This is a genomic window from Sphingobium boeckii (assembly GCF_014199215.1).
Classification (GTDB): Bacteria; Pseudomonadota; Alphaproteobacteria; order Sphingomonadales; family Sphingomonadaceae; genus Sphingobium_A; species Sphingobium_A boeckii.
Genome location: NZ_JACIJC010000004.1, coordinates 456,380 through 571,722, shown reverse-complemented (window position 1 = coordinate 571,722; position 115,343 = coordinate 456,380). Strand labels below are relative to the sequence as shown.

Genomic DNA, 115,343 nt, shown 5'->3' with positions numbered 1-115,343 from the left:
TGATGGGTGCAACCGAATTGTGGCGCATGGGTCCGCTCGATGCCGCCGATATGCCGATCGATCCACAGGGTAAGGACTGGATGGAAACGCATGTCGGCGTCGCCGGCGCGAAACTGACGCTGGTCATGCTCAAGCTGACCGACACGGTGAATTTTCAGCTCGTGCAATATGACAAGCCTGACGACCGCATCGCGCAACTGCCGCGCAATTGCGATCGGGGCGGCCACCATCTTGGCCTGCGCGTCGATGATGTCGATAATGCCATCGCCTATCTGGCCGCACATGGCTGCACCGTGCTCGAAACGATCGCGGTCGACGCCGGGCCGCTGGCGGGCAAGAAGAATGTCTATGTCGTCGATCCCTTCGGCAATCAGCTCGAAATCGTCGATTGATCTCCTCCTTCAAGGATATTTCCATGACCAATACCAAGATCAATCCCGAAGGCCTGTATGACAGCCTGGCGTTCGGCTTCTCCCACGCCGCACTTCAGAACGGAGGGCGCACGCTGCATCTCGCCGGACAAGTGGCATGGGATGAGAAAGCGGAGATTGTTGGTGCCGGCGATCTTGCCGCGCAAACGAAACAGGCGCTGGCCAATCTGCGCACGGTGCTGGATGCGGCGGGTGCCACCCCTGCCGATATCGTGCGCTTGCGGACCTATGTGGTGGATCACACGCCCGACAAATTAGGCCCGGTGCTCGGCGAAATCGGTGCTTTCTATGGCGAGGCTATGCCAGCGCCCAACACCTTCATCGGCGTCGCTGCGCTGGCGCTTCCGGATTTCCTGATCGAGATCGAAGCGATCGCGGTCGTTCCGGATTAAATTCAGCATGAAGGGCATGACGCTCGGCATCGGCTGACCATCGCGATATTGCGCGACATGGTAGTTGCAGCCGCCCTTCGTTGGAGCTGAAACAAGACGCATCAATTTAAGCTTGGCTGCCTTGCAGTCGCGTCGGTGAGCGGAACGCGGCAGCTCAGGCGCGCAACTGAGACGCCGCATATCGACTCTGGCTGCATCATGAGGACGTGATGGACAGGAATCTCGAATTAAAAATAGGACCAAAGCCGATTGATCCAGATTTTTCTTCTAAAAACAATCACATACAATGGCCGCTGGCGGAGACGGAGGGATTCGAACCCTCGGTAGGGAATTAACCCCTACGACGGTTTAGCAAACCGTTGGTTTCAGCCACTCACCCACGTCTCCAGCGGCAGCGAAGCGCGGCTATAGCGGCTGGATTTGCGTCAATCAACCGGCTGATTGCATGTGCCGCCAATGATTTTTGCGGCCAGGCGACTCGTTCCGGCGCGGGATCGACTCGTTTGGGCGCTCCGTTCATTGCGGGGCAAGGCGCAGGGGCGATAGGTGCGGATAGTTAATTCGGGGGTAGTTCCATGTTCAAGACCCAAATGATCCGCGGTTTGTTGTTCGCCGGGCTGCTCGCCGTCGGAATGGTGCCACTGTCAGCGCAGATCCAGCCGGTCGATCCCAATGATTCGATCGACGCCGATCTGGCCCCGCAGGGCGGCTATTCCGAGGTTCCCCAGACACCGCCCGCTGCCACCGATAGGGCGGTCACCGTTTCTCCGGTGACGCCCACGATCGCTGCGACCCCGCCCGCGCCCGGGGCGAGCGACACCTTTCAGAAAGGCGATCTGATCGGTGCTGCCGAAGGTGTGTTCGGCAAGGGTGCTGCGGGACTGGCCGGCGTGATCGAAGACATATTAGCCAAACAAGGCGAACCCAATGCCTATATCACTGGCCAGGAAGCCGGCGGCGCGTTCGTCGTGGGGCTGCGCTACGGTTCGGGCATTCTGCATCACAAGGTGGAGGGCGAGCGCAAGGCCTATTGGACCGGCCCGTCCGTGGGGTTTGATGTCGGCGGAAACGCCGCCAAGACCTTCGTGCTGGTTTATAATCTCTATGACAGCGAAGAACTCTACAAGCGCTTTCCTGCGGGCGAAGGGGCCGCCTATTTCGTGGGCGGGTTCAACGTGAGCTATCTGCGCTGGAAGGATGTGGTGCTGATCCCCGTCCGGCTCGGCGCGGGCGTGCGGCTGGGCGCGAACGTCGGCTATATGAAATTCAGCAAGAAGGGCAATTGGGTGCCCTTCTAACGGCGATGTCGCCGCGGCTCATGCCGCGCCGACAAACCGCCATTGCAGCGTTTCACCGGCGTGGAAGGGCACAAGCGCATCCCCGCCTTCCCCGATCGCCGCGGGCACCGTCACGGTGGTCCGTTCGATCGTGATGCGGTCCTCGTTCAGCGGCAGACCATAAAAGCGCGGGCCGTTTTCGGATGCGAAAGCCTCCAGCCGGTCCAGCGCATTCTCCTCATCGAACACGGTAGCATAGCTTTCGATTGCGAAAGGCGCGTTGAAAATCCCGGCGCAGCCGCAGGCGATTTCCTTGCGAGCCACCACATGCGGCGCACTGTCTGTCCCCAGGAAGAATTTGGGCGAGGCCGAGACGGCCGCAGCGCGCAATGCCAGCCGGTGCTTTTCGCGCTTGGCGACGGGCAGGCAATAGGCATGGGGGCGGATGCCACCCGCGAAGATCGCATTGCGATTGATGATCAGATGTTGCGGCGTGATCGTGGCACCGATCAGTGGGCCGGATTCCATTACGAAACCGACGGCCTCGGCGGTGGTGATATGTTCGAACACGATTTTAAGGCCGGGGAAATCACGGACCAGTCCGGTCATCGTGCGATCGATGAACACGGCCTCGCGATCGAAGATGTCCACATCGGGGTCGGTCACTTCGCCATGGACGAGCAAGGGCATCCCGATCTTTTCCATCGCGGCCAGCGCGGCATGGATGTTTTTCACATCCGTCACGCCATGCGCGGCATTGGTCGTGGCGTGGGCGGGATAAAGCTTCGCGGCGGTGAACACCCCCTCGGCAAAGCCCTTTTCCAACTCGGCGGGATCGGCACCATCGGTGAGATAGCTGGTCATCAGCGGCGTGAAAGGCGCGTTCGCGGGCAGCGCGGCCATGATCCGTGCGCGATAGGCGATCGCGGCTTCGACGGTCGTGATCGGCGGGGCGAGATTGGGCATCACGATGGCGCGCGCGAATTGCCGTGCTGTGTGTCCCGCGACCCGGGCGAGCATCTCGCCGTCACGCAAATGGACGTGCCAGTCATCGGGACGCCTGATCACCAGACGGGTGGTTTCGTTCGCGGTCATGACAACTCCGGCTTGGGATTCGCGCGCGGCATCCCTAACTGTTCCCCATGACCGACACCACCCTCATCGACCGCGCCGTGATTCGTCTGTCCGGGGAGGATGTGCGCGGCTTTCTGCAAGGTCTGGTAACCAATGACACCGCGGGCGATCTCCCAGCCTGGGCGGCTTTGCTTTCGCCGCAAGGCAAGGCCTTGTTCGATTTCATATTGTGGGCGGATGGCGAGGATGTGCTGATCGATTGCGAGGCGGACCAGGCCGAGGCGATCGTGCGGCGGCTCTCGATGTATCGCTTGCGCCGCAAGATCGTGATCGCACGCGATCAAACGCTGGCGGTGCATTGGGCGCAGGAAGGCGATGGGCCGCTGGACCCGCGACTGCCGGAATTGGGTCATCGCTGGATCGCGCCCGCCGCCGCGCCGGCCCATGGCTGGAAAGCACATCGGCTTTCGCTGGGGGTGACCGAGGGGGTGACCGAACTCGGCAGTGACAAGACGCTCTGGCTGGAATGTAATGCGGGCGAACTGAATGGCGTGAGCTTCACCAAGGGCTGCTATGTCGGGCAGGAGAATACGGCCCGGATGAATTATCGCCAGAAGATCAATCGCCGTCTGGTCGTCGTGAAGACCGATACGGACCCCGGCGATGCGGCCATGGTTTTTTATCCCGAATTTGGTTTGGCCGTGGCGCGGGTGCGGGTCGAAGCGCTGGGTGCGCCCCTGCCGATGGGCGTGGTGATTGTGCCGGATTGGCTTAAAGCGGCGCTCGCATGAAGCGGTTGTTTGCGCCGCTGTTTTTATTGCTTCTCGGGGCGCAATCGCCCGATGGCCTGCTGTTTGAGGCTCCCGTGGTGGTGGCGAGTTTCCCGCATGATCCCACCGCTTTCACCGAGGGGCTATTTTATGAAAAGGGAAGCCTGTTCGAAAGCACGGGGCTGGAGGGGCAGTCCGTCATCCGCGAAAGCCGGTTGGCGGATGGCAAGGTTTTGCGCGAGGCCACGATCGATTCACAGTATTTCGGCGAAGGGATCGTGGCCTGGAAGGGCCGCATCATCAGCCTTACCTGGCAGCATGGCCTGGGATTCTTCTGGGACCGGAAGAGTTTCAAGCAGACGGGCAGTTTCCGTTATTCCGGCGAGGGCTGGGGCCTGACGCATGATGGCCGCGACATCATCATGAGCGACGGCACCCCGGCACTGCGCTTCCTCGACCCTGCCACGCTGAAGGAGAAGCGCCGCTTGAATGTGACAGCCGATGGTCATGCCGTGCCGCGGTTGAACGAACTCGAATATGTGAAAGGTGAAATTCTCGCCAATGTCTGGCTGACCGACCGGATCGCGCGGATCGATCCAGCGACAGGGCATGTGAAGGGCTGGATCGATCTCACCGCACTTGCGCGCGCCTCGGGGCGCGTGGGGAGCGACAATGTGGCCAATGGCATCGCCTATGATGCGGCGAAGGACCGATTGTTCGTGACGGGCAAGAACTGGCCGCTCGTCTATCAGATCATTGTGCCTGCGATGACAGCAAGCGCACCGTGATGCCCGATGGATATGTCTGATTGAAAACCGTCATCCCCGCGTGCGCGGGGATGACGGTCTTTTAGCGCGTCAGATCAGGCCGCGAGCTTCCGCAGCACATATTGCAAGATCCCGCCGTTCAGGAAATATTCCAACTCGTTCAAGGTATCGATGCGGCAGAGCGTTTCGAACGTCTCTTCCGAACCATCGGCGCGGGTCAGCTTCACTTCCACCGTCTGGCGCGGCCGCAGAGCCGAGACATTGGTGATGGTGAAGCTCTCCGTGCCATCCAGCTTCAGCGTCTTGCGATCAACCCCGGCGGCGAACTGCAGCGGGAGGACGCCCATGCCGACCAGGTTCGAACGGTGGATGCGCTCGAAGCTCTCGGTGATGACCGCCCGGACGCCGAGCAGATTGGTGCCCTTGGCCGCCCAGTCGCGGCTGGAGCCCGTGCCATATTCCTTGCCCGCGATCACGACCAATGGCGTGCCATCGGCCTTGTAGCGCATGGCCGCGTCATAGATCGACATCTGCTGGCCGTTATAGCTGGTGTAGCCACCTTCCACGCCGTCCAGCATCTCGTTCTTGATGCGGATGTTGGCGAAGGTGCCGCGCATCATCACATCATGGTTGCCGCGACGCGCGCCATAGCTGTTGAAGTCGGCCTTGGAGACCTGATGCTCCTGCAGGAAGATGCCGGCGGGGCTGTCCGCCTTGATGCTGCCTGCGGGCGAAATGTGATCGGTGGTGATCGAATCGGCGAAGATCGCGAGCGGCTTGGCCTCGATGATGTCCTGCACGGGCGCAGGGGTCATGCTCATGCCTTCGAAATAAGGCGGGTTGGCGACATAGGTGGAGCCTGCGCGCCAGGCGTAGGTATCCGAACCTTCCACGTTGATGCCCTGCCATTTTTCGTCGCCGGTAAAAACATGCTGGTAGCGCGCCATGAACATGCCGCGATCGATATTGGCATCCATCACTTCGCGCACTTCGGCATTCGAAGGCCAGATGTCTTTCAGATAGACGTCTGCGCCATTTTGATCCTGACCGATCGGGGTTTCCACCATATCCTCGGTGACCGTGCCCTTGAGCGCATAGGCGACCACCAGCGGCGGCGAGGCGAGGAAATTGGCGCGCACATCGGCCGAGACGCGGCCTTCGAAATTGCGGTTGCCTGACAGCACCGACGCAGCGACGATATCATTGCCGTTGATCGCCGCCGAGATGGCGGGCGCTAACGGACCCGAATTGCCGATGCAGGTGGTGCAGCCATAGCCGACCAGATTGAAGCCGATGGCGTTCAGATCCTCGGTGAGACCAGCCTTGTCCAGATAATCGGTCACGACCTGCGAACCGGGCGCGAGCGAGGTCTTCACCCAGGGCTTGGGCTTCAGGCCCAGCGCATTGGCCTTGCGCGCGACGAGGCCGGCGGCGACCAGCACCGAGGGGTTGGACGTGTTGGTGCAACTCGTGATTGCGGCGATGACCACATCGCCATCGCCAATGTCATGGGTCTTGCCTTCGACCGCGACGCGCGCGGGGGAGGCTTTCTTGTAGACGCTCGACAGATCGCCGTTGAACACATCGTCCACTTGCGAAAGGATCACCTTGTCCTGCGGGCGCTTGGGGCCGGCGAGCGAGGGCTGGACGCTCGACATATCGAGTTCCAGCGTATCGGTGAACACGGGATCGGGCGCATCGGCCAGACGCCAGAAGCCCTGTGCCTTGGCATAGGCTTCGGTGAGCGCGATCTGCTCCTCGCTGCGGCCCGTAAGGCGCATATAGGTCAGCGTGGCCTCGTCGATCGGGAAGAAACCGCAGGTGGCACCATATTCCGGTGCCATGTTCGCGATGGTCGCGCGGTCGGCCAGCGAAAGCGCATCGAGGCCGGGACCGAAGAATTCGACGAAGCGGCCGACCACGCCTTTGGCGCGCAGCATCTGGGTGACGGTCAGCACCAGATCGGTGGCCGTGATGCCCTCGGCCAATATGCCGGTCAGCTTGAAGCCGACAACCTCGGGGATCAGCATCGAAACGGGCTGGCCAAGCATCGCGGCCTCGGCCTCGATCCCCCCCACGCCCCAGCCGAGGACGCCCAGGCCGTTGACCATAGTGGTGTGGCTGTCCGTACCGACACAGGTATCGGGATAGGCCACCATCTCACCCGAAGGATCCTTGGACGTCCACACGGTCTGCGCGATGTTTTCCAGATTGACCTGATGGCAAATGCCGGTGCCGGGAGGCACGACCTTGAAATTGTCGAGCGCCTTCGAGCCCCATTTCAGGAACTCATAGCGCTCGTTATTGCGCTGATATTCCAGATCGACATTGTCCTGAAATGCCTGGGGTGTGCCGAATTCATCGACCATCACCGAGTGATCGATGACCAGATGTACCGGAACCAGCGGATTGATCTTCTGCGCGTCCCCCCCCAGCGCGTTCATCGCATCGCGCATCGCCGCCAGATCGACCACGCACGGAACGCCCGTGAAATCCTGCATCAGCACGCGCGCAGGGCGATACTGGATTTCGCGATCGGACTTCTTTTCCTTCTGCCAGTCGATGATCGCCTGAACGTCTTCAACCGTCACGGTCGTTCCGTCTTCGAAGCGGAGCAGATTTTCGAGCAAAACCTTCATCGAGAAGGGCAGGCGGGATATGTCGCCGAGCTTCTCGGCCGCCTTGGCCAGCGAATAATAATGGACGGTCTGACCGCCCGAGCTGAGCGCGGTGCGGGTGGAAAGAGTGTCCTGGCCGATGGCGGTCATATGCTTTTGCCCCTTCAAGGTCTGGCACGGGCGGGGAAAGCCGGTTCGACGGCTGCCCGTGCGGTTTTTCTTGCCCGCAATGCGGGAGTCGCGCGCGCTTTAGCAAGCGGAATGCCAAGGGGAAAGGGCTGGATGGTGCGGCGCGGGATGGAAATGAGGAAAGTGGGCGCTGAAATGCGGAAAGGAGCCGTCATTGGGAGTGGCCCGCGTCATTGCCGCCGGCGTCGTCAGTGAAAGGCGAATGGCTCCGGGCGGAGCGCGATGCGGGCGGGGAGATGCGCGATGATATCGCCATCAGCCTGCACCGGCAGTGGTGCGGACGCCTCGGCTGTAAGCGCGGTGCAGGTGAAGGCGGCAACCCCCGGCACGCATTCGACCGGGCGGCCACGGACCATGGCCCAACAGAAGCGCGCATAGGCCAGTCGTCCCGGCCGCTGGAGCGCGATCACATGCAGCAGCGGATTGGTCAGCCGGGCTTCCGGCGCGAAGCTCCAGGGTCCGGCGAAATATCGTCCCTTGGCGACATAGAAAGCGGCGCATTCAATCCTGCGCCCGTTGCTGACCAAGGTGATCCGGCGGCGCGGCCAGAGTATGAGGACATGCAGGAATGAAACGGCATAGGCCAGGCGGCCGACACGGCGCTTCAACCAGGGAGAAAGCCGCGCCACCGTCTCCGCATCGGGGCCGACGCTGGCGCAGGCCAGAAACAGCGTATCGTTCAGATTGACGCCATAATGGCTGGCGGGTCCGGTGCGGGCGAGGACGCCGCTGGTGTAGAGCGCGGGATCGCGCGGCAGGTTCATCTCGCGATAGAGCAAATTGACGGTGCCCGCGGGGTAGACGCTCAAGGGGAGCACACGACCACTGCCCGCCAGTGCGAGTGCGACATGGCGCGCGGTGCCGTCGCCACCCACGGCGCAAATATGGCTGGCTTCGTCCGAAATAGCGACCGGGATGCCGGGGCCGCATTCGGACAGGATCACGCGCGCACCAGCACCCTCGAAGCCCAGACGCAGCGCATCGATCCGCGGTGCACTATGCCGTCCGGCGGCAGGATTGAAGACGAGTTGCACGGTATTCATTCGGTTATGGGCCTAAAGCGCCGCGGATAAGGAGCGGTTAACCCCTCCATGGCAGGATCGTGCCCGATGATGAAGGTGCTTTACATGAGCGGGATGCTGGCGCTGGCGCTGATCGCCTTCATGCCGCGCGGCGACGGAGGCACGCTTGGCAAGCAGGAGGTGCGCGCCGCGATGTCACCGGAAGCCAGTGAGCGCCCCGATGATATGGCGGGTAACGGCATTGCGGAGGTGGTGCTGAAGCGCGCCAGCGATGGGCATTATTATGCGCGGGCCGAGGTGAATGGGGCCGAGATCCGGTTTCTCGTCGATAGCGGCGCGAGCATCGTGGCGCTGAGCCGCGAGGACGCCGCGCGGGCCGGCATTCCCGTGAACGACGGTGAGTTCACCGATGTCGCGCGGACCGCCAGCGGCACGGTGCCGTTGAAGCCCGTGATGATCGACCGGATTTCGATCGGGCCGGTCGTGGCCGAGCGCGTCCGCGCCGCCGTGTTGCCGGGCGAAGGGATATCGCTGCTGGGGCAAAGCTTCCTCACGCGGATACGGCAGGTGGAGATTTCAAACGGGGAAATGCGGCTGCGGTGATAGTGTCAGCAAAACGGCGCTAAAAAGCCTCACCTAAACCGGCTTACGCCTGACCGGCACAGGAATATTGCACACATCCGCGCCGCCCGCGGGCACGTTGAAGAACGGATCGCGCCGGTTTGCACGCGCCTCGCGATACGCAGCGAAACTCTTGCCGCTCAGCACCTGCCAGGCGGACTGCGCGCCCGGCTCCATCGCGCTCATCGGTTTCAGACTGCCGATCGCGATGCGTTCGCCGGGTTTGTCGTAGAAGCCCAGCGCTGCGGTGCCCCGGGGGCGCGAAGCGAGAAACTCGATGCCTGCAATCACTCTGCCGACGGTCGCGATATTGCGATCCAGATGACGCGGTGCATGGCCGATCACGGCATAAAGCTCGGCACCCGACCCCGTATCGGGTGCAAGATTGCGGCCAACGCCCACCATCCCATAGCAATGGGTGAGCCACACCGCCTTGCCATCGCTGCCCACCGGCCATCCGCCCTTTGCGAAGCCGGTTTTCTTCGCATAGGGATCTGGCCAGCCGAGCCACTCTATCTCAAGACCCTTGGTGCCGCGCGTATATTCTTCCGGAGGTTCGGCGACCACACCGATGGGCAACGTCTTCTTCTCGGTCGCATCGCCCCATTGAACGACATAATTATCCTGCACGCGATTGATGCTGGTCCCGTCCCACCAGCGCGCCGCGGCGATCTTGCGGATATTATCCACATGAACCGGCGCGAATTCCGGTGCGAGCTGGATGATGGCCTGCCCGCCCTCTGCGGTCTCCATCACCAGCAGATCGGATGCGGGAATATCCTCCCAATCACCCGCCGGTGCCTCCGCCGCGATCTCCGACGGCGCTTTCGCCTCCGTCTTGGAATCGGACAGGGCGTAAAGCGCCACAGGAATGGCAATGAGAGCCACCAGCGGCAGTGCGACCATGGTTTTCATGAGCGCGAGACTAGCGCGACGGACGGGAATGAAAAGCCCCTCGCCTCACGGCCGATCTGAAGGATGTTCGCCCTGTCTGGTCAAGCGGTCGCACCGTTGGTGTCGCGAATCTGTCACGGTCATTTCGTTGCGATGCAACATGAAAGGTGCAGGGGCAGCCTCGTTATCCAAATTTGAAAAAACGGGGCTTTTTAAGATGAAACGCAGTGTCTCCTTCTCCTTCGCCGCCACCTTGCTGCTGGGCGTCGCGCTACCGGCCATGGCGCAGGAAGCGCCGGTGTCGGATAATGGGATCAGCGATGGCGGAGAACTGATCGTCACCGCACAGAAGATCGAGCAGCGCGCCAAAGACGTGCCGATCACCATCTCGGCGGTGACGGGGGATCGAATGCGCGAGCTGGGTGTATCGGATCTCGACGAACTCTCCAATTACATCCCCGGCCTGAATGTTCAGGAGCAGAGTGCGAACAATCCCGGCATCGTCATCCGCGGCATCACATCGGACAGCGGATCGGCGCAGCAGGCGGCCCGCGTGACGCTTTACTATAACGGCGTGGATATCAGCCGTTCGCGCGGTTCCTATCAGGATGTCTATGATATCGAGCGGATCGAAGTGATCAAGGGACCGCAGGCCACGCTATTCGGCACGGCATCCGCAGTGGGCGCGATCAGCATCATTTCTGCACGGCCTCAGCCCGGATTTTCCGGCGCGCTCACCGCGGGCTACGGCAATTTCGAACAGACGTTGCTTTCCGGGCATATCAATGCCGGATCGGACGTTCTGGCCGGCCGCGTCGCCTTCGCGTGGAAAAAGCGGGATGGCTATGTGAACAATCTGGCACCAGACCAGGATGATCTGAACGGGCAGGATCAGCTCGGCATCCGCGGTTCGCTGCGCTTCACGCCATCCGACAGCTTCACCGCCGATCTGATCCTCACCTATGATCGCCAGCGTAATCCGGGCACGGCCTTTGTCTCCAAGGCACTGCCGACGCCGTCCGGCCCGGGCAATCCCTTTGGCGACGCCTGGCTGGGTGGATCGCCTTTCTCCAAGGACGTTCTCGGCAAGGAGAAATTGGGGCTGGACCGCAACGTCTATGACGTCAATCTGAGCTTCACATGGGACATCGCCGATGATTGGACGCTCACGATGGTCAATGGCTATCGCGAGTTCGATTCGCTCGAAACCTTCGATGCCGATGGCTCGCGCGCCTGGTATCTGGAGTTTGCCGAGGAAGCCAATGGCTGGCAGGGCAATCATGAAACGCGCTTCAGCTATGCCAGCGATCAATTCCGCGGGTCATTCGGTTGGAACATCTTCCATGAAGACAGCATCCAGCGCGTTCCCTTTTCCAGCGAGGAAGGAACCTTCTATCAGTGCGCCGCAAGGCTGATTCCGGCGCTGGGCTGTATCGCAGCCGACGGTTCCGTTTCCGCGGCGCAGGCGACCGCGCTGTTGACCGGGGGTGCGTTCACGTCGATCCCCTATCGCTCGGTATTCGAAAATCAGGGCAAGAATGACAGCTATTCCATGTTTGCCGATGGCACATGGATCCCGGCACCGAGCCTTGAAATCACCGCCGGCGTTCGTGCCCTGATCGAAAAGCGCCGCTCCGGCTTCATCGCCTCGGCCCCCAATTCGCAGCTCTCCCTGCTGTCCCCGCTGCTGCCCGACGCACCGCTGGTTCCCGGCCAGGTCGATACCGCCGGCCAGACATTCCGCACCGAAGACAGTTTTCAGGCGTTCCTGCCGCGCTTCAACATCCTCTATCGCTTCTCGGATGATGTGAACGGCTTCGCCACCATCTCCAAAGGCCGCCGCTCACCGACGGTCAATCTGGGCGCGCGGGCGACGACGGCCGGGCCGGTTGCATCGGCCTCGGCCGTGGCTGCCGAAAATGTCTGGAATTACGAAGTCGGCCTGAAAGGCGCGGTCGGCATCATGTCCGGGTCGCTCGGCGTCTATTATCAGAAATATGATAATTTCCAGGTGAGCGTCGTCCAGCCCAACGGCACGACGCGCACTGAGAGCGCCGGCACCGCAAGCAATTTCGGGGTCGAGGCGGAAGTCTATCTCAAGCCCGTAAGCTGGCTCAATATCTTCGCCAATATCGGCTATATCGATGGTGGGATCGACAATAAGGCGTCAATCGCGCCCAATTTCCGCGGGGCGCAATTCCGGCTTCAGCCCGAGGTGCAGGGCGCGGCAGGCTTTACGATCAATGCGCCGGTGGCAGAGGGCATCCGCATCTTCGCTACACCCAGCGTCACCTATCGCAGCAAGATCTTCTTCGAAGTGCCCAATAGCGAAGCCGCCTCGCAGGATGCGGTGACGCTCGTCAACGTCCGCGCGGGCGTGTCTCTGATGGATGAACGGTTCGAAATCGCCGGTTTCGTTCGCAACCTCACCGATAAGGATTATCTGCTCGACGCCGGCAATACCGGCGGCGCGTTCGGCATCCCCACCTTCATTCCGGCCGAGCCACGCCTCTATGGAATCCAGGCCAGCGTGAAGTTCTGATGCCCTTGGGGCGCGGGGACCACAAAGCGTCCTTGCGCCCCGGCGGTTCACGCGATAGTGAGCCGCCTTCCAGAGCAATGCGGAGCGGTGGCCGAGTGGTCGAAGGCGCTCGCCTGGAAAGTGAGTATACGTCAAAAGCGTATCGTGGGTTCGAATCCCACCCGCTCCGCCATTTAGTCTTTCATTGTCTGGAAAAGTGCCGTTCTCCGCAGCGCGGCGGTGCTGCTAGTCTGAATACAGGGATATTAGGGGCGAAATCCGGCGTGAGCAGCCGCATAGCTCACGCCGTTCGGAATTTTTGCATTTCTATCACAAGCTGGTTTCCGGCATAATTTTCCGAAAATTCACACCCCTCAGGCCGCTACCCGCCGAATTTTTCGCGTAGCGCCAGCATGGCGATGGCGGCTTTGGCGGCTTCGCCGCCTTTGTCCTTTTCGTCGGGTTTGGCGCGGGTCAGCGCCTGGGCTTCATTCTCCACGGTCAGGATACCGTTGCCGATGGCGATGCTGTCCATCGTCAGCGCCATAAGGCCGCGCGCGCTTTCGTTGGAGACCACTTCGAAATGATAGGTTTCGCCGCGCATGACGACGCCCAGCGCGACATAGCCGTCATAGCGGCCCGATTCCGCCGCCAGCGCGATCGCGCCGGGAATTTCGAGCGCGCCGGGGACGGTGATCGTATCGTGATGATGCCCCGCATCCTCGATCGCGGCGCGTGCGCCCTTTATCAGAAGGTCGTTCAGATGGTCATAGAAGCGCGCTTCGACGATCAGGAATTTGGCCATGGATCAGGCTGCCTTTTCAATTGAGGGGAGATCGATCGGGCGTTCGCCGACGATCGAGAGGCCATAGCCGTCAAGCCCGATCAGTGTGTGATGCGTATTGGTGAGCAGGATCATGTCCTGCACGCCCAATTCCGTCAAAATCTGTGCACCCACGCCATAATCGCGCAACTCTTCCATATCCGGCACGCCCGCCTTGCGCTGCAACGCGCGTGTGAATACGCCGGGTGTCGCGCTGGACAGCAGCACCACCACGCCAGCACCTTCGGCCCCGATGATTTCCATCGAGCGGGAGAGGACGCACGAGCGCTCGGAATTTTCGCCGAACATATCGGTGAAGGCGTCCATCGAGTGCATCCGCACCAGCGTGGGCGAATCGGGGTCGACGCGGCCCTTCACGAGCGCCATCTGCTCGGTGCCGGTGGCCTTGTTGTAGAAGGTCATCGCGGTCCAGTCGCCGCCCCAGCGACTGTTGAACCGGGCTTCCGCGCGCTTTTCGACCAGATGATCATGGCTGCGGCGATAGGCGATCAGGTCGCGGATCGTGCCGATCTTCAGATTGTGCGTCTGCGCAAAGACGATCAGATCGTCCATCCGCGCCATCGTGCCATCATCCTTCATGATCTCGCAGATCACGCCCGAAGGATTGAGCCCGGCCAGGCGGGATACGTCCACTGCCGCCTCGGTATGGCCGGCGCGTACCAGCACGCCGCCCTCGCGCGCGATCAGCGGGAAGACATGGCCCGGGGTCACGATATGCTCCGGCCCCTTGGCGGCGTCGATCGCGACGGAAACGGTCCGCGCGCGGTCACCCGCCGAAATGCCAGTCGTCACGCCATCGCGGGCCTCGATCGATACGGTAAAGGCAGTTTCATGCCGCGTGCCATTGTGGCGGCTCATCAGATCGAGACCGAGCTGATCGACGCGCGCCTTGGCCAGCGCCAGGCAGATCAGGCCGCGACCATGCTTGGCCATGAAATTGATCGCATCGGGCGTCGCCATCTGCGCGGGGATGATCAGATCGCCCTCATTCTCGCGATCTTCGTCATCGACCAGGATGAACATGCGGCCATTGCGCGCCTCGTCGATAATTTCCTCGATCGGCACCAGTGCGGGGGAGGCCTCACGCCGGACCAGATAGGATTCCAGCTTGCGCAGCGTTTCCGCGGTGGGGTTCCACTGGGCGTCATCCAGGCTGCGCAGGGAATTGGCATGAAGTCCGGCAGCGCGGGCGAGGCCCGAGCGGGAAATGCCGCCTTCGGTGACGAGGTCGCGAATGCGATCGATCAATAATGTGCTCATGAACGCGTGATATCACATCGCGATGTGATGATCCAATAAAGAAATCACATCAATGTGCATGATTTTCCAATAATGACCGCATCCGCCCGAGATAGCGCGCCAGCACATCGATTTCGATGTTCACCGCGCGCCCGATCGCCAGCGCGTCGAACGTGGTGACCTCGGCGGTGTGGGGAATGATGTTCACGGTAAAATCGAAGGCTCCGTCCGGCGTGTCGGTCACGGTGTTCACCGTCAGCGAAATGCCGTCGAGCGTGACCGAGCCCTTGGGTGCCAGAAAGGGCGCGAGATCGCTGCCCGCCGAAACCGTCACCTTCCAGGAATCGCCCACGGATTCCAGCGCGGTGATCTCGCCAACCCCGTCGACGTGGCCAGTGACGATATGCCCGCCCAATTCATCGCCCAGTTTCATCGCGCGTTCCAGATTCAGGCGCTTGCCTGCAGTCCACTGGTCCCGTGCGGTGCGCGAGACGGTCTCCCCCGAAATATCCACAGCGAACCAGCCCGGCCCCTTGTCCACGACGGTCAGGCACACGCCCGAGCAGGCGATGGACGCGCCGAGATCGACAGTGGCCGTATCATAGGTCGTCCCGATCACGGCGCGCAGGTCGCCGCGCTGCTCCAGGCTCTGGATCGTGCCGATGTCGCTGATGATGCCGGTAAACATGCGCGCCCCTTTAATGTCGCCTGCGCTCGTAAACGTCGAGTTGGTCGCTGCCAAGCATCCGCGTATCGCGCCGATGCCAGCGGCCATGCGCATCGGCCAGCGCGGTCAAGCCGATGTCCTCCAGAGATGCCTTGCCCGCACCGATCAGGATGGGCGCACGGTACAGCAGCAGACGATCGACCAGATCGGCCGCGAGAAAGGCGGAGGCCGCGCCGGCACCCCCCTCCACCAGCAGATGATCGACCCCCGTGAGCGCGGCGATGGCCTCGGGTGAAGCGACGGCTTCCCAGCCATCGGGGGCACCACCCTGCGTCAGCACCGCGCGGCGCGGGCTGCGGGATTCCAGGCCGGGCAGGCGCACGTTCAGCGCGGGGGCATCGCTCTCCAGCGTACCGCGGCCGACCAAAATCATCTCATGCCGGGCGCGTTCCATATGGGTGTGTGCGCGCGCCTCCGGCCCCGTGATCCAGCGGCTTTCCCCATTGGTCATCGCGATCCGGCCATCGAGTGACATGGCCAGCTTCAAGGTGACGTGCGGCCGGCCCAGCGCCTGACGCGTCAGAAATCCGGCCATGGCTTGCGACGCCTCCTGCGCCATGATCCCCGTGTCCACGACGATCCCGGCATCGCGGAGCGCTTGAAAGCCTTTGCCATTGGTGCGGGGATCGGGATCCCCCAGGGCGGCAACGACATGGGCGACACCCGCCGCGATCAGCAGCGTCGAACATCGCGGTCCCCTGGCGCTTTCATGCGCGCATGGCTCAAGCGTCACATAGGCGGTCGCGCCCCGCGCCATCGCACCAGCCTCGGCCAAAGCCACAGCCTCCGCATGGGGCCGTCCGCCGGGCTTGGTCCAGCCGCGTCCGACGATGCGGCCGTTATTGACGATGATGCACCCGACACCGGGATTGGGCGAAGTGGCACCGCGCGTGCGCTCCGCCAGCGCCAGCGCTGCGCCCATGAAGCGCAGATCGAGTGTCAAATGCCGAGGTCTTCGAGCTTCTTGTCGAGCCTCTTGAACTGCTGCATCTTTTCGGCGCGCAATTTATCTAGCTCCGCCTGCCGCACTTTCTTGGCAGCCTGATCGATCTTCTGCTGCGCGCGCACCTGTTCCAGAGACCGATCCAGCGGCCAGCTTTCGACATATTGGATATTGCGCTTCCAGGGCGTCTCGAACTTGGAATCGACGTAAAAGCCCACCAGAATCAGCATGGTGACCGCGATGGAGAGGAAGGCGAAAATCAGCTCGTGCTTCTGCCGCTGCGCCAGAAAGGACCGCAGATCGCGTATGGCCCTGAAAGGGGAAACGGGACGGGGAAATATCGCCATGCCACCAAGATAGTGCGGCTTTGCGATCTGCGCCACCCCGTCTCTCCCGATCAGCGTCCGTCGTTCAGCGTGAAACGAACCGTCATCGTCCGCCAGCCTTCGATCGGCACGCCATCTCTGGTCGCCGGCTGGAAGCGCCAATACTTCAAAGCCTGCTGTTGCGTGGCCCTGAAGAATGCCGGCTCGGTGGCTGACACCATCTGAATTTGCCTGACGCGGCCATCGGGGCCGATCAGGACGCGGACCTCGGCCATGCCTTCGATCCCCTGCCTTTGCAGACCCGGCGGATAATCGGGCTGCATCCGATCGGCAAAGCGGGGATCGGGGCGAACGCCAATCAAAACGGGGGCACGGGGCGGTTTGACGGTTTCCGTCATACCTGCGCCCATGCCCGGCAGATCTGGCAGTGTTGGCTGGATATAGGGCTGTTCGGATATGGTGTTGGGCAATGGTTCCGAAATGGGAGGCGCTTTCGAAGCGGTGGTCACCGATTTCGGCGTTTGCGGGGTTTTCGCCTTGGGCGGCGTGATCGGATCGGGTGGCGGCGGTTGCACCGTGATCGGATCGGTCAGGCGCATGATCCCCGGAATGTCGCGGACCACGTCCGGGCTGGCAAACAAAAGCTCCGCCACCATCGCGCCGTTGATGGCGATCGCTGCGCCAAGGCTTAGCGGGCTGCGGGTTTTCTGGTCGAGATATCCTCCTGCATTCTGCATGACATCCTCCTTCAACACAGCGTCCCGGTGGAGCGCTGTTGAGTAGGATGTTACATCATAACATTTATTCGGCAAGAGGGTTTGTTAGCGGGTCGCACGGAAACGTTATTGGCGGGCTTTTGCGCTTTCGACCCGGATCGCACGGAATTCGGATGCTGCATTCCAGTCAGGCCAGCGGCGGCTATTGGCGAGATCGGCGCCTATGGTGTGGAACAAGGCGATATCCTGCGCAGCGCCCGCCAGATTCCAGCTTGCGTCATAACGGTCACACGGTTTGTGATAGCAATTGGCCGTGTAATCGGAGACCCATTTGTCGCCGGCCGCGCGTCCACCTTCCACCAAATCCGCCCCGCCGCTGATCCCCATCAGCAGCAACACCGGAACGCCGCGCCGTGCGAGCGAGAAATGATCGGCGCGATAGAAAAGCCCGCGCTCAGGCAGCGTTTCTGCGGTCACGATGCGGCCTTGCAGCGCTGCGGCCTTTGCCAGATCCACCTCGAGCGCATTCTGCCCCTTGCCCACCAGCACGACATCGCGGGCGAGTCCGGCAGTCTGGAGGATATCCAGCGTCAGATTCGCCACAGTTTTTTCCAGAGGATAAAGCGGCGTCACGCCATAGGTTTCCGATCCCAGAAGGCCAGCTTCCTCGGCGGTCCATGCCGCGAACACCAATGTGCGCTCGGTGCGCGGTGCTGCGGCGAAAATACGCGCGAGTTCGATCACGCCGGCCAGTCCCAGCGCGTCGTCATTGGCGCCGGCCCGCACGGTGCGGCCGTCCGCGTCGGCAGCGCCCACGCCATAAGCATCCCAATGCGCGCCGAACATGATCGTTTCGTCGGGATATTTGGTGCCGGTCAACTTTGCCAGCACGTTGCGGCTTTCGATGCGTTCCATGGTCACCGGGAAATCGGCATCGAAGCGCAGGTCTTTCAAGGCGATCGGTTTGAAATCGGCGCGCCGCGCCTTGATCCTGAGAGCGGCAAGATCCTGTCCGGCCGCAGTGAACAGATCGACGGCGGCCTTTCCCTCGATCCAGCCCTGCAGCATCACGCGCTGTGGCTCGCTGGCGGGCCGCACGATATCGTAATTCTCGCCGCCGCCCGCGATCACGGTGGACCAGCCATAGCCGGCACTGGGCGTATCATGCACGATCAGCGCACCGATCGCGCCGCGCCGCGCCGCTTCTTCGAACTTGTAAGTCCAGCGGCCATAATAGGTCATCGCCTGGTCACCGAATTTGCCTTTGACCGGCTCGCCCGCGATCGCCTCGAAATCGGGATCATTGACCAGAAAGACGGCGATCTTGCCATGCAGATCCACGCCCTTGAAGTCATCCCATTGCCGCTCGGGCGCATCGACGCCATAGCCGACGAACACCATTTCCGCCTGCGTGATCGCGGCGCGATCCACCGCGCGGGGCGTGCGCAGATAGATGCTTTCATTCTGGACGAGCGCCATGCTGCCTTTGCCATGGGTGACCGCGAGTCGGGATGGTGCTCCAAGCCGGGTGCGGATCAGCGGCACTGTCTGCGTCCAGCCGCCATTCTCCCCACCCGGCTCAAGCCCCAGCGCGGTATAATGTTCGATCAACCAGGCGACGGTCTTGTCCTCACCCGCCGTGCCGGGCGCGCGGCCTTCAAAGGCGTCCGAAGCGAGGATCTGAACGGTGTCGGCCAGCCGGGCGGTTTCGATCGGGGCGCTATTGCCTGTGGTGTTGGCGGTCGCCGGCGCGGCAAAGGCCATCACACTGGCAAACAGAGCAGAAGTGATCTTCAAGGCATGTCCTCGCTTTAATTGATGTCAGGCACCCAATAGTCGCGCTTGGCTGCCGTGACGCGTTTGAGTCCGAGCAGCGACACACTGGCGCTGTCGGTGCCGAGATAAGTGAAGTGCGGGGCATCGGTCACCACGGTCTGAAACCAGCCATGGCGCGCGAGGATCGCGCGGACGCGCGGATCGGCATGTTGCTTCACATCCAGGGCCAGCATAAAGACATGTTGGGACGATCCGGGCGCGGCGACGGAGCGCAATATGGTCTTGTCGCGCAAGGTGGCGAAGCACAGGCCTTGTTCTTCCAGCGCCAGGATGCGGGGAATCTGGGCCGCGGGGGACAATCTGGTGATCGCGTCCACTTTGGCCTGATCCAGCTTCTTTGCCGCGCGCCAGTGTGCCAGCCCGCCATCGACCCGGCTTTTCCAGTTGATGATAGTCCGCGCATAATTGCGCCGCGCCGCATCCGCGCCCGCGGGGGTGATCGCGAGTTTCGCGGCGCTGGCTTCCTTGATCGCCGCCTGCAGCGCCTCCATCGCGCGCGATTGCAGCGTCACGGCGATTCCGCCCACGATCGCAGTCTTCATCGGCACGGTCGCCTGCCACGCCGTCACCGCCGCTTCATCGGCGAACAGCACGGTCACCGGTCGCACATCGGCACCGCGCGACACCAAAATCGCACCATATTCGCGCATAAGATGGCGCGACAGGTGATCTGTAGGCATGGCAAAGCCGGGTGGAAGCTGGCGGAAAAATGCCGTGTCCAAAGTCGGCGCTTGCACGGGCTTCCACAATTGCGGTGAAGCCAGCGGCGTGAAGCAGTCGATCGGCGTCAAGGGCGCGGGTGGCGCGCCTGCTACCGCCATAGCGGGTGCCAGGAATGTGATTGCCATGGCGGCACGCACCAGGGTGCTCTTCAAAACCTTCTCCCTTTGTGGCGTCGCGCGATGTGCCTGCATTTTTCTATGGCCTGCGGACGGTTAACGCAATCGGGGCGGATTGCCTGATGACAATCCGCCCCGATCACATTGCAGCGCGCTGGCTTAGCGGCAGGTGCGCTTGCTATCGATCGACTTGCCGACCACGGCACCTGCAACGGCACCCAATATCGTGCCCGTCGTGCGTTCACCGCGGGTATCGACAGCGCGGCCGACCAGAGCACCACCCGCACCGCCCACGATCATGCCGACCGTGCCGTTGGACTTCTGGCAGCGCATACGGCCGCGGTTGTCGCGCCATTCGCGATATTCATAGTTGCGCTTGCGTTTTGCATCGGCGTGGTCGGTGGGCACCACCATCGACGCCGGAATGAGAAGCGACGCAGCGCCCAAGGCCATAAAAAGATTACGCATAACGAACTCCCTTGATCTCGATTAATTCGAGTGCAGAACGCGGCCAAGGATACAGAGGTTGCATGAACCTGAAACAACAAAGTAAGTGTATGATTTATAAGGATAATTATTTTTAAATTGCCAATTTATCCAGATGCTGCCCCTTTCCGATGCGCCATGGCGTGCCCAATGGCTTGCCCCAAGCGGTGCGGCGGCCTAATCAGCCCGCATCCCTTGGCCCGAATCGCGGCCCTGGAAACTTATCCCCGATATCCCCATTATCCACAGCCTGGACCCCCTGTTTTCCGCTTGGTGCGACTCGCATTCCATGACAGCTTAGGAGTGTGGAAGAGAGGCTTCCGAGGGAAACCAAGGCAGCAAAGCTCACTACGACGCTGAGGCGGAATGACGGAAAACCGCAAGGAATTCGGGCAGGAAACCAAGGCAAGGGCGCCGGAAGTGGTGTCGTAACGGCCGGAGCGCAAGCGACGGAATCGGGCGATGCTCCAAGAAGGGCCGGTGAACGAACCAGCGTGAAAGGCTTTCGGGCCGGAAGCGAGGGTTGGAAAGCACCGACGCCTGAGTGAGAATGGACGCGCGGCAACGCGAGGTCGTTTGAAGCTCGGCGCAGTGGGGGCTGGCAGCGATGCCAGCCCCCATTTCTGTTTGCGCGCCGCCCTCTGAAATCCTTTTGCGTCCCGCCCTTCACAAATCCTTATGAATGCCGTTTTATTGTTTCGAGACATAGACTTGCGGAAACGGGCACGATGGGCGCTGCTTACCCGATTACTGGAACCGGCGATTTGCCGGATGGGCAGCCCGGACGTGAAGTCCGGAGCAGCCGCTTTTTTGCGGCGACCATGGAAATGCCGGGTCTGCCGCCGCAGCAGATTGCGGTGCGCAATGTCTCCCCCCACGGCCTTGGTGCCCGGGCGGAGGTGCCGCCGCCGCTGGGGATGATCGTGAAGATCAACCTTTCGGGTGTCGGCGATGTCGAAGGCGAGGTGCGCTGGGTGACGGGCAACCGTTTCGGCGTAAAGCTGGACGGATCGATCGACACGTCGAAATTCAATTTCTCCGGGCGCTCGTGGGAAGAAGTGACTCCCCGCTACGATCCCGGCGACGTGGCGGACCGGTTCAAGCCGATGTCCAGCACCTGGCGGCCGGGCTTTCGTACCCGTTGAACGATTGCGCCGCGACGGCATTGGCTTATGCACCTCCTGCACAAGCGGGAGGGTAAGAATGAACCGGACATTTGAGCATGTGGCCCAAGCGGTGGCGGGATGGGCCGGGCGGCCGCCCGCCTTCGTGATCGCGCTGTCCGCCGTCATCATCTGGGCGTGCAGCGGCCCGATTTTCGGCTGGTCCGATACCTGGCAGCTTGTGATCAATACTTCGACGACGATCATTACCTTCCTCATGGTGTTCCTCATTCAGAACGCCCAGAACCGGGATGCCAGCGCCATCCAGGCCAAATTGGACGAACTCATCCGTGCGGTCACCGATGCCCGCAATGAATTCATCGGAATCGAGCATCTCGGCGAAGGCCAGTTGGAAGGCATCCGCCGCGCACTGGAGACCGAATTTGGCGACGAAAGCCCCAATCACGAGGCCATCGCCCGCCTGCTCGACCGGCGCTGATCCGGCGGCCCTTCCGCAATCCGCATGGGGCCGATATACACCCGGATCATGACCGCGCCGGACACCCCTGATGGAGAGGATCCCCCCACACGCGCCAAACGCACCGGGCGCTTCTTCGCGGCGACCATCAACCGGGCGGGACGGCCGCCGCTGAAGGCCGCGATCCGCAACATTTCATCCACCGGCATGGGCGGCCGCGCCGATCCGCCGCCGCTGGCCGGAGAGACGGTGACCGTGGTGATGGGGCCGCTGGGCGAAGTGACCGGCCATGTCCGCTGGGTCAATGGCAAGCAATTCGGCATCCAGCTCGACAAATCAATCGACCCCGCCCGCTTCGATTTCTCCAGCCGCTCCTGGACCGACATCGCGCTGGCCCATGACGGCGAGGACGATGTGGCCGAACGGTTCAAGCCCGTGACCAGCACCTGGCGACCGGGGTTCAAACCACGCGGTTCTTGACTTTTTAGTGTTTTATTCCGATAATACACTCCTGAGATCAAAGGATTCCGTCATGGCCAAGACCAAGAAGACCAAGGCTGACAAGGCCGCGAAAAAGACCAAACCCACCAAATTGCCCAAGCACATCGCCGGGGTGACCATCCCCAAGATGCTGCGCGAAGAGGGCGGCGCGCTGGTCGATCTGATGCGCCACCCGCTGGTCGCCAGCATCGCCGCGGCGGGCCTAGCCGCGCTGTCCGAAGCGATCAGGGACAGCACCAAGCCCAAGTCCGCCGCGACCCCGCCACCCGCGGGCAAGGCGGCGGTCGACCTGGGGCAGGGGGCGGCGATCCTGGGCACGATGATCGCGGCGCGGGCAATCGAGAGCCTGAAAAAGGCCTGACCGCCCGCCCGCGTCTCTCGATGCGCCCTATTTCAATTTCACCTCCTGCAGCATCTGGCTGCCCATCTGCTTGCGCATCGTGCCGCGCGCGCCGCTTTCGGCGGTCAGGGTGCGGCTGTTCCGGGCCATGAAGGACTCATATTCCTTGTCCCGCCGCGCCATTTCGCCGGCGCTGGGCACATCGGCATAGACGGTGATCAGATACAGATCCGCCTCGCCGTCGCGCGCATAGATGTTGGCGACGACGCGGTAATCCTTGATCCAGCCCTTGCTCTTGGAAAATTCCTGCGTTTTCTTCCACTGGCTGCTGAGGAAATCCATGTAATTCTCCTCCTGCCCATCGATGATCTCGATCTCGGACACGTCCCAATAATCGCCCCAGGTGTAGGACGAATCCTGCGCCGCGGCGGGGGCGGCGGGGGCGGCGAGGGCGAGCGACAGGGCGCACAGCGCGCCGGAGAATGCGAATGACTTCATGGTGATGATCCCCTGATGGACGGACCACGCCGCCGGAATGGCGACGCCGGCCGTGGACGCGCACGCAAACGCATGGGAGACGCAACGACTGGAGCCATCCGTGCGGCGCGGTGCGATCCCGGGCATGGACTCGCGCGGCGAAGGGGCTGGAAAGCGACATAGCATGGGCGGAACGGGCCGGACATGTCCCGTAAGGGGACATGGTGGCCGGCTCATCGGCGTTCATGTAGGACCCGATCATCGCCGGTTCGCGCAGAGGCGCAAAGGACAGCAGAGGGCGCGAAGGAGGGGAGAAGGGCGGGCTTTGCTTTGCGCGTTCTGCGTTCGCGATGCCTCTGCGCGAACCCTCCGGTTGTGGCAGTTCCAACGTCCCTCGACTACGCTCGGGACAAGCGGATGGAAGGTGCGCGCGCCTCGACGGCGAAAATCCGGCCGGGCGCATCACGCCTCCGCCAAGGCCGTCGTCGCGGATTCGCCGCCTGCCGCACGCACCTCATCGTCCTCATCCGCCTGTTCATCCTCCTCATCCCGTCCATCGGGCAGGCCGAACCAGCGCAAACGGGCCATTTCTCCGGCCCAGACGAGGTTCGCCGTGTCCGAGGCCTCCTTGGCATCCGCCATCGCGCGCTCCTCGGGCGTGAGCGTGCGGCTGTAATCGTCATCCATGCCATACACGCCGTTCTGCGTGCCTTCGAAGCCTTCGGGCGGCGGGAAATTGGTGAGATAATCGCCCCAATAGGCCGGCGGCACCGACGCATCTTCACCCTCGCGCCAGACGCAGAGCTCGCGGGCGAATTCGCCAAGCAAGATGGCCCCCAGGATATCGGGATCGGCGCTGCATTCCGCCGCACTCGCGTCATGGAATTTGAGGCAATGTTCACACCGTCCATGGCGCTGCGATTCCGCCGTTTCCGCGGCCGCTTGTGTCTCCGCATCGGCGTCCGCATCAACCGGCGTGCGCGCGGCGACGAAGGCCCTGGCTTCCTCGCCCTGGCCGCCCGCCTCGACCAGAGCGAGAAACGCCTCGAAATCCTGCGCCACCGTGCGCGCCTCGGCGGACTCGCTGCCCGCCACCGGCGCATCGGCCACGCGATCGAGCCGGGTGAGCAGACCCAGCGCCAGGCGATTGTCGAACCGATGGCGCGCGGCGACGCGGCCCTCCTCGTCCCGCTCGATCGTATCGCGCTGCCCGTCGAGCGCGCGGATCATCAGCTCATCGAGCAGCCGCCCGCGCGCGATGAGGATCGCCGCATTCCAGCCCATGTTGAACGCCGCCCCATCATGGCGCACCCGCAGATTATAACAGGCGCGCGTGCTCATGAAGCATTGCGCGGCGGCGATGCGGACATTGCCGTAAAAGGACAGGGTTTCGAGGAAAGTGCGCTGCTTGGACGCGGTCCAGCGCAGGCTTTCGGCGTCCTCTTCGGGCTGATCGTGATCGATGGTCTTGGAAATATAGGTCATCTTCGCCTCCTGGTTGGGGTGCAACCGGGAAGTTAGGCAGAATTGGGGCGTGTAGGAAAGAACAAAAGAGGAACATGCGAGGGTTCACGCGGAGGCGCGGGGCGCGGAGAAGGAAGGAGGACGCAGAGTTTCTTATTGCTCCCCGGAACGGGGAGGGGGACCGCTTGCGGTGGAGGGGCAGTGGCAGGATGCGATGTCGTCCTAATTTCAGCGCGACGACTGCCCCTCCGTCAGGCTGCGCCTGCCACCTCCCCGTGCCGGGGAGGGATTGCCTATGTTCTCTCTGTATTGCCGCACCTCCGCGCCCCTGCGTCTCCGCGCGAACTGAGAAGATCGGGTTCGCACGGCGGCCATCCAATGATATTGGACCCGCGTTCCCGATCGCATCCGGATTACAGGCTCACCAAGTGCCGCCGCTCTTTTCGATCGCCTTGAGCAGCGCCTTTTTGCTGGCGGTGCGGCGCTTACCCGTGTTGCGGGGGAGTTCGGGATGATTCAGGGCGGCGCGGCGCGCAGCCAGCTTTGCCGCGAAATCCGGATGGGAAATGCGGGGGCCGGACCAGTCCGGTGCCGTCTCAGGCTTTGAGAGCTTCGATGCCATAAGCGTCAAAAGTTTCCGTTCGTATCCGTTTCTCCAGATACAGCAGATCAGCGTCGGGATGAAGCGCAAACAGGATGCGCGCCTGACCGCGCATTTCCGGCGCGCTTCCCGACGCATATTGACCCATGCGATCGGCGATGAGATCTTCCACGGATATGATGGAAAAGGCTGCCCCCTTCTCCATGCCCTCCACCAGAAATATGTGATCGCGATCGACCGCGCCATCCATCGGAACCGACGCCACAATCTCGAACCCCAGGCCATATTCGGGGTGAATCCAGCCCCGCGTCGCCATGCCGGGACCGCTGGGCCGCACGAACCCATGATCCCGCATCACTGCTTCAAGCGCATCCTGAAGCGGCGAACACAGATCGATATCGCCGGTCATCAGCGCGCTCGCGGAGTAATATTCAGCCGCCCCGCCGCCGACGAGAACGGGACGGGCATAGCCCAGAGCCGCCATATCCTCGCTGACCCGCGCGAGGAGTCGCAGGGCCGCTTCGAAAGCCGGGCGATAGGCGGGGGGCGGCGGTTCATCCTGCGGCACGGCTTTTCCTCGTTTCGGGAAGGGACATGATTGCGCCGCCAAGTGGCGGACTGGCAAGACCCATCCGGAAGGCCGGGAGAGGCGTTTACTCCGCCGCCTGGGCCTCCGCCATTTGCGCCTTCATCCCCAGCAACGGCGCCAGATACTTCCCCGTGAAGCTGCGCGGTGCCTTGGCCACCTTTTCCGGCGTGCCCTCTGCCACGATCTCGCCGCCCTTCACGCCGCCTTCGGGGCCGAGATCGATGATCCAGTCCGCGGTCTTGATCACGTCGAGATTATGCTCGATCACCACCACGCTATTGCCCTGCTCGACCAGCGCATGGAGCACCTCCAGCAGCTTGCGGACATCTTCGAAATGCAGGCCGGTGGTGGGTTCGTCGAGGATGTAGAGCGTGTTGCCGGTGGCGCGGCGGCTGAGTTCCTTGGCGAGCTTGACGCGCTGCGCCTCGCCGCCGCTCAATGTGGTCGCCTGTTGCCCGACCTTGACATAGCCGAGACCGACTTCGGCGAGCATCGCCATCTTGTCGCGGATATTGGGCACGGCCTTGAAGAATTCGACCGCATCCTCGACTGTCATGTCCAGCACGTCGGCGATGGACTTGCCCTTGAACTTCACCTCGAGCGTCTCGCGATTGTAGCGCGCGCCGTGGCAGACGTCGCAGGTGACATAGACGTCCGGGAGGAAGTGCATCTCGATCTTGAGCACGCCATCGCCCTGGCACGCTTCGCAGCGACCGCCCTTCACATTGAAGCTGAAGCGGCCGGGCTTGTAGCCGCGCGCACCGCTTTCGGGGAGGCCGGCGAACCAGTCGCGGATATTGGTGAAGCTGCCGGTATAGGTGGCGGGATTGCTGCGCGGGGTGCGGCCGATGGGGGATTGATCGATGTCGATCACCTTGTCGAGATGTTCGAGGCCGGTGATCTTTTCATGCTTGCCCGCGATCATCCGCGCGCCGTTCAGCGCACGGGCGGAGGCGGCATAAAGCGTGTCCACGGTGAAGCTGGACTTGCCCGAGCCGGAGACGCCGGTGATGCAGGTGAAGGTGCCGAGCGGGATGCTCGCGGTGACGTTCTGGAGGTTGTTCGCGGTGGCATTGTGGACCGTGAGCTTCTTGCCATTGCCCTTGCGGCGCTTGGCCGGGACGGGGACCTGGCGGCGGCCCGAAAGATAATCGCCCGTCAGGCTGTTGGTGTTGGACAGAATGTCTTCGAGCGACCCCTGCGCGACGATCTCGCCGCCATGCACGCCCGCGCCCGGCCCCATGTCGATGATATGGTCCGCGGTGCGGATGGCGTCCTCGTCATGCTCGACCACCAGCACGGTATTGCCGAGATCGCGCAGACGGCGGAGCGTGGCGAGCAGCATATCATTATCGCGCTGATGCAGGCCGATGCTTGGTTCATCCAAAACGTATAAAACGCCGGACAATCCCGAACCTATCTGGCTCGCGAGGCGGATGCGCTGGGATTCCCCGCCGGAGAGGGTTCCGGAGGTACGGTTGAGATTGAGGTAATCCAGCCCGACATTGTTGAGGAAACCCAGACGCTCGAGGATTTCCTTCAGGATGCGTTCGGCGATCTGCGCCTGCTGGGAGGAGAGCTTGGGCAGCAGGGTGGAGAAGAAATCGAGCGCATCGACCACGGAGAGACGGGTAACGTCGCTGATCGTGGTCATGGCGACCTTCACCGCGAGCGCCTCGGGCTTCAATCGCGCGCCGTCGCACACTTCGCAGGGGGCGGAGGATTGATATTTGGAGAGTTCCTCGCGCATCCAGGCGCTGTCGGTCTGCAGCAGACGGCGGTTGAGATTGCCGATGACGCCCTCGAACGCCTTCTTGACCTCATAGGATTTGCGACCGTCCATGAAGCGCAGGGTGACGGGTCGGCCGCCGGTGCCATGCAGGATGATGAGCTTCACCTCGCCGGGAAGATCGGCCCAGGGCGTCTCCAGATCGAAGCCGAATTCCTTGGCGAGGCTGCCGAGCACCTGCATGTAATAAGGGCTGGGCGGATTGGATTTGGCCCAGGGGACCACCGCGCCCTTCTTGATGCTGAGCGCGTGATTGGGGACGACGAGATCCTCGTCGAACAGCAATTTTTCGCCGAGGCCGTCGCAGGCCGGGCAGGCACCCTGGGGAGCGTTGAAGGAGAAGAGCCGCGGCTCGATCTCTGCGATCGTGAAGCCCGAGACGGGGCAGGCGAATTTCTCGGAAAAGACGATGCGGTTTTCGGGAATGCCGGTGTTTTTCATGCCCGTTCGGGCTGAGCTTGTCGAAGCCCCTTCCTTGCCCTTCTCCTGGACAGAAGAAGAAAGGGCTTCGACAGGCTCAGCCTGAACGGTATCTGCGTCTGCAATCTTACCAAGAGATGTCAGCGCAGAAACAGTCCCATCCGCCAGATCCACATAGGCCAGCCCTTCGGCCAGCTTGAGCGCGGTTTCGAAACTGTCCGCGAGCCGCGTTTCGATGCCCTCGCGCACCACGATGCGATCGACCACCACTTCGATGTCGTGCTTGTATTTCTTGTCGAGCGCGGGGGCTTCGTCGATCTCGTAAAATTCGCCGTCGATGCGGACGCGGGTGAAGCCCGCTTTCTGCCATTCGAGCATCTCCTTGCGATACTCGCCCTTGCGGCCGCGCACGACGGGGGCGAGCAGATAGGCGCGCGTGCCTTCGGGCAGCAGCATCACGCGATCGACCATCTGGCTCACGGTCTGCGCGGCGATCGGCAGGCCGGTGGCGGGGGAATAGGGAATGCCGGTGCGCGCCCACAGCAGGCGCATGTAATCATAGATCTCGGTGACCGTGGCGACCGTGGAGCGCGGATTGCGGCTGGTGGTCTTCTGCTCGATCGAGATGGCGGGGCTGAGCCCTTCGATATGATCGACATCAGGCTTCTGCATCATCTCCAGAAACTGGCGCGCGTAGGCCGAGAGCGACTCCACATAGCGGCGCTGCCCCTCGGCATAGATGGTGTCGAAGGCGAGCGACGATTTGCCGCTGCCCGACAGGCCGGTGATGACGGTCAGCGTATCACGCGGGATCTCCACGTCGACGCCCTTGAGATTATGTTCGCGCGCACCACGCACCGATATATGAGTCAGCATGAAATGGTCTGTTCCATATATGTTCTTAGGTTTCAAGGGGTATTGGGACGCGGTGAGGACCGCATGGATCAGATGGGTGTGCGGGTCCGGATTGCAAGGCGGGTCATGCGCGGACACCATGCGGAAAATTGCCCCGGCCGCGCGGCTCTGCCATGATGGCAGGCCGCAGGATCAAGCAAAGGATCGCCCGATGACCCGCATCTTCCCAGTCGCTATGGCCGCGCTGGTGCTGCTGAGCGCCGCGCCGCCCGCGAGCGCCGTGCAATCCAACAGCACGCATTCGACATCGGCGCGCGAGCCGCTCTCCCGGCTGGTGCCCGTCGAACTGCCGCCATCCGCGCCGGCACCCGCCACGCCCGTTACCGTGCCCGCTGCCGTCGCCGCGCCGGTGGTGGAAGCCGGGACGGATGCGGAGTCCGCTGCGATCAATGCGGGGGAGCGACAAAAGGCGCAGACCCGCCTGCAGCAATATCAGGCGCAGCGCGACGCCCGGGCCAAAGCGGCCGCGGACCAGCGTCGCACTTATGACGCCGCCAAGGCCCAATATGAAGCCGACACCGCGCGCGTGAACCGCGAGAATGCGGAGAAGAAAGCGAAATGGGAGGCTGATACCGCGGCCTGCCTGGCGGGTGACAAGACCAAGTGCGCGCCAGCAGCGGCGACACCTGCGCCGCAATGATGGAGCCTCGCGTGACGATCCGCGAGGCTCCATTTCGCCGTTAGATCAGCGCATCTCGATGCGGAGACCGAAACGGAACTGACGACCCAGCATGTCCGAATAGGTGCTGTTCGCCGCCAGGCCTGTTTCGGGCAGCAACAACGGGCTCTTGTTGAACACATTGGTCACGTTGAGGAAGAATTGCGCTTCGGATTTGCTGCCGAAGGCGATCTTCTGCGTCAGGTTGAGATCGACGTAGAACAAGCCTTTGACGTGATTTTCATCATAGGTTTGAAATTGCGCCGCTGTGGTGGTGAGCGGGCAGCCGGTCTGGCACTCGATGGCGTTAGCGAGATATTTGCCGGCACTCACCCCGCGGCCGACTGCGGTGATCGAGAAGCTCGGCGTTTCATAGCTGGCGCTGCCACGGAAAATCCATTTCGGCGTGCTATACTGACCGCCATTGGCACCGACTGTATCGACCACAATGACGCCGGGAATGCCGGTGTCGTTGAGATTTTCGATATAGCGCGTCGCCACGCCGCGCAGCGTGACACTGCCGTCTCCGTTGGCGAACAGCTTGTCCAGAGGCAGTCGATAGGAAGCGTCGATGTCGATGCCGCGCACCAGCTTGCGCGCGAAATTGAACGGCTGGCTGCGGATGAGGATACGCGACGCATTATTCGGATCCTGCGTGATGGCCGCGCAATATTCAGTCCGCCCTTCTGCGCACCGATTGACGATATCCTGCGCGGTGAGCGTGTCGATCGCGTCATCCACGTCGATGCGGAAGTAATCGACCGACAGGTTGAAGCCGGGCAGAAACCGGGGCGAGAAGATGCCACCGATATTCCACGAATCCGCCTTTTCTGCGCGCAGATCGGGATTGCCCAGATTGAGCGCCGAATAAGAGATGCTCGCCCCGTAAATGCCGCCATTGGGACCGCTTCCCGCCCCGAACGGATTGGTCACGGCATCGGTGTTCGACGAACCGGCCTGATACAGTTCGTTGAGATTCGGGGCACGGATATCGCGTGAACGCGTGACACGGAACCGGATATCCTCGATCGGCTGCCAGGTGGCACCGGCTTTCCACGTCGTGACATAGCCCGAGGTGGAATAATCGGTCGCGCGCACCGCGCCGTTGAGTTCGAGACCGAAACCCAGCGGCACGACGGCTTCGAGATAGGCTTCCTTCACATTATATTTGCCATTGGTCGGCAGATAATTGCCGACTGACCAGGTGTTCGCCGTGGTGAGGCCGCCCGCCGGATTGGCCGTGACGGTCGGCTGGAACTCGGGCGGAACGAAGCCGCTGATCTTCTCTTCACGATATTCGCCGCCGATGGCGATGCTCACATCACCGGCCCAGGTGGCGAACGGCGTGAGCGACAGATTGGCACCGGTGACGATCTGCTCGGCGATCTCGTCGCGATAGGGATTGCCCAGAATATAGGCGATGGCCGCAGGATCGGCGACGCCGATGCCCAGGCGATTGAGAGGCCGGCAATTGGGATCGTTATTCGTGGTGCTCACATCGACATTGATGCGGCACTGGATCGAACCCACAGCATAGCCGCCCGGATTGCCTGTTGCCGCGAATACCGCATCGGTGGCCGCCGCCGTCCGTGCGGTGTGCATGATGTTGGTCAATTCCTCGTGCATCTTGGCACGGCCATATTGCCCATAGATATCCCAATGCGCCGCTTTGCCGAACGCCTGGAACTCGCCCTCGGCACCGATCACGTAGCGCTGAACCTCGCGGTCGTTCGCCACGCCGCGGAAGGGGAGATCTGCCGCAGTCGTCGCGAGCGTCACACTGGTGATGCCGGCACGCTGCGCGGGGGTTAGCGCATTGATCAGAAAGGCGTTGTCGGCCTGAAGCGTGATGCCCGTCGCCAAATTCGGGCCGGCGTTGAAGCGCACTTTCTGCTTGTTGTAGGAGGCTTCGGCAAACAATTCCACGCCATCCGAGACCTCGTAGCTCAACCGGCCGAAGAAGCCGTGGCGATCGTCTTCCGGATCAAGGCCGATACGACGCCCGGAATCATTGACCTGCCAGGAGCCGCCTTGTGTGAGGGTGGGGGCCGAAGCGCCGGCGGGCGAAGGATAGGTCAGTGCGCCATATTGATATTGCAGCGCCTGCCCGCCCTGGCCGAAATACGTGCCGCGCAACCGGTTTGCCACGCCGCCGGCCGAGCCTGTGATCAGGCCGCCCGGCGTCGAGTTCGCAGCGCCGACCTGGCGGCGGATCAGGTAGCGCGGCGTGGTGCTGACGCCCGACACCCAAGCCGGATCCTGAATACGCACATAGCCGGTCGCGTTCCAGGCGCGGTCCACTTCGAAAATTCCATCGCGATGCGCGATCTCGCCGCTGAGCAGGATATGGCCGCGCCCGCCCGCAAACGACTTGCCGAGTGCTGCGTTGAATGAATAATTGCCGCCATCGCCATATGTGGTGATGCCGCTATCCGCGCTGGCCTTGATGCCTTCATATTTCTTGTCGAGAATGAAGTTGACGACACCGGCGACCGCATCGGAGCCATAAGCCGCCGATGCGCCGCCCGTGACGACTTCCACGCTTTTGATCAGCGACTGCGGGATCGTGTTGACATCGACCAGGCCTGTGATCGTCGAGCCGACCGAACGACGCCCGTCGAGCAGCACCAGCGTGCGGATTTCGCCGAGGTTGCGCAGGTTGAGCGCGTTGATGCCCGCCTGTCCGCTGCTCAAATTGAGGCGCGAGTTGGCCGGTCGGGTCGAGCCGGCGAGCGATGGCAATTGGTTGACGAAATCAGCGATGTTGTTGCTCGGTGACTGGTTCTGGATTTCATCCAGGCTGAGCACGGTCACGGGCGTCGGCGCCTCGAAGCCATCGCGCACGATGCGCGAGCCGGTGACCAGGATTTCCCCGGATTCGACGGTGTCTCCAACGGGCGTGGATTGCGCCCAGGCCGTTCCCGAACCACAGGCCATGAGGCCGGCCAGGGCCGAACCCGAAGCCAGAACAGCACGCATCGCTTTGGAATATCGCATAATTTCCCCCTTGATCCCGCCTTCCCAAGCGGTCCGCTCCTGTAGAGCAGAAGGAAAATCTCACGCCATATGATCGGTTTGGCAAGCCAAAACACAGATATACGGTCATTTTTTTGTAACAGTGGTATCTCGGCATCAAGGCGCGCTATCCGCAGGCCTGAAAGATCGGACAGGGAGCGAATGGGCATGATCGAGGCGATGGTGGAGCGGGGCTTTGCGCCCGCCGCCGCGGCGGTGGCGGCGGGGCGGATCCCGTGCGCGGCGCTGGGGATCGTGAATGCCGCGGGGGAGCGCGCGGTGCGGCATGTCGGCATGGCCGCGCTGATGCCGGAGCCGGAGGCGCTGAGCGCGGATCACTGGTTCGATCTGGCTTCGGTGAGCAAGGTGATCGCCACCACCACGATGATCCTGACGCTGGCCGAACAGGGGCGGATCGATCTGGATCGGCCGCTGACCGATGCGATCCCCGACCTGCGCCAATATGATGTGGCGGGCGCGGCGGAGCGGCGGCTGACCTTCCGGCAATGCCTGGCGCATCACACCTTCCTGCCCGCGGTGGAACCGCTTTACACCTATGGCGGCGATCCGGCGACGCTGCGCGCCTTCGTGCTGCAGCGCGAATGGCGGCATGGGCCGAGCGTCTATTCGGACAATAATTTCATCCTGCTGGGGATCGCGATCGAGCGGATTACCGGCGCGCCGCTATCCGATTGGCCGCTGGGGCCGGGGCTGCGCTATGGCCCGCCGCCGGGGCTGGCGGTGGCGACGGAGCAGTGTTCGTGGCGCGGGCGCGTGATCAAGGGCGAAGTGCATGACGAGAATGCCTATGCGCTGGGCGGGGCTGCGGGCCATGCCGGATTGTTCGGCACGGTGGCGGGGGTACTCGGCTTTGCGCAGGGTCTGCTCGATGGCAGCGGTGCCTCGCCCTGGATGCTGGAGATGATGCGCACGCGGATGAATGGCGATCGCACGGCGGGCTGGGAAAGACGCTTTGCCGGCTGGCATGGCGGCGACGCCTGTTCGGATGATACGATCGGGCATACCGGCTTCACCGGCACGGGCCTGTGGGTGGATTTCGAACGCGGGCTGGCGTGGACGCTGCTGACCAACCGGGTGCATCCGACCCGGCATGTGGAGACCGGGATCAAGGATCTGCGCGTGGCGACGGGGGGGGCGGTGATGGGGTGAGGGTAATTCCCTGACCCCGCCTTATGAATCCGTTTGTCCCGAGCCCTTCGACTGCCTGCAAGGCAGGCGCTCAGGATAAACCAAGGTCGAGGGACGTGGTGACAGTTCCCACGTCCCTCGACTTCGCTCGGGACAAACGGGTTAAAAATCCGCAGGGAATAAGATCGGGACAAACGGATTTAGCCGGCGAATTCAATTCTCCGCCGCCACCAACTCCAGCGCGGCGTCCATCGCGGGGGTGGCGCTGACGCCCTCGGGGACGTCGTTGGCGTAGATGGAAAAGGTCAGCGTGCGACCGCTTTTGGCGATCATATAGCCCGAGAGCGCGTTGGTGGCATTCAATGTGCCGGTCTTGGCAAAGAGGCGGCGTTCGAGGCTGGTGGCCCGGAAGCGGTTGGCGAGCGTGCCGTCCATGCCGGCGATCGGGAGCGTGTCACGCCAGGCGCTGCCCCAGGGCTGGGCGGCGATCCAGCGCAGGAAGATCACCATGCCGCGCGGCGCGACGCGGTTATAGGTGGACATGCCCGAACCATCGGAAAAATCGTAAGCGGTGCGCGGCACGCCCGCGCTGGTCAGCATATTGCGGATGGCGGCCTGGCCATCGGCGATCGAACCGGTGCCGGCTTGCAGGCCGACACGACGCAGCAGCAGTTCGGCATGGAGATTGTGGCTGACCTTGTTGGTGGTGACGAGATCGAGACCGAGCGGCGGCGGGACGAGGCGCGCGAGCACGGGCCGTTCCGGCGGGCGCGCGGGCGAGGCGTCGCCGCGCTGCGCGGGATCGTCCGCAGGGAGCAGCGGGCGATGCCGCACGCCGATCCGACCCTTCACGCGCACGCCGCGCGCTTCGAGCAGCGCTTTGAAACGCCATGCCGCATAATAAGCCGGATCGTCGATTGCGGGGCGGAGCCGTTGGGGTTCGGTGCCCAGCGCGATCGTGCCGGTGATCCGCAGCGTCATGCTGCCCGGCGCGCGATCGAAATCCACTGCGGTCTTGCCCTCGGCTATGGTGACCGCATGGTTCTGGATGGTGTAATAACGCAACGGGGCGGTGACGATCGGGGCCGAACCTGCCGCGCCGGGGGCGACGAACAGTTCCAGTTCGTTATCGTCGAGTGTGAGGGCCGAGGTCGCCGTGCCCGAGCGGGTGGGGATGTTGTTCCAGCTCATGCCGGGGCTCCAGCGCTGATCGGGAAACAGCATGTCGTCGCCGATGATGTCGCCGACGGTGCGGGTCCGGGCGGCGACCGCGTCGGCGAGCGCGGCGAGGCAGTTGTCCACGCAGCCGGGCGCGCTGGAGAGGCGGGCGTCGCCATGGCCCTCCAGAATGACATCGGGCCGGCGCTTGTTCTTGCCCTCCAGCCGCACCGCAGCGCCGCCCGTGGCGTCCGGCTGGTCGAGCGCGGGCAGCGTGGCGAAGGCGGCGGCGGTGGTGAACATCTTGGTGTTGGACGCCGGAATGAAGCGGTCATCGGGCGCGATGGCGATGATCTCCCTGCCATCCGCGGTGGCGATCACCAGCCCGAAGCGGGGGCCGGGGCCGACGGCTTTCAGCCGCGCCTCGACGCGCTGTTGCAGGGTCTGTTGCGCGGCGGCGGGGAGCGGTGTGAATAGCAGGATGAGACATGCGGCGGGGATGATCTTCATGGGGCAAGCGTAAAGCGAATGGCGGCGAGAGGAAATAGCCACGGCATCGGGAGGGAATAGCTCCAAATGCCGCTCGGGCTGAGCCCGAACGGTGTGTGTCATGCGCAGTGAAGGCACTTGCCGTGCAGAGTTACTGGCTTCAAGGATGGCACATGATCCGGATCGACGCGCAGAGATGATACGCTGGATGCGCAATGCGTTGGGGCTGGTGCTGTTCCTCGCCTGCGCCGGATCGGTGCTGATCGAGCGCGCGACGCTGATCCGCGGCGCGCGCGTGTTCGACGGGACGGGCACGCCGGCGCGGGTGCTGGACGTGCTGATCCGGCGGGACCGGATCGCGGCGATGGGCCGCCGGCTGACCGTGCCCGAGGCGCGGGTGATCGACGCGCGCGGCATGACGCTGATCCCCGGACTGCACGATCTCCACATCCATACGATCCCCGAAGCCTTCGCCAGCGCCGAGACGCTGAGCGCGGCGCACCGGCCGTTTCTGGAAAGCGGCGTCACCGCCATGAACGAATATTCGGTGGGCGGCGATCGACTGGCGGCGATCCGCGCGGTGGCGGCCGATCCGGCGGTGAAGGCGGCCCATCTGGCGCTCGCGCTGCGCGTCGGCGTGCCGGGCGGGCATGGCACCGAATCCGATTTCGTGCGCGCGATCACCACGCTCGCGACCACGCCGGAGGAAGCGCGCGCGGCGATGGCGCGGTTGCTGCCCTTCAGGCCCGATGTGATCAAGGTGTTCGCCGATGGCTGGCGCTATGGCCGCGGGGGCGACAAGAGCGACATGGATCTGCCGACGCTCTCCGCCATCGTGCAGGCGGCGCACGCGCAGGGTGTGCCCGTGGTGACGCATACCGTGACGCTGGCGGGCGCGAAAATGGCGGCGCGCGCGGGGGTGGATGCGGTGGTGCATGGCGTGGGCGATGCGCTGGCGGACGGCGAACTGATCGCGCTGATGCGGGCGAGCGGCATGGCCTATGTGCCGACGCTGGCGGTGTATGAGCCGCAGCCGGACCGCCAGCTCCTGCCCGCCGAATGGGACCGGCTGCGGCCGGAGGATCGCGCGCGCGAAGAGGCGCGCCGCGCCGCGCCGATCGAGCCGATCGCGGACTATGACGCGCAGCGCTGGGCGATCATGCGGGAGAATGTGCGGATCCTCCATGCGGCGGGGCTCCCGATCGGGATCGGCACGGATACGGGGATCGGCGGCGTCTATCCCGGCCTGGCGACGGTGCGCGAGATCCGGCTGCTGACGGGGCTTGGCTTCACCCCGCGCCAGGCTTTGAGCGCGGCGACGGTGGGCAGTGCGCGGATCATGGATCGGCAGGGCCGCGATGGCCGGATCGCACGCGGACGCGGCGCCGATCTGGTGCTGGTGGCGGGGCGGCCGGATGAGCGGATCGAGGATCTATATGCGGTGCGACGGGTGTGGGTTTCGGGCCGTCTGGTGGTGGGGGATTGAGGGCGCGCCAACGCCGCTCGGACGGAGCCTGTCGAAGCTGTATCTTGCTTCGGAGCTGGAGCGGCGAAGGTTGGTGGAAGTCGGCAATTACACGACGTCATTCCCGCGGATGCGGGAATCCCGCTTCTGTTTTCTTTTTCGGCTCTGCAACTTTGAGCGACTGCTATGCAATGACACAAAGAAGAAGCGGGATTCCCGCGTTCGCGGGAATGACGGAAAATGGTGGTTTGCGGACTGGCGACTTTCGGGTGAGGGGCAGCGCTTAGCTGGCGTTCGCACGAGCCAATATGGTAGCGTCCACGTCAAATACTTTCTGACGAAGGCGAGCGAGGAACGGCTTTCCGTGCGATTCCATTCGGTCGGGCGGATAGTTCCGTATTCCATATTCATAACGCTGCACCTGATCGACAAGGCTCATGCGGAGTCGATCCAGATCGCGATCGGATAGGCTCTCTCGCTCGGTGAAGGCTCGCTCGATAAACACAGCAGCATTGTATGCCCATTGGAATGAGCGTCCGCAATCGGGCGTTGCGGAGGCGGAAAGGAATGACCGAGAGTGGTCGTTAACAGGCTTACACTTACAGATTATGACCCAATTCCGGATCAGGTCCGCGATGACGGTTCCCCCGACCGATACACTTCCTCGTCCAATTCCCCTTCCCAGCGCGCGACCGTGGTGGCCACGGTGAGGTTGGCGCTGGCGCTGGGCACGGTGCGGGTCATGTCGAGCAGGCGATCGAAGGGGAGGACGAAGCCGACGACCAGCGCGGTCTGCTCGGGTGCGATGCCGACGGCGGACAGCACGGCGGCGAGCATGAAGAGCGAGGCGGAGGGGACGGGGGCGGTGCCGAAGGCGGCGAGTGCGCCGGTGAGCAGGACGACCGCATAGACCTGTGGCGTCATCGGCGTGCCGAACGCCTGCAGCGCGAAGATGCTGAGCAGCCCGACATACATGGCGGTGCCATCCTTGCCGATGCTCGCGCCCAGCGGGAGCACGGTGGAAAAGACGGGGCGGCCGATACCGAGGTTTTTCTCCGCCACGCGCATCGCCACGGGGAGCGTGGCCGAGCTCGACGCGGTGGAAAAAGCGACGACCAAGGCATCGATGATCTTGCGGAAGAAGGGCAGCACCGGGAGGCGCGCGAGAAAACGCAGGATCAGGCTGTGCACCACGACCGTCTGGATCAGCGATCCCAGCACTACCGCGAGTGCGAGCCAGCCGACATGGACGAACATCGCCGCGCCATTGGCCGCGACGGCATTGGCGATCAGCGCGAACACGCCGAAGGGCGTGGCCTCCATCACGATCCCGACGATGCGGAGCAGAACGGCGGAGGCGGATTGCAGCAGCGCGGCGAAGGGTTTGCCCGGTTCGCCCGCGACCACCGTGCCCACGCCGAGCAGGATCGCGACGAAGATCAGGGCGAGCATGTCCCCCTTGGCCAGCGCATCGACGATGTTGAGCGGGATGATGCCGATCAATTGCTGATAGGGCGTGACGGGATCGCCCAGCGCATGAGGTGCCGCGGTGCCGAGCGGCGCGCCCACGCCGGGGCCGATCAGCGTGGCGACGGCCATGCCCACCGAGACCGCGATCGCGGTAGTGAGAGCGAACAGGCCGATGGTGCGGCCGCCAAGCCTCCCCAGCCGTTTGGGATCGGCAAGCGCTGTGATCCCCGCCGCGATGGTGACGAGTACGATCGGGGCAACGAGCATCCGGATCGCGCGGACGAAGAGATCGCCCATGAAGGCGACCGCGGGCGTGGCGGACGGCCAGACGAGCGCGAAGATCAGGCCAAGGACGAGGCCGCCGATCACGCGTTTCCATAAGGGGATGGCGAGCCAGGCGCGGATCATGAGCAATGCCCCTTTGGCCTATGGGGGAGCGGGCGGCCGGGGGCGGCGGCGGTGGGTTTGCCGTGATCGATGGCGATCGTGCCGTTGACGATGACGGTCTGGACGCCCGTGGCGAAGAGTTTCGGCTGATCGTAAGTGGCGCGGGCGGCATAGGTTTTCGGATCGAAGATCACGACATCGGCAAAGGCGCCGCGGCGGAGGCGGCCGCGGTCTTTCAGTTTGAAGGTGTCGGCGGTCAGCGTGGCGCTGCGCTCGATGAACTGGCGCAGCGTGATGACCCGATCCGCCACCACATATTTGGCATATTTGCGCGCAAAGGAGCCGTAGACGCGGGGGTGGCCGGGGGAGGCGTCCGAGCCGGTCATCACCCAGGGGCGCTTCATGAAGGCGGCGATATCGGGCTCGCTCTGGTTGAAGGAGGCGAGCGCGAAATCGGATTCCTGGATGAGCCGGATTGCGGCGGCTATGGGATCAATCTGCGCGGCTGCGGCGATCTGCGCCACGGTCCGGCCCTTATGGGGGCCATCGGTGATCAGCAGGCTGGCGGCACCGCCGCGTTTGCGCATCGTCTCGGTGATCTCGGCGCGCAGACGGACCGCAAGCGCAGGATCGTGCAGGCGCTTGCGCAGCGCCTGATAGCCGCCCTCCTGCGCCCAGGCGGGAATGAGCGCGGCGACCAGCCGCGTGCCCGAGGCCGACCAGGGATATTGATCGGCGGTGACGTTTTCGCCGCGTGTGCGGGCGGCTTCGACCATTGCGATCACCCTGGGTGCCTGCCCCTGCACATCCGCGCCGAGCGCCTTGATATGCGCGATATGGACGGGCATTTTCGCGCTGCGGCCGATCCCGATCGCCTCCTCGATCGCGGCCATCAGCCCGATGGTGTAGCTGGATTCATCGCGGATATGGCTGTCGTAAAAGCCGCCGCGGATGGCGGCCTCGCGCGCGATGGCGACCACTTCATCCGTTTTGGCAAAGCTCTGTGGCGCATAGAAGAGTCCGGTGGACACGCCGATGGCGCCTTCGCACATCGCCTTGGCGGTGATCTGTCGCATGTGCGCCAATTCGTCCGGCGTGGGCGTCCGATCGGACTGGCCCAGCACGGCCGCGCGGACCGATCCGAAGCCGACATAGGCCGCGAAATTGATGCCCACGGGCTTGTCCGCCACCGCCGCGAACAGGCGCGCGATATTCGGCCCGCCGCCGCCGTCATTGCCGATGAAGGCGGTCGTGACACCCTGCATGAGGAAGGGGAGGACAAGCCGTTCCTGCGCACCATCGGAGGTGAGCATAGCATCCGCATGGGTGTGCGGATCGATGAAGCCGGGAGCGACGATCATGCCCGCAGCCTCGATCGTGCGGCGCGCGCGGGCGGCAATATGCGGCGCGACCCGCTGGATGCGATCCCCGGCGATCAGCACATCACCGATGAAGGGCGCGCTGGTGCCGGTATAGATCGTGCCACCCCGGATCAGCAGATCGGCCTGGGCGGGGACGGGCTGGATACTGAGCGAGGTGCCGATGATCGCGGCCAGCGCGATGAGGCGTGCTGTGCGGCCCTTGCGCATCCTACCCCCAGAAGCCCGGCGCGGGCGGGGCGAGTATACCACCCGTGTCGCTGACGCCACCGATACGATCTTCCCGGAGCCAGAGCGGCCCATCAAGATCGGCGAAATCGGAGAGCCGCGCGATATGCAATGCCGGGGCGATCGAGAGCGAGGAGCAGATCATGCAGCCGGTCATCAGCCCCATACCCCGCGCGCGCGCGGCATAAGCGAGATCCAGCGCTGCGGTGAGGCCGCCGGCCTTGTCCAGTTTGACGTTCACCGCCTGATAGCGGCGCGCGACCACATCGAGATCGGCGGCGACATGGATCGCTTCATCCGCACAGATGGGAACGCGCGGGGCGAAATCTTCCAGCCAGGCGTCCTCTCCGGCGGGCACCGGCTGTTCGAGCAGCGCCACGCGCAGCTCGGCGAGCAAAGGCTGGAGCGATTCCATCAGCGCACGGTCCCAGCTTTCATTGGGATCGACGATCAGCGCGGGGCCGGGGGCGGCGGTGCGGACGGCACGGATCTGCGCGGCGGGATCATGCGCATCGACCTTCACCTTGATCAGCGGGACATGGGCGATGGCGGCGGCGGCGCGGGCCATGGCCTCGGGCGTGTCGATCACCACGGTGAGCGCGGTGGGGATGGCGAGGGGCTGGGGGGCGTCGAGGAGGTCCGCGACGCTCCGGCCGGTGCGCTGCGCCTCCAGATCCCACAGCGCGCAATCGACCGCATTGCGCGCGGCGCCGGGGGGCAGCAGGGCGAGCAAAGTCTGGCGATCCGCGCCGTCCGCGATGGCGCTGCGGATGGTCTCGATCTCGGCCAGCGCGCTGGCCACGCTCTCGCCATAACGGGAATAGGGGACACCCTCGCCGCGCCCGGCCGCTCCGTCTTCGGTGATCGTGACGGTGATCACATCGGCCTCGGTCTTCACGCCCCGCGCAATGCGGAAGGGCGATTTCAGCGCGAAGCGATCGTGGCGGGCGTCGAGTGTGCGGGGCAAGGAATGCGCGCCCTTCCGGCTGGTGTCAGTGTCTCGCGCACTGTGTAACCAAAAGCGTCCGAGGGTGCGCGACAAAAATCATCGCTCCCCGGCACGGGGAGGTGGCAGCCGAAGGCTGACGGAGGGGCAGTCGTCTCGCCGTAGCCGGACGGAGCCGCGCGCTGCCACTGCCCCTCCACCGCAAGGGCGGTCCCCCTCCCCGTGCCGGGGAGGAATTTAGAGTGCCTTCGCCTTGGCGCGGAAGGCGTGGAGCAGGGGTTCGGTATAGCCATTGGGCTGGGCCATGCCTTCGAACACCAGGGCGCGGGCGGCCTGGAAGGCGAGGCTGGTGGCCTCGTTTCCAGCCATCGGATGGTAAAGCGGATCGCCCGCATTTTGCGCATCGACCTTGGCCGCCATCCGGCTGAGTGCGGCATCGGCCTGCGCGGGCGTGCAGATGCCATGGAGCAGCCAATTGGCCATATGCTGGGAGGAGATGCGCAGGGTGGCGCGATCCTCCATCAGGCCGACATCATGGATATCGGGCACCTTGGAACATCCGACGCCCTGATCGATCCAGCGGACGACATAGCCGAGGATCCCTTGCGCATTATTGTCCAACTCGTCGCTGATCTCCTGGTCGGACCAATTCTGACCCGTTGCGAGCGGGATGGTCAGCAGCGCATCGAGACTGGCGACGGGTTCTGCCTTGCGCTCGGCCTGACGCGCGAACACGTCGACCGCGTGATAATGGGTGGCGTGGAGCGTGGCGGCGGTGGGCGAGGGCACCCAGGCGGTGTTCGCGCCGGTCCTGGGATGGCCGATCTTCTGATCGAGCATGTCCGCCATCCGATCGGGCGCGGCCCACATGCCCTTGCCGATCTGCGCCTTGCCCGAAAGCCCGCAAGCGAGGCCGATCTGGACGTTGCGATCCTCATAGGATGCGATCCATGACGAAGCCTTCATGTCGCCCTTGCGGATCATCGGCCCGGCCTGCATCGATGTGTGCATCTCGTCCCCCGTGCGATCGAGAAAGCCGGTGTTGATGAACACGATCCGGTCTTTCACGGCCTGAATGCACGCGGCGAGATTGGCCGAGGTGCGGCGTTCTTCGTCCATCACGCCGACCTTGATCGTGTGGCGGGCGAGGCCGAGCAGATCCTCGATCGCATCGAACAGATCGTTGGTGAAGGCGGCTTCCTCCGGCCCGTGCATCTTGGGCTTCACGATATAGATGGAGCCCGCGCGGCTGTTCACGAAGGCACCGGTGCGCTTGAGATCATGGAGCGCGATCAGGCTGGTGACGATGCCGTCCAACATGCCCTCGGGTGCTTGCTGCCCATTGGCGAGCAGGATGGCGGGGGTGGTCATCAGATGGCCGACATTGCGGACGAAGAGCAGGCTGCGGCCGGGCAATGTGAAGGCGGTGCCATCGGGCGCGGTGTAAGCGCGGTCGGGCGCGAGCGCGCGGGTGATGGTCTGCCAGCCCTTCTGGAAACTGGCGGTGAGTTCGCCCTTCATCAGCCCGAGCCAATTGGCATAGGCGGCGACCTTGTCGTCTGCATCCACCGCGGCGACCGAATCCTCCAGATCGACGATTGTGGAGAGCGCGGATTCGAGGGTGACGTCCGCGAGTCCGGCGGGATCGTCCTTGCCGATCGGATGCGCGGGATCGATGACCAGTTCGATATGCAGGCCATTGTGGCGGAGCAGGATATTGGCACCCGCATGGCCGATGAATTGGGCAGGCTCGGCAAGCGTGGGTGCGCCTCCCGTCCAGTCGGTCCAGCTTCCCGAGGCCAGCGGCACGCTGCGATCGAGAAAGGCCTTGGCCCAGGCGATCACCTGCGCGCCGCGGACGGGATCATAGCCCTTGCCCGCTGCCGCGCCGGGGAGCGCATCGGTGCCGTAAAGCGCGTCATACAGGCTGCCCCAGCGGGCGTTGGCGGCGTTCAGCAGGAAGCGTGCATTGAGCACGGGGACGACAAGCTGCGGCCCGGCGAGCGTGGCGAGTTCATCGTCCACATGCTGCGTGGTAATGGCGAAGGGCGCGGGTTCGGGGACGAGATAGCCGATCTCGCGGAGGAAGGCCTGATAGGCCGCGGTGTCGAGGGGCTGGCCTTTGCGGGCTTCGTGCCAGGCATCGATCTGTGCCTGGAGCGAATCGCGCTTGGCGAGCAGGGCCGCGTTTTCCGGGGCGAAGCGGGTGTAGATATCCGCCACGCCCTGCCAGAAAGCGGCGGGCGCGATTCCCGTGCCGGGAAGGGCTTCGTCCTCGATGAAGCGCGCGAGGCTTTCGGCGATCTGGAGGCCGGATTTGTCGATCATGATATGCCCTTTTGCTAATACCAGCGGAGCTAAACCGTCATGCTGAACTTGTTTCAGCATCCATGCTTCCGCCCGCAATATGGTCGTGACATTGAAATGGACCCTGAAACAAGTTCAGGGTGACGGCGAGTTGCTGCACCGTCGGTGTGGACACATATCTAGACCCCCACCCAGTCTTTCACTAGACATCAATAATGCAAGACAGTTTTTCCTCTGGGTTAACATCATGATGGACCCTGATTACGATCTGTTCGTGACCGTGGTGGATATGGGGGGGCTGTCTGCGGCGGCGCGGCGGCTGGGGGTTTCGCCCGCGATGGTCTCCAAAAGGCTGGCGCGGCTGGAGCAGCGGCTGGGCACGCGGCTGATCCACCGGTCCACGCGCAAGATGGCGCTGACCCCGCAGGGCGAGCGGCTGCGGAGCGATCTCGGGACGATCTTCGAGGCCTTGCGCACGGCGGAGGATCGGGTGACCGGGCGGATCGGAGAAGCCGCCGGGCCGCTGCGGATATCGGCGCCGACTTCGTTCGGGCGTATGCACATCGCGCCGCATCTGGAGACATTTCTGGGTCTCTATCCGCATGTGGAGGTCACGCTCAACCTGTCGGATGATTTCACCGATCTGTTCTCCCCGCAGGTGGATCTGGCGATCCGCATCACCGCCGACGTCAGCCCGAGTCTGAAGGCGCACCGGCTGGCGACGAGCCAGCGCGTCCTGTGCGCCGCGCCCGCCTATCTGCAGACGCATGGCGAGCCGGAGACGTTGAGCGCACTTGCAAAGCATCGCCTGCTGGCGGCGTCGGGGCAATTGCCGTGGAAGCTGGTGGGGCCGAAGGGCACACGGACCGTGGACGGCAAGAGCCTGGTCACCACCAATTCGAGCGAGGTGGTGCGCGAGCTGGCGATCTCGGGCGCGGGGGTGGCGCTGCGGTCTTTATGGGATGTGGGGACCGAACTGGCGGACGGGCGGCTGAAGCGGATTCTGTCCGATCATGAGGGATCGACCGATGTCGGCATCTTTGCGGTCTATCCCGCAATGACGCCGACCGCTGCGATGGCTGCGTTCATCGGGTTTCTCGAAACGCTTTACGCGCCCTCGCCGCCCTGGGCCGTGACGATCACGCCATCCACCACCGTGACCGGCCAGGGGGTGAGCCGCTGACCGGTGCAGGGGCCGCCAACGCACAGGCCTTCTCCTATCGTGAAGAGCGCGCCGTGCCAGGCGCAGGCGATGTGCGTGCCGCCGGGCGTGAGATAATCATCGAGTGTCTGCGTCATCGGCACGCCCATATGCGGGCAGCGATCGACATAGCCGTGCACGCTTTCACCCTGCCGCACGACGAAGCCGTGGAAGCGGCCAGCCTTCATCTGCAGCACGAAATTGCGCGCCGCGCCGTCGGCCACCTGCATCAGCGGACCAAGTGTGACCCCGGCGGGCGTCGCGAACAACCGCTTGGCATCGGTCATGCGCCGGGCGGCACCTGCGCCTTTTGAAATCCGGTCCAGCAATCGTCATAATCGAGCTGGCACAAGGGGGTTTCGCTGGCGAAGCGGGTGGGGCGGAAGGGGAAGCGGCTTTCGAACATGAAGGCCATGGTGCTTTCGATTCTGTGCGGTTTCAGCTCGGCCGTGACCGCGCCCTCATAGCTCGCCTGATCGGGGCCATGGCCGCTCATGCCATTGTGCAGCGACGCGCCGCCGGGTGCGAACCCCCCCGCCTTGGCATCATAAGCACCGTGGATCAGCCCCATGAATTCGCTCATCACATTGCGATGAAACCAGGGCGGCCGGAAGGTGTTTTCGGCAACCATCCAGCGCGGCGGGAAGATCACGAAATCGCAATTGGCGGTGCCCGGCGTATCGGTAGGCGACGTCAGCACGGTGAAGATCGAAGGATCGGGATGATCGAAGCTGACCGTGTTGATCGCGTTGAAGCGGCGCAGATCATAACGATAGGGTGCGAGATTGCCGTGCCAGCCGACCACATCGAAAGGCGAATGCGATTGGGTGGTGGTCCAGAGGCTGCCGCCGAATTTCTGGATGATTTCGAACGGGGCGTCGTCATCGTCGAAGGCGGCGACGGGCGTTTCGAAATCACGCGGATTGGCCAGACCATTGGCACCGATCGGGCCGAGATCGGGCAGCCGGAACACCGCGCCATAATTCTCGCAGACATAGCCCCGCGCCTGCCCGTCCAGCAGCGCCACCTGAAAGCGGATGCCGCGCGGGATCAATGCGATCTGCTCGGGTGCGATCGTCATGACACCCATTTCGGTGGTGATGCGGAGACCGCCCTGCTGCGGCACGATCAGAATCTCGCCATCGGCATTGAAAAAGGCGCGACGCTCCATCGAGCGATTGGCGGCATAGAGATGCACGCCGATCCCGCTGGCCGTCGCAGGATCGCCATTGCCGCAATAGCTCGTCATGCCGTCTAAAAAGTCGGTCGGCTCTGCCGGGATCGTCAGTGGATCCCAGCGGAGACGATTGGGCGTGGGCGGCATTTCATCGAACGGGCCGGAGCACCACCGCGTTTCGCGCGCATAAGGCACGAATGCCGGATGATTGGCGGTGGGGCGCAAGCGATAGAGCCAGCTCCGCTTGTTTTCCGCCCGTGGCGCGGTGAAGGCCGTGCCTGAAAGCTGCTCGGCATAAAGGCCGAACGGCGCTTTCTGAGGGCTGTTTTGCCCCTGCGGCAGGGCACCCGCCACGGCTTCGCTGGCAAAGTGATTGCCGAAGCCGGTCATCATGCGGGCCGCAGTCTCATTCATCGACGGTGATCACACCGCGACGGATCTGATCGAGTTCGATCGATTCATAGAGCGCCTGGAAATTGCCATTGCCGAAGCCTTCATTGCCCTTGCGCTGAATGATCTCGAAGAAGATCGGACCAAAGGTGTTCTCGGTGAAAATCTGGAGGAGGATACCCTCGTCCTGCACATCGCCGTCGATCAGGATGCGGTTTTTCTTCAGCCGTTCCAGATCTTCACCATGGCCGGGGACGCGCTTGTCCACCAGCTCATAATAGGTCTCGATCGTATCCTGCAGCTTCACGCCATTGGCACGGAGTTTCTCGACCGTGTCGTAGATATTGCCGGTGGTGAAGGCGAGATGCTGGATGCCCTCGCCCTGATAATCGCGGATAAATTCCTCGATCTGGCTCTTGTCATCCTGACTTTCGTTGAGCGGAATGCGGATCGCCTTGTCCGGCGCGATCATCGCCTGGCTGAACAGGCCCGTGGCCTTGCCCTTGATGTCGAAATATTTCTGTTCCTCAAAGCCGAACAGCGTCTTGTAGAATTCGGACCAGACCCGCATCTGGCCGCGCTTCACATTGTGGGTGAGGTGATCGAGCAGATCGAGGCCCATATTCTTTTCGGCGGCCAAGGCGCGCCACCCGTCAAACTCGGCCCAATCCGCATAGGGATCGCCGCCATCCTGCATGAAATAGAGATAGGAGCCGCCGATCCCCTCGATCACCGTGTCATCCTCGATCGTGCGCTTGGCTCCGTGATCGAGCGCCCATGCCATCGCCGCTTCGGGATCGGCGACGCGGAAGGCCATCGCGCTGGCCGAAGGACCATGCACGCCGCGAAACGCCGCGACCCGGCCGTCTGCGTCGCGATTGAGCATCAGATTGATCCGGCCCTGCTGATAGCGGGTGATGTTCTTTGAAGGATGACGGTGTGTGGCCACGAAACCGAGCTGCTCGAACTGCCGCGCCATTTTTTCAGGCGCAGGCGAGGTGAATTCAACGAATTCGAACCCGTTCAGGCCCAGCGGATTGCGGGGATCGGCGGCCATGTTGAGTCTCCAAACTAGTATCTATTGATACCAATATGCGCCGTTGCGCCCATGGTGTCAAATGCTACGGTCGGCCGATGACTGCCAAGACACTCCAGCTCGACGCCTTCATCCCGTTCCGCCTGTCCTTCACCAGCAATCTGGTGAGCAGTACGATCGCGCAGAGCTATGACGCGCTGTTCGGGATCAAGATCGCGGAGTGGCGCGTGATTGCCTGGGTGGCGGAACGCGAAGGGATTTCGCAGCAGGAGATTTGCGAGCTGACGCGGATGGACAAGGTGACCGTCAGCCGCGCCGCGATCGCGCTGACCGAGCGCGGGCTGCTCGAGCGCAAGCCCAATGCGGTGGACCGGCGCTCGCATCTACTGGCGTTGAGCGCTGAAGGGCGCAAACTCTATGCCGCCATCGCGCCCAAGGCGCTTGAGCTGGAGCGGCGGATTTTTGCGGAATTCAGCGAGGCGGAGCTTGAGGGGTTCGTCGGGACGCTGCGGCGGATCGATGCGATCGTGATCGCGCTGGGGGAGTAACCCTCATTAAAGCCGTTTGTCCCGAGCGCAGTCGAGGGACGTGGGTGCAGGTGACCACGTCCCTCGACTACGCTCGGGACAAACGGTGAGGGGGCTAGCTCACCGCCCCCGCATCCACCTGCCATCCGCCGCCCAGTGCGCGGAAGAGATCGACCTGGCTGGTGGCGATGCGTGCATCCGACAAAGCCAGATCGGCCTCGGCCTCGGCGAGCGAGCGTTCGGCATCGAGCACGGTCAGAGAATCGATCTTGCCCTCGCGCAACTGGACGCGGGCGATCTTCGCGGCGACACCCGCCTGTTCGCGCGCGGCGGTGAGCGACTGGCGGCGATCGAGTTCATGCGCATAGACCGAGAGCGCGGTTTCGGTTTCCTGCAGCGCATTCAGCACGATGCCGTCGAAGCTGGCGAGCGCGGCGGCGGCCGAGGCTTCGGAGGCTTCTATGCGTGCACGATTGGCTTCCTGATTGGGAAAGGCCCAATTGACGAGCGGCCCCAACAGCCAGCGGAACGGTCCGCCGGTGAAGATGTCTCCAAGCGAGGGGCCGGTGGCACCGATCGATCCGCCGAAGGTGATGCGCGGATAGAGATCGGCGGTGGCGATTCCGATCCGCGCCATCTCCGCCGCCAGCCTGCGTTCGGCCTGGCGGATATCGGGGCGGCGCGCGAGCAAGGCGCGGCCGTCGCCGACCGGGATCGCCTGATCCAGACGCAAGATGGTCCGGCGCGCGCCTGCCGCGTGGGGGAGCTCGGCAGGCGCGCGACCGGTGAGCGTGGCGAGGCGAAACAGAGCCCCGTCGCGCCCGGCTCGAAGCGGGGGCAACATGGCCTGCTGCCGATCGCGAAGGGACGCGACACGGGCAACATCGAGACGCGACCCGCGACCCGCTTCGAAACGCTTGGTGGTGATATTCAGGGTCTGATCGATCAGACCGACGGTGCGGCTGGCGACCTCAAGCCGCTCGGCGGCGGCGCTGGCATCGGCATAGGCACGCGCGGTTTCGGCGGCGATCGCGACGCGCACGGCGTCGCGCGCGGCGGCCAAAGCGTCGGCATCGCCGCGCGCCGCCTCGATCGAACGCTTCACGCGACCGAACAGATCGACCTCATAGGAGACGCTCAGCCCGACATCATAGCTGTCGCCTTCGCGGTCGAGACCCGGCACGGTCTGGATGGCAGGCGTGCGGCCATAGGTGGCTCCCGCGCCGATCGCTGTCTGGGGCAGACGATCGGCGCGGGTCTCACGCAGCAAGGCTCTTGCGCGCGCGAGATTGGCGGAGGCGATGCGAAGATCGGTGTTGTGCGCAAAGGCGTCGGCCACCAGGCTGTCGAGCACCGGATCCTGATACAGCCGCCACCATTCGCCCGCAGGCTCGGCGACTGAAAAGGCCGGATGGGTGCCGCCGATGAAGGCGCCGGTGGCGGGGGCGGCGGCGACGGGCGTCTTGTAATCCGGGCCGGTGGCGCAGGCGGCGAGCGTCAGCAGGCCAGCAGAGGCCAACATCATGGACAATCGCTTGCCCGCTCCCCTCCAGCCCTTGCCGGAGGGGTTGGGGGTGGCTTCTGCTTTTTGCCCCCCTGAAGAAGGGGCCACCCCCACCCCCTCCACGGAGGCGTGGCGGGAGGTAAAGGGCAGGGGGCGGAGAAGGGATTGGGTGAGATCGAACACAGCGATGTCCTTATTCAGCGGGCTGGAGCACGGGCTCCGGCGAACGACGACGTGGCCACCAGCCATTCATCGTGCGGAGAGCGACGTAGAAGACCGGCGTGAAGATCAGCCCGAACACGGTGACCCCGATCATGCCGGAGAAGACCGCGGTGCCCAGCGCCTGGCGCAATTCAGCGCCGGGGCCGGAGGCCGTGACCAGAGGCAGAACGCCGAGGATGAAGGCGAAGCTGGTCATCAGGATCGGACGCAGACGGGCCTGGGCGGCTTCGACGGCGGCTTCAAGCGGGGTGGCACCGCGCTCCTCGGCCTGTTTGGCGAACTCCACGATCAGGATCGCATTCTTGGCGGCCAGACCGATCAGCACGATCAGGCCGATCTGGGTCAGGATATTGTTATCCATGCCCCGCAGATTGACGCCCGCCATCGCGGCGAACAGCGTCATCGGCACGATCAGGATGATCGCCAGCGGCAGGATCAGGCTTTCGAACTGCGCTGCCAGCACGAGGAAGACGAACACCACCGCCATGCCGAAGACGATCGCGGCGACATTGCCCGCCGCCTGCTGCTCGAAGGCGATCCCGGTCCATTCGGCGCTGAAACCGGCTGGCAGCTTTTTGGACAGGACTTCCATCGTGGCCATGGACTGGCCGCTGGAATAGCCTTTTGCGGTTTCGCCATCCACCTCGACCGCGGGGAAGAGGTTGTAGCGGGTCACGCGATAGGGGCCGGTCTTGTTCTCGAACGTCGCGACCGCGCCGATCGGGACCATGCCGCCGCCATTGGAGCGGGTCTTCAATTGCGCGATGTCGGCGGGATCATCCCGCGCATCGGCTTCGGCCTGCGCGGTGACGCGGAAGGTGCGACCCAGCAGGTTGAAGTCGTTCACATAGGCCGAGCCGAGATAGACCTGCAGCGCTTCGAACACGCGCGATGGCGGGACGCCGAGCATATCGGCCTTGGCGCGATCGATGTCGGCATAGATGCGCGGGGTTGCGGTGTTGAACAGGGTGAAGACGTTGGCCAGCCCCTTGTCCTGATGCGCACCGCCGATCAGGCCGCCAGCGGCTTGCTCGAGCGCGGGGAACCCCTCGCCATTGCGATCCTGCACCATCATGCGATAGCCGCCGCCATTGCCGATCCCGCGGATGACCGGGGGCGGCAGCACAAAGGCCATGGCCTCGTCCATATCGGACAGCGCGGCGCGCATGTCATTCTCGATATTGGCCTCGGTGCGATCGGTGCCCGCGCGCTCGGAAAAGGGCGTAAAGGTGATGTAGGCGGCGGCGGCGTTTGACGCCTGCGTGCTGGAAGCGCCGTCGAAACCCGCGAACATCACGGCGGCTTGAGCCCCGGGAACTTCGAGCAGTTTCTTCACGGCTTTCTTGAGCACGGCATCGGTGCGCTCCACCGAACTGCCCGGCGGAAGCTGGATGACGGCCAGCGCATAGCCCTGATCCTGCGCTGGCACGAAGCCGACCGGCGTGGCCCAGAACAAGGCGAGCGTGGCCGCGACGAGACCGCCATAGGTAAACAGCATCTTCTTGGGCTGGCTGGCCACGCGGCGGGTGAGCCCGGCATACCAGAGGCTCATGCGATCGAAGCCGTGGTTGAACTTGGCACCGGCGCGATAGGCCATGCGCCGCCAGCCCCCGGCGGGTTCTTCCGTCGCCTTGGGCTTGAGCAGGCGTGCGGCAAGCGCCGGGGAGAGGGTGAGCGACAGGATCAAGGAGATGATCGTGGCCGTGGTGATCGTGACGGCGAACTGGCGATAGAATTCGCCCGAGATGCCGGTGAGGAAGGTGGTCGGCACGAACACCGCCACCAGCACGAGCACGATCGCCACCAATGCGCCGGACACTTCGTCCATCGACCGGTGCGCGGCGTCCCTGGGGCTGAGGCCGTTCTCCAGATTGCGCTCCACATTCTCCACCACGACAATGGCGTCATCGACGACGATGCCGATCGCGAGGACCAGGCCGAAGAGCGAGAGCGTGTTGAGCGAATAGCCCAGCGCTGCGAGCACGGCGAACGTGCCGATCAGCGAGACGGGGATGGCGATCACCGGGATGATCGCCGCGCGCCAGCTTTGCAGGAAGACGACGATGACGAGCACGACGAGCACCATCGCTTCGAACAGCGTTTTTTGCACCGCGCCGATCGAATCGCTGATGAATTCGGTAGGGTTCCAGATGATCCGATATTCGAGACCCTTGGGGAAGGTCTTGGCGGCGTCGGCCAGCTCGGCCTTGATGCCTTCCGCGGCGGCGAGCGCATTGGTGCCGGGCCGCTGGGTGATCCCCATGATGATCGAATCCTGGCCCGAGAGATAGGCGTTCACGCCGTAATCCTCGGCACCCAGCTCCACCCGCGCGACATCGGACAGCCGGGTGATCGCGCCGCTTTCATCGGTGCGAATCACGATGCTGGAGAATTCCTGCGGTGTCTTGAAGCGGCCCTGGGTCTCCACGCTGATCTGGTTGGCGGCGCCATTGTCATAAGGCGGCTGGCCGATCGTGCCGGCGGCAACCTGGACGTTTTGCGCGCGGAGCGCCGCGACGATCTCGCCCGCGGTCAGCCCGAGGCTCGCGGCGCGGCCCGGATCGATCCACACGCGCATCGCATAGTCGCGCGCGCCGAACACCTGGACATCGCCAATGCCTTCGACGCGGGTCAGCCGGTCCTTGATCTGGGTGAGCGCATAATTGGAGACATAGCCGCGATCCAGCGAATGATCGGGGGAGAGGACGTTGACCGCCATCAGCCAGGACGGCGACGTCTTGCGCACGATGACGCCCTGCCGGCGCACTTCCTCCGGCAGGCTCGGTTCGGCCAGCGCGACGCGATTCTGCACCAGAACCTGTGCGGTATCGAGATCGGTGCCGAGCTTGAACGTGACCGTGACGGCCAGTTTTCCGTCTCCGGTCGACTGGCTGGAGATATAGAGCATGTTATCCACGCCGTTGATCTGCTGCTCCAGCGGCGCGGCGACCGTATCGGCCACCGTATCCGCAGACGCACCGGGATAATTGGCGCTGACGGTGACTGTGGGCGGGACGACATCGGGATATTGCGACACCGGGAGGCCGAAATAGGCGATGGCACCGACGATTGTGATGATGATCGCGATCACGCCCGCAAAGATCGGGCGGCGGATGAAGAAATGGCTGATACCCATGGCTTTTTGCCTTTTGTTTTCTTGGCTCTCGATCCGTTCAGGTTGAGCTTGTCGAAACCCCTTCCTTCTTCCCGATCTGAAAGGGGGAAGAGGCTTCGACAGGCTCAGCCCGAACGGAGAATGGTATTACTGCGCCAGTGTCGCCTGGGACGCGGCCGGGCTTTGCACCGGGCGTGCGGCGGGCTTGAAGCCGGCGGGGGGATCGATCTTGCCGGGGCGCGGATTGACCTTGCTGCCCGGCGCGGCGAACTGCACGCCCTGGATCACCACGCGATCATCCGCGTTCAGCCCCGAGCGAATGCTGCGCAGGCCGCCCACGAGCGGACCCGGCTCCACGGGGCGCACCGCGACGGTGCCATCCTTCGCCACCACGAACACCACCTTGCGCGCCTGATCGGTGCGCACCGCGGCATCGGGGATGAGCAGCGCCTTATGCGTGCCACCCGCGGTCAGCCGCATATTGCCGAACATGCCGGGAGCGAGGAAATAATCCGCGTTGGAGAGCACAGCACGGCTGCGCATCGTGCCCGATCTGGGATCGATCGCATTGTCGGTGAAATCCACCCGGCCGGTGCGGTCATAGCCGCTTTCGTCCTGCAGCTTGATCTCCACCTGCTGCGCGGCGTCTTCCCCTTGCTGCCTGGCGCGCTGCGCCTTCAGATAGAGCGCCTCAGATCCTTCGAATGTGAAGTAAATCGGATCGAGCGCCAGCACTGTGGTGAGCATGGATTCATTGGCCGCGACCAGATTGCCGATATCCACGCGCCGGTCGGAGATGCGCCCGGTGACGGGCGCGCGGACGTTGGTGAACTCCAGATCGAGCGCGCGCTGACGCACCACGGCCTGCGCGGCGGCGACACCGGCAGACGCAGCGCGCACCGCGGCGGCGAGCGAATCCACTTCCTCCTGACTGACGGCTTCGTCGCTTACCAGCCGGGCGGCGCGGGCATATTCACTATTGGCGAGTGCAAGCGCAGTCTGGGCGGAGGCGACGCGGGCGCGGGCTTCGGCGAGCGTGGCCAGATACGGGCGCTGATCGATCGTGAAGAGCAATTGGCCCTTCTGCACCACATCGCCATCCTTGAAATGGATGGATTGGAGCTGGCCCGAAACGCGCGGCCGGATCTCCACCGACTGGCTGGCCTCGAAGCGGCCGACATAATCATCCCATTCCACGATATCGCGTTGCAGCGGCTGGGCGATGGTGACGTTGGCGGGGGGAGGCGCGTCGGCCTTGGCTTCGGTGCCGCCGAAACCCTTCAGGCCGGCGAAGGCGATCACTGCCAGCGAGACCGCAGCGATACCGGATTTGGCGCGGCGCGAGAGGCGCGAAGGCCGGGTGACCGCGGGATCCTGTCCGGGCGGGAGCAGGCCGAGTTCGTCCTTGGGAAATGACTGGTACATGGGATGATCCCTCAATGCGCGAAAAGGTGTGTGGCGGCGGCACGCAATTGCAGCGCGCGCGCCTGAAGCGGGGAAAAGCCCGCGGCGGTGAATGTCTCGATCTCGCGTTCGGGCAGGCGGCCCTCGGCCAGCCGCGCGATCACGGTGAAGCGGCGCAGCGCCTCCAGCTTGGGATCGGCCAGCGGCGCGGTCCGCTTGATCCCGAACACGGCGTCGAGCGCGCGACCGATGCGCGAGGGCGGGCGGCCCGTCTCCAGCCGGTCATGATCCGCCATGGCGATCACGCGCGCTTCGAGCGCGGTGAAGCGCGCGGCGACCGTCGCCTCGGCGGTGTTGGTTTCCCAGCGTGTTGCGGAGTCAAACGTCTCCACATCGAAAGCGCGATACGCCATCGATTGTCTCCCTGTGTTCATACTGCGGCAAGACGACTCGGTGCATAAATGTGACTGACCGGTACGTCTCTTGCGTTTCAGATACCGATCGGTTACATTTTTATCAAGAGCGAAATTGAGGATCGCGAAAAATGAAGGCCAAAGAAAAGCTATCGACCTGCCAAGCGAGCGCGTGCGTACCCCGCAAAGGCGCAGCAAAGCGTGTGTTCGATACGGCGATGGAGCTTTTCTACAAGCGCGGCATCCGGGCGGTGGGCGTGGACGAGATCGTGACTCAGGCGGGGGTGACCAAGCCGAGTCTGTATCGCAATTTCGCCTCGAAGGATGATCTGGTCGCCGCCTGCCTCGAAGGCTTTGCAGAAGATAGCTGGGCGGAAATCGATGCGGTGTTGCTGGCGGCGGACAAGAATCCGCGCGCCCAGCTCCGCGCCTTCGTCACTTATTATGCCGACAAGATGAGCAAGCCCGATTTTCGCGGCTGCCCCATGTCCAACACCGCGGTCGAATTTCCCGAGCCGGGCCATCCGGGCCGGGTGATCGTGGAGAATTGCAAGGTCGAGCTACGATCAAGGCTGGTCGAACTGACCCGGCAGCTCGACGTGCGCGAACCCGATGCGCTGGCCGATGGACTGCTGATGCTGATCGAAGGCGCGTATAGCACGCATCATGTGTTCGGCACGCAAGGCCCGGCACAATCGCTGGTGGGTTGCGCAGACGCGCTGATCAAGGCGCATGAAGCGGTGTCCCAGCGCGCCTGACCGGATAGCCGGCAGCGCTAAGCGGGATGACTTGAATTGTAACCGTCATTGCGAGCGCAGCGAAGCTATCCAGCGATGCCGCAAGCATCCAATGGATTGCTTCGCTGCGCTCGCAATGACCGTCTGTGATCCTGTCTAAAGTCATCACGGTCTAATTCTTGGCGTAGACGGGCCGGGGCAGGCTGACGAGCGCCAGGCTGCTGGCAAGCATCAGGCCTATGGTGAGCGCGAGAAACGGCGTATAATTGCCGAAGGCGTCGAAGATGACCGACGCGCCCAGCGGTCCGGTCGCGGTGCCGATCGACAGCGCCGAAAGCAGGCCACCGTAAAGACCGCCAAAGGATTTCAGCCCGAAATGCTGGGTTGTCAGATAGACGATCACATCCACTTCAGCGCCCAAAGTCAGGCCGATGAGTGCGGCGGCGAAGGCCTGCCCGAGAAATCCATCGCCGGCCGTCAGCAACACCGCGCAGCCCAGAGCGGGCAGCAGAAACACCGCGGCACCCACCAACGATCCGCGGAACCGATCCAGCAGCAGCCCTGTCGCCAGCCGGCCGGCGATCGAGAAGATGCCGACCAGCGAGGCGATGCCTGCCGCTTTCAGCGGATCCGCGCCCAGATTGGCGAGGATCGGCACGAAATGCACCACCAGCGCGATGATGGTGAAGGTGAAGAGCAGGCTGGCGAGCAGCAGCCGGGCATAGATGAAAGAGCGCAGACCCTCGGCAAGGCTCACGCCTTCGAGTTCGCGTCGGGCCTCGCGGGCGGGGGCCGATTTGGGCTGTTTGTCATGCGCGCCGCGGAAAAACAGGAAGATCACGGGAAAGGCGATGGCCACCCAGATGGCCGCCTGGATGACGAAGGCGGTCTGCCAGCCATAAGCGCCGATCAGCCAGGTGCCGAGCAGCGGGAACAGCGTTGCGGCGATCGACGCGCCGCACAAGGTGATGGCGAAGGCCAGCCCGCGCGAGGCTTCGAAGCGGGTGGCCACGGCGCTGGTCCAGATCGTCGCCTGCACCGGCAGGGTGGCGACGGCCATGATGATCCACAGCCCATACCATTGGAGCTTGTCGCCCGACGCAGTGCCGAGCAGCGCAAAGGCCACGCAGGTCAGGAGGATGCCGATGAGGCCAAACAGCCGGGGGCCGTAACGATCGACCAGGAGGCCGATGGGGATGCTGAAAACCGCCTGGATCAGCGTGGCGATCGTCAGCCCAATCGTGGTCTGCGTGCGCGACCAGCCGAAGGAGTCGCTGATCGGCTGGATATAAGGGCCGAGGCCATAGATATGGATGACGCTGGTGGCATAGCCCAGCAGCGCCGCGATCGGCACCATATAATGCCGCCGCCATTCGGCCCGCGCATTCCCAATCACCGCCTGCATCCGATCCACCCCTCCACGCATCTGCGATTGAGACGGGCTGGATGCCCGATTCAATCCGATGCGTGAAGGGTGAACCGGCCCTTTTCGCGGGGACGATGCGTGGCGATCACCCCATGGTGGGGATCACGAAGCTCTGATCGCTGACCAGACCGCCGCTGGGCCAGCGCTGCGTGATGGTCTTGACGCGGGTGTAGAAGCGTACGCCGTCCATGCCATATTGGTTCATGTCGCCAAAGCCGGACCGCTTCCAGCCACCGAAGCTGTGATAGGAAACGGGCACGGGGATCGGCACGTTGATGCCGACCATGCCGACTTCGACGGAGGCGGCGAACCGCCGGGCGAAATCGCCGTTGCGCGTGAAGATCGCGACGCCATTGCCATATTGATGCTGGGTCGGATAGCTGACCGCTTCCTCAAACGTCTTGGCGCGCAGGATCTGGAGAACGGGGCCGAAGATCTCTTCCTGATAGCTCTGCATGGCGGGCGTGACATGATCGAGCAGCGTGGGGGCGAGGAAATAACCGTCTTCATAGCCCTGCAGCGAAAAGCCGCGACCGTCGATGACCAGTTCGGCACCTTCCTTCACGGCCATGTCGATATAGGATTCGATCCGCGCCTTATGCTGCGCGCTGACCACCGGGCCATAATGCGCCTCGGGATCGGTGGAGATGCCCACCTTCAATTTTTCGATCTCGGTGACCAGCTTTTCACGCAGCGTGGTCGCGGTCTGCTCGCCCACGGGCACGACCACGGGCAATGCCATGCAGCGTTCGCCCGCAGAGCCATAGGCTGCACCGAGGATATCGGCCACCGTCTGATCCAGATCGGCGTCGGGCATGATGATGCCGTGATTCTTCGCGCCGCCCATGCACTGCATCCGCTTGCCGTTTGCCGCGCCGCGGCCGTAAACATATTGCGCGATATCGGAGGAGCCGACGAAGCTCACCGCCTTGATATCAGGATGATCGAGGATCGCATCGACGACCACCTTGTCGCCATGCACCACATTGAGGATGCCTTTGGGCAGGCCGGCCTCGATCAGCAATTCGGCGAGCCGCACCGACACCGAAGGATCCCGCTCCGAAGGCTTGAGGATGAAGGCGTTGCCGCAGGCGATGGCGGGGGCGAGCATCCACAAGGGGATCATGGCGGGAAAGTTGAACGGCGTGATCCCGGCGCAGACGCCGAGCGACTGGCGCACGGAATAGACATCGATCCCCGGCCCGGCACCCTCGGTATATTCGCCCTTCAGCAGATGCGGGATGCCGCACGCGAATTCCACCACATCGAGCCCGCGCTGGATATCGCCCTTGGCATCGTCGATCACCTTGCCATGTTCGGAGGCCAGCATTTCGGCCAGCTCGTTCATATTCTGCTCGATCAGCGCCTTGAAATTGAACATCACGCGCGCGCGGCGCTGCGGGTTCATCGCGGACCAGGCGGGCTGCGCGGCGACGGCATTGGCAACGGCGGCGTTCAGATCGGCGGGCGTGCTGAGTTCGACATGGGCCTGAACCTGGCCGATCGTGGGCGCATAGACTTCGCCCAGACGGGGATTGGTCAGCGGCGCAGCGGCGCCGTCGATGAAATTGGTGATGGTGCGCATGATTCTCTCCTCGACTTTGTTGCCGCATGGAATAGGCTATGCAAACGCGCCGCGAAATTCACAAAACTGATTATTGGATATGCGAAAATGTCCATACTGCCGCAATGGGATGATCTCCGGCTTTTCCTGGCCATTGCCCGCGCCGGCCGGATGACCGCGGCTGCGCGGCAGGTGGGGCTGGATCAGACGACGCTCGCCCGCAGGCTGAACGCGCTTGAGGCGGTGGTGGGATCCAAGCTGGCCGAACGATCGCCGCGCGGAATTCGGCTGACCGAGGCGGGCGGGGCGCTGGTGGCCTTTGCCGAACGGATGGAGGCGGAGGTTTCGGCCGCGACGCACATGCTGGGCGGCCTGGACGCGGCGGTGTCGGGCACGGTGCGGCTCGCCACGCCAGAGGCGTTCGGCACCTTCCTGCTCGCCCCCCATGTGCCGCGGCTGAGCGCGCTGCACCCCGAACTTCATCTGGAGCTGTCGCCGCAATCGCGCCTTGTGAGCCTGGTCAATCGGGAAGCGGACATCGCGATCACGCTCAACCGCCCGCCCAAGGGCAAGATCGTGGCAAAGCGGCTGGTGGATTATCGGATCGGCCTGTACGCCTCACGAGATTATCTGGCCGCGCACGGCGCGATCACGAATGCCGATCAGGCGGCGGCGCATCCCTTCGCCTGGTATATCGACGATATGCTCGAATTGCCCGAGCTGCGCTATCTGCGCGAAATCATGGCGGATGCGCGCCCGGTGTTCCGTTCAAGCTCGATCGCCGCGCAGCAGGCCGCAGTGGCCGCCGGGCTGGGGCTGGGGCTGCTCCATGTGTTTGCGGCGGAGGCGGACGAACGGCTGATCCGGATCCTGCCCGAGCAGGTGGAGATCATCCGCAGCTATTGGATGGTGATGCACGCCGACCAGCAGAAACTGCCGCGCATCCGCGCGGTCGTCGATTTCCTGAACGATCTGGTGGCGCGCAACCGCGCATCCTTTTGAGACCTGTTACCAGATCAGCGGCAGCGCCTTCGGCCCGACCACGCCGCCCGGCCAATATTCGGTCTTGGCACCCGGCGCGACGCTGAAATCGGGAATGCGGCGGAGCCATTCCTGCAACGCCACCTTGATTTCCAGCCGCGCCAGATGCGCGCCGATGCAGCTATGCACGCCGCCGGCAAAGGCCAGGATGGGCTTGCGCGGACGGCTGAAATCCACCGTGGTGGGATTGGGAAACACCTCCGGATCATAATTGCAGGCAGGCAGAATGCTGGAGAATTTATCCCCCGCCTTCATCTGGACGCCGCGCATCTCGATATCCTGCGTGAGCGTGCGCCCGGAGAAAGTGACCGAGAAAACGCGCAGAAGCTCTTCCACCTGCGCGTCGATATTGTCGGGATTGTCGATGATTTCCTGCCGCCGGTCGGGATTGTTGGCAAGCCACAGCCACATGTTGTTGAGCGTGGCGAACACGGTATCAAGCCCGGCGATGAACAGGAAGAAGGTGAAGCCGAAAATCTCGCGCTCGGTGAGCGGCTCGCCATCGGGGCGCGCCTGGATGATCGTGCTGATCACGCGATCATCGGGCGTCATCGTCTTTTCCGCGATGACCTGCGCCAGATAGGCTTCGATCCCGCGCATCGCGAGCCCTGCGGAGGTGCGATCCTGCGAATGGAGCAGATTGACGGCCCAGCCGACGAAGGTGTCGCGCATATCCTGGGGCAGCCCCATCAGATCGAGGAAGATGGACACGGGCAGGGGGCGACCGAAGGCGGTGGTGAAATCGGTCTCGCCCTTGTCGATGAAGTCGTCGATCAGATCATTGGCCAGCCCGCGCATATAGCCCTCCAGCTTCAGCACGCCCTGGGGCGAGAAGGTGGGATCAAGGATCGCGCGATATTTGCGGTGATGCGGCGGATCGATTTCCAGCGGGATGAAGAAGAAATAATTATTGGGATCGCGGGGGAAGGGCGTCGCGCCGGCGGTGGTGAAATATTCGGGATGACGCAGCGTGAAAAAGGCATCCGCATGTTTGATCGTGACCCAGCTATTTCCGGCAATCGGATTGACGCTGTAGAAGATCGGCGGGTGCGTCTCGTGCAGCTTCGCCATGAATGCGTGCGGCGCGGCGAGAAATTCGGGGCCGGTGGTCAGACCGATCTCATAGACCAGCTCGGGGGGAACATGGGCGGGGACTTCGGCAGCGGGTGCGGTGGCCATGGCAGCTCTCCTCAATCAATATTGCGTTTCGGGCAGATGGACGACGAGGCCGTCCAACGCGGGATCGATGACGATCTGGCAGCTCAGCCGGCTGGTTGCCTTGCGCTCCGCCGACGCGCATTCGAGCATGTCCAGCTCGGTCTGGCCAGGTGCGGGCAGGCGATCGGCCCAGGCGTCATCGACATAGCAATGGCAAGTGGCGCAGGCGAGGCCGCCGCCGCATTCGCCGATGATGCCCTCGATTCCATTGTCCAGCGCGCCGCGCATCACATTATCGCCGTCAGCGACGTTGATCACATGCTGCGCACCATTGAACTCGACATAGGTGATGGACGCCATCGACCCCTCCTTCATTCCGTTTTTCGTTTCGAGAACGCTGTTCTCAATGCTGGCACTATAACGCCGGGCTGTTAGAAGGGAAGGCTTTGTTTTGCGGATGATGGGTGGCGGGATGCGAGATCATGGGTGAGTGAGGTTGAAGGCGACGTCTGCGATCGCGCCACGCAGATCGTGGCCGCGGCCTATGACCTGCTCGATGAGGCCGGGCTGGAAGGCCTGACGATCCGCGCTGTGCTCCTGCGCACGGGGCTGGCGCGGCGCGCCTTTTACGATTGTTTTGCGGGCAAGGACGATCTGGTGCTCGCGGTGTTCGCGCATACGCTGCGCCTGGCCGCCACGCTCTTTGCCGAGCAGGTGGATGCGTTGCCCGATCCCATGGCGCGGCTGCGCCATATCGTGACTGCGATCGTGCTGGGGCGCGGCATGGCGGATCAGGCACCGAGCGAACAGGGGCAGCGGCGCGGAGCAGCGCTCAGCCGCGAACATCTTCGCCTGGCCGAAGCGCGCCCGGCGGCGCTGCAGAAAGCGGTCAGCCCGCTCATCGACCTGATCGCGCGGCAAATGTCCGATGGCATGGCTGCGGGCCAGGTGCGGGCAGCGGCCGCACCGTGGATGGCGATGCTGGTCTACAATCTGGTCTCGACCACGGTGCATACCGAATTGCTGGCCGAGGAAGGCGCGCGCCCCGATCTACAGCGCCGGACCGTGCTGGCCGGTGACATCTGGGAATTCTGCTGGCGCGCGATCAAGGCTTGAGACCGTGCGACCCGGCTATTTCGCCAGCTTGAGATGCGTTCGGAAAAAGCGCGTCATCACATCGAAGGCTTCGCGCGATTCGGGCAGGGCGGCATCATAGAAAAAGGCGTGACCCAGGCCGTCCCACACATGGAGATCGGCGGTCCTGCCGGCCTTGATCAATTCGCGATGCGTGTTGACCGCGGCGCTCATCTCGAACGCGCGCGTGCCGGTGATGATAAGCGCGGGCGGGAATTGGGCAAGCGTTTCGGCAGAAAGGACGGGCGACACCATCGGATCTGCCAGATCGACACCCTTGAAATAATCCCGACTGTCTTCCTTGGGCGCAAATCCCTGGAACGGGCGACCAAAGGCGCGGCTGTCCCCGCCCCAGCGGGCATCGGCCGAAGCACAGAAGATGCCGATCGCTGCGGGCATCGGCAGACCTTGCTTGACGAACAGCGCCATGGCTTCGGCGGTGAGCAGCCCCCCGGCCGAACATCCGAAGATCGCAATATCCTGCGGCTTGTAGGTCTTGAGCAGTGTGCGATAGACCTTCACCACATCCTCGGTGGCTGCCGGATATCGATGCTCCGGACCCTGACGATAGGTGATGCTGACGATCTCCACGCCGGCAAGACCGGCCAGCGGGATCGATTCGATCATGCCCGTGCCGCCGGCCGCACCCATGATAAAGCCGCCGCCAGGCAGATTGAGCAGGATCTTCTTTGCATTGGCCTTGGGCACGCCGCCCACCGGCCTGGCGTAGACGGCGGGGACGCCGGCGATTTCGCCCACCCGCGTCTCGACCTGATACATCGCCTTCAGCTTGTCGAGGCTCGGCCCCATGAGCTGCGGCATTCGCTGCCGCAGCGCGCCGGCTTGCCCCGTGGCCAATGCGCGCATCATCGGTTCTTCGGGATCGGTGGGCGTGCGGGGCAGTGCCTTCGCCGCTTCCGCGCTGAGATAGACAGACGGGGGCAGGCGGAAGGCGGGGACGTTCACCGTGCCGTCCGGTTCGATCACGGCCGGGGCGGGGGGCGGCTCCTGCGCGCTGGCGCTGCTGCTCCCGAGAATGGCGGCGATGGTCGGTATGACGAAGCGCAATGCGCGCGATCCGATGGTCATCTTCTCTCTCCCTAATAGCGCGGGCTTTTTGATCCCGCTGCCTGTTGTGCCGCCGATGCGGCGCGGCCTCATGTCTCGGCAGCATCTACCCATCGGGTCGTGAGTGCGCGCGGCGAGAGATATTTGGTCGTCGTCCAGCCGCCATCCACCACGATCGTCTGGCCGTTGATGAAGCCGGCCCCGGGCGAGCAGAGGAAGGCGATCGTGCTGGCGACATCGCTGACCTCGCCGAGACGCGGAAAGGGCGTGGTCTCCACATTGACGCGCTTGAACATTTCATCCTCGAAGCGGTGGCGCACCATGTCCGTCATGGTGACGCCGGGCGCGACGCAATTGGCGCGGATGCCCTGGGGGCCATAATCGCACGCGATATGCTTGGTCAGCGCATCCAGCCCGCCCTTGGCCGCCGAATAAGCGCCGCCGCGGCGTCCGCCGATCACCGCATAGGTGGAGCTGACGTTCACGATACCGCAGCCCTCGCCCATATGGACGATCGCTTCGCGGCATAGGCGGAATGGCGCGCGCAGCATCAGGCCGAGGAAATAATCGAGGGTCTCGTCATCGGTCTCGTGCAGGGGCTTGGGGCTGCCCGAACCGGCGTTGTTGACGAGGAAATCGATCCGGCCGAAGCGATCGAGCGCGCATTGGACGATCCGTTGCGGTGCATCGTCCGCCGTGACGTCGATCGAGAGCGTGGCGAGACGGGCGGGATCGGCGATCGTGGTTTCGAGCGCGGCGAGCTTGGCCTGATCGCGCCCGACGCCGACGATCGCCATGCCCGCATCATAGAGCATCTTCGCGGTGCCAAGGCCGATCCCGCTGCCCGCGCCGGTGATAATCGCAACCTGCATCCTGATACCCAATCCCTGTCGTGCGTTCAGCCTGTCATAGCCAATGATCGCCAAGGCGCGAAATGCCCGCCGACAATGACGCCCGTGCGATGCCTTTGGCCTCACAAAGCCGCATCCTTGCACCAAGAGACCGGGCGGATCACTCATCGGGTCTGTCTGCGCGAACCCATGAGGCCATGATGTCAGAGCTGAGATTCGACGATCGCGTTGCCGTGATCACCGGTGCGGGCCGCGGCCTCGGACGGGAATATGCGCTGCTGCTCGCCGCGCGCGGGGCCAGGATCGTGGTCAACGATCCGGGCGGCCCGATGCGCGGGGACGGTATCGATGTCGGTCCGGCGGAAGAAGTGGTGCGCGAAATCCGGGCGGCGGGCGGCACAGCCGTGGCGTGCACCGAGTCGGTGGCCACGCCCGAAGGCGGCCAGGCGATCATCCAGGCGGCGCTTGATCATTTCGGGCGGATCGACATCCTGATCCACAATGCCGGCAACGTCCGCTACGGCTCGATGAAGGATCTGAGCCAGGAAGATTTCGATGCCGTGATCGACGTGCACCTGCGCGGTGCCTTTCATGTGGTGCGTCCCGCGTTCCCGATCATGTGCAAGGCGGGCTATGGCCGGATCATCCTGACCTCCTCGATCGGCGGGCTCTATGGCAATGCCAATGTCGTGAATTACGGCATGTCGAAAGCGGGCATGATCGGCCTCAACAATGTCGTGGCGATCGAAGGCGCGGCGGAGGGCGTGAAATGCAACATCATCGTGCCGGGCGCGGTAACCCGGATGGCCGACGGGATCGACGTCTCGGCCTATCCGCCGATGGGCGCGGATCTGGTGTCCCCCGTCGTCGGATGGCTGGCGCATGAAAGCTGTTCGCTGACCGGCGAGATGCTGGTTTCGATCGCCGGACGCGTCGCGCGGGCGTTCATCGGCGAAAGCCGGGGCGTCTATCAGAAGGACTGGACGATCGAGCAGGTGGGCGAAAGGATCGACGCGATCTGCGATCCCGCCGACCCGCTGATCTTTGGGCTGGACGGACATGTGGATCATATCCGTTACAGTTTCGAACGGGCGCTCAGCGGACGATGAGGAGCGCCTAGCCGGCGGTGAGCGAGGTGCGGATCGCCTGTTTCAGCACCTTGCCCGCGTCATTCTTGGGCAGTGCATCCCAGAGCGCGACCGCCTCGGGATATTTGAACTTCGCCACGCCGAAGCCACCCAGAAATGCGGCGATCGCGGCGGTATCGGGCGCTCTGCCATCGCGCGGGACGATCACCGCGACGGCGCGTTCGCCTGTCCGCGCATCGGGAATGCCGACGATCGCGATCTCCGCGATGTCGGGGTGGGCCACGAGCAAATCCTCAATCTCCTTGGGCGAGATATTCTCCCCATTGCGGATGATGAGATCCTTGATCCGGCCGGTGACCACCACATAATCCTCGTCGATCCAGCGGCCCTGATCCCCGGTGCGGTAATAGCCATCTTCGTCAAACGCCGTCGCTTCGTCTTCGCTATGGATATAGCCGACCAGCATCTGTGGTCCGCGCGCGCGAATTTCGCCATCGGGTGCCAGCTTGATCGTGGCGATGCCGGCGCGCCCGTCGGTTTCGGAAGCGTGATCGAGATCCGCTCGATCGATCACTCCCACCGTGGTGACGGGCACTTCGGTGGAGCCATAGACGCGGCTGACGATGGTTCGATCGAAATAAGCGGACGCCTCCCGGATCAGCGCCGGGGGCACCGATGCACCGCCGCAGATGAACAGTTTCAGATCGGGCAGGCGGGTATCCGCTGCCTGTGCGGCGGCGAGCAATTGCTGCAGGAAGGGCGTGGCACCGGCCATATGGGTGCCATGCTGGTCCGCCATAATGCCGAGGGCGTCGCCGGCATCCCATTTCTCCATCAGGATCGCGGTGGCACCCAGCAGCAGCGGGGTTTCGAACGCATAGATGGAGCCGCCGATATGGCTGATCGGCGATGGCACGAGGAAGCGATCGCCCGGCGCGATCAGCCAGTGCGTGCCGAGCTGGCGGATCAGGGCGTTGAGCGAATTATGCGTGTGCAGCACGCCCTTGGGCCGTCCGGTGGTGCCGCTGGTATACATCACCATGCGCACTTCATCGGGTTCGAGCCTGGGCAGCGGAGCAGCGCCATCCTCGTTCAGCAGCGCGGGATAAGGCGTGTGCGCCCCGGCTTCGCCGCGCACGACGACGATCTCGGGCGGCTGATCAAGGTCGATCGCCACGCGGCCGAGCATCGCGGCATAATCATGGCCGCGGAAAACCGGCGGCACGAAGATCATGCGGCACCCGACATCGGCCAGCATGAAGCGCAGATCGTGATCGCGGAGCGACGGCAGGATCGGATTGACGACCATCCCGGCCAAGGTCGCGCCCATGTAGATCACCGCGGCCTCGTGCCAATTGGGCAGCATGAAGGAGATGACGCTGCCCGGTGTGCAGCGGGCCAGCATCGCCTGCGCGAGCCGGGTCGCCTGGGCGTGGAGCGTGGCTGCGGTCAGGCTCACGGCACCGTCGATGACGAGGATGCGTTCGGGGTCGTTCACCGCCCAGCGGGCCAGCGCATCGGCGCAGGTCTCATCGCTCCACCAGCCATCGGCATAGGCCTGATCCGCGCGCGCCGCATTCCAGCGGATATTCCAACCCTGCGCGGTCGTCCGTCTCGTATCGCCTGTGCCGGTCATGGCTGGATCGATGCTGGAGATTGCGGAGCGGTGCAAGCGATCCGGAAATCCACCGTCCGGGCGATGCGAGGTGTCCAGCAAGGCCCCTCTCTGTCCAGGTCAGGAATGAGAATTAAGATTTTTCTGGCGATGCTACACCCACTTCCCCATCCGGCGGACGCTCGTTACACCCACCGCATGTCCCAGCCCGTGCGCATCCTCCTCGCCCTGATCATCGGTCTCTCGCTCGGCATCGCCGGCGCCTCTTTCGGATGGGAAAGAGCGGTCGATTTCGCCGCGCCGGTGGGCGCTCTCTGGCTGGATTCGCTGCGGATGACGATCGTGCCGCTCATCGTGGCGCTGCTGGTGACGGGCATCGCGCGGACGGCGGACAGCGCGCGCGGCGGCGCGCTGGCGTTGCGCTCGGTGATCCTGTTCCTCGTGATGCTGTGGATCGTGACGGCGATCGCAGCGGTGCTCATCCCGGCGCTGCTCCAGATCTGGCCGATGCCTGCAGAGGCCGCAGCCGCGCTGCGCAGCGCCGCCGGGCCGGCCCCCGCCGCCATGGGCGAGGTGCCGCCATTGGCCGAATTCCTGAAATCGATCGTGCCGACCAATCCGTTCACCGCCGCGGCGGAAGATGCCATGCTGCCGCTGATCTTCTTCGTCACGCTGTTCGCCATCGCGGTGACCCAGATCGAGCCGGCGGCGCGCGAACGGATCACCGGATTCTTTTCCGCGATCGAGCGCGCGATGCTGGTGATGGTCGGCTGGGTGCTGTGGATCGCGCCGATCGGCGTGTTTGCGCTGGCGTTCGTCACCGGCATCAATGCGGGCACGGCGGCGATCGGCGCGCTGGCGCATTATATCATCATCGTCTCCTGCGCCGGCCTCGCCGCCTGGGCGCTGGCCTATCCGATGGCGGTGTTCGGCGGGAAGGTGAAATTGTTCGATTTCATCCGTGCGGTCGCACCGGCGCAGGCAGTAGCGCTCTCCACGCAAAGCTCGCTCGCGTCGCTCCCCACCATGCTGAAAAGCAGTGAGCGGCTGGGCGTGCCGATCGAGGCGGCGGGCGTGCCGCTGCCGATCGCCGTCGCCATCTTCCGCGTCACCAGCCCGGCGATGAACCTCGCGGTCGCCATCTATGTGGCGCACTGGTTCGGCATCCCGCTGACCGTGGGCACGATCGCAACGGGGGCGGTGGTGGCCGCCATCACGACCTTGGGATCGATCAGCCTGCCCGGCCAGATCAGCTTCCTCACCGCGATCACGCCGATCGCGGTGGCCATGGGCGTGCCGATCGAGCCGCTGGCGCTGCTTGTCGCGGTCGAGATGATTCCCGATATCGTGCGCACCGTGGGCAATGTGACGATGGATGTGGCCGCGACCACGGCGGTGGCGCGGCGCAGCGGGCTGATGGTCGATCCTGAAGTGGCGATGGCGGAGACGATCGCTTGATGCTGATGGCGCTGCTGTTGGCGGCGACGCCTGTGCCGCTGACTATTCCGCAAACACCATCGTCATCCGATGCGGCTGGTAACAGCATGGGCGGTTTGCATCGCCTTCCCCAGATGAGTGACAAGGCGGAGAAAGACACCGCTCCTGAGGTGCTGTGCACCTTTGACAATCAATGGTGCGAAAGTATTGAGCATGATCCGGCGAACGGCGTGCGGGTGCTCAGCGTGTACGATGGCACAAAGCCGCAGAGCGAGCAGCAGGTTCAACGCTATGAATTGATGGCGCCGGACGATTCCGCAACGCTTTCGATCTGGCCGCAAATCGTTTTGCTTGCACCGGACGAAACAGGGCGGCGTGCTGCGCTGGTCGGCGTCGAGACGCGCATTTCGACGGGTTATTCCGGAGGTGGTGCGAGCGCGACGAGACTGAGCTTGATCAGGGTCGATATTATGGGATCGCCCCCGATGGGTGAAGTGCTTGATTTACCGTTGGAGGGATCGGCGATGATCCGTGCTTGTTTCGGCGAGAAAGATATGAAGCAGCGTGCGGGTGCCTGCCACGATGAGTATAAATTCATCGGCAAGCTGGAACTGGCAGAGCCGCAAGGCAGGCATCCGGCTTTCACCTTCACCACGCGTGCGGAAACCTATCCGGGAAAAGTGTCACGCAACGCGGATTCTTTATCCGCCCCGCCTCTAACAAAAAAGGATCTGATCTGGTCGGTGGACCCCCTCTGCAGCTATCGCCGCACCATCCGCTTCAACCCCGCGACGGACCGTTACGAATTTGACACACCCGCGCCCGATTGCAGCGAATTTACAATTCCTTAACGGATCGCCGCTGTGCATCGCGTCAAACTGCGCTAGACCGGCGCGATGAAGCTGCCACCGCCCCTCGACTGGCCCAGCGCCGGTATCGGACCCGACGAGCATTTCCCGCCCGAACGCCGCGTCACGCGGGAGAATTGGCGGATTTATCCTTATTCCCGCTGGGCCTTCCAACATGCCCGCGAGCTGGTGCCGAGCCGCGTGATCCGGCGCAGCTCCAATCCGCGCGAGCTGGATGAAGCGCTGATCGATCTGGGTGGGCTGGTGCTGCCCGACGAAACGGGCGAACTCATCACCTGGAACGAATTTCTGGCGCGCACCTATACCGACGCCTTTCTGGTGCTGCATCGCGGGCGGATCGTCTATGAGCATTATGCCAATGGAATGACCGCGGAAACGCCGCATCTGCTCTTCTCGATCACCAAGAGCTTTTTCGGGCTGCTGGCGGAAATATTGATCGCCGAGGAGGTGCTGGAGCCCGAAGCGCCGGTGATCCGCTATGTGCCCGAGCTGGCCGAGAGCGCCTTTGCTTCGGTGACGGTGCGCCAATTGCTCGACATGACCGACGGTGTGGCGTTCGATGAGGAATATGCCAATCCCGAGGCGGAGATTCATCAATATTCCGAAAGCTATTGGACCCCGCAGCGTGGTTTTGGCGGCGTGTTCGAGGCGTTGAAGAAGCTCACGGCGCGCGCGGGTCCGCCCGGCACGCTGTTTCGCTATCGCACGCCGGTGGCGGATGCGCTGGGCTGGGTGCTGCTGCGCGCGAGCGGTCAATCGCTCTCCAAGCTGCTGGGCGATCGGATCTGGCGGCCCTCGGGCTGCGCCGACAATGCGCAGATCCTGCTCGATACGGCGGGACATGAGATTGCCGGGGCAGGCCTGAACGCCACGGCACGCGATCTGGCGCGGGTGGCGCTGATGATCCTGGGCGGCGGCATCGTCGATGGCCATTGGGTGGTGCCGCCCGCCGCGCTGGACAGCATCGCCGGCGGCGGAGACCGGGCGTTGTTTGCCGGAGCCGGCATGGAGACGCGCCCCAACGGATCCTATCGCAGCCAATGGTGGATCCAGCACGAGGGGTTTGAAAGCATCCAGGCGCTCGGCGTCTTCGGCCAGCGGCTTTATATGGAGCCGGGCAGCGGGCTGGCGATCATCCGCTTCGGTTCACACCCCGTGGGCGGCAACAGCTTCACCGATGTGATCCATCACAATGCGATCCGGGCGCTGAGAGGCGCTTTGGCTTAGGGCGCATCTTAAAAGCCCGTTTGTCCCGAGCGCAGTCGAGGGACGTTGGTGACGCGACAAACGTCCCTCGACTGCGCTCGGGACAAACGGGTTGGTGTGGCTACCGGGATAAGTGTGGCAGCGCGCTTTCAAAGCCCTGCCGCGCATGTCTTCAGAAGGTCCACCACCGCGCCGATCCGCGCCAGGCTGCGTGTGTCGCTGTGGGTGACCAGCCAGAAGGTGCGGCGGATTTCCTTCTGGTCGGCCAGCAGCGGCAAGAGGCTGGGATCATTGTCGCCGATGAAGGCGGGGAGGACGCCGATGCCCGCGCCGCCCGCGATCAGGCGATGCTGGATGTTGATGCTGGTGCTGCGCAATTTGGGTTCGAGGCCGGCACCGATCTCCCCCAGATAATCAAGTTCGGGCGCATAGATGAATTCGGGAACGTAGCTGATCAGGCTGTGGTGGCGCAGCGCCTCCACATTCGCGGGCCTGCCATGCGTGGCGATATAGGCGGGCGCGGCATAGAGGCGCAGGCGATAGTCATGGAGCTTGCTGGCGACGAGCTTTCCGGTGCGCGGGCGGGCGAGCATCACGGCCATATCCGCCTCCCGCTTCGAGGGATTGAGGAAACCCGATGCGGTGACGATATCGATCTGGATATCGGGATGGGTGAGATGGAATTCGGGGAGTGCGGGGGCGAGCACCCAGGTGGCGAATCCTTCGGCGACGCTGAGGCGCACCTGTCCCGAAAGACTGCGCGAATCGCCGGTCACCTCGCCCATGGCGGCCAGCGCCGCGCTTTCCACGGTCTCGGCATGGCGGAACAACGCCTGGCCCCGATCGGTCAGCAGCCGTTCGCCGCCCGAGGATTCGAACAGTTGCGCGCCCAGTTCGTCCGAGAGGCGGGAGAGTCGGCGGCCGATGGTGGTGGCGTCCACGCCCAGCGCGCGCGCCGCTGGAGCCAGCCGCCGCGCGCGGGCCACGGCGAGGAAAATCCTCAAATCATCCCAATCGAACACCCATTGCCCTCGTGCTGCATATTTGCAGTATGCTCATGCAAAGTTACGCGCTTGAGTGCAAATCCGCAAAGGTCCAGGGATGCCGAAGGACGAGAGGTTACCGCCTTTATCGGATCGCGCCTGTTCGAAATATCGGAAGCCGGTGATAGGGTGGGCGGAGCAACTATCTCTTTTCCAACATCCGGATGGTATCCGGGCTGAGGATGCAGGACGGTATCAGAATGACCAACCAGTTCGACCTGACCGACGACCAGCGCGAGATCCAGGATCTGGCGCGCAAATTCACGGCCGATGCGATCACGCCCCATGCCGCGGCGTGGGATGAGAAGCACATCTTTCCGCGCGATACCATCAAGGCGGCGGCGGAACTGGGTTTCGGCGCGATCTATGTCTCCGAAGAGCATGGCGGGATCGGGCTGGGGCGGCTTGAGGCGGCGCTGATCATGGAGGCCATGGCTTATGGCTGCCCCTCCACCGGCGCGTTCATCTCGATCCACAATATGGCGACCTGGATGATCGACCGCTTCGGATCGCAGGCCGTGAAGGACGCCTATCTGCCCTCGCTCGTGACGATGGACCGGATCGCCTCCTATTGCCTGACCGAACCCGGCGCTGGATCGGATGCCGCAGCGCTCAAGACCAAGGCGGTGAAGGACGGCGATCATTATGTCGTGACGGGTTCGAAGGCCTTCATCTCCGGCGGCGGGGAGAATGAGGTCTATGTCACCATGGTCCGCACGGGGGAGGACGGGCCAAAGGGCATTTCCTGCCTGGTGATCGAGAAGGACATGCCGGGCGTCTCCTTTGGCGCGCAGGAAAAGAAGCTCGGCTGGCATTCGCAGCCTACCGCGCAGGTGAATTTCGATGGCGTGCGGGTGCCCGTGGGCAATCTGGTCGGCGCGGAGGGCGAGGGTTTCCGCATCGCGATGATGGGGCTGGACGGCGGACGGCTGAATATCGGTGCCTGTTCGCTGGGCGGGGCGCAGCGCTGCCTGGACGAATCGGTGAAATACACCAAGGACCGCAAGCAGTTTGGCAAGGCGATCGCTGACTTTCAGAATACCCAATTCATGCTGGCGGACATGGCGACCGATCTGGAGGCGGCGCGGGCGCTGCTTTATGTCGCTGCGGCCAAGGTGACGGCGAATGCGCCGGACAAGACGAAATTCGCGGCGATGGCGAAACGGCTGGCGACGGATATGGGATCGAAAGTGGCAAATGACGCTTTACAATTGCATGGCGGCTACGGCTTCCTGCAGGATTATCCGATCGAGCGATTCTGGCGCGACCTGCGCGTGCATTCGATCCTGGAGGGCACCAATCAGGTGATGCGGATGATCGTGGGACGGGAGTTGACGCGGCAGTGAGTGACATCATCACAAATATCGACGGCAAGGCGGGCCGCATCCGGCTCAATCGGCCCAAGGCGATCCATGCGCTGACCACGGCCATGTGCGAGAGCATTCTCGACGCGCTGGAAGACTGGCGCGGCGATCTCGCCGTGGAGGCGGTGATCTTCGACCATGCCGAGGGACGCGGCTTTTGCGCGGGCGGCGATATCCGGATGCTCGCGGAAAGCGGCGCGAAGGATGGCGCAGAGGCGCGGGCGTTCTTCCACACCGAATATCGGATGAATCACCGGCTGTTCACTTATGCCAAGCCGACCGTGGCCTTTATGGACGGGATCACCATGGGTGGCGGCGTGGGCATTGCCATGCCGTGCAAATACCGCGTTGCGACGAAAAATACGCGCCTTGCCATGCCCGAAACCGGGATCGGCCTTTTCCCCGACGTGGGCGGCGGCTGGTTCCTGTCACGTCTGCCGGGCCGGACGGGCCAGTTTCTGGCGCTGACCGGCGCGCGGATCGACGGGGCGGAGTGTTTCGCTCTGGGGCTGGCGACGCATTATCTGCCGGCGGACTCGCTGGACGAAGCCAAGACGCGCATCGCGGCGGACCCGCAGCGGATCGAGGGCATTCTCGGCCAGCTTTCCGTGACGCCGCCGCCCGCCCGGATCGAGGACAATCTGGCATCGATCGACCGGCTGTTCGCGTCCGACGTGCTGGAAGAGGTGTATGCCGCGCTGGATGCGGATGGCGGCGATTGGGCGGCGAAGGAACTGGCCACGCTGAAGACCAAATCGCCGCAGACGATGAAGGTCTCGCTTCGGCTGCTGCGCGAGGGCGCTGGAATGCACGACTTCGCCGACGAGATGAAACAGGAATATGCCGTCGGCTGCCATGTGGTGCAGCGGCATGACTTCCTCGAAGGCGTGCGCGCGGTGATCGTGGACAAGGACAATGCGCCGCGCTGGGATCCCCCCACGCCCGAGGGGGTCAGCGATCATGTGATTGACCAGATTTTTGCGCCCCTGCCCGAGGACGAGGCGTGGACGCCTGCCTGATTATCAAGAAGGAATGACAATGGCTGACTATGAAACCCTGCTGGTCGAGCAGCGTGGCCGCGTGACGCTGATCACGCTCAATCGCCCGCAGGCGCTGAACGCGCTCAATTCGCAGGTGCTGGCCGATCTGATCGCCGCGCTGGAGGCATTCGATGCCGATGAGACGCAGGGCTGCGCCGTGCTGACCGGTAATGACAAGGCGTTTGCGGCGGGCGCGGACATCAAGGAAATGTCCGATCAGGGTTTCGCGACCATGTATGGCAGCAATTTTTTCGGCGGCTATGAGCGCGTGACCGCGACGCGCAAGCCCGTGATCGCGGCGGTGGCGGGCTATGCGCTGGGCGGCGGCTGCGAGCTCGCGATGATGTGCGATTTCATCCTGGCGGCGGACAATGCGAAATTCGGCCAGCCCGAGATCAAGCTGGCGGTGACCCCCGGCATGGGCGGATCGCAGCGCCTGCCCCGTGCGGTGGGCAAGGCCAAGGCGATGGAAATGTGCCTCACCGGGCGGATGATGGGTGCCGAGGAAGCCGAGCGTTCAGGGCTGGTCGCGCGGATCGTGCCTTTGGCGGAACTGGTGGAGGATGCGGTGAAGACCGCGACGACCATCGCCGAAATGGCGCCGCTCGCTGTGAAGGCCAATAAGGAAATGGTGAATGCCGCGTTCGAGACGACGCTCACCATGGGCGTGCAATTCGAACGGAGACTGTTCCACGGGATCTTCGGGAGCGATGACCAGAGCGAGGGCATGGCCGCGTTCGTCGAGAAGCGTCCGGGGAAATGGACGGGACGCTGATCTAGATCCCGTTTGTCCCGAGCGAAGTCGAGGGATGTGGTGACAGCTCCGACGTCCCTCGACTTCGCTCGGGACAAACGGATTATTTATGAGAGGATTGGCCACATGGCACGCATCGGTTTTATCGGGCTCGGCAATATGGGCGGCGGGATGGCGGCCAATCTGGCCAAGGCGGGACATGATGTTCATGCGTTCGATCTTTCAGCCGACGCTCTGGCGCGGGCGAAGGAGGCGCGGTGCCTGCCGGTCGAGAGCGCTGCGGCTGCCGCTGAAGGAGCCGAAGCCATCGTGACGATGCTGCCCGCGGGCAAGCATGTGGAACAGATTTATGCAGATGCCTTTTTCGGCAAGGCTGCGCCCGGCACGCTGCTGCTCGATTGCTCGACGATCGACGTGGCGACGGCCAAGCGCGTGGCCGATGCGGCGGCGGCGAACGGTCTGGTCGCGGTGGACGCCCCCGTCTCCGGCGGGATCGCGGCGGCCAATGGCGGCACGCTCACCTTCATGGTCGGCGGATCGAAGGAGGCGTTCGATCGCGCCGAACCGATCCTGTCGCTGATGGGCAAGGCGGTGATCCATGCCGGCGGCAATGGCGCGGGGCAGGCGGCGAAGATCGCGAACAACATGCTGCTCGGCGCGACGATGGTGGCGACGTGCGAGGCGTTCCTGCTGGCGCAGAAACTGGGCCTCGATGCGCAGACCTTTTACGACATTTCGTCCAAGGCGAGCGGACAAAGCTGGTCGATGACGAGCTATTGCCCGCTGCCCGGCGTCGGCCCGCAAAGTCCGGCGGACAATGACTATCAGGGCGGCTTTGCCACTGCGCTGATGCTGAAGGATCTCCGCCTGGCGATGGAAGCCGCCAAAGGCGCGGATGCCAGCGTGCCGATGGGGGAACGCGCCGCGGCGCTTTATGAGCAATTCGCCGAAGCCGGGCAGGGCGGGCTCGATTTCTCGGCGATCATCCGGATGCTGGATGAAAAATAGCGTTTGAGCCAGTCGCGGAGCGGCATCAAAGCCCGAGTTCATCGAGGGCGGACGCCAGCTCGCTATCGATCTCGGTCTGATCCTTGGGGGTCAGGCGATTGAGGGCGGTCTGCACGCGCTTTTGCGCAACTTGCAAAGCCTTGTGCCTGACTTGCCGGGTCGCATTGGTCCGCCACGAGCGGCTTTCGCCCAGCAGCGCCGCCCATTTGGCTTCTTCTGCGCCCAGCAGCGCCAGGGCGAGACGGAGACCATCCCGCCGGCCACGGGCGTAATCATCGGACATCAGGCGCCTCCTTTGGAATCCATGCCGTCCGGGGCGCGCAAAAGGCAAATAAAAAGCACCTCCGCCGGGGGGCGAAGGTGCTCGATATTACGCTCTGTGGAACGGATTATTCGTCCTTGACGCCAACCACCGGCACGTCGATTTCTTCGGTCTCGGTCTTCACCTTGGGCACTTCGATCTCGGTTTTCTTCGTGCCGACCACGAGTTCCTTGGAATCGAGGTTCACATCGGGAAGTTTGCCGCCGTCTGCGCTGACCTTCACGTCGGGCAATGCACCCTCCTTCACATCCGCGCTCCAGAATCCGGTTGCGAACAGCAATGCGACGATGGCCACGATCACCACGGCAATGATGGCTATGGTGCGTCCGGCACCTGACCGTCGCACGACCGTGCCATCGGGTTCGCGATTATAATCAGCCATTTTTCAGTCCTCCCTAGTTGATAGCGATGCAACAACGAAACCTTCAGAAAGGTTCCAGAAGCATTTGCAGGATCGGACGGCTCGCAGCCGGAGACAGCGCATTATCGGGGCCGGCATCCTTGCCACGCCTCCCGCGCCGCTCTAGAACATATCATGAACATATATGCGCGAGTCGATCACTGCCCTTTCCGCCCTGAAGCGCCGCATCGCGCGGATTGGTGCGATCCCTTCCGCTTTGGGGGAGAGCGGGATCGCGCTGGGTCATGCGCCGATGGATGCGGCGCTGGGCGGCGGGCTGGCGCGGGGGAAGGTGCACGAGCTGTTTGCGCTTGCGGCGTCCGATGCCGGAAGTGCGGCGGGGTTTGCGCTGATGCTGGCGCTAAAGGCGCGGGGTGGCGGCGCAGTCCTGTGGCTGCGGACGGAAGCGGCGGAGCGCGGACAAGGCGCGCTCTATGCGCCGGGACTGGTGGCGTTGGGGCTCGATCCGGGCGCGCTGGTGATCGGGGTGATGCCCGATGATGTCGCCTTGCTGAAGGCGGCGGTGGATGCGGTGCGCTGCGGCGATCTGGGCGCGGCGGTGATCGAATGCCGGGGCAATCCCCGCGCGCTCGATTTGACCGCCAGCCGGCGGCTGGCGATCGCGGCGGAGAAAAGCGGGGTGACCGCGCTGTTTTTGCGCACCGAAGCGGTGCCCGCGCCGAGTGCGGCGGAAACGCGCTGGGCGGTGCGCCCGGCTGTGTCGGTGGCGCTGGAGGCGGAAGCGCCGGGGCAGACGGCCATCGAGGTTGAATTGTTGCGCCGTCGCGCCGGGCCATCCGGAATGCGCTGGCGACTGGAGTGGGATCGTGACGGACAAGCCTTTCGGGAAGAGACGCTATCTGGCGCTGTGGTTCCCGTTCTTCGCGACGGACCGGCTGCGGATCGCGGCACCGAATCTTTGCGCCAGACGGCCTGACGCGCCGATCGTGCTGGCGGAGAAGATCCGTGGCGGGATGCGGATCGCAGCACTCGATCGCACGGCGCAGGCGCTGGGGCTGACGATCGGGCTGGCGCTGGCCGATGCGCGCGCGCGCATCCCCGATCTCCAGGTGTTCGACGCTGATCCTTATGCCGACATGGACTGGCTGGAGCGGCTGGCGGATGGCTGCATCCGCTATACCCCGAGCGTGGCGCTCGATCCGCCCGAGGGGCTGGTGCTCGATATCGCGGGCTGCGCGCATCTGTTCGGCGGTGAGACGGAGATGGTGCGCATGATCGAGGCGCGGCTGGAGGCGGCGGGGATGCAGGTGCGCGCCGCCTGCGCCGATGCCCCCGATGCCGCCCATGCGCTGGCGCGGTTCCAGACGCTGCCCGGCGCGGATGAGGCGGCGGCGGTGCGGCGATTGCCGGTGGCGGCGCTGCGGCTGGACGCAGAGAGCGAGACCGCGCTGAAACGGGCGGGGCTGAAAAGCGTGGGCGATGTCGCCAGCCGACCGATGGCGGTGATCGCGGCGCGCTTCGGGGCGGAGGCGGTGACCGCGATCCGGCGGCTGTTGGGGGAAGCGGAAAGCCCGCTTGCGCCGCGCCGGATCGCGCCAGCGTTGATGAACGAGCGCCGCTTTGCCGAACCCGTCGCGCGCACCGAATATGCGCTTCAGATGCTGGAAGAGCTGGCGGGCGAGACGGCGCTGCAGCTTGAGGAGATCAAGCGCGGCGGGCGGCGGTTCGAGGCGCTGTTCTTCCGCACCGACGGCATGGTGCTGCGGCTGCGCGTGGAGACGAGTCTGCCGACGCGTGACCCCTCTGCCATCATGCGGCTGTTTCACGAGCGGCTGGAGAGTTTGAGCGATCCTGTCGATCCGGGTTTCGGCTTCGATCTGATCCGCATGACCATTCCGCAGACCGAGCCGCTCGCCCCGAGCCAATTGGCGTTGGAGGGTGGTGCTGTGAGCGAGACGCAGATGGCCGAACTGGTCGATCGCCTCAGCACGCGGATCGGGCGCGGGCGTATCGTGCGGCTGCATCCGCAGGATACGCATATTCCCGAACAGGCGCAGCTTGCTCTGCCCGCAGTGGATGGGGCGGCCCCGGCGACCTGGCCCTGCCCCGAACCGGGGGGGGCGCCGCTGCGCCCGCTGCATTTGTTCGATCCGCCGCAGCCGATCACGGTGGGCGATATGGCGACAGCGGACGGCCCGCCGCAAAGCTTCCGCTGGCGGCGCGCTTTGCATGATGTGACCCGGAGCGAAGGGCCGGAGCGGATCGCCGCCGAATGGTGGCGGAGGAAGGGGGGCTATGAGCCGGGGAAGGGCGGGCTGACGCGCGATTATTACCGGGTCGAGGATACGCGCGGGCGGCGCTACTGGATCTTCCGGCACGGAATGACGGGCGATCCGCACTGGTTTTTGCACGGCGTCTTCGCATGAGCGATGCGCCACTCCCCGCCTTTGCCGAACTGGTGGCGGCAACCAATTATTCCTTCCTGCGCGGGGCTTCCACGCCGCAGGAAATGGTGTTGCACGCCAATCATCTGGGCATGGCCGCGATCGGGATTGCGGACCGCAACACCGTGGCCGGGGTGGTCCGCGCCTGGGTGGCGCACCGAGATGGCGAGGACATCCTGCGCCAGATGCGGCTGGAGGAGAAAAAGGAACTTGGTCAGAAAGAGCAATTGACCGCCACTGAGGCTGCGCTCTGCAAGATCAACGTCCGCCTGGTGGTCGGCGCGCGGCTCGTGTTTGCGGATGGCACGCCGGATATCATCGCCTATCCCGCCACGCGGTGCGGCTGGGGGCGGCTGACGCGGCTGCTGAGCCTGGGCAATCTGCGCTCCGAAAAGGGTGGCTGCATCCTGCGGTTCGACGATCTGCTGGGATATCTGGAAGATCTGCTGCTGATCGTGATGCCCTATGCCTCGCCGATCGAGATCGTGCCGCGCAAGAAGATGGTGGAGTATGATTATGGCGAGGAAACCCTCCCCAAATTGAGCCTCGTCATGCCGCCTTTGCCCGAGCGGCTCGCGGTGATCCTCGAACGCCTGGCACGCCGGATGCCCGGCCGGGTGTGGCTGGGTGCCAGCATGGGCCGTCGCGGCGATGATGCGCGGCAACTGGCACGGCTGAAGCGGATGGCGGGCGCGGCGGGGGTGCCGCTGATCGCCACCAATGATGTGCTTTATGCGCTGCCGGACCAGCGTCCGCTGCATGATGTGCTCACCTGCATCCGCGAAGGGACGACGATTCTTGAGGCCGGCCAGCGGCTGGAGGCGAATGCGGAGCGCTATCTGAAGGGGCCGGAGGCCATGGCGCGGTTATTCGCGGATTGCCCGGAGGCGATGGCGGAGACGGTGACGCTGATTTCGAAGATCGATTTCACGCTGGACGATCTTCAATATGAATATCCGCACGAGCCGGTGCCGGAAGGCTGGACGCCGCAGGACTGGCTTGAACATCTGGTGATGGAGGGTGCGCGTAAACGCTATGGCGAAACCCTGTCGCCCGCCGTGCTTGCGCAGATCGAAGAAGAGTTCCTTTTGGTGAAGCAGGAAAAATACGCTTATTATTTCCTGACCGTGCATGATGTGGTCCGGTTCGCGCGCGGCGAGGGGATTTTATGCCAAGGCCGCGGATCGGCGGCCAATTCGATCATCTGCTATGCGCTGGGGATCACCTCGGTCGATCCGATCGCGCACAAATTGCTGTTCACCCGCTTCCTCTCCGAAGATCGCAAGGAGCCGCCCGATATCGATGTGGATTTCGAGCATGAGCGGCGTGAGGAGGTCATGCAATATATCTACAAACGCTATGGCCGGCACCGCGCGGGGATCGCGGCGACGGTGATCCACTATCGCCCGCGCAGCGCGGTGCGCGAGGTGGGCAAGGTGTTCGGCATGTCGGAAGATGTGACCGCGCGGCTCTCCGGCACGGTGTGGGGCAGCTTTTCCAATGAGATGAAGGAACAGCGCTACGAGGAAGCCGGGTTCAGCCTAGAGAATGAAGAGATGAAGCGGCTGAGCGCGCTGGTGGGCCAGATCCTCAAATTCCCGCGTCATTTGTCCCAGCATGTCGGCGGCTATGTGCTGACGCAGGACCGGCTGGACGAGACCGTGCCGATCCACAATGCGGCGATGAACGATCGCACCTTCATCGAATGGGACAAGGACGATATCGATGCGCTGAAGCTGATGAAGGTCGATATCCTGGCGCTGGGGATGCTCACCTGCATCGGCAAGGCGTTCGATATGCTGCGCACCACGGGCGGCGGCGATTATGAATTGCACACCATTCCGGCCGAGGACGCCCAAGTCTACAAGATGCTCCAGAAAGGCGACAGCCTGGGCGTGTTCCAGGTGGAGAGCCGCGCGCAGATCAACATGCTGCCGCGGCTGAGACCGGCAAAGCTGTATGATCTGGTGATCCAGGTGGCGATCGTCCGGCCGGGGCCGATCGAGGGGGATATGGTCCACCCCTATCTCCGGCGGCGCAATGGCGAGGAGAAGGTGGACTATCCTTCGCCGTCCCCGGCGTTCGGCCCGCCCGATGAATTGTTTCAATTGCTCGGCAATACGCTGGGCGTGCCGCTGTTTCAGGAACAGGCGATGAAGCTGGCGATCACCGCCGCGGGCTTTTCACCGCCCGAGGCCAACCAGCTCCGCCGCGCGATGGCGACCTTCCGCAATGTCGGGACGATCGGCCGGTTCGAGCGGATGATGGTCGATGGCATGACGCGGCGGGGTTACAAAAAGGATTTTGCCGCGCGCTGCTACAAGCAGATCCAGGGGTTTGGCAGCTATGGCTTTCCCGAAAGCCATGCCCAGTCCTTCGCGATCCTCGTTTATGTTTCATCCTGGTTGAAGCATTATCACCCGGCGATCTTCTGCTGCGCCTTGCTCAATTCGCAGCCCATGGGTTTTTACGCCCCGGCTCAGCTTGTGGGGGACGCGAAGGATCATGGCGTCGAAATCCGCGCGATCGATGTCAATCACAGCAATTGGGATAACAGCGTGGAGCGGCGCGAAGACGGCACGCTCGCGCTGCGGCTGGGCTTGCGGCAGATCGACGGGTTCAGCAAGCCATGGGCGGAGACGATCGCGGCCGCGCGCGGTGCTGGGCCGTTCGTATCCGTGGAGGATCTGGCGCGGCGGGCGCATTTGCCATCACGCGCACTGCGGCTGCTGGCGGATGCGGATGCGTGCCGTTCCTTCGGGATGGACCGGCGCACTGCGCTCTGGGACGTCCGTCGCACGCCGAACGATGTGCTGCCCCTGTTCGCCGCCGCCGATGCGCGCGAACTGGCGGTGGAACCCGATGCCGCGCTGCCGATCATGGCGGCGTCAGAACAGGTGGCGGCGGATTATCAGACCCACCGGCTCTCGCTCAAAGGCCATCCGATGCAATTCTTGCGCGAGAGTTTCCGGAGCGAGGGGGTGCTGAGTTGCGCCGAAACTTCCGCTGCGAAAAATGGCGCGCGGGTGCGCACGGCAGGGGTGGTGCTGGTGCGGCAACGGCCGGGCAAGGGCAATGCGATCTTCATCACGATCGAGGACGAAACCGGGGTGACCAATATCCTGCTCTGGGCGCGGCAGTTCGAGCGCAACCGCCGCCCGGTGATGGCGTCGCGGCTGATGCTGGTGGAGGGCGAGGTGCAGCGGAGCAAGGAGGGCGTGGTGCATCTGATGGCCAGCCGGATCGTGGATCGTACCGCAGAACTCCAGCGCCTGTCAGAAGATCACCAGACCCGCCCCGAGATCCTGCGCGCCGATGTGGTGCTCCATCCCCAGGCACCGCGCCACACACATCCCCGCGATGCCCGGATTTTGCCCAAGTCGCGGGATTTTCATTGAGCCGTATCGCGCCGGATCAGGTGGCGGTCAGATCTTTCAGCGCATCCTTGTCCGGCTTCTGGCCCAGCGTGCGCAACCGCCAGATGATCACGGACAGCACGCCGATCGCGCTCAGGATCGCCAGCAGCATCGTGCGTATGCCGCCCATGCTTTTGGTGATGCCGGATACATTTTTATCCAGCCCTTCAAACGCGCCCGCTTCCACATCGACATTGATCATGCGGCTGTCGATGGCATCCAGCGGCTTGCCATTCTCCGCGGTAAAGCTCTCGATCTTGACGCCGAGTTTCAACTTGCCGCCGTGCTTGGGGGAAACCGTCCAATCCCATGAAAGCATCCGCGCCGCGCCGCGCTCGCGGCATTGGCGCGCAGGGCCGGACAGATCGAATTGGGTGGCCAGAAGCTCGGCGCACACCCAGGCACCCAGCCTGACATCCACGGCCTTGACCTGCCCGGCATCCGTGGCGGCGTCGATCACCGCGGCCCGGACTTCATCGCTGCCCACCACCAGCTTGACGGGATATTGCTCGCCCGCCTTCATGGCGCGCGGCGGATCGAACGCCGCGACACCCGATTGCATCGCGGCGTGCAACGCCATGTAAGTGTCGCACTCCGTCTGGCTGGCCATGGCCCCGAGCGCAGGGCAGAGGATCGGTGCAGCCGCGGGCGATGCGGCCGATGCCGCCGATACGGCCGGGGCGGGTGAAGCGCGTTCCGGAGTCGCGACGGTCTGGGAGGCAGGCTTGCCGCCTGCCCGGCTTCTTGCCCATTCCGCCTCCATCGCCGCGCGGGCTGCGGCTGCCTCACGGTCGCGCGCCGACGTCTGCGCTTGTTGGGCGGCGCGCTGTTGCGCTTCATAGGCTGCAGCCGCGGCCTCAGATGCAGAATCGTTGTCCCGAGGCGGCGGCGGCGGCAGGTCCATGGGTGCGCGCTTGTAATAGGCGCAGCCAGCGACCGCGACCAGACAGGCCAGCAGCATGAAGCGTTTCAAAAAGAGCTTGAAGCCGCGCAGTTTACGTCCCCCCACACATCGCAAACGACGCCGACATTCATATAGGCATCGGACAAAGTGGCTGTCAAAAGCGTTTGCGCGCAGGGGGATGCGGCAAGATGCCCGATCAATTGACACCGCCCGCCTGCTGCCATATTCTACTGAACAGTAGGAATTGTTCCAAAAGGTAATTCCTCGCGCATTTCAATCCAAGAGGGAAAGAGCCGGATGGATATCAAAGCTGTGGCCGCAATCGTATCGGGCGGGGCATCGGGCCTGGGCAATGCCACCGCCAAGAAGCTGGCGGCGCAGGGTGCCAAAGTTGCGATCTTCGATCTGAACGAAGAGATCGGCACCCAGGCCGCAGCCGAAATCGGCGGCGCTTTCTTCAAGGTGAATGTGGCCGACGAAGCCAGCGTGCGCGATGGCATCGCGGCGGCGGAAGGGGTGCATGGCGTGGCGCGCGTGCTGGTCAATTGTGCGGGCGTGGCGCCGGCCATCCGCATCGTGAACAAGGAAGGCGTGGCGCATTCGCTGGACGCGTATCGCAAGACGATCGAGGTCAATCTGATCGGCACGTTCAACATGATCTCCCAATTCGCCGCGCGCGTGATCGCAGCGAAGATCGAGGGCGAGGAAGCCGGGATCGTGATCAACACCGCGTCGGTCGCCGCTTATGACGGCCAGGTGGGGCAGGCGGCTTATGCCTCGTCCAAGGGTGGCGTGGTCGGGCTGACGCTTCCCGCCGCGCGCGATCTGGCGCAGCACCGCATCCGCGTGATGACGATCGCGCCGGGCATTTTCCTGACCCCGATGCTGATGGGCCTGCCCCAGGCCGCGCAGGATTCGCTCGGCACGCAGGTGCCGCACCCCAGCCGTCTGGGCAGACCGGAGGAATACGCGCAACTCGTCGATTCGATCATCGCCAATCCCATGCTGAACGGCGAAGTGATCCGCCTCGATGGCGCGATCCGCATGGCGCCCCGCTAAAAGGAGACTGAGACAATGGCCGAAGCCTATATCGTTGAATCGCTGCGTACCGCGGGCGGTCGTGCCCGCAAGGGCGGGCTGATCGGCGTCCACCCCGCGGATCTGGGCGCGAATATTCTCAACGCTTTGGTCGAGCGTAGCGGGATCGATCCCGCCGCGATCGAGGATGTGATCGTGGGCTGCGTCAGCCAGGCGGGCGAGCAGGGCTTCGCCTTCGGTCGCAATCTCGTGCTGGCGTCCAAACTGCCGGAGAGCGTTCCCGCGGTGACGATCGACCGTCAGTGCGGCTCATCGCAACAGGCGATCCAGTTTGCGGCGCAGGCGGTGATGTCGGGCACGCAGGATATCGTGATCGCGGCGGGCGCAGAGAGCATGACGCGGGTGCCGATGGGATCGAACATCATGCTTCACGCGCAGGCCGGGATCGGCGAGGGTCCATGGCCCAAGAGCATCCGGGACCGTTATGGCGTGACCGAGTTCAGCCAGTTTCGCGGTGCGCAGATGATTGCGGACAAATATGGCTTCAGCCGTGAGGCGATGGACGCCTTTGCGCTGGAGAGCCACGCCAAGGCCGCGGCGGCGATGGACGCCGGCGCATTCAAGGCGGAGATCGTGCCGGTCGAGACCGTGGATGGTGTGTTCGACATGGATGACGGCGTGCGTCGCGGTGGCACGATGGAAGCCATGGCGAGCGTCAAGACGCTGGAGGAGGGCGGCACGATCACCGCCGCCAACGCCAGCCAGATGACCGATGGAGCAGCGGGTGCGCTGATCGTGAGCGAGGCGGCGCTGAAGCGTTTCAACCTGACCCCGATGGCGCGGATCGTGAACATGACGGTGACCGGCGGCGATCCCGTCGTGATGCTCGAAGAGCCGATCGCGGCGACGCGCAAGGCGCTGCTGCGCGCGGGCATGACGCTGAACGATATCGATCTGTTCGAGGTCAACGAAGCCTTTGCCTCGGTGCCGATGGCCTGGTTGCAGGCGCTGGAGGCCGATCCGGCCAAGCTCAATGTGAATGGCGGTGCGATCGCGCTGGGTCATCCGCTCGGCGCCAGCGGCGCGAAGCTGATGTCCACCCTGCTCCATGCGCTGAAAGCACGCGGCAAGCGCTATGGTCTGCAGACGATGTGCGAAGGCGGCGGGCTTTCCAACGTGACGATCGTGGAACTGCTCTAACCGAATAGGGCGGTCATCCTTGAGGGATGGCCGCCGTGTCCGCCTGCTTTTCGATAAAGGCGAAGACGGCGTCGTTGAACGCGTCATTGGCGTCGCCCGCCACCATATGGTCCGCACTGCCGATATGCACATAATCGGCATGAGGCACCATTTCGAGAAATTCTCGCGCGCCTTCCTCGGTCAAAATCCGGCTTTTGCCGCCACGGATCAGAAGCGTCGGCAGCGTCAGTGCGCGGGCGGCGACCTCCAGCCTGTTCGGCCCCTCGATCGGCTGCGCCGTATCCTGGCCCATCGTCATGAACGCCGGATCCCAATGCCAATAATAGCGGCCATCGTCTCGCAGACGCAGATTACGGGCGAGGCCGCTGGTGTCCTTGGGGCGGGTCCGGTGCGGCAAATAGGTGGACACGGCGTCCGCGGCTTCGTCGAGCGAGGCGAAGCCCGCCGTGCCCCCGCTCATGAAATCGATCACTTCGCGCGTGCCCTGCACCTCGACCCGCGCGGTGATATCCACCAGCACCAGAGCGCGCAGCGCGTCGGGATCCGACGCGGCGACGAGCATCCCCGCCAGCCCGCCCAGCGATGCGCCGACCACGATCGGCGGCGTGCCGATGGCCGACGCCAGCGCGCGCAGATCGTCAGCGAAGGTCAGCAGATCATAATGGCCATCGGGCGACCAGCCGCTGTCGCCATGGCCGCGCATATCGACGGAAATGCCACGATAGCCGCGCCGCGCCGCTTCGGCGAGCGCCTTGGTCCAACTCTGGCGGGTCTGGCCGCTGCCATGCAGGAACAGCACGGGCGCGCCATCGGCGGGGCCGGCCGCATCCGCGACCAGATCCACCCCCGAGGCACGAAAGGTCAGGCGTTCGATCACAGCCATGTCAACGCTGGATGGCCATGCGGAAATCCTCATTTTTGAGGAAGAGCGAGGTATTGTCCGCGCCCAGATGCGTCCATTTGAGATTGAGGCCGCCATCCGCCAGGATGGTCTGCCCGGTGATGTAGCTCGACAGGTCTGACAGCAGAAAGGTGATCGCGCCGGCCTGCTCATCGGGATCCGCGCGCCGGCCCATGGCGATGGCGGCGCGGTCACGCTCGATATCATCGTCGATATAAGCGCCCGAACCCGGCGTGATCGTGGTGCCGGGCGCGATGGTGTTCACGCGGATGTTGTCGAGCGCAAGCTCGGTCGCGAGCGTGCGCGTCACAGCCACGATGGCCGATTTGGCGGCCCCATAGGCGATATGAAAGGGCGCTGAGTTCATCCCGCTGATCGAGGAAACGCCGACGATCGACCCCGGCAGATGGCGTGATCGCAATTCCTTGGCAACCGCCTGGCTCATGAAGAACATCGTCTCCAGATTCTGCTCGAACAGGCCACGCCAGTCTGCACGGGTGACGCGTTCGGCGCGCATCCAGGTCTCCGCGCCCGCGCCGCCCGCGACATTGGCGAGGCCATAAAGCGTTCCCTTGGCGGCGAGCGCGGCCTCCATGACCGCGGCGATGCCGTCATCGGTGGAAACGTCGGCCTGGACGGGGATGATGGGATTCCCGTGCGCCACCAAGGGGGCGATATTCTTTTCCATCTTTTCGCGGGATCGGCCCGCGGCGATCACAGTGGCCCCGGCTCGCACCAGCATCCGTGTCAGCGCCGTGCCGATGCCGCCGCCCGACGCCCCGGTCACGATGACGATCCGGCCGTCCAGATCGATCAGTTGTTCTGCCATCTGCATCCTCGAATCCGGTTATCTTCGGTGCCCATTCTGCCCTGCTACCCGACCGCAGCGATGTGCAAACCGCCCGCACCAAAACATCGCTCCAGCGCTAAGAGGGCGCGGCTGTTGTGAACTTGTGCGGCGGCCACCACCATGCACGGTGAAGAGTCAGTTTTCGCGGTTGTAAATCAACACCGGTGTTGATTATCAGATCGCAAGCACGGAAGTGATTGGAGTGGAGATGAACTGCAAGCCGACGCGGACGCCAGCGCCCGATGCGTTCGACATTCCCGCTTTGCGGGAGAAATATCGGGAAGAGCGCGACAAGCGTCTGCGCGCCGATGGCGAGGGGCAATATCAGCCATCGACCAGCGATGTGACCCACAGCTATGATCTCGATCCGCACATGCCTGTGGTGCCGCGCGATCCGATCGTGGAGGATCTGGACGTGGTCGTGCTGGGCGCCGGTTTTGCAGGGATCCTTTCGGCTTATCATCTCACCAACGCGGGGGTCACCAATTTTCGCAACATCGACCATGCCGGCGATTTCGGCGGCGTCTGGTATTGGAACCGCTATCCCGGAATCCAATGTGACAATGACGCCTATTGCTATCTTCCGCTGCTGGAAGAAACCGGCTTCATGCCGTCGAAGAAATTCTCCGACGGCGCGGAAATCCAGGGTTATTGCAAGCAGATCGCGCAGACCTTCGGCTTTCACGACAAGGCGCTGTTCCATACGCTGATCACCTCCCTCAAATGGGACGAGACCATCCAGCGCTGGCGCGTGGGGACCAGCCGTGGCGACGAATTCCGCGCGCGCTTCGTGATCATGGGCTGCGGCGTGCTCAACATGCCCAAGCTGCCCGAAGTGGCCGGCATCGGTGATTTCAAGGGCAAGATCTTTCACACCGCGCGCTGGGATTATGACTATACCGGCGGCACCTATCAAAATCCCGTGCTCGACAAACTTGCGGACAAGCGCGTGGCGATCATGGGCACGGGGGCGACGGCGATTCAGGCGGTGCCGTTCATCGCGCGCCACGCCAAGCAGCTTTACGTGATCCAGCGCACGCCATCGACCGTGGACGAGCGCCCCAATCCGCCGACCGATCCCGATTGGGCCAAATCGCTGAAAGCCGGCTGGCAGGAAGAGCGCAAGGCGAATTTCCACCGGGCGGCGATGGAATTCTTCGCGCCCGGCGAACCGGATATGATCTGCGACATCTGGACGGAAATCGCTCGCAATCTGGCGGCAGAGCTGGAGGCCGAAGGCTGGCCCCAGCTATCGCCCGAAGAGTTCATGGCGCGCCGGGAAGTGGTCGATTATCAGGTGATGGAGCGGCTGCGTGGCCGCGTCGACAGCATGGTGGAGGACAAGGCGACGGCGGAGGCGCTCAAGCCCTGGTATCGCTTCCTGTGCAAGCGGCCGCTGTCCAGCAACGAGTTTTACACGGTCTTCAACCAGCCCAATGTCGAATTGCTGGACGTGTCCGCCACCAAGGGACTGGAGCGGATGACGGAAAAGGGGTTCGTTGCGAACGGCCAGGAATATGAAGTCGATTGCATGATGTTCGCCAGCGGTTTCGAGGTGACCAGCGATCTCAAGCGGCGTTGGGGCATTGATGTGGTCGAGGGCCGGAATGGCGAATCCATCTACGATCATTGGGCCAATGGCCCCAAGACGCTGCATGGCACGATGACGCACGGTTTCCCGAACCAGTTCTTCATCGGCTATATCCAGGGCGGGCTGAATGCGAGCGTAACCGAGCAATTCGGCCAACAGGGCTATCACATCGCCCATATCATCAGCGAAACGCTCAAGCGGGGCGATACGGTGGTGGAGACGACGCAGGAAGCGCAGGACGCTTATGTGAAGCATTTTGAGGAGGTCGAGTTCGACATGTCTCAATTCCAGCGCGAATGCACGCCGAGCTATTTCACCAATGAAGGCCAGGTGAAGGCACCCTGGGCGCTCTTCCGCAGCTATGGTCCGGGCTGGGGCGCGTTCCAGACGCTGCTGCAGGACTGGCGCGCCAAGGGCGATCTGGAGGGCATGACGCTCTCGTCCTGATCGCGGGGGGGATACTCGCGTGCGCTGGTCCGTCTTTTGTTTTCGGCGTGCGGCCAGTTGCGATAGGAAGACGCAAATTGGCCGCACCCAGTGTAGCGCTAGGGATTCGTGGCGCCGCATCAACTGGACAGAATCGCGTCCCGGGAGAATGTCATGAACAAGCAGATCAGCATCGACGTCGACGCGCTTTCAAAGCCGCTCACCTATTCGACCGAAGCCTTTCTCTCGCGGGATTATGCCGAGGCGGAAAAGGAAAAGCTGTGGCCCAAGGTGTGGCAGTTGGTCGAGCGGGTCGATGATTTCAAGGAAATCGGCGATTTCGTCACCTACAATATCGCCGATGATTCGATCATCGTCATCAAGACCGGCGAGACCAGCTTCAACGCCTTCCACAATGTCTGCCCGCATCGCGGCCGTCAGCTCGTCAACGCGCCGAACACGGTCCATAGCGTGCGCGGCAACCGCCGTAATTTCGTTTGCGGCTTCCATGGCTGGACCTTCGACCACGACGGCAACAACACCTACATTCTGGACAAGGAAGACTGGCAAGGCGCGCTGACGCCGGAGCACACCTGTCTGAGCAAGGTGAAGGTCGAAAGCTGGGGCGGCTGGGTCTGGATCAATATGGCTCCGGATGCCGCGCCGCTGATGGATTTCCTCGGTCGGGCGGGAGAAGTGCTGTCTTATTTCCAGCTCGACAAGATGCAGTATAAATGGCGCCAATGGGCGGTCTATCCCTGCAATTGGAAGACGGCGATCGAGGCGTTCATGGAGCCTTATCATGTGGCGGGCACGCACACGCAGTTGCTCGCTTATGGCGATTATTACGCCTATAGCGCCGCGCACGACTGGCATGGCGTAAGCGGGTTCGACCAAAAGGGTCTCGACGCCAAGATGAGCCAGGGCGGCTCCGTCACGCGCGTGGGCAAAGGCACGGATGCGCGCGTTTCCACCTATGAACTGGCGCGCGAGAATTTCGAGACGCTGAACTATACCGGCTCCACCGAAACCTTGGTGAATGCTGCCAAACGTCTGGTCGATGAGCTGCCCGAGGGCACGCCAGCGGCCGAGGTCATCGCGCATATGATGAAATCGGCGAAGGCCGACGATGCGGCGCGGGGCGTCATCTGGCCCGAAATTCCGCCTGAGATCATGACCGAGGCGGGCCTGGCGTGGAGCCTGTTTCCGAACCTGACCATCCTGCAGGGTGTGACCTTTGCGCTTTGCTATCGCACCCGTCCCTATGGCGACGATCCGGATAAGTGCATCTTCGAAGCCTATGCGATGGAGCGCTATCCCGAAGGCGAAGCGCCGCAGACCGAATGGACCGAGTGCGCGCCGACCGCCGAGAAATGGGGTTCGGTGCTGGCGCAGGATTTCGACAATATGGAATGGGTGCAGCGGGGCATGAAGTCGCGCGGTTTCCGCGGCACGCTGCCCAATCCGCATCAGGAACGCAAGATCACCAATTTTCACCGCAACCTAGCCATGTTCATGGGAACGGGCGAACCGAGGTTACTCAAATGAGCTATGACGATCCCAAGCCGGCCACGGCGACTTCAGACCTCAAGCTGAAGGCCGGCGGCACGCCGGTCTACAAGCGCATACTGGATCTGTTCGAAGCCGAAGGCATCAAGACGCTGTTCGGTATTCCCGATCCCAATTTCGTGCATCTGTGCCTGGAAGCGGAGTCGCGCGGCTGGACCGTGGTGTCACCGCATCATGAAGCGGCGGCCGGTTTCATGGCCGAAGCCGCTTCGCGCATCACCGGCAAGCCCGCTTTGTGCTTCGGCACGCTGGGGCCGGGCCTCGCCAACATGATGCCAGCGATCCAATGCTGCAAGGTGGAGAATTCGCCGGTCATCTTCCTCGGCGGGCAGCGCGCGCGCGTCACCGAGCGGCGGGTGCGCCGCGGACGTATCCAGTTCGTGCGGCAGGAGCCGATGATCGAGGCGTCGGTCAAATATTCGGGCGCGATCGAATATGCCGATCAGACCGACGAAGTGATCCGCGAAGCGATCCGGATCGCGATGTCCGGAACGCCCGGGCCGACCTATGTCGAATATCCAAGCCATGTCATCCTCGAAGAGCTGGACGTGCCCGAGGTGCTTCCGCCGCACCGCTATCGCCTGACCAATCAGGGTGCCGATGGCGACCGGATCGCCGAAGCGGCGAAGCTGATCCTGGCGGCCAAGAATCCGATCCTGCTGGTCGGCCATGCGGTGCACACCACCAAATCGGGTGCGGCGGTGAAGGAACTCGCTGAACTGATGAACTGCCCCGTGATCCAGACATCGGGCGGCACCAGCTATATCAAGGGCATTGAGGACCGCACGTTCCAATATGTGTTTTCCGACGCGTCGATCGAGGCGGTGGAAGCCTCGGATTGCGTGGTCGCGCTCGCCACCGAATTGGGCGAGCCCGTGCATTTCGGTCGCTGGCGTCATTGGCACGCCGGCGAGGCGGATCGCAAATGGATCTATGTACAGCAGGATGCCACCGCGATCGGCGTAAACCGCCCGATCGACGTGCCGCTGGTCGGCGATGTCCGCGCGGTGGTGCCGCAGCTCAGCCGTGCGCTGGGCAAGGGACGTGCGGCTGGACCCGATCTGGCCAAATATATGAAGGATGGTCAGGCCGAACTGGATGAGCTGGCCGCCGAAACGCTGACCCGCAGCGATGGCACCGGCGACGTGCCGATCCATACCTCGCGCTTCATCGTGGAGGCGACCAAGGCCTTTCCGAAGGACGGCATCATGATCCGTGACGGCGGCGCATCGGTGATCTACGGCTGGACCTATAACCAGTGCAAACCCAATGATGTGATCTGGAACCAGAATTACGGTCATATCGGCACCGGCCTGCCCTATGCCACCGGCGCGATGCTCGCCGATATCGCGGAGACGGGCGTCACGCGTCCGGGGATGCTGGTGACATCGGATTCGTCCTTCCTGTTCCACATCGCCGAGCTGGAAGTGGCGGTGCGTCGCAATCTGCCGCTGGTCTGCGTCGTCGCGGTCGATTTCCAATGGGGACTCGAAGTGGGCGTATACAAGCGCACCTTCGGCCTTGGCACCGCCGAAACCGGCACGCATTGGAGCGACAAGGTGCGCTTCGACAAGATCGCCGAAGGCCTGGGCGCCTATGGCCAGATCGTGAAGACCGCCGAAGAGATCGGCCCGGCCATTGCGCGCGCTTATGCGCATGGCGGCCCGGCCGTGATCCATGTGCCGATCGATCCCAAGGCCAATTCGGAAGAAATGCCGAAGTACGACAAGTTCCGCACCTGGTATGCCGAAGGCACGCAGTAAATTACACAATCGCGCCGCGCGCCACAGGGCGTGCGGCGCGGACGATTTCAGACAGAGGCATGAAGCCCGTTGATCGCAGGAGATGATATGCGCGAATATCTGAAATTCTACATCGACGGCCAATGGGTCGATCCGGTCTCGCCCAAGACGGCGGAGGTGATCAATCCGGCAACCGAAGCGGTATCGGGCACCATCTCGCTCGGTTCCGCGGCGGATGTGGACAAGGCGGTCGCCGCGGCGCGCAAGGCATTTTCAAGCTGGTCCCAGACGACGCGCGCGCAGCGGCTCGATCTGCTCGGCGCGATCCAGGCGGAATATGCCAAACGGCAGACCGAGCTGGGCGATGCGATCATGGAGGAAATGGGCGCGCCATCTTCGCTGGCGCACGGTTTTCATGTCGGCCTGGGTGCCGGGCACCTCCAGACCGCGATCGAGGTGCTGAAGGATTTCCAATTTGACGAAGCGCGCGGCGCGACACTGATCGCCAAGGAGCCGATCGGCGTGTGCGGACTGATCACGCCCTGGAACTGGCCGATGAACCAGACCTGCGTGAAGATCTTCCCGGCGCTGGCCACGGGCAATACGATGATCCTGAAGCCGCCGCAATTGGCCCCCTATTCCGCGCACATTCTGGCTGAAATTCTCGATGCCGCTGGTGTGCCTGCGGGGGTGTTCAACATGATCCAGGGCAGCGGCAGCGTGATCGGCACCGCGCTCTCGACGCATGAGGATGTCGATATGATTTCCTTCACCGGATCGGAGCCCGTGGGCGTTCAGATCCAGAAGGACGCTGCGACGACCATCAAGCGGGTCGGCCTTGAACTGGGCGGCAAGAGCGCCTTCATCGTGCTCGATGATCCTGCGCTGGCGGATAGCGTGGCGGGTGCCACCGGCGGCATGATGGGCAATTCCGGGCAGACCTGCAGCGCGGGTTCGCGTCTGCTCGTGCCCCATGCGCGGATGGACGAGGCGATTGCGGCTGCGAAGGCGGCGGCAGACGCGGTGACGGTCGGCGATCCCAAGGGCAATGCCGCGATGGGGCCGGTCGTGTCCAAGGCGCAATATAATGTCATCCAGGACTATATCCAGAAAGGTCTGGATGAGGGCGCGACGCTGATTGCCGGTGGTCTGGGTCGGCCCGATGGGCTGGACAAGGGCTGGTTCGTCAAGCCCACCGTGTTCGTCGGGACCAATGATATGGTGATCGCGCGCGAGGAGATTTTCGGGCCGGTGCTGGTGATCATCGGCTATGACGATGTGGACCATGCCGTCGAGATCGCCAATGATACCAATTTCGGGCTGGCGGGCTATGTGAACGGCCAGGATTTGGATCAGGTGCGCGCGGTCGCGCGGCGGATGCGGACGGGCTGGATCAGCATGAATGGCGGGTTCGATTTTCATGCGCCCTTCGGCGGCTACAAGCGCAGCGGCAATGGGCGGGAATGGGGCGATTACGGCTTCCATGAATATCTGGAGATCAAATCGCTGCTTGGCTACGCATGACCATAAGTGGACAGCAGGGGCGTTATGCCGGCAGCGCGGCGCAGCTTGCCGAAGGCTGGACGCTTGAACGGCTGACTCCACCCAGCCGGCTCTATGGCGCGAACGGATTGGCGACAGGCGCTGACGGGCGGGTCTATGTGGCGCAGGTCGGCGGCAGCCAGGTGAGCGCGATCGACGTGGACAGCGGCGTGATCGAGACGATCAGCGCGATGGGCGGCGATATCGTGGCGCCGGACGATCTGGTGTTCGACGAAGCGGGCAATCTCTATCTGACCGAAATCACCGAGGGCCGGGTGTGTATGCGGACGCCAAATGGCCAGGTGCGCGTGATCCAGGGCGACATGCCCGTCGCCAATCCGATCACCTGGCATCAGGGCCGGCTGATCGCGGGCGAATGCCGGATCGGCGCGCGGATCATGGAATTGGACCGCGATGGCGGTGCGCCGCGGGTGATCGCCGAGAATATTCCGATGGCCAACGCCTTTCAGGTGGGGCCGGATGGCAAACTCTATTTCCCGGTGATGGGGACCAACGAGATCTGGCGCGTGGATCTGGCGGGTGGCGCGCCCGAAGTGGTGGCGGGCGATCTGGGCGTGCCCGATTCAGTGAAGTTCGACAGCAAGGGCCGGATCGTCACCACACAGGTGGCGAGCGGGCAGGTGCTGCGGCTCGATCTGGTGAGCGGCACGCGCGAAGTGCTGGCCGATCTCGGTCCCGGTCTGGACAATGTGACCTTCATCGGAGACCGGATCTTCGTTTCCAGCATTCCCGGCGAGATCACCGAGATTCTGGGCGACGGCAAGGTGCGTCCGATCGTGCCGCGGTCGCTGCAATGGCCGCTCGGGCTGGCCGTGGGCGCGGATGGGGCGCTGTTCGTGGCGGATGGCGCGTTCGGCTATACGCTGCAGCCCGGCGGGGTGCTCGTGCTGGCGGGGATGATCTTCTACCCCGGCTGCCCCGGCTATTTGCGGGGCGTGGTGGCAGGCGCTGAGCCTGGCGAATGGATCGTCACGACGGGAACGGGCGGCGTTGCGCGCTATCGCCCGGCCGAGGCGACAAGCGAATTTCTGGCCAATGGCTATGATCAGTTGATGGGCGTGGCCGTGGCACCGGGCGGCGCCATTGTATTCGCCGAATATGGAGCGGGCCGTGTGTTGTCTGCGGACAAGGGCGCGGTTGAAGAACTGGCGAACGGCCTTGATAAGCCGATGGGGGTCGCGGTCGCTTCCGATGGCACCGTCTATGTGGCGGAAGCCGGAGCGGGGCGCGTGGTGAAGCTGGCGGGCGGCAAGGTCGAGCCTGTGCTCGAAGGTCTGGGCCGGCCGGAGGGACTGGCGCTATCGGGCGGAAGGCTGGTGACGGTGGACACGGCTGCGAAGGCGCTGATCGCGTGCGATCTGTCCGGCGGCGCGCGCGAGACGTTGGCGAGCAGCCTGCCAGTGGGCGCGCCTGCGGGCGTTATCCCCAAATTCCTGGGGCCGATCGGCGACATGGCCGGGCCGATGATCAATTTCAGCGGCGTCGCCGCGGGCGCGGATGGGACATTCTATGTGTCTGGCGATGCGGAAGGCAGCGTGCTCGCGATCCGCGCGCGCTGATTTTTGCCGTCAGGCGGGGCTTCGTTCCCCGCCCATCTGCAGCGAGAGCGTCTGCGCGCCGGCGACGAGCGCTTCAGACAGCGCGTTCAGGCCGCCACGCTTCAGCGCACCGCCGATGCCGATCGCGACCAGCGCATGGATCGGCCGGCCCGGTGCTTTCCAGACGGGGGCGGCGATGACGGTGACGCCGGCGATATACTGCCCTTCATCGACGGCGAACCCCTGCACACGCGCCTGGCTCACCTGATCCTGCCATTCGGAAAAACTGGGTGGTTCATCCCAGCGCAGCGCGCGGAAACGGGTTTCAAGTTCGGCCTCGGGATAATCGCCAAAAGCGGCAATGCACCGCCCGGTGGCACTGATCAGCGCAGGAAAGCGGCTGCCGACCTGGGTGCTGAGCTGCAGATTGCGGCCGGATTGGGAAATGGCGACCACGATCATGTGATCCAGCCCGACGAGTTGCACGCCGAGCATGGTCGCGCCGAAGGTCTGGGTGAGCCGGTCGAGCACCGGCTGGGCGAGATCGCTGAACTGATCGCGCCGCAGCCATTGCCGCGCGAGCGTGAGGACGCCGGCCTGTAGCGAATAGCGCTTGGTATCCGGATCGAAGGCGATCAGCTCTTCCTCCGTCAGCGCGCGCAGAACGTAAAGGCAGGTGCTGGGCACAAGCCCCAATTCGCGCGCGATGGCCTGGACCCCCAACGGCGTGTCACTCTTGCCCAACAGCCGCAGGATCGCGGCTGCGCGCGAAATGGCCGGTGCCTTGCTGTCCTTCACCGCCTTTGCCACGGCGCGGATGTCGGATCGTGGCGATGGTGAAATGGACATGTAATCGCTCCCGCGGAATCCGATATTGTTCGATATATCGAACATCATTCTATATTTACAACAAAATTATTTGGACTAAACCGAAGCCGAGTTTGGCGAGGGCTTTGATTCTGCGTTCGCCATATTGAATGGATAGACTGATGGCGAAGCTGACCGACTATACGCGCTATGCCGATGCACAGGCCCATGCCAGCGGGGACGCGCTGTGGGCGCTGTTCGACGGGGATCGCGACGCGCTCAATATCGCGAACGAATGTATCACGCGCCATGCCGATGGTTCGGGCCGCGCCGCCGTGCGCATCGCCCATGCCGATGGTCGCGACGAAATCCTGAGCTTCGATCAGATTGCGGCGGGCGCTGCGCAATTCGCGCATTGGCTCGATGCCAATGACGTGCAGCCGAGCGATCGTATCGCCTTCATGCTGGAGCCTTCGCTGCCTTTCTATGTCTGCCTGTTCGGCGCGATGCAGACGGGCGCGATTTCGGTGCCTTTGTTCACGCTGTTCGGCCCGGATGCGCTGCGGCTGCGGGTGGACGATTGCAAGCCCAAGATTTTGATCACCAATGCGGAAAAGGCCGAGCTGGCCCGGCAGATCGACGGCGTTCGCGTGGTCGTCGCGGACGATGGCCTGCTTGACGAGATCATGAAATATCCCGCCACCTATGCGCCCAAGACCAAGGCGAGCGACATGGCGGTGTTCCAATATACCTCGGGCACGACACGCGAATTGCCCGAGGCGGTGAAGCATACGCACCGCACGCTGGTGACGCTGATGTTCGCCGCGCTTTATGGGACGGGTATAAGGCCTGGCGACGCATTCTTCTGTCCCTCGTCACCCGCCTGGGGCCATGGCTTGTGGCATGGCACGCTGGCACCGCTGGCGATGGGCGTGACCACGGGCACGTTTGCCGGACGCTTCGATGCGACGCGGCTGATGAAGGCGCTGCAGGATCACAAGATCACCAACATGTCGGCGGCCGCCACGCATTATCGGATGATGAAGAATAGCGGGACGGCAGGCGATTTCGGCTTTGCGATCCAGAAGCTCTCCTACACCGGTGAACCGATCGATCCGGCAACGCTCGACTTCATCGAAGAGACCTTCCACGTTCCGGCGTGCAGCATGTATGGCACCACCGAGATCGGTGTCGTGCTGGTCAATTTTCCGGGTGCCGACGATTATGCGGTGAAGCCCGGTTCGCTGGGCAAGGCCGTGCCGGGGCAAAAGCTGGAGGTGCAGGATGCCGAAGGCCATCCCTGCGCGCCCGGCGTGATCGGCGAGCTGATGCTGTGGCGGCGCGAGCGCTGGGAAACCACCAAGGATCTCGCGAAGATCGACGAGGATGGCTATTTCTATCACTGCGGCCGCGCCGATGATGTGATCATTTCGGCCGGCTGGACGATGAGCGCGGTCGAGATCGAGAATACGATGCTCAAGCACGCCGATGTGAAGGAATGCGCGGTGATCGGTGCGCCGGATTCGACGCGCGGGCTGGTGGTGAAGGCGTTCGTCGTCACCGACCGGGCGGCGAGCGATGAATTCATCAAGGAATTGCAGACCTTCACACGCGAAAAGCTGGCGCAGCACGAATTTCCGCGTCTCGTCGAATTTGTCGAGGAACTGCCCAAGACGCCCGCGGGCAAGGTTCACCGCAAGATCCTGCGCGACCGTGAAGCTGCGAAAGCGGCTGAACTCACACACTGAATTATAGGAGAAGACCAATGGCCACAGCAGTAGCAGAAAAGACGGGGAATCGCTTCCCCAAGATTACCGAAGAGGGTCTGGACGACCTGCGCAAGCGCATCGGCGTCAAGATCGAAAACACGGTCGAGCCCTGGAATTACGAAGCGACCCGCGATGCGATCCGTCATTATGCGCACGGCATTGGCGACGACAATCCCTTGTGGAACGATCCCGAATATGCCGAGAAGACCAAATATGGTTCGCTTGTCGCGTTGCCGAGCTTTCTCTTCACCACCAGCCGTATCATCTCCGGCTATTGCGGCGGCCTTTCGGGCGTCCACGCAATGTGGGCGGGTGCTGACTGGACCTGGCACAAGCCGGTTCTGCGCAACGATACGATCCGCACGGAAGCGTATCTGAAGGATCTGGTCGAGCATCAGACCAAGTTTGCCGGGCGCAGCTTCCAGCAGATCTATCATGTCGATTTCTTCAACCAGAGCGGCGACAAGGTGGCCGAGGGCGATAGCTGGGTATTCCGCACCGATCGCGACGAAGCGCGCGAGCGTGGCACGAAATATACCGAAGCCCGTGGCCGCGTTGAGCAATATACCGAGGAAGAGCTGGCCGAATTCACCCGCCTGTATCAGGAAGAGGAAATTCGCGGGAGCACGCCGCGTTATTGGGAAGATGTGAAGGAGGGCGAAGCCCTGCCGCGGATGATGAAGGGGCCGATGACGGTCACCGGCTTCATCTGCTACGCGCAGGGCTGGGGCGGGCTTTACATCCGCGCCAACAAGCTGGCCAACCAGATGCAGCAGGCGCATCCGGGCCTGGGCATCCGCAACCGCTTCAACGTGCCCGATTGCCCCGAGCGGGTTCATTGGGACGAGGCGTTCGCGCTCGAAGTCGGCGCGCCGGGCGCTTATGATTACGGTCCCGAGCGTTGCTCATGGCTGACCCATCACGTCACCAACTGGATCGGTGACGATGGCTTCCTGACCAAGAGCAAGTGCCAGATCCGCCGGCACAATCCCGATGGCGATGCGATGTACATCGACGGCACGGTGGTTCGCAAATTCGAGGAAAACGGCAAGAAGTTCGTCGAAATCCGCCAGGAAGCGACGACTCACCGCGGCGAAATGTCGGCTTTCGGCACGTCGATCGCCGAATTGCCGAGCCGCGCCGGACAATAAGCAAGGGGTGGGGACATCACGTCGGCCATGGCCGGTGAGATGTCCCCTAACCGACCACACCGCTACCGCCGGCGAGCAGAAGCTGCGCAGCTTCGATCGCCGGCTGGAGACGATCTCGCGGTCCGACACCCGCCCTGGCTTGCGAGAGCATCGGGATTTCAAGCCCCACCGTCACATTGCGGGGCAATGCCTCCAGCGCTGGCGCCAATGGCAATTCACCCTGGCCGGGGATCAGCCGTTCATGCAGCGATTCCTCGGCATAGGTGAGTTCGTCATTCACCAACGGAATGTCACAAAGCTGGATATGCGATACCAGCGCCGGATCGAGCGCGGCCAATTGGGCGACGGTCTCACCGCTTCTGAAAACGTGCATCATATCGATGACGATCCCGGCATCGGGCCGGGCGACATGCGCCAGCGTGGCAAGCGCATCGGCCAATGTGCCCAACGCGCGTCCGGGGAGAAACTCGATCGCGCTGCTTATCCCCCGCTCGGCGGCCAGATGCACGAGCGCCGCAACCTCATCCATCGCCCGTTCGCCTTCGGAATCGAGGCTGACGATGCTGATCCGGCCGATGCCGAGGCTGGCCATGATATCGAGATCCGCGGCGAAGGACGCGGCGGGGCGCGATGGCATGAGAAAGCAACCCTCCGCCAGCGCGACGGCCACATCGTGATCCGCGAGCGCCGACATGGTGTCGCGGCGCAATTGCGGATCCGTCCGCAGGGACCAGGCGGGATAATCGTGCGGATTGGCGGTCATCGGTGCGAGGCCGAGCGTGATCCGGCTGCAGCCAAGGCTGCGCACCATTGCGATGAAAGCCACAGGCGGCATCCCGAGGACACTCAGGAAATCGATGCCGATTTGATCCGACGTTCCGCTCATCAGTTTCGATCCTCCCACCGGCCAACGGTCCGAAATTTCCACAGCCCGGCCTGTTTCTCGTCTATCAGCTTGAGGTAATCCATGGCACCGAATACACCGCCGGTCGATATGAGCGATACGCCGCCCAAAGCCGATTGGATCGGACCTCTCCAGGGCATTCGCGTGCTCGATTTCACCCGCGTGCTGGCTGGCCCGGCCGCGTCGCTGGCGCTCGCCGATCTGGGCGCGGAGATCATCAAGGTCGAGCCGCCGGGCACGGGCGATGAAACGCGGACGTTTCCGCCGTTTCGCGATGGCGAGAGCCATTATTTCCTGGGCAACAACCGCGGCAAGAAAAGCATCGTCATCGATCTCAAGACCGAGGCCGGTGTCGCGCTTGCCCGCGATCTCGTGGAAAAATGCGATATCCTGATCGAGAATTACCGTCCGGGGGTGATGGATCGCCTCGGGCTCGGATATGAAGCGCTGTCCGCGATCAATCCGCGGCTGATCTATTGCGCGATTTCCGGCTTTGGCATGACCGGCCCGCTGCGCGATCGGCCCTCGTTCGATATCGTGGCGCAGGCGCTGTCCGGCGCGCTCAGCGTTAATGGCGAACCCGGCCATCTGCCCACCAAGCTGGGCATTCCGCTGGGCGATCTGGTCGGCGGGATCAACGGCCCGATCGGCATCCTGGCAGCCCTGCACGAACGCCATAGCACCGGACGCGGGCGGCTGATCGACGTCAGCCTGCTCGATGGGCTGATCGGCCTGCTCGGCTATATCGCGCAACTGGCCTTCTTCACCGGAGAAAATCCCAAGCCGCAGGGGTCGCAGCACCCCAATCTCGTGCCCTATGGTGCCTTTCCGGCCAGCGACGGCGCGATCATCATCGCCTGCCTCACGAACAGTTTCTGGGCGCGCATTTGCGATGCGCTGGGTTTCCCCGAAGCCGGCAGCGATGATCGCTTCGATACGCTGGAGAAGCGGCGCGATGCGCGCGACACCGTAAACGCGATGATTTCGGCGCAGACGCAGACGAAGACCGTCGACGCGCTGGTTGAATTGTTCACACAATTCCAGGTGCCCCATGCGCCGATCCTCGGGGTGAAGGAGGCGCTGGCGCAACCGCAGGCGGTGGCGCGCGATATGGTCGTCGAAACCGAGCACAAGACGCTTGGCAAGATTCCCATCGTCAGCCGTTCGATCAAATTCCCCGGCAATGATCAGCCAGTGCCGGCCGCGCCGCCCGTGCTCGGCGAGCATACCGATGCGATTCTCGCCGATGTTCTCGGGCTGACCGACGCCCAGATCGAAGCGCTTCGGAGCGCCCAAGTCGTCGCCTGAGCGATAAGTGGGCCGCCGGCATTTGGCATCCGGTGCGCCCGGGCTAGAGCGAGGGCACTTAGGCAGATGAAGGTGCGAAAGCGGACGCATCGGTCGAACGCCGGACAAGATGAGAGGACCAGGTGATGACTGCACTGAGATTTGATGATCGGGTGGCGGTGATCACGGGTGCGGGGCGTGGGCTGGGCCGCGCCTATGCGCTGCTGCTGGCGGCGCGCGGCGCGAAGGTGGTCGTCAATGATCCGGGCGTCACCATGCAGGGCGACGGGGTGGATGCCGGGCCAGCCCAGGCGGTGGTCGATGAAATCATCGCCGCCGGCGGGCAGGCGGTCGCCTCCACCGATTCGGTCGCCACGCCGGAAGGCGGCAAGGCGATGATCGATGCGGCGCTCGATCATTTCGGCCGTATCGACATTTTGATTCACAATGCGGGCATCGTCCGCCGCGGTTCCCTCAGCGAATTGAGCTATGCCGATTTCGAGACCGTGCTCGACGTGCATCTGCGCGGGGCATTTCATGTGGTCCGTCCGGCTTTCCCGGTGATGTGCGAAGCGGGCTATGGTCGCATCATCCTGACCGGATCGATCAACGGCCTGTATGGCAATGCCAATGTGGTGAATTACAGCGTTGCCAAGGCGGGCATGATCGGCCTGTCCAACGTGGCGGCGCTGGAAGGCGCGGCGCATGGCGTGAAAAGCAACATCATCCTGCCCGGCGCGGTGACGCGCATGGCCGAAGGGCTGGACACCAGCGCCTATCCGCCGATGGATCCGGAACTGGTCGCCCCCGCGGTCGGCTGGATGGCGCATGAAAGCTGCTCGATCACGGGTGAAATGCTGATCGCCATGGCCGGACGCGTGGCGCGCGCTTATGCGGCGGAGACGCGCGGCGTCTATCGCCCGGATTGGACGATCGAGCAGATGGGCGCGGCGATCGAGGCCATACGCGACACCGATCAATCGCTGATCTTCCCGCCCGTGCCTTCGGGCCATCTCGATCATCTGCGCTATTGTTTCGAAATGGCCAGCAAGGGCGGCGCGTAAATCCGCGCAACGGGGTTGCAGGTCAGCCCGGCGGCGGGGCCATGGCCGCCTGAAGCAGCGGGGCGAGCGTATCGCGGACGGGCGCAGGATCGAAATGCTCGGCCACCGAAGCAATCCGCCCGTCGCGGAGGCGCAGCATGAAGAGGTAGCGGTTTTCGAAAGGCACGCCGTTCACCAGCGTGCCGTGCGATCGGACTTCCGCCGCCAGCCGGTCCGCTTCGGCGGTCAGCGAATCCACCGTGAACGTCAGGCCGCTTTCGAAGATCGTACCCAGCATCGCGACGCCGCGCTGATAGCGGGATTTTTCGGCATGGCCTGACGAGGTGGTCCAGGCGGTCATGTCGTCGGTCAGCAAAGCATCGGGCAGATCGCCGGCGGAGAGCGCGGCGAAGAAGCGGCGGGCCAGTTCATGCGCGTGATTTGTCATCGCAATTTCTCCGAAAAGCGGTCCTTAGCAGGGTCGACATGGGATGGAAAAGCGTGCGTGCGGGTCAGGCGGCTGGCGCGCGCGTCTCCCAGACGATCGTCAGCACGCGCTCCGCCCATTCGGGGCGGCAGATCAGCAGATCCGGCATATAGCTGTCAGGCTGATTGTAGACCAGTGGCCTGCCATCGACGCGGCTGACATGCAGACCGTGCGCTGCGGCGACCGCCACCGGCGCGCAACTGTCCCACTCATATTGGCCGCCGGTGTGGAGATAGATTTCCGCTTCGCCGCGCACGATCGCCATGGCCTTCGCGCCGGCTGACCCCATGGGCAGAAGCTCGGCACCGATCGCCTGCGCGACATCGACCGCTTCCTTGGCCGGGCGTGTGCGGCTGACCACCATGCGCGGGATCGCGGCTGCGGCCGGCAGCGGCGTGGGTCGATCGCTGCGCAGCACCAGATCGAGGCCGGGCAAGGCAACCGCGCCGGTCTGCGCCACCCCATCGATAGCCAGCGCGACGTGCACCGCCCAATCGGTGCGCGCTTCGCCATATTCCCGCGTGCCATCCACCGGATCGATGATCCACACGCGCTGATGATCGAGCCGCGTGCCGTCGCATTGCATCTCTTCGCTCAGCAATCCGTCGTCAGGCCGCTGTTCGCGCAGCGCATGGACGAGGAACTGGTTGGCGGTCTGGTCCCCCGCCTTGCCCAGCGCCTTGGCGGAGAATATCCCGCTGTCGCGCACATGGAGCAGGATGCGCCCGGCGACATGCGCCAGATGCGCGGCGAGATCGGCGTCGGTCATGCTCATTTGAGGGGCATGATCTTGCGGATGATATGTTCCGCGGCCTCGACCGGGGTCATCTCCACCGTGTTGACGCGGATCTCGGGGTGTTCGGGTGGCTCATAGGGGCTGTCGATCCCCGTGAAATTCTTGAGCGCGCCGGATCGGGCCTTTTTATAAAGACCCTTCACATCGCGGGCTTCGGCGACTTCCAGCGGGGTATCGACGAAAATCTCGATAAACTCGCCCTCGGGCAACAGGCTCCGCACCAATTCGCGTTCGGCCCGAAAGGGGGAGATGAACGCGGTGAGCACGATCAGGCCGGCATCCGCCATCAATTTGGCCATCTCGCCGACCCTGCGGATATTTTCGATCCGGTCCGCCTCGGTGAACCCCAGATCCTTGTTCAGGCCATGACGCACATTGTCACCATCGAGCAGGAAGGTGTGGCGGTTCATCAGGTTGAGGCTCTTTTCCACCTCATTGGCGATGGTCGATTTGCCCGAACCCGAAAGCCCGGTGAACCACAGGACGCGCGGGGTCTGGTTCTTGAGCCGCGCATGTTCCTCGCGGCCGATGTCGGTGGCCTGCCAGTGCACATTCTGCGCGCGGCGGAGCGAGAAGTTCAACATGCCCGCGGCGACCGTGCGGTTGGTGATCTTGTCGATCAGGATCAGCCCGCCCAGCGTGTGATTGTCGGCATAGGGTTCGAACACGATGGGCTTGTCCGTGGCGATCTCCGCCACGCCGATGGCGTTCAACTCGAGCGTCTTGGCGGCCAGATGCTCCATCGTATTGACGTTGACGGTATATTTGGGTGCCTGGACCGTGGCCGAGACCATCTGCGTGCCCAGTTTCAGCCAATAGGAGCGGCCGACGTGCATCGCATCGTCATCCATCCAGACGATGGTGGCTTCGAACTGATCGGCCACCTGCGGCGGATTTTCGGCGATGGCGATGACATCGCCGCGCGAGCAATCCACTTCGTCGGCAAAGCAGAGGGTGACCGACTGGCCGGCGATCGCTGCGTCCAGTTCGCCGTCCATGGTGACGATCTTGCTGACGGTCGATGTCTTGCCCGAGGGCAGCACGCGCACGGCGTCGCCCGGCTTGATGGTGCCGCTGGCAATCAGGCCGGAGAAACCGCGGAAGTCGAGATTGGGGCGGTTGACCCATTGGACGGGCATCCGGAACGGCTTGGCCTGATCGGCGGTGACATCCACCTCGACCGTCTCGAGATGCGCCATGAGCGTGGGGCCGCTATACCAGGGCGTGTTGGCGCTGGGCGCGGTGATATTGTCGCCCTTGAAGCCCGAGATCGGCAGGGGCGTGAAGGCGGTGATCCCGATGCCTTCGGCGAAAGCGGTATAATCGGCGACGATCTGGTCGAACACGGACTGGCTGTAATCGACCAGATCCATCTTGTTGACCGCGAGCACGATGTTCCTGATGCCGATCAGGTGCGCGAGATAGGAGTGGCGCCGGGTCTGGGTGAGGATGCCCTTGCGCGCGTCGATCAATATCACCGCGAGATCGGCGGTGGAGGCACCCGTCACCATATTGCGGGTATATTGCTCATGCCCCGGCGTGTCGGCGACGATGAACTTGCGATTCTCGGTCGAGAAGAAGCGGTAGGCGACATCGATCGTGATGCCCTGTTCGCGCTCTGCGGCGAGACCATCGACCAGCAGCGCGAAATCGATCTCCTGGCCCTGGGTGCCGACGCGCTTGCTGTCCGCCTCGAGCGCGGCAAGCTGATCTTCGAAGATCATCTTGCTGTCATAGAGCAGCCGCCCGATCAGCGTGGACTTGCCATCGTCGACCGAGCCGCAGGTGATGAAGCGCAACAGGCTCTTGTGCTGATGCTGGATGAGATAGGCATCGATATCCTCGGCGATCAGGGCGTCGGTCTTGTAAATCGGATCGGTCATATCAAACCCCGTTTGTCCCGAGCGAAGTCGAGGGACGTTGGAGAAACGACAAGCGTGTCTCGACTGCGCTCGACACAAACGGAGTGGGGGCATGATTGGTGGACACCCATCAGAAATATCCCTCCTGCTTCTTCTTCTCCATGCCCGCGCCGCCCGCATCCTTGTCGATCGCGCGGCCCTGGCGTTCCGACGTGGTGGTGAGCAGCATCTCCTGGATCACTTGCGGAAGGGTGGCGGCGGTGCTTTCCACCGCGCCGGTCAGCGGATAGCAGCCGAGCGTGCGGAAGCGGATCGAGCGCTCCACCGGCACTTCGCCCGGAGCGAGCGGAAAGCGGTCGTCATCGACCATCAGCAGCATTCCGTCGCGCTCCACCGTAGGGCGTGGCGCGCTGAAATAGAGCGGGACGATCGGAATGTCGTTCAGATGGATATATTGCCAGATATCGAGCTCGGTCCAGTTGGAGATCGGGAAGATGCGGATGCTTTCGCCTTTGGCCTTTTTGGCATTGTAGAGATGCCACAGTTCGGGCCGCTGGTTCTTGGGATCCCAGCCGTGCGACGCGGTGCGGAAGGAGAAGATGCGCTCCTTGGCGCGGCTCTTTTCCTCGTCGCGCCGCGCGCCGCCAAAGGCTGCATCGAAGCCATAGAGATCCAGCGCCTGCTTCAGGCCCTCGGTCTTCCACATGTCGGTGTGCAGCGCGCCATGATCGAACGGATTGATCCCGCGCGCCTCGGCATCCGGATTCTTGTAGACCAGCAACTCCATCCCGCTCTCGCGCGCCATCCGGTCCCGCAGATCGTACATCGCGCGGAATTTCCAGGTGGTGTCCACATGGAGCAAGGGAAAGGGCGGCGGCGAGGGATAAAAGGCCTTGCGCGCCAGATGCAGCATCACCGCCGAATCCTTGCCCACCGAATACAGCATCACAGGCCGATCCGCCTCCGCCACAACCTCCCGCAAAATATGAATGCTCTCCGCCTCTAGGCGCTCAAGATGGGTGAGTATGCGTGCCATATTCGTTTAATTCCCTGATTGGATCAGCGCGCCGCAAGCCGTTTTTCGGCGTCGGCGATTTCGGCTTTGAGCCACATGGTTTCAGACAGATTGGTGCCACCGCTTTGTGCGAGGAGATGCTCATGCGCGGCCTTCTTCACGGTGAGTGCGCCCGCGTTCGCGGCTTCGGCATCGAGCGCGATATCGATCAGATGGATCGCCTCGAGCGGCCTGCTATTGTCCATATGCAGGCGCGCGCGCGCCACAAGCGCATCGGCACCACCGGCCAGTTCCGCCAGATCTTTATGCACGGCCCGGCGCGGCACGCCATAGAGCGCGGTGGTGCCATCCTCATAATGCACCCAACCGGCATTCTCCTCCCAGATGGCGCGCACCACCCAGGATGTCTTGCCGTGAAATTCGCCGATGCGGAGCGCTTCGGGCAAGGTGATCTCGCGCATCAGATCATGCACGGTCTTGCCCGCATTCATCCCCCTGATCGTCTCGCTTTCGAGATAGGAGACGGCGGCGTGCATAGCGTCCAAATCGGCCCGGATCCGGTCCGCGCCGCGGATGGGTTCGCCATGGCCGGTGATCAGCAATTCGGGCGCGAGCGCACGCACCTGCTCGACCGAGCGGAGATAGGCGCGGACGAGCCGGGGCTTGTCACCGCGCATGGTCACGAGATTGGGCATGGCGCGCCATACGGGGCCGAAGAGATTGCCGGTGAAGACGGTGCGCTCATCGGGCATCCAGACGAAGATCGCGCACAGCGCTTCGCCGCCCGGCGTCTTGACCACCTCGAAGCGCCGTTTGCCCTGTTCGAAGGCGTGGACACCGGAAACCATCAAATCCGGCACGATCACCGGGGGTGTGGGCGGTGGTCCGTCTCGCCGGGTCATCGAAGCCCAGAGCTTGCCCGAGCGCCGGCCGAGGAAGGACGCGAGGCGATCGAAATAATCGGCGGTCTCCGTAAAGCCTTCGCCTGTAATGATCTGGGTTTCCGGCTCCTTCAGATCGGGCAGTGCGCCAAAGTGATCGGCATGGGCCTGGGTGACGATGATCCGCCGGAGCGGCCCGGTGCGGTGCGGTGCGAACAGTCCCTTGTTGCGTTCGCCATTGCCCAGAAAGCCGGTGTTGATCAGAAGATCGCCATCGCTGGTGGTGACGAGATAGGCGTTGGAGATATCCTTCACCATGAAGATGCTGTCGGTGATCGCGACCGCGTCGGTCTGGCCCTGGCCGGCCATCACCAGCGCGCCGAGCGGCGTCTGCTTGTCGTCGCTCATGCGGTCACCGCGTCGAAATTGATCATCACCTTGGCCGATCCGGGCGTGGCGGCGATGGCCAAGCCTTCGATGACGCGATCGAACGGCAATCTGTGACTGATCAGCGCCGCGATCTTGTCCTTGAGGCGCGGCATCGCGGCGATCACCTCGGGCATTTCGGTCGGATAGCCGACCGCGGTGGTGATCGTCATTTCGGTGGTCAGCATCGGCCCGGCCGGAAGCGCGATCGGCTTCATATAGGCGGCGGTGATCACATGGCGCGCATGGGTCTTGGCGAGCGCGACCACATCGGAGAGGATCGAGGGCGCGCCCGCGGCGTCGATATAGGCGTCGGTGCCGGCCTTTTCGCGGCCGAACACCATTTCCCGGCCATGGATGTCCTTGATCCGGGCGGCGACGTCTTCGTGAGCCGGATTGATCGTGAGCGCGCCCAGTGCGCGGGCGCGGTCCTGCCGTTCTTCCGCCAGATCGAGCGCGATCACATCCCTGCAGCCGCGATCGACCGCCCAGAGCACCATGCCGAGCCCGATCGGGCCGCAACCGAAGATCACGATCCTGTCGCCGGCTTTGGCCTCTGCGCGATTGACGCCGTGCAGCGCGACCGCCAGCGGTTCGCACATCGCGGCGACATCGTAGGAAATGCCCTCGGGGATCGGCAGCAGACTGTCATTGATCTTCGCGCCGCGCACCAGAAGCTCTTCGGTGAACGCGCCCTCGGGGCCGCCACTGCCGACATAGCTCGGCGTGTTCATGGGATTGACGATCACCGGCTGGCCGATCGAGACGCCATCGACCTCGCTGCCCACGAACATCACTTCACCGGCACCTTCATGGCCCAGCGCCGTCACGCCATCGGGTGCGCGGTTGATCCCGCCATGCTTGATATAGGTGAGATCGCTGCCGCAGATGCCGACCGATTTCATCCGGATCACGACATCCTTCGCGCCCGCCGCGGGTCGCTCATAGGGATCGAGGCGGACATCATCGACGCCATGGATATTCAAAACGCGCATGGTGCGGGCTCCTGCCAGGATCAGAAGGCGTAGGGCGGATAGATCAGGCTGCCGCCATCGATCACGATGGTGTCGCCGCTATGGTAAGATGAGGCGTCGCTGGTGAGATACGCGCCCATGCCTTCGAAATCCTCCGGTCGGCCCGGGCGGTGGATCGGCGTCTTGGCGGAGAAATGCGCATCCACTTGCGCCAGGCGCACCTTCATCTCTTCGCTCATCTCGATATCGCCCTGGCCGATCCCGGTCTTGATATAGCCCGGCGCGATCGTGTTGGCGCGGATCCCATATTGGCCGAGTTCGGCCGCCATACCGCGGATCACGGCACCCATGCCGCCTTTGGACGCGGCATAATTGTTGATCCCCGCGATGCCGTGGAACATCGACAGGCTGCCGCAATAGACCAGAGACCCGCCGGGTTCGCCCACTTCGGCGCGCTTGACCATGGCTTTCGCGCCCTCACGCAGCGTGAAGAACGCGCCGTGCAGATTGACCGCGAGGAGATCATGCCATTCGGCCGAATCCAGCGTAAGCACAGAGCGCGATTTGGAGGCGCGGCCCGAATTGGCGAACACGCAATCCACGCGGCCGAAATCGGCGAGCAGGTCGGCATAGCCTTGGATGATCGCTTCTTCGGAGACCACATCGACCTGATAGGTCTCCACCCGGCCCGCGCCCGCCGCCAGCAATTCTGCCTTGGCTTCGGCATTCTTGCCTTCATTACGCGCCCAGATGGCGATATCGCCGCCCATCTTGGCGACGCCGCGTGCGAAGCCAAGGCCGATGCCGCCATTGCCGCCGGTGACCAGCGTGACCTTGCCCGTGCAATCGAAAAGACCGTTTGCCATACATCTCCTCCGTCGCGCCGCATGTCTCGCGGTCGCCTTATGGTCTGACTGTCTGCCAGCGCAGGGCGCATCGCAATTGACCACGCTATCGAAGACGGGCCATATTACAGTGATAGGGACAAAGACCGAAATGGCCGGGGGAGGGACAAAGACCATGGAGCCAGAAACCTTCGCCGAGACGGTGTTCGAGGGGGAGTTGTCCGTCCCGCTGGCGACGGCGCGAATCATGCGCTTTCATCTGGACCGGCCGACCAACCGGATTTTCCGCCGCGAGCATCACTATTGGCTGGATCTGTGCTTCACCCCGCGCCCTGAAAAGGCGCGGGGTTGCTATAGCGACCGCTGGGGGCCGCACCGGTTCGAGCGGCTGGGCGAGATCTTTCTGGTGCCGCCGGGCGAGGCGCTGCATGTGCGCAGCGACAAGGGCGGCAATCAGGCATCCATCGTCTGCGAGATTGAGGCCAAGGCGGTGGAGCGCTGGCTGGATGGCGATATCGAATGGACCGATCGGCGGCTGGCGGCGGGGCTGGACATCGCCCATCCGCATATCCGCTCCTGCCTTTTCCGGCTGGCCGAAGAGGTCAACCGGCCCGGACCAGGCAGCATGGTTCTGGTGGAAATGATCGCGGGCCAGTTGGCGATCGAGGTCGCGCGCTATTGCCGGGCCATTGCCGAAGGACCGATCACCGGCGGGCTGGCTTCGTGGCGGTTGCGGCTGATCGACGAGCGGCTGCAGCAATTCGGCCCCGCGCCCTCGCTCGAAGACCTGGCCGCTCTATGCCACATCTCGGTCCGCCAGTTGACGCGGGGGTTCCGATCGAGCCGCGGCTGTTCGATCGGCGATCATGTCACCCAGACGCGGATCGAGATGGCGAAGCGGCAATTGGGATCGGATGAAGGCATCAAATCCATCGCCTTCTCGCTCGGCTTCGCATCCCCCTCCAGCTTCGCCTTTGCTTTCCGCCGGGCGACGGGCGCCACGCCCAGCCAGTTTCGCCAACGCCAGCAGCGGCAGCAAGGCTGACGAGCTTCTGTCCTGATATCGACGATCCGTCCCGATTTCCGCCCTGATGCCGATTGGCGCATGCCGGCACGCTGCCCATGATGACCGCAAAAATGCGACCATCAGGAGAGATTGTCATGAATGCACCGCTGATCGCCGACGCGCTGATCGAACAGGCCATCAAGGCGACCGGGCTTGAGCGGTTCGATTCCGGATCCTGGCGCGAGGGGCTCGATATCCTTCTGGCCGACGCCAACGCGACGGGTCTGTCGGACGGCGGCCATGCGCGCATGGAAGCGAGCGTGGTCGAGCTTTTGTCCAACCGGCTGAAGACCACGGACTATCTCGCCAAGCGCCCCGAACTGCTCGATCGCCCGATCGAACGCCCGGTGTTCGTATTCGGCATTCCCCGGACGGGCACGACATTGCTGAGCAATTTGCTGGCCTGCGATCCCGCGCGGCGATCGCCGCTGACGTGGGAGATTGACGATCCAGTGCCGCCCGCCACTTCGGCGACGCTCAAGACCGATCCGCGCGCCATCGGCCGGCTGGAACAGGAAAAGGCGATGCTCGCCGCGCGCCCGGAGATGGGCAAATATTATCGCAACTCGGCCATCTATCCCAATGAGTGCATCTTTTTCATGGCGCATGATTTCAAGGCGCTGGCGCTGGAATCGCGCGGCAAATTGCCCAATTATCGCGACTGGCTCTTCTCGACCGACACAACCTCGGCCTATGATTATCACAAGCGCTTCCTGCAGCTTCTGCAGGCCGATGCGCCGGGCGTGTGGAATCTGAAGATGCCGAGCCACGCGCTGTGGCTGGACACGATCCGCGCGGTCTATCCCGACGCGCGCTTCATATGGACCCATCGCGATCCCTTTACGGCGATGGGCAGTTTCTGCTCGATCATCAGCCTGGCGCATCTGGGGTTCATGGGCCGGGTCGACACCGCGTGGCTGAAGGAAAATTGCACCTTTCAGGCGGTGGAGCACGCCAACCGTATCATGGATTTCCGAGACAGAGCAGGCGAAGGCAGCATGGCCGATGTGCATTATGCCGCGCTGCTGTCCGATCCGATCGGCACGATGCGCAGCCTTTATGCGGCGCTGGGCGACGATTTCACCCCCGAAGCCGAGGCAGCGATGCAGGCGTGGCTCGATGCGAACCCGCAGGGAAAATTCGGCAAGCACGAATATAAGCTCGATCAATATGGCCTGTCCGTGGATGAGCTGGCGCCCCAGTTCGAGCGCTATCTGTCGCGCTACGATATCGCGCGAGAGGGCTGAGCGATGATCGTCGGACGCCATTATCAAAACGCCTATGTCACGCGCAACGTGGACAAGGCTGTCGCCCAGTTCAGGGCGCGGGCGGACGTCCGCACCCTGATGGAAATCGAGGTTCCGGTGAAGGTCTGGACGCCCAAGGGCGAGGGCACGGGCGTGCAGAAACTGGCGTTCGTGTGGGTCGGCGATCTTAATTACGAGCTGATCGAGCCGAAAGACGGCGATGTCCTGTCCATCTACCGCGACGCGCTGGCGGCGGACGACCGGCTGGTGTTCCATCATGTGTGCCATATGGTCGATGATTGGGACGCATTCATCGCCAGGGTGGAAAGCCAGCCTTTCCCGATCGTGCTCAAGGGCGGGACGCCGGGGATGCTGGAATTCGTCTATCTCGATACGCGCGAATGGCTGGGCCATTATACCGAATATGTCTGGATGGTGCCCGAACGCTGGGCGGCGATGGGCGGACGATAGGGAGTAACGGACATGATCAGCACGGCACGATTCGGCACGCGGGACATCGAGCGCGCAAAAATTTTCTACGATGGGATCGCGCATCTGCTGGGGGCGGTGCGTGCGTTCGACCGCCCCGATCTGGTGGCTTATAAGGCCGGGGACGGCGGGATGTTGCTGATCGGTACGCCCTTTGCGGGCGAGGCGAGCGCCGGCAATGGCAATCAGGTGGGCATGATTGCGCCGAGCCGCGATGTGGTGGACGCGGTTCACGCCAAGGCGCTGGAACTGGGCGGTGCCGACGAAGGCGCGCCGGGCATTCGCGGCGATGATGCCAACGGCTTTTACGGTGCTTATTTTCGCGATCCCGACGGCAATAAATTGGCGGTCTTCCGCTTCGGGCCGCCGTGATCGCGTCCTGCGCCGGCGCGCCCGCGTTCAAAGCAAGCGCGCGTTATCGACAGCCTAGATCGGCGGTGATGAAGCCAGCACTGCCGGACGCGAGATAGACGGCCCGGGGCGATCTCTTCCGGCGTGGCGATCCGCGCAAGTCAACGATCGTTACGGTGTTGTCTCATAGCAACACCTGCCGAGAATTTGGGCGCTCTTGAAGGAACGCGCCAGAATCGCAGTAGCGATATGTGCGCCCTTGGGGCCGCCGCACACTTTGCGACACGGGAATATCGGGCATAACGAAGCCAACAAAACAAAAAAATAAGACGTTGCCAGGCTCGTTGCCTGCGCTGCGATATCTCAGGGGAGGATCATTTCAATGAAGAAGATATCCGTATTCTATATGCTGGGTGCGAGCATGGCCGCGCTCACCGCAATGCCGTCCATGGCGCAAGAGGCCGAGACGCCAGCGGCGCAGACCGACAGTTACGAGCCGCCCGTCATTATCGTGGAAGCCCGTCGCCGTGGTGAAGATGTGCAGGACGTGCCTGCGGTGATCAATGCGGTGACCGCCGAATCGATCAACAACCTCAATTTCCGACAGTTCAATGAAGTGCAGTCGCTCGCGCCGGGTCTCGAGCTTTCGACCAACGCCAATGGCATCGGCGGCAATGCCCGCCTGCGCGGCGTCAATTTCGATGCCAATGCCAGCGGCAACAGCGGCACGGTGGAATTCTATTTCAACGATGCGCCGATCTCGCCGGGCATCATCCTCCAACAAATGTATGATATCGGCCAGATCGAAGTGCAGCGCGGCCCCCAGGGCACGCTGCGCGGGCGCGCTTCGCCATCAGGCTCGATCACCATTGCCACGCGCAAGCCCGATCTGAACGAATTCGGCGGGTTTGTGGATATGACGGGCAACGATATCGGCACGATCAACGTGAAGGGCGCGCTCAACCTGCCCATCATCGAAGGAATCGCCGCCATCCGGGTTTCCGGCCTGTGGGACGAGAATGAAGGCGATCGCGTGCGGCCGATCAATTCGTCATTCGGCGGCGTCGACCCGCATTCGCGCACCAAGAGCGGTCGTATCGTCGCGGCCATCGAGCCGACCGACTGGATCAAGCTGGAGGGCACCTATCAATATATGGACCGTGCCGCCCGCACCTATGATCAGGCGATTTCGTTCAGCGAGGTCAATCCCGGTGCCACGCCCAGCCCGATCCTGATCACGGCGAAGGATCGTCTGTCGATCCAGGAGCAGGCGCGCACCATTTCGCAGCGGTTCGACATCTATAATTGGCGTTCGGAATTTTCGGCTGCTGGCCAGCGCCTGATCTATCAGGGTCAATATTCGCGGCAGGAATTCCATTCGACCGACAATGTGGATCGCGCCAATCTATTCGTGGGCCGGGATGTCAACCAGGTGACGAACACCATCGCCAAGGGCACCACGCACGAGATCCGTCTGCAGAATGACGAGCGGGTTCTGGGCATGTTCGATTATGTCGTGGGCTTTTTCGACAGCAAGCTCAATCCGCCGACGAGCCTGACCTCGCCAACGATCGTGCGCCTCCCGGTCGCCTTTGGTGGCGGGATCGCGCAGGTGGTGCAGACGCCGATTTCGCGCACCGGCACCTCGCACGAGCAATCCTTCTTCGGCAATCTGACGGCGCATATCGGCGAATCGACCGAGCTTTCCGGCGGCGTCCGCCAGATCAGCTACACCTCTGAAAACTTCCTGACCGTAAACGGTGCCACGATCGCTGCAGACCGGCAGGATGCGGACAAGCTGATCTACAGCGCATCGGTGAAGCACAATTTCTCGTCCGATTTCCTGGTCTATGCCGCGACAGGCAGTTCGTTCCGCCCGGGGATCAACGTGGTCGGCGATTTCAACATCGCGCAATCGCCGCTGGAGCAATCGTTCCTCAATCTGCCGCCGGAAACCTCAAAATCCTATGAAGTGGGCTTCAAGAGCACTTTGATGGACGGCAAGATGCGGTTCAACCTCACCGCTTATCATCAGAAGTATAAGAACTTCCCGTTCCGCGTGCCGAACAACGGCGTTTATTATGTGAACACCGTCGCGCTGCGCGATGCGCAGGGCAATGTCACGGGGACCGCGCAACAGGTGAACTCGTTCAATTTCGTCGGCGCGGTGCCGGTGGAGGTGAATGGCGTGGAAGGCGAATTGGCGTTCGATGTGAGCGACAATTGGAATATCGGCCTGGTCGCCAGCTACGCGCTGGGCAAGATCAAGAACGGCGCGATCCCCTGCAATGATCTCAATGGCGACGGCGTGCCCGATGCCGTCGGTGCTGCGCCGACGCTCGCGCAATTGCAGGCCGCTGTTGGCACCAACAATCTGTCGAGCTGCGATGTCACGCAGCGGTCAGCCTTCCTGCCGCCGGTAACGGCAACGCTGCAGAGCGAATACAAGCTGGCGGTGTCCAACAGCGTCGATGGCTTCGTGCGTGGGCTGCTCAACTACAATGGCAAATCCATGGGCGATCCCGGCAACAATTTCGATGATGTCGGTGCCTATTCTCTGCTCAACCTTTATACCGGCATCCGCGATCCGGACGGGGCGTGGGAAGTGTCTCTATTCGCCAAGAACCTGCTGAACACCACCAAGGTGCTATCCCGCACCACGCCCCTGTTCACCGCCTATCAGCAGCTCGGCTTTGCCGGCCAGTTCGATGGCAATGGCAGGCCGGTCTTCACCGGGCCAACGGCAGGGACCACCACCAGCACCTATACGGGGGGAACACTCACGCCGCCGCGCGAATTCGGCCTGAACGTGCGCTTCTTCTTCGG

General features: G+C 63.5%; 99 protein-coding genes and 2 tRNA genes (2 of these 101 running past the window's edge). 47 read left to right on the top strand and 54 right to left on the bottom strand.

Features of this window, described 5'->3' with window-relative positions; translation table 11 throughout:
* Together FHS49_RS14235 and FHS49_RS14230 are read left to right on the top strand one after the other, a co-directional pair.
* Positions 1 to 392, top strand: partial view of a VOC family protein gene (locus tag FHS49_RS14235; protein WP_184019675.1) — the 3' portion only. Its footprint begins 94 nt before the window's first position; the window shows 392 of its 486 coding nt (coding positions 95-486); its start codon lies beyond the left edge, outside the window; its stop codon occupies positions 390 to 392.
* A 23-nt stretch (positions 393 to 415) separates the two neighbouring features.
* The gene (locus FHS49_RS14230; protein WP_184019673.1) at positions 416 to 823 is read left to right on the top strand and encodes a RidA family protein; all 408 of its coding nucleotides are present in this window, start codon (positions 416 to 418) and stop codon (positions 821 to 823) included.
* 294 nt (positions 824 to 1,117) lie between these two features.
* Here FHS49_RS14230 and FHS49_RS14225 read toward each other — a convergent pair.
* A tRNA-Ser gene (locus FHS49_RS14225) sits at positions 1,118 to 1,210 on the bottom strand.
* A gap of 188 nt (positions 1,211 to 1,398) precedes the next feature.
* Between FHS49_RS14225 and FHS49_RS14220 the strand changes: the two genes are divergently transcribed.
* The gene (locus FHS49_RS14220; protein WP_184019671.1) at positions 1,399 to 2,121 is read left to right on the top strand and encodes a DUF1134 domain-containing protein; all 723 of its coding nucleotides are present in this window, start codon (positions 1,399 to 1,401) and stop codon (positions 2,119 to 2,121) included.
* Between the two features lie 18 nt (positions 2,122 to 2,139).
* Here FHS49_RS14220 and pyrC read toward each other — a convergent pair whose 3' ends face one another.
* On the bottom strand, positions 2,140 to 3,195 hold the full coding sequence (pyrC, locus tag FHS49_RS14215; RefSeq protein ID WP_184019669.1) for a dihydroorotase: 1,056 nt from the start codon (positions 3,193 to 3,195) through the stop codon (positions 2,140 to 2,142).
* 47 nt (positions 3,196 to 3,242) lie between these two features.
* On the opposite strand from pyrC, the gene ygfZ reads away from it, so the two are divergent.
* Positions 3,243 to 3,965 carry a CAF17-like 4Fe-4S cluster assembly/insertion protein YgfZ gene (ygfZ, locus tag FHS49_RS14210; protein WP_184019667.1) on the top strand — a complete coding sequence of 241 codons (723 nt, stop codon included), beginning with the start codon at positions 3,243 to 3,245 and terminating at the stop codon, positions 3,963 to 3,965.
* Entirely contained in the window at positions 3,962 to 4,732 is a 771-nt protein-coding gene (locus tag FHS49_RS14205; RefSeq protein WP_184019665.1) for a glutaminyl-peptide cyclotransferase, read from the top strand. The genes ygfZ and FHS49_RS14205 overlap by 4 nt, the downstream gene beginning before the upstream one ends.
* A 74-nt stretch (positions 4,733 to 4,806) precedes the next feature.
* On the opposite strand, the gene acnA is transcribed toward FHS49_RS14205, so the two are convergent.
* A complete protein-coding gene (gene acnA / locus FHS49_RS14200; RefSeq protein WP_184019663.1) occupies positions 4,807 to 7,479 on the bottom strand; it encodes an aconitate hydratase AcnA in 2,673 nt (890 codons plus the stop codon).
* A gap of 227 nt (positions 7,480 to 7,706) precedes the next feature.
* Complete coding sequence (locus FHS49_RS14195; protein ID WP_184019661.1) at positions 7,707 to 8,561, bottom strand: diacylglycerol/lipid kinase family protein; 855 nt, start codon at positions 8,559 to 8,561, stop codon at positions 7,707 to 7,709.
* Positions 8,562 to 8,627: 66 nt separating this feature from the next.
* On the opposite strand from FHS49_RS14195, the gene FHS49_RS14190 reads away from it, so the two are divergent.
* Positions 8,628 to 9,143 (top strand): retropepsin-like aspartic protease family protein, encoded by a 516-nt coding sequence (locus FHS49_RS14190; protein ID WP_184019659.1) that lies wholly within the window; start codon positions 8,628 to 8,630, stop codon positions 9,141 to 9,143.
* A 33-nt stretch (positions 9,144 to 9,176) separates the two neighbouring features.
* Here the strand turns inward: FHS49_RS14190 and FHS49_RS14185 are convergent, their stop codons facing one another.
* Complete coding sequence (locus FHS49_RS14185; protein ID WP_425502697.1) at positions 9,177 to 10,067, bottom strand: peptidylprolyl isomerase; 891 nt, start codon at positions 10,065 to 10,067, stop codon at positions 9,177 to 9,179.
* A 205-nt stretch (positions 10,068 to 10,272) separates the two neighbouring features.
* Between FHS49_RS14185 and FHS49_RS14180 the strand changes: the two genes are divergently transcribed.
* A complete protein-coding gene (locus tag FHS49_RS14180) occupies positions 10,273 to 12,597 on the top strand; it encodes a TonB-dependent receptor (protein WP_184019655.1) in 2,325 nt (774 codons plus the stop codon).
* Between the two features lie 81 nt (positions 12,598 to 12,678).
* A tRNA-Ser gene (locus FHS49_RS14175) sits at positions 12,679 to 12,769 on the top strand.
* Positions 12,770 to 12,958: 189 nt separating this feature from the next.
* Here the strand turns inward: FHS49_RS14175 and ribH are convergent.
* The 9 genes from ribH to FHS49_RS14130 all read right to left on the bottom strand — a co-directional run bounded on the left by ribH (position 12,959) and on the right by FHS49_RS14130 (position 20,514).
* On the bottom strand, positions 12,959 to 13,381 hold the full coding sequence (gene ribH / locus FHS49_RS14170) for a 6,7-dimethyl-8-ribityllumazine synthase (RefSeq protein ID WP_184019653.1): 423 nt from the start codon (positions 13,379 to 13,381) through the stop codon (positions 12,959 to 12,961).
* 3 nt (positions 13,382 to 13,384) lie between these two features.
* Positions 13,385 to 14,680 (bottom strand): 3,4-dihydroxy-2-butanone-4-phosphate synthase, encoded by a 1,296-nt coding sequence (gene ribB / locus FHS49_RS14165; RefSeq protein ID WP_184019651.1) that lies wholly within the window; start codon positions 14,678 to 14,680, stop codon positions 13,385 to 13,387.
* A gap of 49 nt (positions 14,681 to 14,729) precedes the next feature.
* A complete protein-coding gene (locus tag FHS49_RS14160) occupies positions 14,730 to 15,347 on the bottom strand; it encodes a riboflavin synthase (RefSeq protein ID WP_184019649.1) in 618 nt (205 codons plus the stop codon).
* Between the two features lie 10 nt (positions 15,348 to 15,357).
* A complete protein-coding gene (gene ribD, locus FHS49_RS14155; RefSeq protein WP_184019872.1) occupies positions 15,358 to 16,308 on the bottom strand; it encodes a bifunctional diaminohydroxyphosphoribosylaminopyrimidine deaminase/5-amino-6-(5-phosphoribosylamino)uracil reductase RibD in 951 nt (316 codons plus the stop codon).
* 17 nt (positions 16,309 to 16,325) lie between these two features.
* The gene (locus tag FHS49_RS14150; protein ID WP_184019647.1) at positions 16,326 to 16,712 is read right to left on the bottom strand and encodes a hypothetical protein; all 387 of its coding nucleotides are present in this window, start codon (positions 16,710 to 16,712) and stop codon (positions 16,326 to 16,328) included.
* 14 nt (positions 16,713 to 16,726) lie between these two features.
* On the bottom strand, positions 16,727 to 17,392 hold the full coding sequence (locus FHS49_RS14145) for an energy transducer TonB (protein ID WP_184019645.1): 666 nt from the start codon (positions 17,390 to 17,392) through the stop codon (positions 16,727 to 16,729).
* A 105-nt stretch (positions 17,393 to 17,497) separates the two neighbouring features.
* On the bottom strand, positions 17,498 to 19,135 hold the full coding sequence (locus tag FHS49_RS14140; RefSeq protein WP_184019870.1) for a M28 family peptidase: 1,638 nt from the start codon (positions 19,133 to 19,135) through the stop codon (positions 17,498 to 17,500).
* 47 nt (positions 19,136 to 19,182) lie between these two features.
* Positions 19,183 to 20,082: a hypothetical protein gene (locus FHS49_RS14135; RefSeq protein ID WP_184019637.1), complete on the bottom strand. Its 900-nt coding sequence runs from the start codon at positions 20,080 to 20,082 to the stop codon at positions 19,183 to 19,185.
* 123 nt (positions 20,083 to 20,205) lie between these two features.
* Positions 20,206 to 20,514 carry a glycine zipper 2TM domain-containing protein gene (locus tag FHS49_RS14130; protein WP_184019635.1) on the bottom strand — a complete coding sequence of 103 codons (309 nt, stop codon included), beginning with the start codon at positions 20,512 to 20,514 and terminating at the stop codon, positions 20,206 to 20,208.
* A gap of 839 nt (positions 20,515 to 21,353) precedes the next feature.
* On the opposite strand from FHS49_RS14130, the gene FHS49_RS14125 reads away from it, so the two are divergent.
* Genes FHS49_RS14125 through FHS49_RS14110 form a run of 4 tightly spaced genes read left to right on the top strand, consistent with a single transcriptional unit; the run spans position 21,354 to position 22,975 of the window.
* Complete coding sequence (locus FHS49_RS14125; protein WP_184019634.1) at positions 21,354 to 21,677, top strand: PilZ domain-containing protein; 324 nt, start codon at positions 21,354 to 21,356, stop codon at positions 21,675 to 21,677.
* Between the two features lie 58 nt (positions 21,678 to 21,735).
* Entirely contained in the window at positions 21,736 to 22,134 is a 399-nt protein-coding gene (locus FHS49_RS14120) for a low affinity iron permease family protein (protein ID WP_184019633.1), read from the top strand.
* 48 nt (positions 22,135 to 22,182) lie between these two features.
* On the top strand, positions 22,183 to 22,593 hold the full coding sequence (locus FHS49_RS14115; protein ID WP_184019631.1) for a PilZ domain-containing protein: 411 nt from the start codon (positions 22,183 to 22,185) through the stop codon (positions 22,591 to 22,593).
* 52 nt (positions 22,594 to 22,645) lie between these two features.
* On the top strand, positions 22,646 to 22,975 hold the full coding sequence (locus FHS49_RS14110; RefSeq protein ID WP_184019629.1) for a hypothetical protein: 330 nt from the start codon (positions 22,646 to 22,648) through the stop codon (positions 22,973 to 22,975).
* A 27-nt stretch (positions 22,976 to 23,002) separates the two neighbouring features.
* Here the strand turns inward: FHS49_RS14110 and FHS49_RS14105 are convergent, their stop codons facing one another.
* From FHS49_RS14105 to uvrA, 5 genes are all read right to left on the bottom strand, one after another.
* A complete protein-coding gene (locus tag FHS49_RS14105) occupies positions 23,003 to 23,452 on the bottom strand; it encodes a hypothetical protein (RefSeq protein ID WP_184019627.1) in 450 nt (149 codons plus the stop codon).
* 441 nt (positions 23,453 to 23,893) lie between these two features.
* The gene (locus FHS49_RS14100) at positions 23,894 to 24,916 is read right to left on the bottom strand and encodes a hypothetical protein (RefSeq protein ID WP_184019625.1); all 1,023 of its coding nucleotides are present in this window, start codon (positions 24,914 to 24,916) and stop codon (positions 23,894 to 23,896) included.
* Between the two features lie 400 nt (positions 24,917 to 25,316).
* Positions 25,317 to 25,517 carry a hypothetical protein gene (locus FHS49_RS14095; RefSeq protein WP_184019623.1) on the bottom strand — a complete coding sequence of 67 codons (201 nt, stop codon included), beginning with the start codon at positions 25,515 to 25,517 and terminating at the stop codon, positions 25,317 to 25,319.
* Positions 25,492 to 26,064: a hypothetical protein gene (locus FHS49_RS14090; RefSeq protein ID WP_184019621.1), complete on the bottom strand. Its 573-nt coding sequence runs from the start codon at positions 26,062 to 26,064 to the stop codon at positions 25,492 to 25,494. Before FHS49_RS14090 ends, FHS49_RS14095 begins: the two co-directional genes overlap by 26 nt.
* Positions 26,065 to 26,149: 85 nt before the next feature.
* Positions 26,150 to 29,170 (bottom strand): excinuclease ABC subunit UvrA, encoded by a 3,021-nt coding sequence (uvrA, locus tag FHS49_RS14085; protein WP_184019619.1) that lies wholly within the window; start codon positions 29,168 to 29,170, stop codon positions 26,150 to 26,152.
* A 190-nt stretch (positions 29,171 to 29,360) separates the two neighbouring features.
* Between uvrA and FHS49_RS14080 the strand changes: the two genes are divergently transcribed.
* On the top strand, positions 29,361 to 29,849 hold the full coding sequence (locus tag FHS49_RS14080) for a hypothetical protein (RefSeq protein WP_184019617.1): 489 nt from the start codon (positions 29,361 to 29,363) through the stop codon (positions 29,847 to 29,849).
* Positions 29,850 to 29,894: 45 nt separating this feature from the next.
* On the opposite strand, the gene FHS49_RS14075 is transcribed toward FHS49_RS14080, so the two are convergent.
* Complete coding sequence (locus tag FHS49_RS14075) at positions 29,895 to 32,864, bottom strand: TonB-dependent receptor plug domain-containing protein (protein WP_184019615.1); 2,970 nt, start codon at positions 32,862 to 32,864, stop codon at positions 29,895 to 29,897.
* A 180-nt stretch (positions 32,865 to 33,044) separates the two neighbouring features.
* On the opposite strand from FHS49_RS14075, the gene FHS49_RS14070 reads away from it, so the two are divergent.
* On the top strand, positions 33,045 to 34,052 hold the full coding sequence (locus tag FHS49_RS14070; protein WP_425502692.1) for a serine hydrolase domain-containing protein: 1,008 nt from the start codon (positions 33,045 to 33,047) through the stop codon (positions 34,050 to 34,052).
* Positions 34,053 to 34,244: 192 nt separating this feature from the next.
* Here FHS49_RS14070 and dacB read toward each other — a convergent pair whose 3' ends face one another.
* Positions 34,245 to 35,699, bottom strand: a complete 1,455-nt coding sequence (dacB, locus tag FHS49_RS14065) for a D-alanyl-D-alanine carboxypeptidase/D-alanyl-D-alanine endopeptidase (RefSeq protein WP_184019611.1) — start codon at positions 35,697 to 35,699, stop codon at positions 34,245 to 34,247.
* A 187-nt stretch (positions 35,700 to 35,886) separates the two neighbouring features.
* Between dacB and FHS49_RS14060 the strand changes: the two genes are divergently transcribed.
* Positions 35,887 to 37,164, top strand: a complete 1,278-nt coding sequence (locus tag FHS49_RS14060) for an amidohydrolase family protein (RefSeq protein ID WP_184019609.1) — start codon at positions 35,887 to 35,889, stop codon at positions 37,162 to 37,164.
* Between the two features lie 603 nt (positions 37,165 to 37,767).
* Here the strand turns inward: FHS49_RS14060 and FHS49_RS14055 are convergent.
* The 4 genes from FHS49_RS14055 to FHS49_RS14040 all read right to left on the bottom strand — a co-directional run bounded on the left by FHS49_RS14055 (position 37,768) and on the right by FHS49_RS14040 (position 43,881).
* Positions 37,768 to 39,021 (bottom strand): dicarboxylate/amino acid:cation symporter, encoded by a 1,254-nt coding sequence (locus FHS49_RS14055; protein ID WP_343052986.1) that lies wholly within the window; start codon positions 39,019 to 39,021, stop codon positions 37,768 to 37,770.
* Positions 39,018 to 40,589, bottom strand: a complete 1,572-nt coding sequence (locus FHS49_RS14050) for an N-acyl-D-amino-acid deacylase family protein (protein WP_184019598.1) — start codon at positions 40,587 to 40,589, stop codon at positions 39,018 to 39,020. The genes FHS49_RS14055 and FHS49_RS14050 overlap by 4 nt, the downstream gene beginning before the upstream one ends.
* A gap of 1 nt (position 40,590) precedes the next feature.
* Positions 40,591 to 41,574: an N-acetyl-D-Glu racemase DgcA gene (dgcA, locus tag FHS49_RS14045; RefSeq protein WP_184019596.1), complete on the bottom strand. Its 984-nt coding sequence runs from the start codon at positions 41,572 to 41,574 to the stop codon at positions 40,591 to 40,593.
* A 216-nt stretch (positions 41,575 to 41,790) separates the two neighbouring features.
* On the bottom strand, positions 41,791 to 43,881 hold the full coding sequence (locus tag FHS49_RS14040; protein ID WP_184019594.1) for a malate synthase G: 2,091 nt from the start codon (positions 43,879 to 43,881) through the stop codon (positions 41,791 to 41,793).
* Positions 43,882 to 44,107: 226 nt separating this feature from the next.
* Between FHS49_RS14040 and FHS49_RS14035 the strand changes: the two genes are divergently transcribed.
* On the top strand, positions 44,108 to 45,043 hold the full coding sequence (locus FHS49_RS14035) for a LysR family transcriptional regulator (protein ID WP_184019592.1): 936 nt from the start codon (positions 44,108 to 44,110) through the stop codon (positions 45,041 to 45,043).
* Here the strand turns inward: FHS49_RS14035 and FHS49_RS14030 are convergent.
* From FHS49_RS14030 to hppD, 3 genes are read right to left on the bottom strand one after another with little or no spacing between them, the layout of a single operon-like run.
* On the bottom strand, positions 44,968 to 45,348 hold the full coding sequence (locus tag FHS49_RS14030; RefSeq protein ID WP_184019590.1) for a Rieske (2Fe-2S) protein: 381 nt from the start codon (positions 45,346 to 45,348) through the stop codon (positions 44,968 to 44,970). The genes FHS49_RS14035 and FHS49_RS14030 overlap by 76 nt on opposite strands.
* Positions 45,345 to 46,628 carry a homogentisate 1,2-dioxygenase gene (gene hmgA / locus FHS49_RS14025; protein ID WP_184019868.1) on the bottom strand — a complete coding sequence of 428 codons (1,284 nt, stop codon included), beginning with the start codon at positions 46,626 to 46,628 and terminating at the stop codon, positions 45,345 to 45,347. The genes FHS49_RS14030 and hmgA overlap by 4 nt, the downstream gene beginning before the upstream one ends.
* 16 nt (positions 46,629 to 46,644) lie before the next feature.
* A complete protein-coding gene (gene hppD, locus FHS49_RS14020; RefSeq protein WP_184019582.1) occupies positions 46,645 to 47,685 on the bottom strand; it encodes a 4-hydroxyphenylpyruvate dioxygenase in 1,041 nt (346 codons plus the stop codon).
* Positions 47,686 to 47,762: 77 nt separating this feature from the next.
* Between hppD and FHS49_RS14015 the strand changes: the two genes are divergently transcribed.
* Positions 47,763 to 48,212 (top strand): MarR family winged helix-turn-helix transcriptional regulator, encoded by a 450-nt coding sequence (locus FHS49_RS14015; RefSeq protein ID WP_184019580.1) that lies wholly within the window; start codon positions 47,763 to 47,765, stop codon positions 48,210 to 48,212.
* Between the two features lie 94 nt (positions 48,213 to 48,306).
* On the opposite strand, the gene FHS49_RS14010 is transcribed toward FHS49_RS14015, so the two are convergent.
* From FHS49_RS14010 to FHS49_RS13995, 4 genes are all read right to left on the bottom strand, one after another.
* Positions 48,307 to 49,716 (bottom strand): efflux transporter outer membrane subunit, encoded by a 1,410-nt coding sequence (locus FHS49_RS14010; protein ID WP_184019578.1) that lies wholly within the window; start codon positions 49,714 to 49,716, stop codon positions 48,307 to 48,309.
* 172 nt (positions 49,717 to 49,888) lie between these two features.
* A complete protein-coding gene (locus tag FHS49_RS14005) occupies positions 49,889 to 53,053 on the bottom strand; it encodes an efflux RND transporter permease subunit (protein WP_184019576.1) in 3,165 nt (1,054 codons plus the stop codon).
* A gap of 126 nt (positions 53,054 to 53,179) precedes the next feature.
* Positions 53,180 to 54,457 (bottom strand): efflux RND transporter periplasmic adaptor subunit, encoded by a 1,278-nt coding sequence (locus FHS49_RS14000; protein ID WP_184019574.1) that lies wholly within the window; start codon positions 54,455 to 54,457, stop codon positions 53,180 to 53,182.
* Positions 54,458 to 54,468: 11 nt separating this feature from the next.
* Positions 54,469 to 54,849, bottom strand: coding sequence for a hypothetical protein (locus tag FHS49_RS13995; RefSeq protein ID WP_184019572.1), 381 nt, complete (start codon positions 54,847 to 54,849; stop codon positions 54,469 to 54,471).
* A 131-nt stretch (positions 54,850 to 54,980) separates the two neighbouring features.
* Here FHS49_RS13995 and FHS49_RS13990 point away from each other — a divergent pair, with 131 nt between their 5' ends.
* A complete protein-coding gene (locus FHS49_RS13990) occupies positions 54,981 to 55,607 on the top strand; it encodes a TetR/AcrR family transcriptional regulator (protein WP_184019570.1) in 627 nt (208 codons plus the stop codon).
* Between the two features lie 151 nt (positions 55,608 to 55,758).
* Here FHS49_RS13990 and FHS49_RS13985 read toward each other — a convergent pair whose 3' ends face one another.
* Both FHS49_RS13985 and FHS49_RS13980 read right to left on the bottom strand, forming a co-directional pair.
* Positions 55,759 to 56,991 (bottom strand): MFS transporter, encoded by a 1,233-nt coding sequence (locus FHS49_RS13985; protein WP_184019568.1) that lies wholly within the window; start codon positions 56,989 to 56,991, stop codon positions 55,759 to 55,761.
* Positions 56,992 to 57,097: 106 nt separating this feature from the next.
* Positions 57,098 to 58,597, bottom strand: coding sequence for a CoA-acylating methylmalonate-semialdehyde dehydrogenase (locus tag FHS49_RS13980; RefSeq protein WP_184019566.1), 1,500 nt, complete (start codon positions 58,595 to 58,597; stop codon positions 57,098 to 57,100).
* An 87-nt stretch (positions 58,598 to 58,684) separates the two neighbouring features.
* On the opposite strand from FHS49_RS13980, the gene FHS49_RS13975 reads away from it, so the two are divergent.
* Positions 58,685 to 59,578, top strand: a complete 894-nt coding sequence (locus FHS49_RS13975; RefSeq protein WP_246350718.1) for a LysR family transcriptional regulator — start codon at positions 58,685 to 58,687, stop codon at positions 59,576 to 59,578.
* Between the two features lie 6 nt (positions 59,579 to 59,584).
* Here the strand turns inward: FHS49_RS13975 and FHS49_RS13970 are convergent, their stop codons facing one another.
* Together FHS49_RS13970 and FHS49_RS13965 are read right to left on the bottom strand one after the other, a co-directional pair.
* On the bottom strand, positions 59,585 to 60,796 hold the full coding sequence (locus FHS49_RS13970; RefSeq protein WP_184019564.1) for a cytochrome P450: 1,212 nt from the start codon (positions 60,794 to 60,796) through the stop codon (positions 59,585 to 59,587).
* Between the two features lie 15 nt (positions 60,797 to 60,811).
* Positions 60,812 to 61,135, bottom strand: a complete 324-nt coding sequence (locus FHS49_RS13965) for a 2Fe-2S iron-sulfur cluster-binding protein (RefSeq protein WP_184019562.1) — start codon at positions 61,133 to 61,135, stop codon at positions 60,812 to 60,814.
* A gap of 126 nt (positions 61,136 to 61,261) precedes the next feature.
* On the opposite strand from FHS49_RS13965, the gene FHS49_RS13960 reads away from it, so the two are divergent.
* The gene (locus FHS49_RS13960) at positions 61,262 to 61,891 is read left to right on the top strand and encodes a TetR family transcriptional regulator (RefSeq protein ID WP_184019560.1); all 630 of its coding nucleotides are present in this window, start codon (positions 61,262 to 61,264) and stop codon (positions 61,889 to 61,891) included.
* 15 nt (positions 61,892 to 61,906) lie between these two features.
* On the opposite strand, the gene FHS49_RS13955 is transcribed toward FHS49_RS13960, so the two are convergent.
* Together FHS49_RS13955 and FHS49_RS13950 are read right to left on the bottom strand one after the other, a co-directional pair.
* A complete protein-coding gene (locus tag FHS49_RS13955; protein WP_184019558.1) occupies positions 61,907 to 62,998 on the bottom strand; it encodes an alpha/beta hydrolase fold domain-containing protein in 1,092 nt (363 codons plus the stop codon).
* Positions 62,999 to 63,066: 68 nt separating this feature from the next.
* Complete coding sequence (locus FHS49_RS13950; protein WP_184019556.1) at positions 63,067 to 63,849, bottom strand: SDR family NAD(P)-dependent oxidoreductase; 783 nt, start codon at positions 63,847 to 63,849, stop codon at positions 63,067 to 63,069.
* Between the two features lie 179 nt (positions 63,850 to 64,028).
* Here FHS49_RS13950 and FHS49_RS13945 point away from each other — a divergent pair, with 179 nt between their 5' ends.
* A complete protein-coding gene (locus tag FHS49_RS13945) occupies positions 64,029 to 64,937 on the top strand; it encodes an SDR family NAD(P)-dependent oxidoreductase (protein ID WP_184019554.1) in 909 nt (302 codons plus the stop codon).
* A 7-nt stretch (positions 64,938 to 64,944) separates the two neighbouring features.
* Here FHS49_RS13945 and FHS49_RS13940 read toward each other — a convergent pair whose 3' ends face one another.
* On the bottom strand, positions 64,945 to 66,552 hold the full coding sequence (locus FHS49_RS13940; protein WP_184019552.1) for an AMP-binding protein: 1,608 nt from the start codon (positions 66,550 to 66,552) through the stop codon (positions 64,945 to 64,947).
* 177 nt (positions 66,553 to 66,729) lie between these two features.
* On the opposite strand from FHS49_RS13940, the gene FHS49_RS13935 reads away from it, so the two are divergent.
* Genes FHS49_RS13935 through FHS49_RS13925 form a run of 3 tightly spaced genes read left to right on the top strand, consistent with a single transcriptional unit; the run spans position 66,730 to position 70,064 of the window.
* On the top strand, positions 66,730 to 67,989 hold the full coding sequence (locus FHS49_RS13935) for a dicarboxylate/amino acid:cation symporter (protein WP_184019550.1): 1,260 nt from the start codon (positions 66,730 to 66,732) through the stop codon (positions 67,987 to 67,989).
* The gene (locus FHS49_RS13930; RefSeq protein ID WP_184019548.1) at positions 67,986 to 68,819 is read left to right on the top strand and encodes a hypothetical protein; all 834 of its coding nucleotides are present in this window, start codon (positions 67,986 to 67,988) and stop codon (positions 68,817 to 68,819) included. The genes FHS49_RS13935 and FHS49_RS13930 overlap by 4 nt, the downstream gene beginning before the upstream one ends.
* 45 nt (positions 68,820 to 68,864) lie before the next feature.
* Positions 68,865 to 70,064 (top strand): serine hydrolase domain-containing protein, encoded by a 1,200-nt coding sequence (locus FHS49_RS13925; RefSeq protein WP_184019546.1) that lies wholly within the window; start codon positions 68,865 to 68,867, stop codon positions 70,062 to 70,064.
* A gap of 128 nt (positions 70,065 to 70,192) precedes the next feature.
* On the opposite strand, the gene FHS49_RS13920 is transcribed toward FHS49_RS13925, so the two are convergent.
* Positions 70,193 to 71,065, bottom strand: coding sequence for a LysR substrate-binding domain-containing protein (locus FHS49_RS13920; protein WP_184019544.1), 873 nt, complete (start codon positions 71,063 to 71,065; stop codon positions 70,193 to 70,195).
* A 221-nt stretch (positions 71,066 to 71,286) separates the two neighbouring features.
* Between FHS49_RS13920 and FHS49_RS13915 the strand changes: the two genes are divergently transcribed.
* From FHS49_RS13915 to mmsB, 4 genes are all read left to right on the top strand, one after another.
* Complete coding sequence (locus FHS49_RS13915; RefSeq protein ID WP_184019542.1) at positions 71,287 to 72,432, top strand: acyl-CoA dehydrogenase family protein; 1,146 nt, start codon at positions 71,287 to 71,289, stop codon at positions 72,430 to 72,432.
* Entirely contained in the window at positions 72,429 to 73,469 is a 1,041-nt protein-coding gene (locus tag FHS49_RS13910) for a 3-hydroxyisobutyryl-CoA hydrolase (RefSeq protein ID WP_184019540.1), read from the top strand. The genes FHS49_RS13915 and FHS49_RS13910 overlap by 4 nt, the downstream gene beginning before the upstream one ends.
* A 19-nt stretch (positions 73,470 to 73,488) precedes the next feature.
* Positions 73,489 to 74,265 (top strand): enoyl-CoA hydratase, encoded by a 777-nt coding sequence (locus tag FHS49_RS13905; protein ID WP_184019538.1) that lies wholly within the window; start codon positions 73,489 to 73,491, stop codon positions 74,263 to 74,265.
* Between the two features lie 105 nt (positions 74,266 to 74,370).
* A complete protein-coding gene (gene mmsB / locus FHS49_RS13900) occupies positions 74,371 to 75,252 on the top strand; it encodes a 3-hydroxyisobutyrate dehydrogenase (RefSeq protein ID WP_184019536.1) in 882 nt (293 codons plus the stop codon).
* A gap of 25 nt (positions 75,253 to 75,277) precedes the next feature.
* Here mmsB and FHS49_RS13895 read toward each other — a convergent pair whose 3' ends face one another.
* Entirely contained in the window at positions 75,278 to 75,535 is a 258-nt protein-coding gene (locus FHS49_RS13895) for a hypothetical protein (RefSeq protein WP_184019534.1), read from the bottom strand.
* A gap of 106 nt (positions 75,536 to 75,641) precedes the next feature.
* Positions 75,642 to 75,956 carry a hypothetical protein gene (locus FHS49_RS13890; RefSeq protein ID WP_184019532.1) on the bottom strand — a complete coding sequence of 105 codons (315 nt, stop codon included), beginning with the start codon at positions 75,954 to 75,956 and terminating at the stop codon, positions 75,642 to 75,644.
* 163 nt (positions 75,957 to 76,119) lie between these two features.
* Here FHS49_RS13890 and FHS49_RS13885 point away from each other — a divergent pair, with 163 nt between their 5' ends.
* From FHS49_RS13885 to FHS49_RS13875, 3 genes are read left to right on the top strand one after another with little or no spacing between them, the layout of a single operon-like run.
* Positions 76,120 to 76,911 (top strand): ImuA family protein, encoded by a 792-nt coding sequence (locus tag FHS49_RS13885; RefSeq protein WP_184019530.1) that lies wholly within the window; start codon positions 76,120 to 76,122, stop codon positions 76,909 to 76,911.
* Positions 76,799 to 78,361: a DinB/UmuC family translesion DNA polymerase gene (locus tag FHS49_RS13880; protein WP_184019864.1), complete on the top strand. Its 1,563-nt coding sequence runs from the start codon at positions 76,799 to 76,801 to the stop codon at positions 78,359 to 78,361. Before FHS49_RS13885 ends, FHS49_RS13880 begins: the two co-directional genes overlap by 113 nt.
* Positions 78,358 to 81,777: an error-prone DNA polymerase gene (locus FHS49_RS13875; RefSeq protein WP_184019528.1), complete on the top strand. Its 3,420-nt coding sequence runs from the start codon at positions 78,358 to 78,360 to the stop codon at positions 81,775 to 81,777. Before FHS49_RS13880 ends, FHS49_RS13875 begins: the two co-directional genes overlap by 4 nt.
* Before the next feature lie 16 nt (positions 81,778 to 81,793).
* Here FHS49_RS13875 and FHS49_RS13870 read toward each other — a convergent pair whose 3' ends face one another.
* Positions 81,794 to 82,804, bottom strand: coding sequence for a hypothetical protein (locus tag FHS49_RS13870; RefSeq protein WP_184019526.1), 1,011 nt, complete (start codon positions 82,802 to 82,804; stop codon positions 81,794 to 81,796).
* A 192-nt stretch (positions 82,805 to 82,996) separates the two neighbouring features.
* Here FHS49_RS13870 and FHS49_RS13865 point away from each other — a divergent pair, with 192 nt between their 5' ends.
* Both FHS49_RS13865 and FHS49_RS13860 read left to right on the top strand, forming a co-directional pair.
* Positions 82,997 to 83,758: an SDR family NAD(P)-dependent oxidoreductase gene (locus FHS49_RS13865; RefSeq protein ID WP_184019524.1), complete on the top strand. Its 762-nt coding sequence runs from the start codon at positions 82,997 to 82,999 to the stop codon at positions 83,756 to 83,758.
* Between the two features lie 15 nt (positions 83,759 to 83,773).
* Positions 83,774 to 84,937: an acetyl-CoA C-acetyltransferase gene (locus FHS49_RS13860; RefSeq protein ID WP_184019522.1), complete on the top strand. Its 1,164-nt coding sequence runs from the start codon at positions 83,774 to 83,776 to the stop codon at positions 84,935 to 84,937.
* Positions 84,938 to 84,950: 13 nt separating this feature from the next.
* Here FHS49_RS13860 and FHS49_RS13855 read toward each other — a convergent pair whose 3' ends face one another.
* Both FHS49_RS13855 and FHS49_RS13850 read right to left on the bottom strand, forming a co-directional pair.
* Positions 84,951 to 85,820 (bottom strand): alpha/beta fold hydrolase, encoded by an 870-nt coding sequence (locus FHS49_RS13855; protein ID WP_184019520.1) that lies wholly within the window; start codon positions 85,818 to 85,820, stop codon positions 84,951 to 84,953.
* A 1-nt stretch (position 85,821) separates the two neighbouring features.
* Positions 85,822 to 86,667: an SDR family NAD(P)-dependent oxidoreductase gene (locus FHS49_RS13850; RefSeq protein WP_184019518.1), complete on the bottom strand. Its 846-nt coding sequence runs from the start codon at positions 86,665 to 86,667 to the stop codon at positions 85,822 to 85,824.
* 229 nt (positions 86,668 to 86,896) lie between these two features.
* On the opposite strand from FHS49_RS13850, the gene FHS49_RS13845 reads away from it, so the two are divergent.
* From FHS49_RS13845 to FHS49_RS13825, 5 genes are all read left to right on the top strand, one after another.
* On the top strand, positions 86,897 to 88,726 hold the full coding sequence (locus FHS49_RS13845) for a flavin-containing monooxygenase (protein WP_184019516.1): 1,830 nt from the start codon (positions 86,897 to 86,899) through the stop codon (positions 88,724 to 88,726).
* 153 nt (positions 88,727 to 88,879) lie between these two features.
* Entirely contained in the window at positions 88,880 to 90,253 is a 1,374-nt protein-coding gene (locus tag FHS49_RS13840; protein ID WP_184019514.1) for an aromatic ring-hydroxylating oxygenase subunit alpha, read from the top strand.
* Positions 90,250 to 92,037: a thiamine pyrophosphate-binding protein gene (locus tag FHS49_RS13835; RefSeq protein WP_184019512.1), complete on the top strand. Its 1,788-nt coding sequence runs from the start codon at positions 90,250 to 90,252 to the stop codon at positions 92,035 to 92,037. Before FHS49_RS13840 ends, FHS49_RS13835 begins: the two co-directional genes overlap by 4 nt.
* A gap of 87 nt (positions 92,038 to 92,124) precedes the next feature.
* Positions 92,125 to 93,540 (top strand): aldehyde dehydrogenase family protein, encoded by a 1,416-nt coding sequence (locus FHS49_RS13830; RefSeq protein WP_184019510.1) that lies wholly within the window; start codon positions 92,125 to 92,127, stop codon positions 93,538 to 93,540.
* Positions 93,537 to 95,138: an NHL repeat-containing protein gene (locus tag FHS49_RS13825; protein WP_221240505.1), complete on the top strand. Its 1,602-nt coding sequence runs from the start codon at positions 93,537 to 93,539 to the stop codon at positions 95,136 to 95,138. The genes FHS49_RS13830 and FHS49_RS13825 overlap by 4 nt, the downstream gene beginning before the upstream one ends.
* A gap of 9 nt (positions 95,139 to 95,147) precedes the next feature.
* On the opposite strand, the gene FHS49_RS13820 is transcribed toward FHS49_RS13825, so the two are convergent.
* Positions 95,148 to 95,966 (bottom strand): IclR family transcriptional regulator, encoded by an 819-nt coding sequence (locus FHS49_RS13820; protein ID WP_184019508.1) that lies wholly within the window; start codon positions 95,964 to 95,966, stop codon positions 95,148 to 95,150.
* A gap of 140 nt (positions 95,967 to 96,106) precedes the next feature.
* On the opposite strand from FHS49_RS13820, the gene FHS49_RS13815 reads away from it, so the two are divergent.
* Both FHS49_RS13815 and FHS49_RS13810 read left to right on the top strand, forming a co-directional pair.
* The gene (locus FHS49_RS13815) at positions 96,107 to 97,672 is read left to right on the top strand and encodes an acetate--CoA ligase (RefSeq protein ID WP_184019506.1); all 1,566 of its coding nucleotides are present in this window, start codon (positions 96,107 to 96,109) and stop codon (positions 97,670 to 97,672) included.
* A 17-nt stretch (positions 97,673 to 97,689) separates the two neighbouring features.
* Positions 97,690 to 98,844 (top strand): FAS1-like dehydratase domain-containing protein, encoded by a 1,155-nt coding sequence (locus tag FHS49_RS13810; RefSeq protein WP_184019504.1) that lies wholly within the window; start codon positions 97,690 to 97,692, stop codon positions 98,842 to 98,844.
* Between the two features lie 46 nt (positions 98,845 to 98,890).
* Here FHS49_RS13810 and FHS49_RS13805 read toward each other — a convergent pair whose 3' ends face one another.
* Positions 98,891 to 99,730, bottom strand: coding sequence for a sugar phosphate isomerase/epimerase family protein (locus tag FHS49_RS13805; protein WP_184019502.1), 840 nt, complete (start codon positions 99,728 to 99,730; stop codon positions 98,891 to 98,893).
* 81 nt (positions 99,731 to 99,811) lie between these two features.
* Between FHS49_RS13805 and FHS49_RS13800 the strand changes: the two genes are divergently transcribed.
* Both FHS49_RS13800 and FHS49_RS13795 read left to right on the top strand, forming a co-directional pair.
* The gene (locus tag FHS49_RS13800; protein WP_246350715.1) at positions 99,812 to 101,056 is read left to right on the top strand and encodes a CaiB/BaiF CoA transferase family protein; all 1,245 of its coding nucleotides are present in this window, start codon (positions 99,812 to 99,814) and stop codon (positions 101,054 to 101,056) included.
* Positions 101,057 to 101,181: 125 nt separating this feature from the next.
* A complete protein-coding gene (locus tag FHS49_RS13795) occupies positions 101,182 to 102,099 on the top strand; it encodes an SDR family NAD(P)-dependent oxidoreductase (RefSeq protein WP_184019500.1) in 918 nt (305 codons plus the stop codon).
* A 22-nt stretch (positions 102,100 to 102,121) separates the two neighbouring features.
* Here the strand turns inward: FHS49_RS13795 and FHS49_RS13790 are convergent, their stop codons facing one another.
* The 7 genes from FHS49_RS13790 to FHS49_RS13760 form a co-directional block, all read right to left on the bottom strand.
* Positions 102,122 to 102,526 (bottom strand): nuclear transport factor 2 family protein, encoded by a 405-nt coding sequence (locus FHS49_RS13790; RefSeq protein WP_184019498.1) that lies wholly within the window; start codon positions 102,524 to 102,526, stop codon positions 102,122 to 102,124.
* Between the two features lie 64 nt (positions 102,527 to 102,590).
* Positions 102,591 to 103,334 (bottom strand): 3'(2'),5'-bisphosphate nucleotidase CysQ, encoded by a 744-nt coding sequence (locus FHS49_RS13785; protein ID WP_184019857.1) that lies wholly within the window; start codon positions 103,332 to 103,334, stop codon positions 102,591 to 102,593.
* 2 nt (positions 103,335 to 103,336) lie between these two features.
* Positions 103,337 to 105,244 (bottom strand): sulfate adenylyltransferase subunit CysN, encoded by a 1,908-nt coding sequence (cysN, locus tag FHS49_RS13780; RefSeq protein ID WP_184019496.1) that lies wholly within the window; start codon positions 105,242 to 105,244, stop codon positions 103,337 to 103,339.
* Positions 105,245 to 105,353: 109 nt separating this feature from the next.
* Positions 105,354 to 106,259: a sulfate adenylyltransferase subunit CysD gene (gene cysD, locus FHS49_RS13775; protein ID WP_184019494.1), complete on the bottom strand. Its 906-nt coding sequence runs from the start codon at positions 106,257 to 106,259 to the stop codon at positions 105,354 to 105,356.
* A 23-nt stretch (positions 106,260 to 106,282) separates the two neighbouring features.
* Positions 106,283 to 107,527, bottom strand: a complete 1,245-nt coding sequence (locus tag FHS49_RS13770) for an alkyl sulfatase dimerization domain-containing protein (protein ID WP_184019492.1) — start codon at positions 107,525 to 107,527, stop codon at positions 106,283 to 106,285.
* On the bottom strand, positions 107,524 to 108,540 hold the full coding sequence (locus FHS49_RS13765) for a zinc-dependent alcohol dehydrogenase (protein WP_184019490.1): 1,017 nt from the start codon (positions 108,538 to 108,540) through the stop codon (positions 107,524 to 107,526). The genes FHS49_RS13770 and FHS49_RS13765 overlap by 4 nt, the downstream gene beginning before the upstream one ends.
* Before the next feature lie 20 nt (positions 108,541 to 108,560).
* The gene (locus FHS49_RS13760) at positions 108,561 to 109,385 is read right to left on the bottom strand and encodes an SDR family NAD(P)-dependent oxidoreductase (protein WP_184019488.1); all 825 of its coding nucleotides are present in this window, start codon (positions 109,383 to 109,385) and stop codon (positions 108,561 to 108,563) included.
* Between the two features lie 154 nt (positions 109,386 to 109,539).
* On the opposite strand from FHS49_RS13760, the gene FHS49_RS13755 reads away from it, so the two are divergent.
* The 5 genes from FHS49_RS13755 to FHS49_RS13735 all read left to right on the top strand — a co-directional run.
* Positions 109,540 to 110,409 carry a helix-turn-helix transcriptional regulator gene (locus tag FHS49_RS13755; RefSeq protein ID WP_184019486.1) on the top strand — a complete coding sequence of 290 codons (870 nt, stop codon included), beginning with the start codon at positions 109,540 to 109,542 and terminating at the stop codon, positions 110,407 to 110,409.
* A 116-nt stretch (positions 110,410 to 110,525) separates the two neighbouring features.
* Positions 110,526 to 111,677 (top strand): sulfotransferase family protein, encoded by a 1,152-nt coding sequence (locus FHS49_RS13750; RefSeq protein ID WP_184019484.1) that lies wholly within the window; start codon positions 110,526 to 110,528, stop codon positions 111,675 to 111,677.
* A gap of 3 nt (positions 111,678 to 111,680) precedes the next feature.
* Entirely contained in the window at positions 111,681 to 112,148 is a 468-nt protein-coding gene (locus FHS49_RS13745) for a VOC family protein (protein WP_184019482.1), read from the top strand.
* Positions 112,149 to 112,160: 12 nt separating this feature from the next.
* The gene (locus tag FHS49_RS13740) at positions 112,161 to 112,538 is read left to right on the top strand and encodes a VOC family protein (RefSeq protein WP_184019479.1); all 378 of its coding nucleotides are present in this window, start codon (positions 112,161 to 112,163) and stop codon (positions 112,536 to 112,538) included.
* Between the two features lie 361 nt (positions 112,539 to 112,899).
* A protein-coding gene (locus FHS49_RS13735) for a TonB-dependent receptor (protein ID WP_184019477.1) crosses the window boundary here: on the top strand, positions 112,900 to 115,343 show its 5' portion. 10 nt of this gene lie beyond the right edge of the window; the window shows 2,444 of its 2,454 coding nt (coding positions 1-2,444); its start codon is at positions 112,900 to 112,902; its stop codon lies beyond the right edge, outside the window.

Coding starts and splice junctions, on each gene's coding strand:
- FHS49_RS14230 (WP_184019673.1), top strand. CDS start 416: ATGACCAATACCAAGATCAATCCCGAAGGCCTGTATGACAGCCTGGCG.
- FHS49_RS14220 (WP_184019671.1), top strand. CDS start 1,399: ATGTTCAAGACCCAAATGATCCGCGGTTTGTTGTTCGCCGGGCTGCTC.
- pyrC (WP_184019669.1), bottom strand. CDS start 3,195: ATGACCGCGAACGAAACCACCCGTCTGGTGATCAGGCGTCCCGATGAC.
- ygfZ (WP_184019667.1), top strand. CDS start 3,243: ATGACCGACACCACCCTCATCGACCGCGCCGTGATTCGTCTGTCCGGG.
- FHS49_RS14205 (WP_184019665.1), top strand. CDS start 3,962: ATGAAGCGGTTGTTTGCGCCGCTGTTTTTATTGCTTCTCGGGGCGCAA.
- acnA (WP_184019663.1), bottom strand. CDS start 7,479: ATGACCGCCATCGGCCAGGACACTCTTTCCACCCGCACCGCGCTCAGC.
- FHS49_RS14195 (WP_184019661.1), bottom strand. CDS start 8,561: ATGAATACCGTGCAACTCGTCTTCAATCCTGCCGCCGGACGGCATAGT.
- FHS49_RS14190 (WP_184019659.1), top strand. CDS start 8,628: ATGATGAAGGTGCTTTACATGAGCGGGATGCTGGCGCTGGCGCTGATC.
- FHS49_RS14185 (WP_425502697.1), bottom strand. CDS start 10,067: ATGGTCGCACTGCCGCTGGTGGCTCTCATTGCCATTCCTGTGGCGCTT.
- FHS49_RS14180 (WP_184019655.1), top strand. CDS start 10,273: ATGAAACGCAGTGTCTCCTTCTCCTTCGCCGCCACCTTGCTGCTGGGC.
- ribH (WP_184019653.1), bottom strand. CDS start 13,381: ATGGCCAAATTCCTGATCGTCGAAGCGCGCTTCTATGACCATCTGAAC.
- ribB (WP_184019651.1), bottom strand. CDS start 14,680: ATGAGCACATTATTGATCGATCGCATTCGCGACCTCGTCACCGAAGGC.
- FHS49_RS14160 (WP_184019649.1), bottom strand. CDS start 15,347: ATGTTTACCGGCATCATCAGCGACATCGGCACGATCCAGAGCCTGGAG.
- ribD (WP_184019872.1), bottom strand. CDS start 16,308: ATGGGCGCAGCGCTGGCGCTGGCGGAGCGCACGCGCGGTGCCACTTCG.
- FHS49_RS14145 (WP_184019645.1), bottom strand. CDS start 17,392: ATGCAGAATGCAGGAGGATATCTCGACCAGAAAACCCGCAGCCCGCTA.
- FHS49_RS14140 (WP_184019870.1), bottom strand. CDS start 19,135: ATGGCCTTTGCCGCGCCGGCGACCGCCAACACCACAGGCAATAGCGCC.
- FHS49_RS14130 (WP_184019635.1), bottom strand. CDS start 20,514: ATGCGTAATCTTTTTATGGCCTTGGGCGCTGCGTCGCTTCTCATTCCG.
- FHS49_RS14125 (WP_184019634.1), top strand. CDS start 21,354: ATGGAAATGCCGGGTCTGCCGCCGCAGCAGATTGCGGTGCGCAATGTC.
- FHS49_RS14120 (WP_184019633.1), top strand. CDS start 21,736: ATGAACCGGACATTTGAGCATGTGGCCCAAGCGGTGGCGGGATGGGCC.
- FHS49_RS14115 (WP_184019631.1), top strand. CDS start 22,183: ATGACCGCGCCGGACACCCCTGATGGAGAGGATCCCCCCACACGCGCC.
- FHS49_RS14110 (WP_184019629.1), top strand. CDS start 22,646: ATGGCCAAGACCAAGAAGACCAAGGCTGACAAGGCCGCGAAAAAGACC.
- FHS49_RS14105 (WP_184019627.1), bottom strand. CDS start 23,452: ATGAAGTCATTCGCATTCTCCGGCGCGCTGTGCGCCCTGTCGCTCGCC.
- FHS49_RS14100 (WP_184019625.1), bottom strand. CDS start 24,916: ATGACCTATATTTCCAAGACCATCGATCACGATCAGCCCGAAGAGGAC.
- FHS49_RS14095 (WP_184019623.1), bottom strand. CDS start 25,517: ATGGCATCGAAGCTCTCAAAGCCTGAGACGGCACCGGACTGGTCCGGC.
- uvrA (WP_184019619.1), bottom strand. CDS start 29,170: ATGCTGACTCATATATCGGTGCGTGGTGCGCGCGAACATAATCTCAAG.
- FHS49_RS14080 (WP_184019617.1), top strand. CDS start 29,361: ATGACCCGCATCTTCCCAGTCGCTATGGCCGCGCTGGTGCTGCTGAGC.
- FHS49_RS14075 (WP_184019615.1), bottom strand. CDS start 32,864: ATGCGATATTCCAAAGCGATGCGTGCTGTTCTGGCTTCGGGTTCGGCC.
- FHS49_RS14070 (WP_425502692.1), top strand. CDS start 33,045: ATGGGCATGATCGAGGCGATGGTGGAGCGGGGCTTTGCGCCCGCCGCC.
- dacB (WP_184019611.1), bottom strand. CDS start 35,699: ATGAAGATCATCCCCGCCGCATGTCTCATCCTGCTATTCACACCGCTC.
- FHS49_RS14060 (WP_184019609.1), top strand. CDS start 35,887: ATGCGCAATGCGTTGGGGCTGGTGCTGTTCCTCGCCTGCGCCGGATCG.
- FHS49_RS14055 (WP_343052986.1), bottom strand. CDS start 39,021: ATGATCCGCGCCTGGCTCGCCATCCCCTTATGGAAACGCGTGATCGGC.
- FHS49_RS14050 (WP_184019598.1), bottom strand. CDS start 40,589: ATGCGCAAGGGCCGCACAGCACGCCTCATCGCGCTGGCCGCGATCATC.
- FHS49_RS14040 (WP_184019594.1), bottom strand. CDS start 43,881: ATGATCGACAAATCCGGCCTCCAGATCGCCGAAAGCCTCGCGCGCTTC.
- FHS49_RS14035 (WP_184019592.1), top strand. CDS start 44,108: ATGATGGACCCTGATTACGATCTGTTCGTGACCGTGGTGGATATGGGG.
- FHS49_RS14030 (WP_184019590.1), bottom strand. CDS start 45,348: ATGACCGATGCCAAGCGGTTGTTCGCGACGCCCGCCGGGGTCACACTT.
- hmgA (WP_184019868.1), bottom strand. CDS start 46,628: ATGACCGGCTTCGGCAATCACTTTGCCAGCGAAGCCGTGGCGGGTGCC.
- hppD (WP_184019582.1), bottom strand. CDS start 47,685: ATGGCCGCCGATCCCCGCAATCCGCTGGGCCTGAACGGGTTCGAATTC.
- FHS49_RS14015 (WP_184019580.1), top strand. CDS start 47,763: ATGACTGCCAAGACACTCCAGCTCGACGCCTTCATCCCGTTCCGCCTG.
- FHS49_RS14010 (WP_184019578.1), bottom strand. CDS start 49,716: ATGATGTTGGCCTCTGCTGGCCTGCTGACGCTCGCCGCCTGCGCCACC.
- FHS49_RS14005 (WP_184019576.1), bottom strand. CDS start 53,053: ATGGGTATCAGCCATTTCTTCATCCGCCGCCCGATCTTTGCGGGCGTG.
- FHS49_RS14000 (WP_184019574.1), bottom strand. CDS start 54,457: ATGTACCAGTCATTTCCCAAGGACGAACTCGGCCTGCTCCCGCCCGGA.
- FHS49_RS13995 (WP_184019572.1), bottom strand. CDS start 54,849: ATGGCGTATCGCGCTTTCGATGTGGAGACGTTTGACTCCGCAACACGC.
- FHS49_RS13990 (WP_184019570.1), top strand. CDS start 54,981: ATGAAGGCCAAAGAAAAGCTATCGACCTGCCAAGCGAGCGCGTGCGTA.
- FHS49_RS13985 (WP_184019568.1), bottom strand. CDS start 56,991: ATGCAGGCGGTGATTGGGAATGCGCGGGCCGAATGGCGGCGGCATTAT.
- FHS49_RS13980 (WP_184019566.1), bottom strand. CDS start 58,597: ATGCGCACCATCACCAATTTCATCGACGGCGCCGCTGCGCCGCTGACC.
- FHS49_RS13975 (WP_246350718.1), top strand. CDS start 58,685: ATGTCCATACTGCCGCAATGGGATGATCTCCGGCTTTTCCTGGCCATT.
- FHS49_RS13970 (WP_184019564.1), bottom strand. CDS start 60,796: ATGGCCACCGCACCCGCTGCCGAAGTCCCCGCCCATGTTCCCCCCGAG.
- FHS49_RS13965 (WP_184019562.1), bottom strand. CDS start 61,135: ATGGCGTCCATCACCTATGTCGAGTTCAATGGTGCGCAGCATGTGATC.
- FHS49_RS13955 (WP_184019558.1), bottom strand. CDS start 62,998: ATGACCATCGGATCGCGCGCATTGCGCTTCGTCATACCGACCATCGCC.
- FHS49_RS13950 (WP_184019556.1), bottom strand. CDS start 63,849: ATGCAGGTTGCGATTATCACCGGCGCGGGCAGCGGGATCGGCCTTGGC.
- FHS49_RS13945 (WP_184019554.1), top strand. CDS start 64,029: ATGTCAGAGCTGAGATTCGACGATCGCGTTGCCGTGATCACCGGTGCG.
- FHS49_RS13940 (WP_184019552.1), bottom strand. CDS start 66,552: ATGACCGGCACAGGCGATACGAGACGGACGACCGCGCAGGGTTGGAAT.
- FHS49_RS13935 (WP_184019550.1), top strand. CDS start 66,730: ATGTCCCAGCCCGTGCGCATCCTCCTCGCCCTGATCATCGGTCTCTCG.
- FHS49_RS13925 (WP_184019546.1), top strand. CDS start 68,865: ATGAAGCTGCCACCGCCCCTCGACTGGCCCAGCGCCGGTATCGGACCC.
- FHS49_RS13915 (WP_184019542.1), top strand. CDS start 71,287: ATGACCAACCAGTTCGACCTGACCGACGACCAGCGCGAGATCCAGGAT.
- FHS49_RS13905 (WP_184019538.1), top strand. CDS start 73,489: ATGGCTGACTATGAAACCCTGCTGGTCGAGCAGCGTGGCCGCGTGACG.
- mmsB (WP_184019536.1), top strand. CDS start 74,371: ATGGCACGCATCGGTTTTATCGGGCTCGGCAATATGGGCGGCGGGATG.
- FHS49_RS13895 (WP_184019534.1), bottom strand. CDS start 75,535: ATGTCCGATGATTACGCCCGTGGCCGGCGGGATGGTCTCCGTCTCGCC.
- FHS49_RS13890 (WP_184019532.1), bottom strand. CDS start 75,956: ATGGCTGATTATAATCGCGAACCCGATGGCACGGTCGTGCGACGGTCA.
- FHS49_RS13885 (WP_184019530.1), top strand. CDS start 76,120: ATGCGCGAGTCGATCACTGCCCTTTCCGCCCTGAAGCGCCGCATCGCG.
- FHS49_RS13875 (WP_184019528.1), top strand. CDS start 78,358: ATGAGCGATGCGCCACTCCCCGCCTTTGCCGAACTGGTGGCGGCAACC.
- FHS49_RS13865 (WP_184019524.1), top strand. CDS start 82,997: ATGGATATCAAAGCTGTGGCCGCAATCGTATCGGGCGGGGCATCGGGC.
- FHS49_RS13860 (WP_184019522.1), top strand. CDS start 83,774: ATGGCCGAAGCCTATATCGTTGAATCGCTGCGTACCGCGGGCGGTCGT.
- FHS49_RS13855 (WP_184019520.1), bottom strand. CDS start 85,820: ATGGCTGTGATCGAACGCCTGACCTTTCGTGCCTCGGGGGTGGATCTG.
- FHS49_RS13850 (WP_184019518.1), bottom strand. CDS start 86,667: ATGGCAGAACAACTGATCGATCTGGACGGCCGGATCGTCATCGTGACC.
- FHS49_RS13845 (WP_184019516.1), top strand. CDS start 86,897: ATGAACTGCAAGCCGACGCGGACGCCAGCGCCCGATGCGTTCGACATT.
- FHS49_RS13840 (WP_184019514.1), top strand. CDS start 88,880: ATGAACAAGCAGATCAGCATCGACGTCGACGCGCTTTCAAAGCCGCTC.
- FHS49_RS13835 (WP_184019512.1), top strand. CDS start 90,250: ATGAGCTATGACGATCCCAAGCCGGCCACGGCGACTTCAGACCTCAAG.
- FHS49_RS13830 (WP_184019510.1), top strand. CDS start 92,125: ATGCGCGAATATCTGAAATTCTACATCGACGGCCAATGGGTCGATCCG.
- FHS49_RS13825 (WP_221240505.1), top strand. CDS start 93,537: ATGACCATAAGTGGACAGCAGGGGCGTTATGCCGGCAGCGCGGCGCAG.
- FHS49_RS13820 (WP_184019508.1), bottom strand. CDS start 95,966: ATGTCCATTTCACCATCGCCACGATCCGACATCCGCGCCGTGGCAAAG.
- FHS49_RS13815 (WP_184019506.1), top strand. CDS start 96,107: ATGGCGAAGCTGACCGACTATACGCGCTATGCCGATGCACAGGCCCAT.
- FHS49_RS13810 (WP_184019504.1), top strand. CDS start 97,690: ATGGCCACAGCAGTAGCAGAAAAGACGGGGAATCGCTTCCCCAAGATT.
- FHS49_RS13805 (WP_184019502.1), bottom strand. CDS start 99,730: ATGAGCGGAACGTCGGATCAAATCGGCATCGATTTCCTGAGTGTCCTC.
- FHS49_RS13800 (WP_246350715.1), top strand. CDS start 99,812: ATGGCACCGAATACACCGCCGGTCGATATGAGCGATACGCCGCCCAAA.
- FHS49_RS13795 (WP_184019500.1), top strand. CDS start 101,182: ATGACTGCACTGAGATTTGATGATCGGGTGGCGGTGATCACGGGTGCG.
- FHS49_RS13790 (WP_184019498.1), bottom strand. CDS start 102,526: ATGACAAATCACGCGCATGAACTGGCCCGCCGCTTCTTCGCCGCGCTC.
- FHS49_RS13785 (WP_184019857.1), bottom strand. CDS start 103,334: ATGACCGACGCCGATCTCGCCGCGCATCTGGCGCATGTCGCCGGGCGC.
- cysN (WP_184019496.1), bottom strand. CDS start 105,244: ATGACCGATCCGATTTACAAGACCGACGCCCTGATCGCCGAGGATATC.
- cysD (WP_184019494.1), bottom strand. CDS start 106,259: ATGGCACGCATACTCACCCATCTTGAGCGCCTAGAGGCGGAGAGCATT.
- FHS49_RS13770 (WP_184019492.1), bottom strand. CDS start 107,527: ATGAGCGACGACAAGCAGACGCCGCTCGGCGCGCTGGTGATGGCCGGC.
- FHS49_RS13765 (WP_184019490.1), bottom strand. CDS start 108,540: ATGCGCGTTTTGAATATCCATGGCGTCGATGATGTCCGCCTCGATCCC.
- FHS49_RS13760 (WP_184019488.1), bottom strand. CDS start 109,385: ATGGCAAACGGTCTTTTCGATTGCACGGGCAAGGTCACGCTGGTCACC.
- FHS49_RS13755 (WP_184019486.1), top strand. CDS start 109,540: ATGGAGCCAGAAACCTTCGCCGAGACGGTGTTCGAGGGGGAGTTGTCC.
- FHS49_RS13750 (WP_184019484.1), top strand. CDS start 110,526: ATGAATGCACCGCTGATCGCCGACGCGCTGATCGAACAGGCCATCAAG.
- FHS49_RS13745 (WP_184019482.1), top strand. CDS start 111,681: ATGATCGTCGGACGCCATTATCAAAACGCCTATGTCACGCGCAACGTG.
- FHS49_RS13740 (WP_184019479.1), top strand. CDS start 112,161: ATGATCAGCACGGCACGATTCGGCACGCGGGACATCGAGCGCGCAAAA.